General features: G+C 43.0%; 96 protein-coding genes and 1 pseudogene (2 of these 97 cut by a window edge). 56 read left to right on the forward strand and 41 right to left on the reverse strand.

Translation table 11 applies throughout. From position 1 onward, the window contains the following. Nucleotides 1–3,138, reverse strand: the 5' portion of a protein-coding gene (locus tag OCU87_RS17265) for an HD domain-containing protein (RefSeq protein ID WP_261859368.1). The gene continues 279 nt to the left of window position 1, outside the view; only the first 3,138 of its 3,417 coding nucleotides appear in the window; its start codon is at nucleotides 3,136–3,138; its stop codon lies off the left edge, out of view. A 112-nt stretch (nucleotides 3,139–3,250) separates the two neighbouring features. Here OCU87_RS17265 and OCU87_RS17270 point away from each other — a divergent pair, with 112 nt between their 5' ends. Next, the gene (locus OCU87_RS17270; RefSeq protein ID WP_261858910.1) at nucleotides 3,251–3,724 is read left to right on the forward strand and encodes a hypothetical protein; all 474 of its coding nucleotides are present in this window, start codon (nucleotides 3,251–3,253) and stop codon (nucleotides 3,722–3,724) included. Nucleotides 3,725–4,179: 455 nt separating this feature from the next. Here OCU87_RS17270 and OCU87_RS17275 read toward each other — a convergent pair whose 3' ends face one another. The 3 genes from OCU87_RS17275 to OCU87_RS17285 all read right to left on the reverse strand — a co-directional run bounded on the left by OCU87_RS17275 (nucleotide 4,180) and on the right by OCU87_RS17285 (nucleotide 6,324). Further along, nucleotides 4,180–4,770: an SEC-C domain-containing protein gene (locus OCU87_RS17275; RefSeq protein WP_261858911.1), complete on the reverse strand. Its 591-nt coding sequence runs from the start codon at nucleotides 4,768–4,770 to the stop codon at nucleotides 4,180–4,182. 856 nt (nucleotides 4,771–5,626) lie between these two features. Continuing rightward, nucleotides 5,627–6,010: a hypothetical protein gene (locus OCU87_RS17280; RefSeq protein WP_261858912.1), complete on the reverse strand. Its 384-nt coding sequence runs from the start codon at nucleotides 6,008–6,010 to the stop codon at nucleotides 5,627–5,629. 68 nt (nucleotides 6,011–6,078) lie between these two features. Further along, nucleotides 6,079–6,324 (reverse strand): hypothetical protein, encoded by a 246-nt coding sequence (locus OCU87_RS17285; protein WP_107302962.1) that lies wholly within the window; start codon nucleotides 6,322–6,324, stop codon nucleotides 6,079–6,081. Nucleotides 6,325–6,413: 89 nt separating this feature from the next. Between OCU87_RS17285 and OCU87_RS17290 the strand changes: the two genes are divergently transcribed. After that, nucleotides 6,414–6,812, forward strand: a complete 399-nt coding sequence (locus tag OCU87_RS17290) for a hypothetical protein (protein ID WP_261858913.1) — start codon at nucleotides 6,414–6,416, stop codon at nucleotides 6,810–6,812. 54 nt (nucleotides 6,813–6,866) lie between these two features. Beyond that, on the forward strand, nucleotides 6,867–7,091 hold the full coding sequence (locus tag OCU87_RS17295) for a hypothetical protein (protein ID WP_261858914.1): 225 nt from the start codon (nucleotides 6,867–6,869) through the stop codon (nucleotides 7,089–7,091). Between the two features lie 269 nt (nucleotides 7,092–7,360). On the opposite strand, the gene OCU87_RS17300 is transcribed toward OCU87_RS17295, so the two are convergent. Continuing rightward, nucleotides 7,361–7,711 (reverse strand): hypothetical protein, encoded by a 351-nt coding sequence (locus OCU87_RS17300; protein ID WP_261858915.1) that lies wholly within the window; start codon nucleotides 7,709–7,711, stop codon nucleotides 7,361–7,363. Between the two features lie 1,402 nt (nucleotides 7,712–9,113). On the opposite strand from OCU87_RS17300, the gene OCU87_RS17305 reads away from it, so the two are divergent. Next, a complete protein-coding gene (locus OCU87_RS17305) occupies nucleotides 9,114–11,084 on the forward strand; it encodes a hypothetical protein (protein WP_261858916.1) in 1,971 nt (656 codons plus the stop codon). A gap of 113 nt (nucleotides 11,085–11,197) precedes the next feature. On the opposite strand, the gene OCU87_RS25065 is transcribed toward OCU87_RS17305, so the two are convergent. Further along, nucleotides 11,198–11,503, reverse strand: a complete 306-nt coding sequence (locus OCU87_RS25065) for a ParB family protein (protein WP_390961520.1) — start codon at nucleotides 11,501–11,503, stop codon at nucleotides 11,198–11,200. 221 nt (nucleotides 11,504–11,724) lie between these two features. Further along, complete coding sequence (locus OCU87_RS17310; protein ID WP_261858917.1) at nucleotides 11,725–12,936, reverse strand: helix-turn-helix domain-containing protein; 1,212 nt, start codon at nucleotides 12,934–12,936, stop codon at nucleotides 11,725–11,727. Nucleotides 12,937–13,806: 870 nt separating this feature from the next. Here OCU87_RS17310 and OCU87_RS17315 point away from each other — a divergent pair. The 10 genes from OCU87_RS17315 (at nucleotide 13,807) to OCU87_RS17360 (ending at nucleotide 25,197) form a co-directional block, all read left to right on the forward strand. Then, complete coding sequence (locus tag OCU87_RS17315) at nucleotides 13,807–14,424, forward strand: PDDEXK family nuclease (RefSeq protein WP_261858918.1); 618 nt, start codon at nucleotides 13,807–13,809, stop codon at nucleotides 14,422–14,424. Continuing rightward, nucleotides 14,421–16,355, forward strand: a complete 1,935-nt coding sequence (locus OCU87_RS17320; RefSeq protein WP_261858919.1) for a hypothetical protein — start codon at nucleotides 14,421–14,423, stop codon at nucleotides 16,353–16,355. The genes OCU87_RS17315 and OCU87_RS17320 overlap by 4 nt, the downstream gene beginning before the upstream one ends. Continuing rightward, nucleotides 16,355–17,281 (forward strand): TniB family NTP-binding protein, encoded by a 927-nt coding sequence (locus OCU87_RS17325; RefSeq protein WP_048900422.1) that lies wholly within the window; start codon nucleotides 16,355–16,357, stop codon nucleotides 17,279–17,281. The genes OCU87_RS17320 and OCU87_RS17325 overlap by 1 nt, the downstream gene beginning before the upstream one ends. Further along, nucleotides 17,278–19,011 (forward strand): TniQ family protein, encoded by a 1,734-nt coding sequence (locus OCU87_RS17330; protein ID WP_261858920.1) that lies wholly within the window; start codon nucleotides 17,278–17,280, stop codon nucleotides 19,009–19,011. Before OCU87_RS17325 ends, OCU87_RS17330 begins: the two co-directional genes overlap by 4 nt. 1,013 nt (nucleotides 19,012–20,024) lie before the next feature. Then, nucleotides 20,025–20,939 carry a hypothetical protein gene (locus tag OCU87_RS17335; protein WP_261858921.1) on the forward strand — a complete coding sequence of 305 codons (915 nt, stop codon included), beginning with the start codon at nucleotides 20,025–20,027 and terminating at the stop codon, nucleotides 20,937–20,939. A 680-nt stretch (nucleotides 20,940–21,619) separates the two neighbouring features. Continuing rightward, the gene (locus tag OCU87_RS17340) at nucleotides 21,620–22,285 is read left to right on the forward strand and encodes a hypothetical protein (protein WP_261858922.1); all 666 of its coding nucleotides are present in this window, start codon (nucleotides 21,620–21,622) and stop codon (nucleotides 22,283–22,285) included. 333 nt (nucleotides 22,286–22,618) lie between these two features. Next, complete coding sequence (locus OCU87_RS17345) at nucleotides 22,619–23,422, forward strand: hypothetical protein (RefSeq protein ID WP_261858923.1); 804 nt, start codon at nucleotides 22,619–22,621, stop codon at nucleotides 23,420–23,422. A 282-nt stretch (nucleotides 23,423–23,704) separates the two neighbouring features. Beyond that, on the forward strand, nucleotides 23,705–24,214 hold the full coding sequence (locus tag OCU87_RS17350; protein ID WP_261858924.1) for a hypothetical protein: 510 nt from the start codon (nucleotides 23,705–23,707) through the stop codon (nucleotides 24,212–24,214). Next, a complete protein-coding gene (locus tag OCU87_RS17355) occupies nucleotides 24,214–24,660 on the forward strand; it encodes a hypothetical protein (RefSeq protein ID WP_261858925.1) in 447 nt (148 codons plus the stop codon). Before OCU87_RS17350 ends, OCU87_RS17355 begins: the two co-directional genes overlap by 1 nt. A gap of 216 nt (nucleotides 24,661–24,876) precedes the next feature. Continuing rightward, nucleotides 24,877–25,197 carry a hypothetical protein gene (locus OCU87_RS17360; protein WP_261858926.1) on the forward strand — a complete coding sequence of 107 codons (321 nt, stop codon included), beginning with the start codon at nucleotides 24,877–24,879 and terminating at the stop codon, nucleotides 25,195–25,197. Here OCU87_RS17360 and OCU87_RS17365 read toward each other — a convergent pair. Further along, nucleotides 25,174–25,332, reverse strand: a complete 159-nt coding sequence (locus tag OCU87_RS17365) for a hypothetical protein (protein ID WP_261858927.1) — start codon at nucleotides 25,330–25,332, stop codon at nucleotides 25,174–25,176. The two genes, OCU87_RS17360 and OCU87_RS17365, sit on opposite strands and share 24 nt — an antisense overlap. Before the next feature lie 118 nt (nucleotides 25,333–25,450). Between OCU87_RS17365 and OCU87_RS17370 the strand changes: the two are divergent. After that, nucleotides 25,451–25,677 (forward strand): annotated as a pseudogene (locus OCU87_RS17370) (IS1 family transposase); the annotation flags it as partial. A gap of 127 nt (nucleotides 25,678–25,804) precedes the next feature. On the opposite strand, the gene OCU87_RS17375 reads toward OCU87_RS17370, so the two are convergent. From OCU87_RS17375 to yqeC, 3 genes are all read right to left on the reverse strand, one after another. After that, a complete protein-coding gene (locus OCU87_RS17375; RefSeq protein ID WP_261858928.1) occupies nucleotides 25,805–27,067 on the reverse strand; it encodes a condensation domain-containing protein in 1,263 nt (420 codons plus the stop codon). A gap of 257 nt (nucleotides 27,068–27,324) precedes the next feature. Then, nucleotides 27,325–28,923 carry a selenium-dependent molybdenum cofactor biosynthesis protein YqeB gene (yqeB, locus tag OCU87_RS17380; RefSeq protein ID WP_261858929.1) on the reverse strand — a complete coding sequence of 533 codons (1,599 nt, stop codon included), beginning with the start codon at nucleotides 28,921–28,923 and terminating at the stop codon, nucleotides 27,325–27,327. A gap of 44 nt (nucleotides 28,924–28,967) precedes the next feature. Then, nucleotides 28,968–29,870, reverse strand: a complete 903-nt coding sequence (gene yqeC, locus OCU87_RS17385; protein ID WP_261858930.1) for a selenium cofactor biosynthesis protein YqeC — start codon at nucleotides 29,868–29,870, stop codon at nucleotides 28,968–28,970. 39 nt (nucleotides 29,871–29,909) lie between these two features. On the opposite strand from yqeC, the gene mocA reads away from it, so the two are divergent. From mocA to OCU87_RS17415, 6 genes are all read left to right on the forward strand, one after another. After that, on the forward strand, nucleotides 29,910–30,500 hold the full coding sequence (gene mocA / locus OCU87_RS17390; RefSeq protein WP_261858931.1) for a molybdenum cofactor cytidylyltransferase: 591 nt from the start codon (nucleotides 29,910–29,912) through the stop codon (nucleotides 30,498–30,500). Between the two features lie 444 nt (nucleotides 30,501–30,944). Beyond that, entirely contained in the window at nucleotides 30,945–34,061 is a 3,117-nt protein-coding gene (gene ygfK / locus OCU87_RS17395) for a putative selenate reductase subunit YgfK (protein ID WP_261858932.1), read from the forward strand. A gap of 14 nt (nucleotides 34,062–34,075) precedes the next feature. Next, nucleotides 34,076–35,404 carry a putative aminohydrolase SsnA gene (gene ssnA, locus OCU87_RS17400; RefSeq protein WP_261858933.1) on the forward strand — a complete coding sequence of 443 codons (1,329 nt, stop codon included), beginning with the start codon at nucleotides 34,076–34,078 and terminating at the stop codon, nucleotides 35,402–35,404. Between the two features lie 14 nt (nucleotides 35,405–35,418). Further along, nucleotides 35,419–37,620: a xanthine dehydrogenase family protein molybdopterin-binding subunit gene (locus OCU87_RS17405; RefSeq protein WP_261858934.1), complete on the forward strand. Its 2,202-nt coding sequence runs from the start codon at nucleotides 35,419–35,421 to the stop codon at nucleotides 37,618–37,620. After that, nucleotides 37,610–38,080 (forward strand): (2Fe-2S)-binding protein, encoded by a 471-nt coding sequence (locus OCU87_RS17410; protein WP_083541001.1) that lies wholly within the window; start codon nucleotides 37,610–37,612, stop codon nucleotides 38,078–38,080. Before OCU87_RS17405 ends, OCU87_RS17410 begins: the two co-directional genes overlap by 11 nt. Continuing rightward, nucleotides 38,074–38,967, forward strand: coding sequence for an FAD binding domain-containing protein (locus OCU87_RS17415; RefSeq protein WP_261858935.1), 894 nt, complete (start codon nucleotides 38,074–38,076; stop codon nucleotides 38,965–38,967). The genes OCU87_RS17410 and OCU87_RS17415 overlap by 7 nt, the downstream gene beginning before the upstream one ends. A gap of 138 nt (nucleotides 38,968–39,105) precedes the next feature. Here the strand turns inward: OCU87_RS17415 and OCU87_RS17420 are convergent, their stop codons facing one another. Next, nucleotides 39,106–39,444: a cytosolic protein gene (locus OCU87_RS17420; protein ID WP_261858936.1), complete on the reverse strand. Its 339-nt coding sequence runs from the start codon at nucleotides 39,442–39,444 to the stop codon at nucleotides 39,106–39,108. A gap of 249 nt (nucleotides 39,445–39,693) precedes the next feature. Further along, nucleotides 39,694–40,485 (reverse strand): phytanoyl-CoA dioxygenase family protein, encoded by a 792-nt coding sequence (locus OCU87_RS17425; RefSeq protein WP_261858937.1) that lies wholly within the window; start codon nucleotides 40,483–40,485, stop codon nucleotides 39,694–39,696. A 356-nt stretch (nucleotides 40,486–40,841) separates the two neighbouring features. Here OCU87_RS17425 and OCU87_RS17430 point away from each other — a divergent pair, with 356 nt between their 5' ends. Next, the gene (locus tag OCU87_RS17430; protein ID WP_062691512.1) at nucleotides 40,842–41,336 is read left to right on the forward strand and encodes a YcxB family protein; all 495 of its coding nucleotides are present in this window, start codon (nucleotides 40,842–40,844) and stop codon (nucleotides 41,334–41,336) included. Nucleotides 41,337–41,363: 27 nt separating this feature from the next. Here OCU87_RS17430 and OCU87_RS17435 read toward each other — a convergent pair whose 3' ends face one another. Beyond that, the gene (locus OCU87_RS17435) at nucleotides 41,364–41,990 is read right to left on the reverse strand and encodes a CIA30 family protein (RefSeq protein ID WP_261858938.1); all 627 of its coding nucleotides are present in this window, start codon (nucleotides 41,988–41,990) and stop codon (nucleotides 41,364–41,366) included. Continuing rightward, nucleotides 41,987–42,268, reverse strand: coding sequence for a DUF3081 domain-containing protein (locus tag OCU87_RS17440; protein ID WP_261858939.1), 282 nt, complete (start codon nucleotides 42,266–42,268; stop codon nucleotides 41,987–41,989). The genes OCU87_RS17435 and OCU87_RS17440 overlap by 4 nt, the downstream gene beginning before the upstream one ends. Nucleotides 42,269–42,691: 423 nt before the next feature. On the opposite strand from OCU87_RS17440, the gene ygfM reads away from it, so the two are divergent. The 5 genes from ygfM to OCU87_RS17465 all read left to right on the forward strand — a co-directional run bounded on the left by ygfM (nucleotide 42,692) and on the right by OCU87_RS17465 (nucleotide 50,995). Continuing rightward, nucleotides 42,692–43,486 (forward strand): molybdopterin-dependent oxidoreductase FAD-binding subunit, encoded by a 795-nt coding sequence (gene ygfM, locus OCU87_RS17445; RefSeq protein ID WP_261858940.1) that lies wholly within the window; start codon nucleotides 42,692–42,694, stop codon nucleotides 43,484–43,486. A gap of 2 nt (nucleotides 43,487–43,488) precedes the next feature. Then, the gene (locus OCU87_RS17450) at nucleotides 43,489–46,359 is read left to right on the forward strand and encodes a molybdopterin-dependent oxidoreductase Mo/Fe-S-binding subunit (RefSeq protein ID WP_261858941.1); all 2,871 of its coding nucleotides are present in this window, start codon (nucleotides 43,489–43,491) and stop codon (nucleotides 46,357–46,359) included. A 136-nt stretch (nucleotides 46,360–46,495) separates the two neighbouring features. Continuing rightward, entirely contained in the window at nucleotides 46,496–47,902 is a 1,407-nt protein-coding gene (locus tag OCU87_RS17455; protein ID WP_062691502.1) for a nucleobase:cation symporter-2 family protein, read from the forward strand. Nucleotides 47,903–47,989: 87 nt separating this feature from the next. Then, a complete protein-coding gene (gene guaD / locus OCU87_RS17460; RefSeq protein WP_062691500.1) occupies nucleotides 47,990–49,306 on the forward strand; it encodes a guanine deaminase in 1,317 nt (438 codons plus the stop codon). Nucleotides 49,307–49,612: 306 nt separating this feature from the next. Continuing rightward, entirely contained in the window at nucleotides 49,613–50,995 is a 1,383-nt protein-coding gene (locus tag OCU87_RS17465; protein ID WP_261858942.1) for an NCS2 family permease, read from the forward strand. A 257-nt stretch (nucleotides 50,996–51,252) separates the two neighbouring features. Here OCU87_RS17465 and OCU87_RS17470 read toward each other — a convergent pair whose 3' ends face one another. Further along, nucleotides 51,253–53,010 (reverse strand): sigma 54-interacting transcriptional regulator, encoded by a 1,758-nt coding sequence (locus OCU87_RS17470; protein ID WP_062691494.1) that lies wholly within the window; start codon nucleotides 53,008–53,010, stop codon nucleotides 51,253–51,255. Nucleotides 53,011–53,486: 476 nt separating this feature from the next. Here OCU87_RS17470 and ygeW point away from each other — a divergent pair, with 476 nt between their 5' ends. The 4 genes from ygeW to hydA all read left to right on the forward strand — a co-directional run bounded on the left by ygeW (nucleotide 53,487) and on the right by hydA (nucleotide 59,266). After that, nucleotides 53,487–54,674, forward strand: coding sequence for a knotted carbamoyltransferase YgeW (ygeW, locus tag OCU87_RS17475; RefSeq protein ID WP_062691492.1), 1,188 nt, complete (start codon nucleotides 53,487–53,489; stop codon nucleotides 54,672–54,674). 208 nt (nucleotides 54,675–54,882) lie between these two features. Next, nucleotides 54,883–56,091 carry a diaminopropionate ammonia-lyase gene (gene dpaL / locus OCU87_RS17480; RefSeq protein ID WP_261858943.1) on the forward strand — a complete coding sequence of 403 codons (1,209 nt, stop codon included), beginning with the start codon at nucleotides 54,883–54,885 and terminating at the stop codon, nucleotides 56,089–56,091. A gap of 222 nt (nucleotides 56,092–56,313) precedes the next feature. Further along, nucleotides 56,314–57,525 carry a YgeY family selenium metabolism-linked hydrolase gene (locus tag OCU87_RS17485; protein ID WP_062691489.1) on the forward strand — a complete coding sequence of 404 codons (1,212 nt, stop codon included), beginning with the start codon at nucleotides 56,314–56,316 and terminating at the stop codon, nucleotides 57,523–57,525. A gap of 283 nt (nucleotides 57,526–57,808) precedes the next feature. After that, a complete protein-coding gene (hydA, locus tag OCU87_RS17490) occupies nucleotides 57,809–59,266 on the forward strand; it encodes a dihydropyrimidinase (RefSeq protein WP_315972494.1) in 1,458 nt (485 codons plus the stop codon). Between the two features lie 126 nt (nucleotides 59,267–59,392). On the opposite strand, the gene OCU87_RS17495 is transcribed toward hydA, so the two are convergent. From OCU87_RS17495 to OCU87_RS17505, 3 genes are all read right to left on the reverse strand, one after another. Next, entirely contained in the window at nucleotides 59,393–60,763 is a 1,371-nt protein-coding gene (locus OCU87_RS17495; protein WP_261858944.1) for an MATE family efflux transporter, read from the reverse strand. 117 nt (nucleotides 60,764–60,880) lie between these two features. Next, nucleotides 60,881–61,783, reverse strand: coding sequence for a LysR family transcriptional regulator (locus tag OCU87_RS17500; RefSeq protein WP_062691483.1), 903 nt, complete (start codon nucleotides 61,781–61,783; stop codon nucleotides 60,881–60,883). A gap of 137 nt (nucleotides 61,784–61,920) precedes the next feature. Beyond that, a complete protein-coding gene (locus OCU87_RS17505; protein WP_261859370.1) occupies nucleotides 61,921–62,793 on the reverse strand; it encodes a LysR family transcriptional regulator in 873 nt (290 codons plus the stop codon). 129 nt (nucleotides 62,794–62,922) lie between these two features. Here OCU87_RS17505 and OCU87_RS17510 point away from each other — a divergent pair, with 129 nt between their 5' ends. Beyond that, nucleotides 62,923–63,351 carry a PACE efflux transporter gene (locus OCU87_RS17510; RefSeq protein ID WP_261858945.1) on the forward strand — a complete coding sequence of 143 codons (429 nt, stop codon included), beginning with the start codon at nucleotides 62,923–62,925 and terminating at the stop codon, nucleotides 63,349–63,351. Nucleotides 63,352–63,516: 165 nt separating this feature from the next. Here OCU87_RS17510 and OCU87_RS17515 read toward each other — a convergent pair whose 3' ends face one another. Next, complete coding sequence (locus tag OCU87_RS17515) at nucleotides 63,517–63,903, reverse strand: hypothetical protein (protein ID WP_261858946.1); 387 nt, start codon at nucleotides 63,901–63,903, stop codon at nucleotides 63,517–63,519. Between the two features lie 564 nt (nucleotides 63,904–64,467). Between OCU87_RS17515 and OCU87_RS17520 the strand changes: the two genes are divergently transcribed. The 3 genes from OCU87_RS17520 (at nucleotide 64,468) to OCU87_RS17530 (ending at nucleotide 66,839) form a co-directional block, all read left to right on the forward strand. Further along, nucleotides 64,468–65,112: a 2OG-Fe dioxygenase family protein gene (locus tag OCU87_RS17520; RefSeq protein WP_261858947.1), complete on the forward strand. Its 645-nt coding sequence runs from the start codon at nucleotides 64,468–64,470 to the stop codon at nucleotides 65,110–65,112. Then, entirely contained in the window at nucleotides 65,109–66,353 is a 1,245-nt protein-coding gene (locus OCU87_RS17525) for a cysteine desulfurase-like protein (RefSeq protein WP_261858948.1), read from the forward strand. Before OCU87_RS17520 ends, OCU87_RS17525 begins: the two co-directional genes overlap by 4 nt. A gap of 273 nt (nucleotides 66,354–66,626) precedes the next feature. Then, nucleotides 66,627–66,839, forward strand: coding sequence for a hypothetical protein (locus OCU87_RS17530; RefSeq protein WP_062691479.1), 213 nt, complete (start codon nucleotides 66,627–66,629; stop codon nucleotides 66,837–66,839). Nucleotides 66,840–66,977: 138 nt separating this feature from the next. Here OCU87_RS17530 and sstT read toward each other — a convergent pair whose 3' ends face one another. The 7 genes from sstT to OCU87_RS17565 form a co-directional block, all read right to left on the reverse strand. Beyond that, nucleotides 66,978–68,216: a serine/threonine transporter SstT gene (gene sstT, locus OCU87_RS17535; RefSeq protein ID WP_261858949.1), complete on the reverse strand. Its 1,239-nt coding sequence runs from the start codon at nucleotides 68,214–68,216 to the stop codon at nucleotides 66,978–66,980. Between the two features lie 503 nt (nucleotides 68,217–68,719). Next, nucleotides 68,720–70,462, reverse strand: a complete 1,743-nt coding sequence (locus tag OCU87_RS17540; protein ID WP_261858950.1) for a BatD family protein — start codon at nucleotides 70,460–70,462, stop codon at nucleotides 68,720–68,722. Nucleotides 70,463–70,467: 5 nt separating this feature from the next. Continuing rightward, nucleotides 70,468–72,492 (reverse strand): vWA domain-containing protein, encoded by a 2,025-nt coding sequence (locus OCU87_RS17545; protein WP_261858951.1) that lies wholly within the window; start codon nucleotides 72,490–72,492, stop codon nucleotides 70,468–70,470. After that, entirely contained in the window at nucleotides 72,485–73,450 is a 966-nt protein-coding gene (locus tag OCU87_RS17550) for a vWA domain-containing protein (protein ID WP_062691475.1), read from the reverse strand. The genes OCU87_RS17545 and OCU87_RS17550 overlap by 8 nt, the downstream gene beginning before the upstream one ends. After that, nucleotides 73,443–73,982: a DUF4381 domain-containing protein gene (locus OCU87_RS17555; RefSeq protein WP_261858952.1), complete on the reverse strand. Its 540-nt coding sequence runs from the start codon at nucleotides 73,980–73,982 to the stop codon at nucleotides 73,443–73,445. Before OCU87_RS17555 ends, OCU87_RS17550 begins: the two co-directional genes overlap by 8 nt. A 3-nt stretch (nucleotides 73,983–73,985) precedes the next feature. Next, complete coding sequence (locus OCU87_RS17560; protein ID WP_261858953.1) at nucleotides 73,986–74,963, reverse strand: DUF58 domain-containing protein; 978 nt, start codon at nucleotides 74,961–74,963, stop codon at nucleotides 73,986–73,988. Further along, complete coding sequence (locus tag OCU87_RS17565; protein WP_062691471.1) at nucleotides 74,960–75,916, reverse strand: AAA family ATPase; 957 nt, start codon at nucleotides 75,914–75,916, stop codon at nucleotides 74,960–74,962. Before OCU87_RS17565 ends, OCU87_RS17560 begins: the two co-directional genes overlap by 4 nt. 796 nt (nucleotides 75,917–76,712) lie before the next feature. Here OCU87_RS17565 and OCU87_RS17570 point away from each other — a divergent pair. The 4 genes from OCU87_RS17570 (at nucleotide 76,713) to phaC (ending at nucleotide 81,025) form a co-directional block, all read left to right on the forward strand. Further along, nucleotides 76,713–77,453 carry an SDR family oxidoreductase gene (locus OCU87_RS17570; protein WP_062691469.1) on the forward strand — a complete coding sequence of 247 codons (741 nt, stop codon included), beginning with the start codon at nucleotides 76,713–76,715 and terminating at the stop codon, nucleotides 77,451–77,453. Nucleotides 77,454–77,488: 35 nt separating this feature from the next. Beyond that, nucleotides 77,489–78,694 (forward strand): acetyl-CoA C-acetyltransferase, encoded by a 1,206-nt coding sequence (locus OCU87_RS17575; protein WP_094957774.1) that lies wholly within the window; start codon nucleotides 77,489–77,491, stop codon nucleotides 78,692–78,694. A gap of 81 nt (nucleotides 78,695–78,775) precedes the next feature. After that, entirely contained in the window at nucleotides 78,776–79,126 is a 351-nt protein-coding gene (locus OCU87_RS17580; RefSeq protein ID WP_062691465.1) for a phasin family protein, read from the forward strand. 66 nt (nucleotides 79,127–79,192) lie between these two features. Then, entirely contained in the window at nucleotides 79,193–81,025 is a 1,833-nt protein-coding gene (gene phaC / locus OCU87_RS17585) for a class I poly(R)-hydroxyalkanoic acid synthase (protein ID WP_261858954.1), read from the forward strand. A 79-nt stretch (nucleotides 81,026–81,104) separates the two neighbouring features. Here the strand turns inward: phaC and OCU87_RS17590 are convergent, their stop codons facing one another. Further along, complete coding sequence (locus tag OCU87_RS17590) at nucleotides 81,105–82,334, reverse strand: response regulator (RefSeq protein ID WP_261858955.1); 1,230 nt, start codon at nucleotides 82,332–82,334, stop codon at nucleotides 81,105–81,107. A gap of 369 nt (nucleotides 82,335–82,703) precedes the next feature. Here OCU87_RS17590 and OCU87_RS17595 point away from each other — a divergent pair, with 369 nt between their 5' ends. Beyond that, nucleotides 82,704–83,291 carry a putative hemolysin gene (locus OCU87_RS17595; protein ID WP_083540999.1) on the forward strand — a complete coding sequence of 196 codons (588 nt, stop codon included), beginning with the start codon at nucleotides 82,704–82,706 and terminating at the stop codon, nucleotides 83,289–83,291. A gap of 401 nt (nucleotides 83,292–83,692) precedes the next feature. Here the strand turns inward: OCU87_RS17595 and OCU87_RS17600 are convergent, their stop codons facing one another. After that, nucleotides 83,693–87,646: an AsmA family protein gene (locus OCU87_RS17600; protein ID WP_261858956.1), complete on the reverse strand. Its 3,954-nt coding sequence runs from the start codon at nucleotides 87,644–87,646 to the stop codon at nucleotides 83,693–83,695. Between the two features lie 475 nt (nucleotides 87,647–88,121). Between OCU87_RS17600 and OCU87_RS17605 the strand changes: the two genes are divergently transcribed. Genes OCU87_RS17605 through OCU87_RS17615 form a run of 3 tightly spaced genes read left to right on the forward strand, consistent with a single transcriptional unit; the run spans nucleotide 88,122 to nucleotide 90,788 of the window. Beyond that, nucleotides 88,122–88,931: a metal ABC transporter ATP-binding protein gene (locus OCU87_RS17605; RefSeq protein ID WP_261858957.1), complete on the forward strand. Its 810-nt coding sequence runs from the start codon at nucleotides 88,122–88,124 to the stop codon at nucleotides 88,929–88,931. Beyond that, nucleotides 88,928–89,791 carry a metal ABC transporter permease gene (locus OCU87_RS17610; RefSeq protein WP_062691459.1) on the forward strand — a complete coding sequence of 288 codons (864 nt, stop codon included), beginning with the start codon at nucleotides 88,928–88,930 and terminating at the stop codon, nucleotides 89,789–89,791. Before OCU87_RS17605 ends, OCU87_RS17610 begins: the two co-directional genes overlap by 4 nt. 16 nt (nucleotides 89,792–89,807) lie before the next feature. After that, nucleotides 89,808–90,788, forward strand: a complete 981-nt coding sequence (locus OCU87_RS17615; RefSeq protein WP_261858958.1) for a metal ABC transporter substrate-binding protein — start codon at nucleotides 89,808–89,810, stop codon at nucleotides 90,786–90,788. Nucleotides 90,789–90,897: 109 nt separating this feature from the next. Here the strand turns inward: OCU87_RS17615 and OCU87_RS17620 are convergent, their stop codons facing one another. Then, nucleotides 90,898–92,592 carry an AMP-binding protein gene (locus tag OCU87_RS17620; protein WP_094957768.1) on the reverse strand — a complete coding sequence of 565 codons (1,695 nt, stop codon included), beginning with the start codon at nucleotides 92,590–92,592 and terminating at the stop codon, nucleotides 90,898–90,900. A gap of 414 nt (nucleotides 92,593–93,006) precedes the next feature. Between OCU87_RS17620 and OCU87_RS17625 the strand changes: the two genes are divergently transcribed. From OCU87_RS17625 to OCU87_RS17650, 6 genes are all read left to right on the forward strand, one after another. Beyond that, nucleotides 93,007–93,714, forward strand: a complete 708-nt coding sequence (locus OCU87_RS17625; protein WP_062691455.1) for a L,D-transpeptidase family protein — start codon at nucleotides 93,007–93,009, stop codon at nucleotides 93,712–93,714. A gap of 225 nt (nucleotides 93,715–93,939) precedes the next feature. After that, nucleotides 93,940–94,401, forward strand: a complete 462-nt coding sequence (locus OCU87_RS17630) for a TetR family transcriptional regulator (protein WP_062691453.1) — start codon at nucleotides 93,940–93,942, stop codon at nucleotides 94,399–94,401. A gap of 694 nt (nucleotides 94,402–95,095) precedes the next feature. Next, nucleotides 95,096–96,493, forward strand: a complete 1,398-nt coding sequence (locus OCU87_RS17635; protein ID WP_261859371.1) for a TolC family protein — start codon at nucleotides 95,096–95,098, stop codon at nucleotides 96,491–96,493. Further along, the gene (locus OCU87_RS17640) at nucleotides 96,490–97,470 is read left to right on the forward strand and encodes an HlyD family secretion protein (protein WP_094958555.1); all 981 of its coding nucleotides are present in this window, start codon (nucleotides 96,490–96,492) and stop codon (nucleotides 97,468–97,470) included. Before OCU87_RS17635 ends, OCU87_RS17640 begins: the two co-directional genes overlap by 4 nt. A gap of 1 nt (nucleotide 97,471) precedes the next feature. Beyond that, nucleotides 97,472–98,665 (forward strand): ABC transporter permease, encoded by a 1,194-nt coding sequence (locus OCU87_RS17645; RefSeq protein WP_261858959.1) that lies wholly within the window; start codon nucleotides 97,472–97,474, stop codon nucleotides 98,663–98,665. Next, entirely contained in the window at nucleotides 98,662–99,840 is a 1,179-nt protein-coding gene (locus tag OCU87_RS17650) for an ABC transporter permease (protein ID WP_261858960.1), read from the forward strand. Before OCU87_RS17645 ends, OCU87_RS17650 begins: the two co-directional genes overlap by 4 nt. An 83-nt stretch (nucleotides 99,841–99,923) precedes the next feature. On the opposite strand, the gene OCU87_RS17655 is transcribed toward OCU87_RS17650, so the two are convergent. The 5 genes from OCU87_RS17655 to OCU87_RS17675 form a co-directional block, all read right to left on the reverse strand. Then, complete coding sequence (locus OCU87_RS17655; protein WP_261858961.1) at nucleotides 99,924–100,394, reverse strand: CreA family protein; 471 nt, start codon at nucleotides 100,392–100,394, stop codon at nucleotides 99,924–99,926. Between the two features lie 119 nt (nucleotides 100,395–100,513). Further along, entirely contained in the window at nucleotides 100,514–101,557 is a 1,044-nt protein-coding gene (locus OCU87_RS17660) for a hypothetical protein (RefSeq protein ID WP_261858962.1), read from the reverse strand. A gap of 117 nt (nucleotides 101,558–101,674) precedes the next feature. Next, nucleotides 101,675–102,166, reverse strand: coding sequence for an META domain-containing protein (locus OCU87_RS17665; protein WP_083540997.1), 492 nt, complete (start codon nucleotides 102,164–102,166; stop codon nucleotides 101,675–101,677). An 88-nt stretch (nucleotides 102,167–102,254) separates the two neighbouring features. Then, nucleotides 102,255–102,596 (reverse strand): hypothetical protein, encoded by a 342-nt coding sequence (locus OCU87_RS17670; protein ID WP_062691447.1) that lies wholly within the window; start codon nucleotides 102,594–102,596, stop codon nucleotides 102,255–102,257. 126 nt (nucleotides 102,597–102,722) lie between these two features. Continuing rightward, nucleotides 102,723–103,034, reverse strand: a complete 312-nt coding sequence (locus OCU87_RS17675; RefSeq protein WP_083540996.1) for a cysteine-rich CWC family protein — start codon at nucleotides 103,032–103,034, stop codon at nucleotides 102,723–102,725. A 141-nt stretch (nucleotides 103,035–103,175) separates the two neighbouring features. Between OCU87_RS17675 and OCU87_RS17680 the strand changes: the two genes are divergently transcribed. Then, entirely contained in the window at nucleotides 103,176–103,751 is a 576-nt protein-coding gene (locus OCU87_RS17680; protein WP_261858963.1) for a hypothetical protein, read from the forward strand. A 26-nt stretch (nucleotides 103,752–103,777) separates the two neighbouring features. Here the strand turns inward: OCU87_RS17680 and OCU87_RS17685 are convergent, their stop codons facing one another. Next, the gene (locus OCU87_RS17685) at nucleotides 103,778–104,086 is read right to left on the reverse strand and encodes a transthyretin-like family protein (RefSeq protein WP_062691442.1); all 309 of its coding nucleotides are present in this window, start codon (nucleotides 104,084–104,086) and stop codon (nucleotides 103,778–103,780) included. Between the two features lie 574 nt (nucleotides 104,087–104,660). Between OCU87_RS17685 and OCU87_RS17690 the strand changes: the two genes are divergently transcribed. Next, complete coding sequence (locus OCU87_RS17690; protein WP_062691440.1) at nucleotides 104,661–105,152, forward strand: GNAT family N-acetyltransferase; 492 nt, start codon at nucleotides 104,661–104,663, stop codon at nucleotides 105,150–105,152. A gap of 76 nt (nucleotides 105,153–105,228) precedes the next feature. On the opposite strand, the gene OCU87_RS17695 is transcribed toward OCU87_RS17690, so the two are convergent. The 4 genes from OCU87_RS17695 to OCU87_RS25015 all read right to left on the reverse strand — a co-directional run bounded on the left by OCU87_RS17695 (nucleotide 105,229) and on the right by OCU87_RS25015 (nucleotide 108,723). Then, complete coding sequence (locus OCU87_RS17695; protein ID WP_261858964.1) at nucleotides 105,229–105,783, reverse strand: GNAT family N-acetyltransferase; 555 nt, start codon at nucleotides 105,781–105,783, stop codon at nucleotides 105,229–105,231. Between the two features lie 357 nt (nucleotides 105,784–106,140). Further along, nucleotides 106,141–106,584 carry an SRPBCC family protein gene (locus OCU87_RS17700; RefSeq protein ID WP_062691439.1) on the reverse strand — a complete coding sequence of 148 codons (444 nt, stop codon included), beginning with the start codon at nucleotides 106,582–106,584 and terminating at the stop codon, nucleotides 106,141–106,143. 993 nt (nucleotides 106,585–107,577) lie between these two features. After that, the gene (locus OCU87_RS17705) at nucleotides 107,578–108,159 is read right to left on the reverse strand and encodes a hypothetical protein (RefSeq protein WP_241149004.1); all 582 of its coding nucleotides are present in this window, start codon (nucleotides 108,157–108,159) and stop codon (nucleotides 107,578–107,580) included. 63 nt (nucleotides 108,160–108,222) lie between these two features. Continuing rightward, nucleotides 108,223–108,723: a type II secretion system protein gene (locus OCU87_RS25015; RefSeq protein ID WP_281223266.1), complete on the reverse strand. Its 501-nt coding sequence runs from the start codon at nucleotides 108,721–108,723 to the stop codon at nucleotides 108,223–108,225. A gap of 515 nt (nucleotides 108,724–109,238) precedes the next feature. Here OCU87_RS25015 and OCU87_RS17715 point away from each other — a divergent pair. Both OCU87_RS17715 and OCU87_RS17720 read left to right on the forward strand, forming a co-directional pair. Continuing rightward, nucleotides 109,239–110,447 (forward strand): NupC/NupG family nucleoside CNT transporter, encoded by a 1,209-nt coding sequence (locus tag OCU87_RS17715; RefSeq protein WP_094958515.1) that lies wholly within the window; start codon nucleotides 109,239–109,241, stop codon nucleotides 110,445–110,447. Nucleotides 110,448–110,633: 186 nt separating this feature from the next. Further along, nucleotides 110,634–110,990: a VOC family protein gene (locus tag OCU87_RS17720; protein WP_062691438.1), complete on the forward strand. Its 357-nt coding sequence runs from the start codon at nucleotides 110,634–110,636 to the stop codon at nucleotides 110,988–110,990. A gap of 89 nt (nucleotides 110,991–111,079) precedes the next feature. On the opposite strand, the gene OCU87_RS17725 is transcribed toward OCU87_RS17720, so the two are convergent. Continuing rightward, nucleotides 111,080–111,961, reverse strand: a complete 882-nt coding sequence (locus OCU87_RS17725) for an NAD(P)-dependent oxidoreductase (RefSeq protein ID WP_261858965.1) — start codon at nucleotides 111,959–111,961, stop codon at nucleotides 111,080–111,082. Between the two features lie 404 nt (nucleotides 111,962–112,365). On the opposite strand from OCU87_RS17725, the gene OCU87_RS17730 reads away from it, so the two are divergent. The 3 genes from OCU87_RS17730 to secF all read left to right on the forward strand — a co-directional run. Next, the gene (locus tag OCU87_RS17730; protein WP_261858966.1) at nucleotides 112,366–112,896 is read left to right on the forward strand and encodes a hypothetical protein; all 531 of its coding nucleotides are present in this window, start codon (nucleotides 112,366–112,368) and stop codon (nucleotides 112,894–112,896) included. Between the two features lie 323 nt (nucleotides 112,897–113,219). Then, nucleotides 113,220–115,007, forward strand: a complete 1,788-nt coding sequence (gene secD, locus OCU87_RS17735; RefSeq protein ID WP_062691435.1) for a protein translocase subunit SecD — start codon at nucleotides 113,220–113,222, stop codon at nucleotides 115,005–115,007. Between the two features lie 4 nt (nucleotides 115,008–115,011). Next, on the forward strand, nucleotides 115,012–115,343 hold the 5' end (the start) of the coding sequence (gene secF, locus OCU87_RS17740) for a protein translocase subunit SecF (RefSeq protein ID WP_261858967.1). Its footprint extends 568 nt past the window's final position; 332 of the gene's 900 nt are visible here — the first part of the coding sequence; it begins with the start codon at nucleotides 115,012–115,014; its stop codon lies beyond the right edge, outside the window.

Consider the following 115,343-nt stretch of genomic DNA (forward strand, 5'->3'; position numbering starts at 1 on the left):
AGTTTTATTATTTGGTTCATAGTCATTTACTTCAGAAAGATGAAATTCTGAGCGATGTTTATTGAATGAATATACATTTGATTTCTTCGGCTTATTAAAACCATGATTATCCTCAAGGTACAACCCCATATTGTGATGCACTAAAAGAGGATCTTGTTTGAAGAATGCACCTAGACCATTTGAGTATTTAGCAATTGTAATATATTTTTCTCTTTTCTCACCAAAGAAGTCTGAGCAAATACAATCATACAAATTGTTTGAAATACAAGGCAGTACGCTTGTTACAATATCATACTCAGGATTTTCAACATTCCAATTAGATGTTGGGAATAAAATTTCTCGATTCTCCCTATCACTATCGGTGGTGTGAAGCATTAGTTTCATAGAGCTTCCATTTTGCAAACTAGATTTAATAATAACTTCATCTTTGTTTACCGTAACACTATCTGAGTTAATAATCTTTGAATTAATTATAGTTTTTGATACATAATCCATTCCACTTTTATTTGGGTGAGATATGATCTCATAATCTGAAAGCAAGAATTCTTTGATGCTCTTTTCTTTTAAAGTGATTCCACTAAATCCATCCCAGCTCAGTTTGGACAACTTCCTAGATAAAAACTTCGGAAAGAAGATATCATTCTTAAAGTTAAATAAATCAAAAGCATATGAAACACATTCATTAAATAAATTAGTTCCATGAGATATGCCTTCTAATTTAAGGTGATCTTCTAGTTGATCTAAAACAAGGTCAATTAAACTATCTAATATATTGTCACAATATGAATCTAGTTCTTTTGGCACTGAAGTTATAGACTTTCTATCAACAGATAGTTGAGGTCTGACTTTTCCAGTAAAGTTCAAGCTTCCAATCCGTGCCAAACCATAAATAGGACTATCAAAATGAAAACTATTGCTATCGACAGATATCCCATCAATACTTACCTGCTGAAAACCAATAACTGGGATATCATTCAAAAAACGGGAAGAATTTATTGATAATTCTTTCTTTGGAAGACATATTACCACGTTTATGATAATACCTTGATACTCAACCTTCAGGTTGTAATGATTAACGGAATCAATAAAATCAGAGTACACAAAATCATTTTTCGTAGCACTCTTTATCAAAAGTGCATTTATATAATCCTTATGATTCAGTAGGTTAAGTTTTTTATAATCGAAAGCATATGGTTTGTTGTGAATACTAAGACGGCAACCTGAATCTACAGTTTTAACATATACTTTAATATCTTCAAATGTGGATGTAACAAAGTCATCAACTTTAAAGTACAAATGATCATCTAAATCATCAATAATACCTCTGTAATCATTATATTTTTCAGGAAGGTATTTATACTCAAAGCTATTTCTTTTGGTTATTTTAATCAGATCAATATTATCTATCGACCTATCTGATATTTTTGATTTAAATTCATTTTTTAGAAGTACCCTAATAATTGTACCTGATTCACCAATTAATTCTTCATCTACAATGTCATTCTTCCTATAGTAGAAAGTTTCATGTGGCCCTTCAATTGAACAACTTATAAGCTTACGGTTTTCTTTTTTGGTTACAATATCAATTCTTTCCCCTAGCATAAAGCAAGATAGTATACCAATACCAAACTGTGAAGTAGGAGTGAAATCACTAGAGTAATTTGCTTGTTCTCGATAAAAGACTGGTGATTTGTAATATGAATTACCGATATTCAGTAAATAGTTCTCTATGATGTCTTCATTCATCCCAACACCATTATCTCGACAATACAAATACATATCATCATCGATCTTTTCTAAACCAAACTCAATTTCAAACTCTTTTTTATAACGATTCTTATCATGAGTGGCTTTTAAGGTTCTACACGCATCAAGAGCATTTTGATATAATTCTCGAAGACAAGCATACTCATCCTTATATAAACCAACCCCCATCAAAAGTTCAATGATTTGTTTCTGATTTATCTTAAACTTTAAACCTCTAACTGGCAAAAACTCATCTTCATCATTCTTTATTCCATGACGATTTACTATTTCTTCCAAAGAGAATTTATATAAATCTTGCCATTGCCTACTCAATGTAAAGTAATTTTGGATCTCTTGATCTATATAATCTAAGTATTTATGTAACTTAAAATAATCATTTGGATTAGTGCAGTATGCTTTAAATGATATTCTTCCATTGCTAATTTCGTAACTTACACCATTATTTTTTACTGCCCATTCATGAAAGCTATAGTTAGATTCAAAAACTTTAGCTTTAGATATCGACATAGGTGCTCTATCGAAACTATAGTGAATAATATCCCCAAGTCTTAACATCATGGATACAAATTGTAAATTCGTAGACTTCGCTTCAACATATTGAGACTCTTTATCCAATTTAAATATATATTCTAAGTTTTCACCATGAGATCGACATATAGAGGATAAATCATTTGTTATTTTTTTGCCCCAAGCTGGTTGACCTATGACTTCTCCAAATTTTCTAGATAAATTCTTTACATACTTTTCAATTCTTATATGATGATTACATCTAATAAAATCTATTCTAATCTGGTCATTTAATTTCGAGAAATCACCTTGAGATTTAACGTATTCAAACGAGTCTTTAAAACCATTTCTAAACTTCTGATATTCTATTAATAATGACGCTAATTCTCTTTTTAATTCATTTTCACTGTCAGGACAAAAATCCCAGCTTAAATCAACCTTTAATTCGACCCAAAGATCATCGATAAAAGTAAGTGCTTGTTGATAACTATAAGGTTGCTTGAGGTCATTCTTAACCGATGATTCATTATCAAAGTATTTATCGCTACCCTCTGTCATCTTCATTAAATTTAGCTCCCACTCGGCAGGAGCCATAGCACAATCATGAAGGTAAGATGAGGTTAGTAAGAAAAATAACTCAAATGATGATAATGAATTGAGAATCTCATCACCTAATATTAATTCAATATTTTCAATGACTTTTCTACTGTGAGAAATGTCATGGATATCAAACTCAGTAAGTACTTGCAGAACCCGCTTTAAATGCCCCTCAGCAAAGCTCTCTATATCACTAGTCAGTTTGTATAAATCTCGCCCGATCTGCTCTTGTTTTCTGCTCTCTAGTATCTGTTTTATGCTCATCATTTGCACTTATTTTCCCTACAAAACAGTCTTTTATGTTAGATTGAGTAGCTACCATATGCAAAGAGTATTACTATAAAGCTAGTCTTAGATGTCTAATTTAAAGGATCTTTATATGCCCAGTGAGCTAACAAAAGAGCTTGTTATAGAAAGGTATAAATTTATTCAGCAAAAGCAGATGCATCTTGATACTGCTTTACACGCCAACATAACACTACTCGTGAAAGTTCTAATCGGCCTATTTTCAGTAGTTTTTGCGATAGCTACATATCACCTGAAGGAGCCTGAGTTAGTTACGCAAGAAACTGTACTCCTTTTACTAGAGGGAGCTTCGTTACTAATGCTGTTTGTATCTGTTTTTTTCTTCTTGATAACCATTTCCAACATTTTTTCATGGTTAGGCTACAGAAAGGATGAAGTGGAGTTATTAAACGACTTCGGAGGAGACTTACAACGACAAAAGCCTAAATTAAGCAATTTCTTGGCTTGGCAAGAAACATGGTTCTGCATTTCACTCGTGCTCTTTATGTTAGGATCATACACTGTGTGGCAACAAGCCACAGAAATCGTTGTGTTATTCTTGGACTAGTCCAAGAATGTAGGATTGTGAATCGATATTTTTTACTGACCATAAGTAGATACCCCGTTCATGCAAGGGGTACATACTGTTACAACTCCACTTGAAGCTGGCCACAATCCTTTTCGCCTTGGTGCCTAAAATAGTTTGCTATTACTTTTCTGATCTGCACAAGTTGATACTGGGCACACCATTAAGTGACTTTGCCATATTTGAAGTAATTCAAAAATCACTAATTTAGCAAAGTCACTGACACGTTTTTGTCCAGAACCTTCACAGTTGGCACTTCGTAACACAGAAGTGCCCCAAAATGAGTTACGGGTCGGGAATGTACTCGTTTAGTTTTAACGTGCTACTCATCATGGTGTACCCAAATCTTAACCTTAACTTAACCTTTGATGGTACGGCCTGATGATAGTTTGATTACACCCATACCTTTTGTGTTAACCGCTACGATTGTCTAGTGGTTAAGCTCGTTGTAATCCATAGGGGTGGCACTTCTTAGCTTTCAATCCACTTCCACAGAAGCAAGGCTTGTTTCGTTGGCTTCCTTTCAAGTTACACTTCGGTTGCGTTGGTGATGTTTTAGGTGGTTGGACATTCTGCTTGGGCTTATCTCCAACTGGAGCTTCTTCTAAGGAGTTCAGCAGAGATTCTATTTGCTCTTCCAATTCTGAAACCCTTTGGTTTGAGTCACGTTGTGATTGTTCAGCTTCAAATTTACGCTCGTCCAGCTCGTACTGTTTTTGTTGGATAGAAACAGCTTCTAATTGCGTTGCATTAGACTCCCTAGTGAGTTCGTTGGCCTCTGACTGTTCTAAGTAGCTAGCGATGGTGAACACAAGGGTTAATACCAAGAGTAGTGTTTCGATTACTTTCTTGAGGTCTTTCTTTGGCAGGGACTTGATGTAGCTTTTAAACTTAGCAAACCTTGGGTCTACTTCACTCAAGGCATCTGCTAACTCGTTAGCGGTGATCTCATCATTAGCCGCTTCAGTTACATACTCTTGGAACTCTCTCAGACGTACAACATTGTCGAAGTTGCGTATCTCGTTCACCACCTCCCGTAACTGAAAGTTACCTTGTGAGTCGATATCCCAATCCTGCTGAATCGCCCAAGACCCACAGCGCTCACATCGAACTCGTGTTCCTCGGACAGTAATGTTACTGGAGTTCCCACCTACGAAGACAGGATTGCGGCTAAGGAAGGTGTGCTCACAGGTAGGGTTCGTACATTTGGTTACCAAGAGGTCAGCTGCTTGGTTTTGTTCTGCGTGTGCGCTCATGACTTACTCTCGTTGACTCATATTGTTACATACTGCCACTTTAGAGATCGCTGCTCAACTGCTTGCATAAAAGGTTTGTTGGGTATCACACTTGCTAATCGTGCTCCTTTAGACGCCCTAGAAGTGGTACAAATCTCGTAGTTGCCATATTATTAAGCAATTGAAATCAAATAGCTTATGCTTGGTATTTTGCAATCGAGAGTTCGAATCTCTAGATACTCTTTCTGTACTTGTTTCGTGAGCTGTTAACTCACCTTTGTCCAAGGACGTGTTGACGTCGCTCTCGACAAACTGAATTGTAATAAAGCTGATACGCAGATTGAGAAAAAGTACAGCCATTTACTTATCTCTATACAATATTTTTGTATATACAGTGTGAAACAGCAGTAATGCTAAGCTGTAGAGTGCTCTTTTACTTTAATAAAGCAGCTTAGCCATTATTCGAGCTTTCTGAGGTGGGAACCGAATCGGAGGACGGTAGTACCCATATGTTTATATTGTACGTCTGCAGTGCTTGCTCGTGTCTTTCCTCAAAATCGGTTAGCTCACTTTGAGTTTTAGGTTAAATAGTCTGTAGTCGTAATGTCAGGCCGTTGAGGTACCTAGAGCTATTATTTCGTGAACATCATTAACTGCTTTTTTTGCGAAATGCCAATTCCGCTTTGAATATTTCAATCCTCCAGCGAGGCTGATTTTTTTGTGTCTGAATAATGGCTTCAATGTGATCGGTATCAAGAGTTTTTAGAGGCTTGAATTCGACAGGTTGATTACCGTCTTTACCTCGTGTTCCCCAAAAGAAACCTTGCCTAACTTCATAATGAGGCGCATCAGAGTAGATGGATAGCTCCTCAAATGGCTCGGTATTAACGTTGCGTCGTAGCTCATCCGTACCCCCGTCTACCATATAGGTCTCTCCATTCTTATCAACGTAAGTGACATAATCGTGACGATGTTGGCTAATCAAGATTGTCTCGTCAGGGGTTTTAATTCGGTTTAGTACTATATGTTTCATGTGAGAGCCTCGCTTAATTTGCGGTCGTATTGGGTTCGATTATCTAGAGCTACCTTAGATTGGTGCTGTTAATCGCCTTCTCGAACACAGGTATCCTGGCTCATACCCTTCGGCCTCGATTCTTCATCACCAAATGTAAGATAAAGATGGTTTGGTTTTGAAAAATTGCCGATGGTGCAGATGCCCCAAGACCAGCAGTCGCTATAGTCTTTATCTTGCTCTTGCATCATCTCGAGTTCGGCTTCTAACAGTTCGTGAATCGCCTCAATATATCTTGGTGTTAATTTGATTTGGTGGTTGTGATATCTAGCCATTTGACTCCAACCTCATAAATTAGCTCTATACTGTTTTTATATACAGTATTGCTCCGATTTGAAAAATAGCAAATTGATGGAGGGCTAGTATGGATATACCCAATATTTTAAATCTTGAGCATGAACTAAGAGTACCTACTGGTTTCGATTTAACGCTGGTGATGCATGAGTACGGGCTTTATGTCAGCCAAAGTCAGCTCATTACACATTGGTATAGCTTTCGTCTGTTGGCTCTATCCGTCGCCTTTTATCGAGATGAAGAGGTTAGAAGGGTTATGTATTCGCTCCCCAAGCAATCGGACTTGTTTAGCCTCCAATGTGCATTTCAATTGTGTGTACACCAAACCTGCAGTGATGGATTTAAACCGTCGAAGGTTCAGTTCTCGTATTCTTTCGTTAATGACGATGATGCACGTGAAACTATTGATGAATTTTGGCTACAGCTGTTGAAGCAGGTGAAGTGCTTAGAAGGATTGCGACGAGCGTAGGGGAGAAGCGTTCACTGTTTTGTATGTTCGAGCTAAATGTGAAGTGAGGCAAAGATGAAAATTAAAGAAGCGTTGATTGCATTTGGTATGACGAGCCTACTCGTTATGAGCATCAATATCGTTCTTAATTCAATCATTCTCGTTGTTGTATGGAATGGCCTGGTGTCCAGTATTCATCCCACCTTACCTGATTTGAGCTTCTTTAATGCTGTTGGAGTGATAGCTGTCACTTATATTGTGCGGGGTAAATTATCGATCAAGGTTAGCTTTTCTAGATAACTTGCAACGGCCCTAAGTGAACTCTAGAACTACGACATTTACCTTCAAAACCGTGATGCTATCAAGCAATCGTAAGTAAAAAGGGGCGAGTACTCGCTTTCGGTGTGAAAAGTGCGGTTTTCTGAAAATATTCGGTGTAAAAAGTGCCATGAGTTAAAAATCAGACTGTAACGATTCTGGACAGAAACGTTTTAGGTGTGCTGCTCTAAACCGTTTCGTCCTGATTAGAAAAAGTATCTTGAAACTTTAGTCGTTTGTTATGCTCGTGCTCATAAAAATTGAAGAACTAAACAAGCTATAAACGCTGGCAGACCAGCGATGAAGAAAACCAAGCCTGTCTGGTAGTTCATTCGATAGTGCTCGCGTTCGTCTTTTTCGAAATCGTGTCCCTCTACCATTTTGTAGACTTTATCTGTTCTAGTGTCATCGAACCGAGTCGTCTTACTATGGATGCCACCTTCCCACATTAGCTTCGCTAAAACCCATATGACGATGACAACAAAGAAAAGAAAGTCGACCAATTGTGTCGTAGCAAAGAATGGAACAAACTGGGCTAGAGCGACAACAACAAGAGCCGCTAATAGGTTAATTAGAACAACTTTTTTGAGTAAATCTAGCAAAATCACCTCCTAGATCATTGCTTTATAGACGGACTTTTTCCGTCTATGTTGCTGCCATTTATTATAAAACTCAACGGGTATCAACCTGTTATGTGAATCGGCATATAATTGCGGGGTCGAATTACGGAAAAATTCCGTATAAGAGAACAAAGTACGGATTAGATTAACTTGGTCTATTGGTGTACTGCTCAGATGTTCCGTGTGCAGGTTCTGTGAAGGTTTGGGGCACTTCTGAGTTACGATGTGCCAATTGTGAAGTTTCTGGACAAAATCGTGCCAGTGATGAGGCTGGCACGAAACGGGATGAAACTGCGCCAAATTTTAGCTGTTAGAGCCATAACCGTTTGTATGGAGTCTTTTTGTTAAAATTAAAAGCTTATTGCTTACTCACTTTCGCGTCTGCCTCCAGTGATAGAGTGAGTTGCGTTTAGGCTCGGAATCTTCTGTTTTTTGTTAATTTAGATTGGGCGAATGAGGTAGACAACTTTGTTGCTTGAGAGCATTGACTGCTAACGCGGTCTGAATAGACCTATAACGTTGTGATAATGGACTCTATTAGGCCCTAGAATAAACCACAGGGCGAATAACTTACGCAGTGTTTCGCCTATAGCGAGAAGGATAAAGGAAATTAGGTGATTGAAGTATAATAAAGAGAGCTTAGGTTAGTGGGCCTACCGAGGCCAAAAAGCTTGCCCCCAGTGCCAACGCTACATCAGCGACTGAAGCAACCACATATTTTGCGTACATTTTTGCTTTCCCCATATTGCTACCCTCCTTGCCCGGATTTTGGCCAGGCTCCAATGTTGTTAGTACACGATTCTTCACATAAGAACAAACGATCAACAAAGTAACGGCAGCTGAGGACAAGACAAGATGGGCAGGATTTGAACCCACACCACTAACCACTAACCTAAGCACTCGAAATCAAGATAAATATAACACGATAAACAAGATTTACAATGGGATAGCAATGATATCTATTGGTAATTAGTACAGATATGGCCACTACACCTACCTCTTATCGCTTCACCATACCACTACATAGAGCTATAAAAAGTAGCTCCCAGCTCAGAATTCACTGCGCTGCTTAGTACATCCTTCCGTTCACCTCTTTGACCAAAAATTCCCTCAACTCTGTGATTTAGTTCACGTCACACTGCACAGAATAATCCATGCTTATGAGTTAATAGGCATAGTGAAAATGATACTCACAATAAGTCGACTCAAGCTTGGGTAAAGTCAACGTTATGGCTATCACGTATGGTTCTGTCGTAAAACGAAATCACACTCTCTCTAATTGGTTAGCTCATTAAGTGGACGTGATTGCTTGTCGTGAACAGCGATTTAACGCGGCTGCATTTGGTTCAAGAAACAAAACTTTTAGCTAATATAAGGGATTAACATGAAAAAATCTGTTCTGATATGTTCCAGTCTAATCGCTGCTTTATTCGTTATCTACATCAGTTTTGAAGGCGTCACGGCACTAGTTAACAAGCTAATGCCGCCTTTAGATACATACTCGGTACGAAAGGCATCAGTAGACAATAACTTGCAAAAATTAAAGGACAATCGGTTTAGTCCAGAACTTTGGGTTTCCATTTCAAAAGATGACTTTGTGGCGATTGCTGATGAAAGCATTCAAAAATCAAGAGCTATGGATAAGATACAGCAACTTGATATTGAAGGGCTGTCAGATATCTTTATCAAAGACTATAAACTGAAGCTCGTAGAGCAAGGTATTGAGATAAATATTGATGCTACTGTGACGATAGATGCTCTTGAACTTCCTGTTTATGCATATTTGAAAGGGCTTCTTACGGTCGATCCTGGCATCAACAAAATCGCTCTGCGGCCTTCAATTCACAGCTTACAATTGGAAGCTGTGAACAAATTTAGCGACCGTATTATTAGATTTAAAGGCGTAGATGAACCGGTTATCTCCTCTATATCGTCTGTACTAGATTTATTCATTGATAACATTAATGGCATGTTTTTGTCTGACCCTATACCAGTCCGGCTTGACCTTGATTTCTTCGAGCCTATCAAATGGTCTGAATTAGAAAATGTACCACCGAATATAACGGTCAGCGGTGACAGTTTAGACTTAAACCCGCAACGGGTAGACATGGCATTTATCATGACTCCCAAAAACTTAAATGTCATCGCGTCTACTGTGAGTAAGGGATCCGAGAACGCTCCATTGGAAGCCCAATCCGGTATAACTGTGGAAGATTTTTCTCAACGATATAATGAGTTAATTAGTCAGGCTGAGTTAACCCTCAAAGATAAATTTGGGCTCACAAAGCAACTGAGATCAAGTACTACTATTGCAGCTATCGAGAAAAGGGCTGTGTCAGGCTTGATTAACAGAAATCTCGCACATCTCGATTTGAAAATTGCAGCTAAACACATTCTCGATGTTAAAGATGGCTTTGAGGAGAAAGTCAGAATTGCTGACCGCCTAGAACTTCCTAACTGCTCTGGACTGCGTAGACCTTTTGAAGGGGATAGTTGCGACTATTCCTGCAGTTATTCTAGTATGTGCGATGGATACGATTGTGGATGGCGCCATCCTGACGAATGCATTGCAGAGGCTGCATGCAAAGCAGAAAGAGAAACAAGAAGAATCAATTGTCAACGCCGTAAAGCCCAATGTAAAGTTGATAGGGAGTCGGAAAGAGTAATTAATGACACAGAAAATGAGATACGCGTTGCAAAATGCAAGACAATCCGAGAAGCAATACGTATCGGAGATCAAGCACTAGAGGTTGTAGAAGTTAAAGGGCATTACAAGATAGAAAACAGTCAAATTGTGGCAAATCTTAGAAGCTTAGCTGTATCAGATGCATTAACAAAAGCAACTATACATGGTGCGATTCAAGTATCAGTCGATAGCAACCTTGACGTAGATGTAAATCCCGAGGGCCTAGGGCATATCGCTTGCGTGTTCAACTTCAACCAAGAACTAGATACTCATGCGGAATATAACAACCCGAGCCAACTTGTAGTTGGTGACATGTCGTTTGTGAATAGCGCAAATAAGTTAAAGCTGGTGATTACGACTAGAGAGTTGGAGCTTCAGGACATAGAGTTGAGTCCTGCTCCTTATAAACAACTGGTAACTGACCCAAAATTTGCGCTTAACTGCAGCTTCCTAACTATGGCCATGCCTGTTTTAGCCGGCGCTGATCTGTTGAACAAGGAGTTAATCACAAAAGGCGACCCAAATAACGAGCTTCAAACTATGTTTGGGCGGGCAAATTACACAGTCGAAAGTGAGGAGTTATCAATATCTATTAAACCGATAGAGTTAGGTATGGATCGCTCTCTTTCACCTAGTGTTGGCGAGAAAGCTATATACTTTACTCTATAGTGAGCAAGGCTAGTACCAGTAGATAACTATTAAACCAAATATGTACCTATCAAAAAGGGAGCCCAAAGGCTCCCTTGATTACTAATAACTTATTTTGTTGATAGTAGGAAAATTCAGGTATTGTGCTTCCCAATCACCCGATCCAATTCATTCAGCATCGCTTTAGGCAAACGACCAGACTCATTCGAGAAATTCCGTCCCTTCACCCGTTTGCGGACATAAACGCCTTTGGTCTCAAAGTCGGCGATAGGGGTGTCCATAGCCTTGTCGCTATCCTTCTTCGCCGCGGCAATTTTCAGCTCGCATTTCACAGCGTTGATCAGGGCATCCTTTTGCTCATCATAGCTCTGTTCAGGCTGAACATTGACAGAGGCAACGCTGATTTTCTTGATGAAAGCCGTCAGGCCTTTGCTGTCTATCTAACACTCATGTCCCGAGTCATTAGGTATAGTAAGTCAATACGCGATGAACAACATACGAGTCATACGAGTGAGTCTTTACTCTAACTAGAAAAGGGGCAAAGGTGTGTTACGCCCCCTCAGGAGTGCACAACCAGGACTGACTCAGTGATGGGAGTAAAAGACACAAAACATTATCTTTGGTATCTCAACCATATTGTGAAGTGCCTTATCAGCCTCAACTAGACGAGTACTTTTGCGCCGGGTATGTATCCGCCAGCTTTAGCTATCTGCTTCTTTAATTCGTAATGAGAATCTTGTGGCAGTCCACACCACTTTCTAACTTCCTCAATTTGCCGGAATAAATCCAACGGATTAATGTTAGTGATTACAGCTGCCCTGTCTTTTGAAGCGATATCAGAAAGCTGATTAATATCAAGACTTGCTTTATATTCATTATCAATATCCGGATCTATTAAGCGAATAATCATTGATGGTGCTAAGTGTATTAATAGGTGGTAGTTCATATTGTCACTTAAATACAACTCACAGCATACATTCCCCCAAAAATCAGGGAAATGGAAACTCTCACCTGAGATATAGTCAAGATCTTCATATTCATCAAACATGCGGCCGTTAAGATCGCTGTAATGTTCTTTTTTGCCGAAGAGCTCTTTCGACGCCTGATTTATAGGGCTATGTTCATCAAGTCTTGAATTTTGCATAAACAATAAACAACTGCCTATCAGGACAACTGGTGTGATATCCTTGAGTGGATTCAAATTGACCGGCTCACCGCTGGCAAAGCAATAATTATCTACTTGACTGCTCAAGATCCAAAGCAAATATAGCCCGTGAAAAACCCTGAACTCTTTAATATAAAGGCCGTTCATTTTAAAACATTCGCGCTCTTGCCAACCTTCCCCACACCTGTCGTTTTTCCAATCAAAATAACGTCCATTTTCTTGATGTAAATGGTCTTTATATTGAACGCACACGGCACAGAATTCTTCTGAACGGATTAGCTCGTTAATCCTAGCAATAGTGAGTGCTCTTTTAGCATCCGGTTCGCTACAGTCAAACGTCCCTGGCTCTAAGTAACTGTGCTTGCACACCTGATTGATATAGCTCTCTTTGTTAAAGGTTTCTATCAAATTCCGAAAGAATCGGTTTTCGGTGACAGGGCGAAACAACTCAAAAAAAGTATCTAAGCTATCGTAAACTTCGACTGTTTCAAAGCGACCAGAATTACGACGCGGGGCACCACATAGATCAACAATCCTTTCCATTAATGACGGAGAGATAGTACCGGCACCGTTTTTCATCTCACTCAATCGACTTTCTTCCAAGCCTAGTTTAGTGGCTAAATCCTTTTGGTTTTTACCTAGGCTTTTAAAGTTAGCAATCGCATGATTTATCCAAAGTATAGTGTCGTGTTTAGTCAATTTCTGCATAGTTCTTCTCCGTTAGTGAGTACGGAAATTACTCTAAACAATACGATCGCAGATGTAATTACAAATATCATGTAATTATTCGTAATTAATTACAGGCCTGATGATAATCGAAGTTAAATGAAGAAATGTCTATTAAATTCAAGTGGTTAAATTTAATTCATGTAAGGGTGAACACTAGTAATGCTGAATGTCATAAGACTATTATTCTGTGAATAAAGTGGCGAAGGCGCTACGGGTACGATACTGAGATAGCGTCTCACGCACGTTTTTACTAAAAGCGAGTCTGAAACGGCACTGCTACAAAACCACCAAATCCTGCGCTGCGATTAGGAGAATGAGCTAGGTCAGATTGATTGGATTGGCCTATTATTACTCAGAGCTAACCCAATCTACGGCTTCGTCGAAGTGTAAGTCATCGCTATCATGAAAGGCTTCAATTTATCACCACTCGACCAGCTGCTGAGCTGCTCTTACTTGGTGAAGCTTTACCGGCTTATGTGTTTCCATATTGCTCAGCTTAGACATTTAGCCTTTCCTGAATTTCTTGCTAACTTCTTTTTCTTATTCTTTAGACTCAAAATTTGGGTAGGGTATCGACGCTCGTCTGTGTAAAAATTGTACAGTGATTGCTTTATCCTGCTGAAAATGATCAATTTTTTCAAAATAATTAAAATTATTTAAGTGCCTGTTTTAATGATATTTGTGTCAATATTAAAGCAATATCTCCTTGATTCACTTTAAAATATTTAGATAGAAAAAGCTTGAATTCTGTTTATGTCAGTACTATGATGACGGTAAGTGCTGATAATGCGCTTGAAATAAGTTAACTCTGCGCCTATCTTCTCTGTGTTAATACAGAGAGGACTTTTCATGTTTGAAAAAAATTATCTATCACGCCGACTTTTTCGTCATAGCCCCGTAAAAACGGTGATTTCCTACCCCAGCCTTAAGCACGCATTACCTCAGTTCTGCGAAAGCACACTTGAAAAAGAGTGGTGTCTTCAGCGCGATTTCAACTCAAAAATCGAAACGTATCAGACTCAGCCGTTTACCTTATTGATTAATGGTATTCGCTATACACCCGATGCGATAACGCGTGAAGTCGATGGCACAGATTACATTGAAGAAGTTAAACCCGTCGATGAACTCAAAAAGCCGAAAGTGATTGAACGCTTAAGAAAGATTGAATGTGGGTTACGCGAAAAAGGCTTTCGATTTCGAATTCTAACTGACGAGTCAACGCGTAATCGCACTTATATCGCAAACTTATGGCTCTTGAAGCGTCATCAGAGCCACCCACATACGCTCGATTGGCTGTCTGATGCCAAAAAAGACTTAGGTGCAACGTCTTCGATTGGGGAGGTGGCTACCTGGCTGACAGGTCAAGGCATCAGAGTTGGGGGGCTTTATCATGCGATTGGTTGTGAGCACATGCTATGTAACCTACGAGGCGCGATTAAATCGCAATCAGAGGTGGTATTCGCATGATGCAGGCATCTTATTCTCAGTTTTTTAGAAAAGGGATGGAGATTACGCTCGACGGTAAAGACGCGACGATTATTCACCCAACCCACGATGTTCTTTTCATTCAATTCAGTGAAACCGGTGAGTATTATCATCTAGATAAACATCTTGCCTCATCTAAATTTTCGAAAAATGAGCTGGAAATAAAAGCGTTAGAAATGCTGGTGCCAGTCAAGCAGATATTGACCTATGACGAGCAAGAAGAAACCAACCGCAAAATCGAATATATTAAGCACTTACTTACCTTCGATGAGCCTTTATCAGCAAAGGCGTTAAAAACTCTGCCAGCAGTGGCTGCGCGATTAGGTGATAGAAAACCCCCATCTAAATCTACCTTATCTGTCTGGAAAGAGAAGTACACTCAAGGTGGACAGCACTTCATGTCGTTGGCGCCAACCCAAAAGGGCCCCAAAAAAATACTGACAGCTGCGCACTTTGTTGATGATATTCAGCAATCGTTAGATGATCGGTACTTAACCAAAAATCCAGCCTCGTTAGCCACCATTTATACTGCTCTCGTCGAGACATGGAAAGCGAAGGGGTTCAAAGCGAAAGGGAAAGGTTCATACCCTGCTGAGTCAACGTTTTATGACTTGAAAGATAGAATACTCTTTGATGTCGATATTACTGATGGTCATTTTGGAAAGTCCGCATCGAATAAAGCGAAGCGAGCAGCATTACGCAAATATATAACGCATCATATTCTTGAGCGAGTTGAAATTGACTCTATGTATATTTCTGCGGGGTTATTGGATGAAGAGCTTCGTTACTTAGGGCCTGTAATGTTGACGGCTGCCATTGATACGCACAGTCGAGTTATCTTAGGGGTATCAATTGAAGTGGGCCGCAAGGGGGAAAGTACTGAACATGTTGTTGACTGTATTCGCAATGCTGTTTTGCCTAAGAAAGGGAATCTTGCCATCCCTGAGCAATACCAGGATGAATGGCCCATGTATGGTCAGCCATCACAAATTATTGCGGATGCAGGGGCTGGCTATACATCAATAAGCTTTACGTTATTGCTTGCTCTGATGAGTATCTCTCGCGATACCACGAGAGTGCGTCATCCTTGGAAAAAGCCGTTTATTGAGCGTTTCTTTGGGACTTTGCGTAAAAGCTTTTTGGAGCAGATGGATGGGTATATCTCATCAAGTCGTTATGCGAATGACTTGGAGCCAGATTCAACGCTTGAAAAGTGTGCTTCACTGACCGTCAGTCAATTTAAAGATGAGCTTTATCATTTTATTTTAAAAGACTATCACCATAAGCCACACCGTGGTTTAAACGGTGATACCCCGTTCAATGTATGGGAAAAGGGGGCATATTTCACGGATGTTTCACCTCCACTTGAAGCGTATAAAATCCGCATGGCGTACCCGCGTGTTAAAGTTGCCACACTCGACCCGACGAAAGGGGTTAGAAACATGCACTTTTTCTATCACAGTAAGGAGTTGCAACAACTACACCGTGAACTCAAAAAGCCAAGTCAGAAGAAAAATCCCCAAATCAATATTTATGTTTCCCATAGCGACATGTCGCATGTTGTGGTGCATGACACGATTAACGATGAGTACTTGCGTGTTCCCTGTACCAACCCACTTGTTACAGAGGGGATGTCGCTGGGTGAAACGAAGTACATCAATGGCACGCTTTCGATTGAATCAGACTATCAATCAACGAATTATCAACAGCGGAGTAAGCAGCATATTGCTGAAAACCAATCACGTGTAAAAAATACAGGAAAGGGCCGCAAGAAACGTCCAGTGAACCCGCCATTAGACGTGGATAACGCACAAGCTGAAATCGATAAATTGCTCATGATGAAGAAGGACAGTGTGAGTATCGATGCATTTGATGATGTGAATGAAAACGATTGGGATGAGGGTGAAGGTTAATGAAAAGCAGTATTTTAGGTCAGTTTCAGAACCCGACGTTGATTGATTTTAAGTCATCCTATGTTTATCACCCGCATTTCAAAAGGGTACTCAAGGCCTTCGAGAAGGCCCTTTGCTTCTCGTGCAGCGATGAGTTTGAATCTGTTGCGGTTTCAGGGGCGACAGGTGTCGGTAAAAGTACGGTATGCCGAGCATTTGAGGAAAAACTGCAAGCCATGCTACCCGCTAACTCGGATGAAAAACCCGTCATTAACATCACAGCGAAGACGTTCACAACGGCGAAAGGTTTCTACAGTTCGCTGTTGTTTGAGCTTGGGGCTGTTAACTCGACCTCCGGGACGACTGAGGACATGCGAAAAAGGTTGGTCAAGCTCTTTCACGAAAAAGGGGTGATTATGATTATTTTGGATGAATTTCAAGATCTCTTCGAGTGTAAGTCAACACAGAGCGCGCTCTTAACTGCCAACTTCTACAAGGGGTTTATGAAGGAGATGAAGATCCCCGTTGTCATTTCGGGGACAGAGGTTGTGGCTGAGTTGCTGAAAATTAATCGGCAGTTTCAACGTTTGTATAATTTGTATGAACTACCTGGGTTTAATATGCGCAGTCACCAGGCTATCGAGTACTTCAGTAAGTTTGTGGCAGAGTTGATGAAAAACGCCCCTTTACCCTTGGCGTTTGAGTTTAAAGGGGTCGCTCTGAAACGGTTGTATTTAGCCACTGAGGGGAGCCTTGCATTAATCAAAAAGTTAGCAACGGAAGCGATTTATGTCGCACTAGAGAATGGCCAAGAAGAGTTAGATTTATACGCTTTTGCTCAGGCGTTTAAGCGGTACTTTATCCAGCGTCAGGAAGAGATCGGTTTAAACCCATTTGAAGAAGATCGGGTTAAGGTTAACCGCGTATTTCAAAAGGTGGCGGTATGATTTTTGGGCCTCGAAATGATCAATCGCTGTCTGTCCGTCGCAGCCCTATGGTTGGTGAAAGTATTAAAAGTTTTGTCTGGCGATTAGCCGACGTTAATGCCTGCAGTTATGGTGATATTCTGGCTTTGCTTGGTTTTAATCGTCAGAGTAAGCCTTGGTTTCTACCGGGCTCTCGTTCTGAGCAAGACATGTATTCATCATTAGGCAAGGCTTTAAACGTTTCAGAGAGTGCGTTGCTTGATGTATTGCGTCCCCCTGAACTGAAGGCGCTTTGGGCACCCAGTGTCAAAGGGACGAGTGATATGAAAGTTCGAGCCATACGTATGTGCTCGAGCTGTGTAGAGGAGACGCGATACCACCGGCAAGCATGGCAACATGCCTTGTACTGCGTCTGTCCTTTGCATCAAGAGAAGCTCATAGAAACTTGCCCTCATTGTGGTGAAGCGATAGTGATTGAGACATGTGTCGGTGGACGTTGTTTTCATTGTGCATCCGCTGTGGAGGGGTGGTCACGCCATCAAATGGCAATGCCCGATTGGCAATCTCAAGTGAATCAAGGTGCCGCCTCTTTAACTACGCTCAAGCGCTTGTTAAACATGGCAATGATAGTGATCCGCTCTGACGATCTCTTTACAACGGATATGCGCATTCGTGAAATGCGCATAACAGAAACCATGGCATTGATGGATAAAGCGTGGGGGTTACTTCACAGTGATACAGCAAGGCAACAATTGAGGGATAAGCTCTCTTGTCGGTGGCGCCAAGAAATCGCGATTATTGGGGAGGCGTTACCACTGACTCTTTACGACCAAGCCGATGCTCTCGCTTTATCGGCAAATCAAGTAACGCCCCCATTTGATATGGACAAAAAGGTCTTTTCTGATCGAGCCAGAGCGCTTGAGATCATTAAAAGCAGTAAACATGCAGCAATGCAGTGTGAGAACGTAGAGACGCACGAGCTCATCAAGGCTTCACCGCTAAGCAAAGGTTTAGGTATCAAGCCTGGCGATTTAGAACGATTAAAACTCTCGGGTTTCTTTACCCAAGTGAACCCCACAGCGGCCAAAAGAGATGCACTCTTCAATTTGAAAGATGTTGTCGCAAAATTCATGAACGTACCGGTCGTTAATCGCATTACTGATGGCTATGAACGTTATGATGGCCTGGTTCCTAAAGCCTGCCTGTTTACTGCGGGCCTCTATGAAAGTGATGTTCTCTTGGCAATGAGTGAGGGTGTTTTGCCTGTGCAAATCGCGAGTGAGGTGAAGGGGACATTTATTGACAGACTTTTTGTGCATAAAGCGACATTTCAAACGCTATATACACAAGCGTATAAACAGCACAACATTGGCCTAATGCCGATTGGATTACTGCCAACCTATTTAGGCACGAAGAGGCTGAATGTTACTGCTTTTTTAGCGAGTGATTTTTTTAAAGGCATTGCTGGCCATGATGCTCCAAAAATCAATGAACAGATACCGACTTGTGTTTTGAAGCGAGTGGAAGATCGTTATTTTATCCTGAATAAGTGGGCTTTTTTCAACGGCAGAAGTAAAACCAAATGTTTATGTGCGCTGAAGTTGGCGAAAATTGACCCTATTTTGAGGTTGAATGAAGAAGGGTGTGGGTTATTCGAGATTTACCCCAAGCACGCTGAAACCATTTTGTTAGAAAGGTTTGATGAGTTATCACCTAACTACAAGGGTAAAAAACGGCGGCGAACAAAATGACAATAAACCATCAACAGCACCTGGTCACTCAGGTGCTTTTTTTTGTCTGAAATTTGCGTCACAGGAAGACGCAATTAATAGTAATGTTGATATTAATATTACCAGGTTTTCAACTACACTTATGACACCTCTACGGCAGTACCAAGAGAGCCCCCCTAGCTCTCTTTTCGTCTGCTCTGCCCATAATTCGGCTTATTATCGGAATTTCGCTCGAAATCCAGCTTATTACCGGAAAAATTGGCTTTTTAAACTGGAAACCGTCTTGTAAGTTATTGATTTTTCGTTGGGCTAGTCCAGCCCAAGACTGGAAATGACATTTTGTGGTTTCCAGTCCTGTTCTGGATTCTTTCCGGCCAAACTGGACTGGCTTTTTCATCTTATCTATTTGTTTCTAAATGACTTATAAAAAAGCGATGAATTTTCTGAAATTCCGGTTTCCAGTTTGAGTGGTTTTTAGGTGGTTTTCGTGAGGAAAGTGCAGTTAGCGCGGTTCAGCTCTAATGGCTAATTTGGAAATGCCCCATTATCATTTAGAGTTGAAACTCATTAGCAGACTGTTAATGCGAGCTTGTGATACATTTTCTAATCGCTTTACGAAGTATCAGACATCAAAAAAAACTGCCAGTGAAAGACCTTCAGTTATGGGGCATCGAGCGAATACTATGCTCAATTTTATGGACGCTTTTGAAGCACTAAACGTAAGCTTTTGTCCCATTAGACTTCATGCCCCATGACTTACCGCTATACTCAAAAATAAAGTACATTTTTTGAAGAAAGCTTGCTGTGTTATAAAAGATTTGTTACTTATAAAATATGAAACGAATTTATGTAAACGCAATTAACACGACCACTACCACCACGATAAATTTCGGGGGGTAGCTTTTTGCGTCTTTAAAAAAACCCTCTGAGCGAAATCGCCAGAGGGTTTTTTTATACCTGAAATTTTAATTTAATTAGTGAAAATTTAAATTTTCTGAGTTGATTAAAATAGGCAAGCTTTACTTGGAGCAGATATGAAATTAGCAAAAAATGAAAAGATAGATAACTCGGCTCCGCAGGTGCTTGGTGAAGCAAAGGCTCCTACTGGGGCGGCTGAAACAACGCCAGTCATCATTTACGGCAAGCGTCGTATCAAGGATGACATGTTAGAAGAGTTTAAGATCCAGTATCAAGCGTTTTCCAAGTCTGTCTACGAGAGCAATCCAGACGTTAAGGCTATCTTTGCATTTCCTGATAAAGAAGAACCATTGGTTTACTGGCATGTTATCTGGGTTAAGAGTGCAAATGCTTTCGCTAACGATTGGGGCCGACCAACTGAGAGTGAACCGTTATGGGCTACTTATAAAAGTACAGCAGAAGATCCTGATACACTGATTGTGTATGGTGGTTGGGACAAGGATACACTTGCTGAGACTCAGAATATTCCATGTGTGCGTTACGATTTTAAGAAAAGTATGGCTGGTTTTATTAAAGCAGATGGCGGAGGAGAAGAGGGCCCTGCATTATTTGGATTTACAATGCGCTATGTTAAACCGGGCCAGATGAAAGAGTTGGGGACTTCTTTTCAGAGCGTATGTAATTTATGGTATGAAAAAATCCCAGGGATCTTGATGGCCGCTGCATTTCCTGATGAAAAGAACCCGAATTTAGTCCATGACTTAAGACTCTTTGCAAACCATAGCGCATTTTTGGCGCATGTAGATAAATCAGATAAAGAGTTAACGGAAGCGATGGGGAGGTGGTTTGAAAACTACGACACAAGCATCCCATTCTCAGGTCAGCTTTACGCTGCCAGCACGAAAGATGATGCTTTGCATACAAGCTCGATCAAGTCTAGCTCAACGCCGCGAGCCCAGCTTGAGACGTTCCATTTTGGGAAGTCTGGCATGTTAGGCCAGATGCCAAATATGACGAGAAACGACTCGTGAACAATCGACTCTAATAATTAGCAACATCAGGCCAATGTTACGGCGCTTCATGCCTCTGCATTGGCAGGTGCGCAATGCATTAACCATAGTATTTCCTAATCTAAACTTGTCGCTCTAGAGTGATTAGTCTAAATTTTTTTTGTCCAGAACCTTCACAGTTGGCACTTCGTAACACAGAAGTGCCCCAAAGTGAGTTTAAATATCTAATGGAGCGCGTAACGGATCCTTCCTTTGATCTATATTTCCTAATGCAAGTAGATACCACACATATGTCCATCAAGTCGGTGGATATTCAATATGCAGTGACTATAGAGGTGTGTTGTGAAAAATGTAAGCGGACAAATAAAGAGTGATCATGTCCTTCATTAACTCATATCCAGCAGAGATAATGATGACATCCTAACGGTTTAAGAGAGGCCAACAAATGTCTGAATTAATATCCAGCCTGCTAACAGCATCTCCGCTCAATCTAGCATTGATTTGCCTACTAATTTTGATAGTTCGTGACTTTAAAAAGGATTAATTGAGTAGAAATATTGGTTTCATAAGAATAAGCTAGCTGAAAGAGCATCTGGCTAATCGCAATACTTGCCCTGATTATAGTAAGTATTTGATTTAAAGCAGTAATAAAGTCGAAACTTCGAGACGTGTAAGATATTATCACCTGAGTAGAAGGTTCTATGGATAAGAAAGAAAAGGAAGAGTTAATATCAATGCTCAAACAGTTAGTTAGCCCGACAAGTAATGATACTCAACCTAATTCTTGGAACCGAGTAGAAGAACTAAGAGATGAGCTATCAACTGATACTGACAAATACCCATGGAGAGAATCTGTCGAAGACTTGTGGCAAGCCGTCTCTTATGCTCAATATGATGATGAATGTGGGGTAAGTCGTAGTGACAAGATTGATGGGACTCCGTTAGATTACCTTGGTTATTGTTTAGAGCGGCCAAGATTTCCTCCAATTGAAGTACTTTCTGCTATAAATGAGGCTTTTCATATTTACATGGCGGCAGGTGGTAAATTAGAACTTGAAGATGTTTTCTTTGGGCCACGAATAAGAGGTGTAGGTAACTATTCAGCAAGGTGTCATAAGAAGAATAATTATAAACATTTTGATTTTTATGTTCGTGTTGGCGGTGATCTGAGGTTGATGGAAGACGAAGAATCTTTTAGATCACACCAAAAGAAGAGTCTAGAAGATAAAGCTGAAGAGTACCTTGCGTATGGGATGAACCCTTACGTAGCTAAACGTATAGGCGTTCAAGCTAACAATGAAAGTGGTATCGATCCAGAAAGCTACCTTCGAGGTTACAGAAGGTGGAAACGGGCAACTAAAGAGTAATTACGTCCTGAATAGCCACCGACTTGATAGATATGCCCTAGTTGGAATCATTCGCCCAAACTCAGTTTATCTGAAGTTGCCAGATTCAATATTCAATTCTAACGCGCTTTTGTCCACTTTTGAGTTAATCACTATGACTATCTCAAATCTGCCCCATTACGAGTTTCAATTTTTTTTGTGTTAACCAAAGCAAGCTTCGATCGCAAGATAAAGCAATAAAAAGCGTATATGCCTTAGTTTTTTTAAAAAACATGTTCTAACACATAGGGAAAAGATAGCTTTTGATGTATTACTCATCGCGAATTAACCATCTAATAATTATAAGGTTTATCCGTGAAATTTACACACATGAAAAAAGCAGGCATTCTGGCACTGAGTACATTGTTACTTACCGCATGTGGCGGTGACAGTGACGATAAGGTAAAAGCAGAGTCTGTTGATGATCAGAAACTGTTGAGCCTCGTACAAAAGACGAACTATTCAACGGGGTTCCCACCACTCTTTAGCGATCAGATGTGGGGAGCAACGTTTGAACAACAAGGGACTGTACGCTTTGATATCTCAGATCAAATCCCTCTGTATTATGTATCAAAAGATGGCTCGAACCCTCCCGCCGTCATTGTGAATGGTATCAAGGCGATTGAAGACCGACTCGGCGATATTTTTACCGACTTCACTCTGATTACAGAAGATCTGAGTGTGTACCGCGACAATCAAAATACACAAGAAAATGTCGGTAATGGCACTTTTTCCGCAGACACATTTAAAAATAGCCATGGAATCATCGGTGGCTTAGTCGTGGCTCAAGGCACGGGTTATTACAGTAAAGCGTTTAGCGACAACCCACAGTCAATGTGTGCCAATGCATCAACCGCTCCCTACGATGGCAGCATGGCGATACTTATCGATTCTACATCGACATACTCCAATGACACCCTTCTTTGGGTGAACATGGGTAATGGGCAGTGTAGCTGGGATAGTGACATTGTGACTCACGAAGCAGCGCATGCGCTGGGGATGTTTAATCACCTTGACGGCTACTTTGGTTCGTGGAGTGCAACAGCAATGGATGTTCTTTCCACGCTATACGGTAATCCAGCTGGTACCCCTTATTCATCGTTAGTGCCTAAACGATAATTGAATCGTCTCTAACTCTTGAAGAGTGACACCCACATTACAGAGGGTGCACCGTATAAGTGCATGATGTTTTAATCATGCACTTTTGATGGGGAATATACATATCTCCTCGTTCCTTTGCTTATCAGGTGTGGCGATATAATGCCGGGCAGCAGGTCTAGCGCGAATTATGCGTAAGAGTTGCGTAGAAAATGGCTGTTAGTTGCTTTAAAGGTGGTCTTAGATCGCAAGTATTTGAAAGCTTAATGACCTACCTACATATAAAATCGGAATGCTTCTAATTTGTTTATTTTACTGAGTGGTATTTTTTTAATTTTAAATATCATTATAGCTTTGTACTATTATGAGTGGATTGAAATGCCAAGTAGAATTGAAGCTAAGGTAACAATTGCAAAGTTATTAGAAGTTGCCTACTCAAAGAATAAAGGGATAACCACAGAGTTGATGCGGAGCAAAGATAATTTCAAAGTTACCGTAGATCAACATGGAAAGGTTTTAATGTCAGGAAGTGTTGGTGTTTTAACATTCAGTGCTGATGACGCTTTAAAAGAGTTGGGAGTTAAAGTTAAGTTTATTTCAGTTTCTTTTAGTAAAGTTGATGAAAAGAATATAAAATACAAAGCCACATTTACTTTTATGAAAGTAGCTAGCTTATCTATTTCTGGAAATTTTGATATTGAAGATATGATTTTATCATGCTCAGGTATTTTATGTAGAGCTGCCAGAGCTTTAAAAAATCGACCTGCAGTGATAGAGCATGAGCTCCAAAGGGCAATTGGAGGGATTATGTAATGCGTTTATTAATTATTCTCTTGTTTTTTTTATCATCAATGCTTTTAAATGCGAAAGGTAATGTTGAACTTTATGATTCATATGCTTTATTTAAAGAAGCAGTAAAGATGGGTGATTATGAGTTGCTCACTGATTATCTTACAGTAGAAAATACCAAGTTTTTAAAGAATAATGGAGGCGTTGGTAATTTTAATGAGGTTTATCCGTTTCTTTTATCTCTCCCATTTTCCATCGAAAAAGAAATTAATAGCTATCAACTAATCAAAGGTTATAAAGGCTGTTTGACTATTAACGGTTTAGATGAATCTGCTGAGCCAACAGCAATAAATATCGAATATAAGAAAGAAAGTTCACTGTGGAAGCTTGATTATATACATGTGGAATATCTATCATCGAATGATGAATTCTCAAAAAAGGCTACTTGTCCTCAACGATATGATTCATAGATGTTTTCCAAGGCAGCTAACAAGGCAATGCGTTACACTCGGCGGTTTTGGTTCGGAGTTCAGTGTTGCTTGCTGATTCAGTGTTGTTTGCTGGTTCAGTGGAGCACACTTTAATGCAGTCTTATGAACAAGGGGGTTTTAATGGAAATGTCAGAGCTATTTGATCTTAGGGAAAAAGTTGAAAATAGAGTAAATCAATATTGGACATAATGGTCTGTGTCAATTTTTGCTGTATGTGGTTGGATGTTTACGGAATCCGCTGAAAAACTAGACGGAGTAATGTCTATTTTTATTGCCGCAGGGCTAATAGTTTTTTTCGTTGCTAATCTTAGCGTACTAAAAACAGCAACTGAATTTGCTATGTCTGTTAAAGAAGAAATAGCATCAAGGGTTAATGAGAGTAATTTTAATTCAGATAAGTTTAATGATGTGCTGCTGAAAAGTGATATTAAATATCGTCTTCAGCTTACTGTTGCTCTTCATTTAGGCGTTGATTCAGTTTTGATAATAGCCTTAGTTATGGTGGGTTTTTCTTAAGTCTTGTTGGCCACGACATGCAATTGCGCGTGCTTTATCCGATACCGTCGTGTAATCCGTTTCAGGACCTCGATGGTCAATACCACCAATCTTAAAGCCCTCACGAACGGTCAGGCCTTGCCCTTTGCTAGCCAAGGTTTCCTATACTTGAGATAATCTATTGATCTCTAATTTAGCAAAGTCACTAAAACGTTTATGTCCAAACGTGGGTTACGATAGCTGTAAAAAAGGCGTGATCACCAATGCATTAAATAAGCGACAACGTCTGCTGTCGAAGTTTATCATTCCTTTTTATTGTACAGATGACTACCGCGTTTATTCAGCGAACTTACCTAGAGAGATGCACATCATCGGTAAACGCAAAGGATTGAACGAACCAATCTCACCCTAAGAGCTCGCTTGAAACGACTGGTTCGGAAAACTGTCGGCTTCTCCAGATTAGAAGAAAGGCACGATAGGGTCATCGGCACCTTTATCTAACAAGAGTTTTACTATTGATCTACAAGGTTGGAGCCATGACCCAATAAAGAGCTTAGGGCGCTTTTCGTGTAGCCTAATCACTATTTCATCGCACTCTTATTCTTTTTATTAAGCACAGTCACGGCGCTTAACTAAGATATTTTGCCACCTGACTTTTAAAGCTCTCTAAATCCTGCTTATTAAAAATAGAAGGCGAAACTGCAATCCCTACACTTACTTTATGGCTATATGGAACCAAAGTGACTATCAGGCCATAATGCCCTTGCAATGGGAAATTGAAACCGCCCGCTCTAATTGTCGTCGAGCCCGAAAATTCAAGACGCTCATCCTGATTGCGGTTGTAATGGCCAAAATTCGAGATATAGAGATTAGATTTAGAGCTGATCAACCTGAATCCATTCATCAGTTGCTCTGGGGTTGCATTGGCAAAGCTTGTTGCAAACCCTGCGTAAGATACCAATGCTCTTAGAGGGTTCATTTTAAAGTTGTTGATTTGCTGCTGAAATGCCGGCGCAATATGTTCTATTTCGTCTTGCTCAAGCTTGACCGGAATCGCGCTTACAAAGTTCCCGAACAACTTGTCTTCATTTTGACGTACATTTGTGGTGATCGACATAGAGACACTGCCTTGCAATGTGTCCGCCTTCAATTCCATAACCGCCTTGGCAATAGCCGAAGAGATCAGCGTATTAAGAGTCATGCCTTCTGGTCTTTTAACTGTTGCGGTATCAATATCAAAGAAGTCAAAAATAACGGCATTATTGGTATCTTCTCGATAAAAAAGATCAACCTGGTTAGCCTCAGACAAAAAGCACGCTGATAGTGAACGTTGCTGCTCTATCGCTTTATTAAAAGCGGCGTTATCACTAACCTGTTGCTGTATAAACTGCTCATCAGACAGGCTCAGCGTTGTATCAGATAAATCTACATCTGCGTTGTTGTATTCCGCTGCTAATTGCTCTCTAAATAGGTAACCGGATGGTGCATCACAAAATATATGGTTGATAAGAAGGCACAGAACGGACTCATCGCTGTCACGCTTGTCGAACTTTATCGCAATAAAGGGGGCAAAGTTCGCCTGCGATACTAGCTGCTCAAAATTGTTGTTCAAAGCAACCTGAAGAGCGGTCACCGGGCACAGATCAGTCTCTTCCAGTAAAAAGTTGTTTTGATAGTCAAATGGTTGATACAAATATTGATTGTCTTGATAGACCAGTTTGGTTTGAAGTTTTGGGATGGCTTCATAAACTTTTTCAAAGGCACTTTTCAAACGTTGGTTGTCTAGGTGGCCATCTAACTGCCAAAACTGAACAAAATATTGTGGATTATTATATTTAGCGATTTCAAATTTAACTTTATCGAGAAAGTTAACGGGTAAAACTGTCTTCATATCTTTAATTACAACATTATTAGTTATTTACCTACCTTAACTTTAACAATAAGGACTAACAATATTAAACAGGTCTAACTTGTCGGTCCTTCTTCGTTTTCATTGTTCTAAACTCTGGCAAATCCTCCCATTTTAACTCGGGTCGACGTGACTTAGAATACAGCCTGACTTGATGAATACAAGTCAGGCTGTATGCGACTCTAGTTATTGTGAGAATGCCTAGCTAAAGGTCAAGGTAAAGAGAGCTAGGTGATTGATTAGCTTACTCTCTTGTGCTCAAGGTGTAACATGGCTTCTAATACACTACCTGCAATTGCGCGTGCTTTATCCGATACCGTCGTGTAATCCGCTTCAGGACCTCGAGGGTCAATATCACCAATCTTAAAGCCCTCTCGAACGGTCAGGCCATCGTTTAATAACCCGCGTACCATTCCGCTTAGTGGCGCGATAACAGGGCTGTCACCGATATGGGCAATGACATCACCTTCTTCAACCAGATCGCCGAGTTTAACGTGGTTATGCATGACACCTGCACATGGCGCTCGAAGTACGCGTTGGTGGGTATAGCCAGCAATATTGCCGGGAATGCCAGTATTTGGCTGGGTTGAACCGTGGTAAATCACTCGGCCTAAATGATGGCCTCGGTTGGTTTCAATAACGGCATCACAATCTTTACCTGCGGTAAAACCCGGGCCTAAGGCTATGGTAATTGGCGCCATGTCTTTTTGAGTACCGAGATTGTGCTTAGCAAGGATAGCATCGACTAAGAATGTGGGTTTCAGCGTCTCAGCCGAGCTGCAATCTTCATCAATCACGACCGGAATTTGGTTGCGGTCAATGATATCGAACACTTCGTCTTTGTTGTTGGCTTTGCAGGCTGTGATCCCTTCTACTTCTATTGGTTTGCCATATAAGCATTGCCCAAACGATACGCCGCAGCGAATCATGGTTGGTTTGGCTATATCTGTCATTACGACTTTATAACCTGCATTGAACAAGCGAACAGCTACACCGGTTGATATGTCTCCGGCGCCGCGTAGTAATACCAATTTATTGCGGTTAAGGCGGGTGTCGTCTTTCATTTGGCCGCCAACTGACTCATGTTTCACTTTAAGGATTTCCGCCATAATGCTGATGGCGATCTCCTCTGGTGTTTCTGCTCCGATATTGAAACCGATAGGGGAGTGGATATTTTTGATCCGATTTTCATCGACACCACTCTGACGCAGGTGAGTAAAAAGTGTCTGTACTTTTCGACGACTCGCCATAAGACCGGTATAGCGGGTTTCACAATCCACGACTTTGGATATGGCATCTTGATCTTGATGATTCGTCGCGATGACGACATAGCTGTCTTTGTTGATATCGAGTTGTTCAATGGCCTGTTCCATTGTATCGCCCAGTAGACGTTTGGTGCCGATTGGGAAATGCGCTTCGAGCAGACTATCAGCATAGGCATCGGCGACCGAAATATCGAAGCCAAGCACGTGGGCTGCTTGGGCGACGGCACGGTTGACATGCCCTGCACCAATAAGAATCAAACTGGGGCGTAAGCCGTAAACATCGATAAACACTGTCATCGCACCACCGCAATCCATATCCATGGCATCTGGGCCATTGCGGGTCATACGGCCTTTAACAACGCGGGGCTTTCTTTCCTGTAGAGCTTCCAAGGCTTGATCGATCACATATCGCTCAATCATCCCACCGCCAACAGTGCCTGTGATGGTGCCATCAGCTTTGATGATCATCTGGCCTGAATGGCGCGGTGCAGAGCCGCGAGTTTCTATTATATTGGCAAGTGCAAATGGAACGTTCTCTTGTTCTAACTGGGCTGCCTTGGCAAATATATTCATTATTTATGACCTCTGTACTGGCGAAGTCAGGTAGCTGCTATGATTCAGTGGCATGACTCAGTGGCATTAGCTACTTGTTCCTTCAAAATTACTTTTTTGATTGGTGTTTCCGCTTGCATTTCCGTTAGCCAAACTGCGTTGAGTTGTGGGCAGTTTGCCAACACTTCTTCTGCTATGTTGCTCACTGTTTGAGCATCATTGGCCAAGTCTATTTTGTTTATCAACCAGATCTTTTTTGCTGTTTTTGGGGTTGATTTAAAGAGCCCTTGCGGATGAGATATCAACGATTGCAATACTTGAACATCAATCACATCACCTGGTTGGCACTTGGTCATCGCTGAAAAAGCTGGCCAACGGTGGATGTGACAGGGATCTGCCTTGCGGTTGATGGCTTCTGCGCCAGTGACACCAATCACCATATTTGAATAACTAGGGATGCAAGGTTCATTCCCATTAGGCGCTTTTATTGGTAGTGCTCGCGAACCATCGCCTTCAATAATAAAAACAGTGAAGGGACCATCGTTTTCGATCATTTTTATCTCTTTTTCAGATAACCCTAATACTTTAGCTTTGGGTGTTTTTAAATGATCCGTTATCAATGATTTGTAGATAAAAGTGATTGTAGGATCACAAATACAAAACGAGTTTTGTGCTGAAGAATTATGGCTGTTATTTATCCCATCGTCTTTTTTGCAATTTATAGCATCAAGAGGAATAATATAATCAGCTTGATCTTGAGTAGGTAAATACATTTTGGTTGTCGTGGTTACACAGACCGAACAGCCCCATTGCTTGAACTTTTCCGCTAACCAAAATGCAGCCGATGTTTTTCCACCACCGCCGACTAGAGTAATAAATAAAGGGGTGTCTTTAGATGTTAAAGTGTATTTATATAACTCAGGCAAGATGAATTCATCTGGATTGCTTTCAATTAATCGTGTCTTCATCTGATAAACCATAAATGTTATTTAATGAGTGTCTTTATTATGGATAAATATTTAAGTCCCAAGCGTTTAGACTGTGTTATACCTGCGGCAGGTTTATCATCAAGAATGGGAAGTTGGAAACTCATGCTACCTTATCAGCAGCATACAATCCTTGATGCAAGTATCGAAAATACGCTCTCATTTTGTAGCAGAGTGATTTTGGTTGTGGGTCATAGGTGGTTAGAACTTGTTGAAAAGTATAAGGATAATGAAAGAGTGCTATTGGTGCGTAATGAGAGTTACAAAGATGGCATGTTTAGCTCTATCCAGCAGGGACTCAAGCATGTAGAGAGTGATTACTTTTTTATTACCCATGGTGATATGCCTTGCATTCCCTCATATATATTCCACGATTTATGGTTTGCACGAGGTGGATGTACTGTGTTTCCTGGCAGTGCAATACGACCGGGCCATCCTGTGCTGATCCCTCATAGCTTGAAAAACACAGTGATTAATGCCGATATAAAGTCATCGATGAAAGAAATTCTTTTCCGTGATCAAGTTAAATATTTAGACATGTCTTGCGAAGAAATACATTTAGATGTTGATACTCCACAAGCTTATAAATATTTGTGTGAAATGTCACATTAGCACTATCAATTTGATAGTTTATTCTGGTGTTATTATTAATGTGATAGATATAGCATGTTTATATCACATTTTGTTTTTCTCATTATCTTATTTGTTTTTTCCTTGCGAGGTAATACCTATCAGTATGATTAATATCAAACTGATAGTTCTTTTATTAATATGATAGCCTTTTAATTTAATTAATAATCATCCTCATTTACGGGGTGTGTTTATTGATGGTTTCTTGTTGTAGATAAATTTGTTTCTTTTCCTTTAGTTATCAAAAACGCTGAATTTTCGACTTCGCTCACGAAATTAATTAATAAATTACTAGGTTTTAATAATGTTAAAAAGTTTGGCTTAGTAGTTGCTCTTTAGCTATTAACGTATTTATACGCTTTTGCCCTACACATTGTGTAAATAAACGTGCCTAGAAGAAAAAGAATAACATCAAGGAGATCTATCATGGGAGACATCATGCGTCCCGTTCCGTTCGGTGAGCTACTTAACCGAATGTTTAGTGAATATAAGCAAAGTAAATCTATCTTTGGTATTCCAGAAAAACAGTTCTACCGCAAAGCGAGCAACACTTCGTTGTCGGTATGGGGAGAGTACTGTGAAACCCCTGTTGGCCCAGCAGCTGGACCACATACTCAACTTGCCCAGAATATCATTACATCATGGTTGGCGGGTGGCCGTTTCATGGAGCTGAAAACCGTCCAGAAGCTCGACCAACTTGAGCTAGCAAAGCCATGTATCGATGCGGAAGATGAGTGTTTCAATACCGAATGGTCGACCGAATTTACCCTTATTAAAGCGTATGATGAGTATCTGAAGGCATGGATTGCCTTGCACTTACTGCAAGAAGTCTTTGCGCCGCGAACAGACGGTGAGAATAAGTCATTTATCTTCAATATGAGTGTGGGTTATGACTTGTCTGGGATCCAGACTCCACCAATGCAGAAATATATCCACGATATGCTCGATGCGAGTGAGCACCCCAATTTTGCCAGCTATACCAACGAGCTGAAAGCCTTCATCCAAGATCCCGAGTTTATTCGTGAGTATCAGCTAGAAGAAAAACGCGATCATTTGAATGCCATGATCGATGCGATTCCTGCCCAGTTAACCCGTGGTGTCACCCTTTCTACTATGCACGGTTGTCCTCCTCATGAAATTGAAGCGATTTGTCGCTATATGATTGAAGAAAAGGGGATCAATACATTCGTTAAGCTGAATCCGACGTTATTGGGTTTTGAGCGTGTCCGTGGGATCCTCGACAATGCTGGCTTTGATTATGTCGCACTGAGCGAAGAGTCTTTCAGCCACGATCTACAAATCGAAGCGGCTAAAGAGATGCTGCACCGTTTGGTTGACCTAGGCAAAGAGAAAGGCATCGGCTTTGGTGTCAAGCTCACCAACACCCTAGGTACTCTAAATAAAAAAGGGCGCCTGCCTGATAAAGAAATGTACATGTCTGGCCGTGCCTTGTTCCCGCTGTCTATCAATGTGGCGTTAGAACTGTCCCGCGAATTCAACGGCACACTGCCAATCTCATACTCTGGTGGTGCCAGCAAATTCAATATCCGCGAGATCTTCGAAGCGGGGATCCGTCCTATCACTATGGCGACTGATTTGCTTAAACCTGGTGGTTACCTTCGTTTGGCCGATTGTGCCAAAGAGCTAGAAGGCAGCGACGAGTGGGGCATGGGCAAGGTCGACTTGGTTAAGCTAGAGGCATTAGCGGCAAAATCATTAGATGCTGATTATGTCCAAAAACAATGGCGTGGTCCTGAAGAAATCAGTGTCAAGAAAGCCGTGCCGCTGACTGACTGTTATGTCGCACCTTGTGTGACTGCGTGTCCTATCAGCCAAGATATTCCTGAATATATCCGTTTGATGGGCGAGCATAAGTACACCGAAGCGCTCGAAGTCATCTATGCCCGTAATGCATTGCCTTCTATCACCGGCCATATCTGTGATCACCAGTGTCAGTACAACTGTACCCGTCGTGATTACGAAGGTGCGCTGAATATCCGTGAGATGAAGAAAATCGCCTTGTCCAAAGGCTGGGATGAGTACAAGTCTAAATGGCATGAGCCAAGCCTAGATACGGCCAAACACCCAGTAGCGGTGATCGGTGCCGGTCCTGCAGGACTTTCTGCTGCTTACTTCATGGCGCGTGCGGGTCACCCTGTCACCGTGTTTGAGAGAGAAAAAAATGCTGGTGGGGTGGTGAAAAATATTATCCCTCAGTTCCGTATTCCTGCTGAAGCGATAGAACACGATATCCAGTTCGTGAAAGATCACGGGGTGAATATTGAGTACGGCTGCAACCCAGAGCTGACAGTCGATGCACTTAAACAAAGTGGTTTCAAATATGTCTGCTTGGGTATAGGTGCTGATAAGGGCAACCCAATTGCATTGGCTGGTGGTAACACCAATATCTTCAAGTCGCTGGAATTCCTACGCAGCTTCAATGATGGCGAGCTGCAACAGTTAGGTAAACATGTGGCCGTTGTGGGTGCAGGTAACACCGCAATGGACAGTGCCCGTGCTGCATTGAAAGTACCGGGTGTTGAGAAGGTGACGATTCTTTATCGCCGTACTATCGCGGAAATGCCTGCCTACAAAGAAGAATATGAAGAAGCCGTGGAAGATGGCGTGCAGTTCATGTTCTTGACCAATCCAGAGCAGTTTGAGGCCAATGGTAAGTTGACCGCACGTGTAATGGAATTGGGTGAGCCGGATGAAAAAGGACGTCGCCGCCCTGTTGCCACAGACATGACGATTGAGCTTCAGGTGGATGCCTTGATCACTGCGGTGGGTGAGCAGTCGAACTGCGAAGTGCTTTCTCGCATGGGGATCCCGATGGGAACAGACGGCTGGCCAGTTGTCGACAAAGAGAGTTGTGAAACAGAGGTTGAAAATGTGTTCTTGATGGGTGATGCCCATACAGGCCCATCGTCAATCGTGTCGGCAATCTCAGGTGGCCGTAAAGCGGCAACCGCTATTCTGGCCCGTGAAGCACAGGCCGATGAACAACTTGAAGCTAAATCTGATGTTCAGGTAGAAGCGGTATACGCGCGTAAAGGTGATATCCAGGTTAAGTTAATTGCAGCAAATCAGCTGGAAGAAGCGGACCGTGAGGAGTTCATCGATCAAGAAGCAAAACGCTGTTTGGAATGTTCGTACATTTGTAGCAAGTGTGTCGATGTCTGCCCGAACCGTGCCAATATTTCGCTGCCAATTCCAGGCTTCCGTGACCAGTTCCAGACATTACACCTAGATGCGTACTGTAATGAATGTGGTAACTGTGCTCAGTTCTGCCCATGGGATAGCAAGCCGTACAAAGACAAGTTCACGCTATTCAACTTGCGTGAAGACTTTGCCAACAGCACCAATGCCGGATTCTTCGTTGATGGTGAGGAAGTGTTGGTTCGCAGTCACAGTGAGATTTATTCCTTCCGTATTAATGAGCAGGGCAACGTGGACATGCCAGAATCGCTAGCTGATGAAGCGACGATTATTAACTATGTCATGGCTAACCACAGCTACCTGCTTGGCAAAGTAGACGTTTAGTGAGGAGTCAGGGAATGTTAGTACTCAGAAACGCAACAGCGGTGCAGTTTGAGCCTGCACTGATCAAAGAAGGCGTCGATATTGTTATTGATGGCGATAAAATCAAGGAAGTTGGAGCCAATTTGGCTGCTAACTACCCTGATGCCGTCATCAAGGATATGGCCGGAAAACTGGTTATGCCGGGCATTGTCTGCTCTCACAATCACTTCTATTCGGGATTGGCGCGCGGGATCATGGCAGATATCAAGCCAAGCCCTGACTTCATTTCGATACTGAAGAACCTGTGGTGGCGAATGGACCGAGCGTTGGATGAAGAAGCGGTGTACTACAGCGGCTTGATTTGTTCACTCGAAGCCATCAAGTGCGGTTGTTCGTCGGTGATTGATCATCATGCATCGCCAAACTATATCGCAGGCTCTCTGAGCACCTTGCGTCAAGGGTTCATGAAGGCGGGCTTGCGGGGCATGACTTGCTTTGAAACCACTGACCGTAACCACGGCATGAAAGAAATGGTGGCAGGCGTTGAAGAAAATATCGCGTTTGCCCAGTTGATTGACAGTGCGAAGGAGAAGGGTGAAGAACCTTACTTGGTCGAAGCCCATATCGGTGCACATGCGCCGTTTACTGTCACCAACGACGGCCTGTCTATGATGGCTGAAGCGGTACAGGCTACGGGTCGTGGGATCCATGTTCATGTGGCAGAAGATCGTTATGACGTGACCCATAGCCACCACCACTATAGCCAAGACATTGTTGAGCGTTTAGATAGCTTCGGCTTGATCAACGAGAAGACGTTACTGGCGCACGGTTTGTTCTTATCCGATAAGGATATTGCCATTCTGAACGGTAAAAACGCTTTCTTGGTCCACAACGCCCGTTCGAATATGAACAACAGTGTGGGTTACAACGACAAACTGACGCGCTTCCAGCATGTCGCACTGGGTACTGATGGTATCGGGGCTGATATGTTTGAAGAGTTGAAGTTCGCCTTCTTCAAACATCGTGATGCGGGTGGTCCGTTATGGCCTGACAGTTTCTTGCGTCATCTATGGAACGGTAATGAAATTTTGGCCCGTAACTTCGGCGCGAAATTCGGTCGCCTAGATGCAGGCAATAAAGCGGACTTAACCATCCTTGATTACACCAGCCCGACGCCATTGGTTGCGGATAACCTCGCGGGTCATGTTGCCTTTGGCTTCAATGCGGGCAATGTGAATAGCGTGGTGGTTGAAGGTCGCTTTGTTTATGAAGATCGAGCGTTCCCGTTCGATGTGGCGCCGATATACGCAGAGGCTCGCAAGGTCGCTAAGCGTTTATGGCAAACCATGGATCAGTTGGATTAATGTGAGATCCCGTTATGGATACGGTAAATACGCGCTTTAAGTGGGAGGAAGCCACAGGAGCTGCGAAATATATTGCCGATCGCCATTACGAGGGGCTATTAGAAGGGCGGTTTTATCGCTCTTCTTGCCCTCGTGGGCTGATTAAATCGGTAACACTTCCATCCTTGCCTGACGGCTACCATATTTTTGGTGCAGATGATGTTCCCGGACAGAATGTGCTGCCAATTGTCGAAATCGACTGGCCAGCTTTTGCTGAGAAAGAAGTGCGGTTTGTCGGTCAGGTGATCTACTTAGTCGTCGGGCCTGATCCCGATGTCGTTGATTCACTTCTCAATGAAATCCATGTCGATTATGAGGCGTTGACACCTGCCTATACCATAGAGCAATCCAAGGCACTGAAAGACGGTGCCATTCACGCTGATAACAATGTTCTTGATAGCCATACGCTGACGAAAGGGGATATTCAATCTGGCTTCGCTAATGCGGTCACCATTATTGAAGAGACCTGCTCTACGAGTTATCAGGAGCATATCTACCTAGAAACGCAAGGGGCGGTTTGCTATCTAAAAGAGGGCAAAGTGGTACTCGAAGGCTCGATGCAGTGCCCTTGGTATGTGCACCATACCATGGCGGTTGTACTGGGCCATGACAATGTTAGGGCGATCCAATGTCCAACCGGTGGCGGATTTGGCGGTAAGGAAGACTTTCCTGATGTGCTTGCAGCGCCATTAGCCGTTGCTGTCGAAAAGTTGCAACAACCAATCAGGCTTATCTTTGAACGCGGGGAAGATATTGCCACCACCTCTAAGCGTCATCCTGTCACTTTCCATTATAAAACCGGTGTTGATGCTAATGGCAAGATTGTTGCCATGGATATCAAGTTCGATGTTAATGCCGGCGCCTACCTGAGTTTATCGGGCATCGTATTGCAACGAACCATCACAACGGCAACCAATGTGTACGACATTCCCAATGTCCGTGTTGAAGGCCATGCTTGGGCAACGAATACCGTGCCGACGGGTGCCTTCCGTGGGTTTGGTTCTCCACAAAACTGCTTCTGTATGGAAACCCACATTCACCACGTCGCCAAAAAAATTGATGCTGATCCTGTCACTTTCAAACAACAGCATATGCTGACATCTCAATCCCAATCACTAACTGGCGCTGAAATATTCGGTGAGTTAGTACTTGATGAGATGCTGAAAAAAGTGCTCGATATGTCGGATTATCAGCGCAAATCCGCCGAATTTAGCCAAATGGAAGAAACACACCCTGATCGCCTTAAAGGCAAAAGCAAAGGTATAGGGTTAGCGATATTCCAGCACGGCTGTGGTTTTGCCGGTGATTTGGAGGACACGCTAGTCAGGGCCAAAGTCAAATTGGTTAAAGAGCCTGACGGCACGGTGCAAATCCTCGCGTCTAATACAGATATTGGCCAAGGGTTAAGCCTGACTTTCCGTAAGATCGTGGCAGATACTCTCGATAAACATATAGATCTTGTTCAGGTTGCAGTGCCCGATACAGGAATAGTCCCCGATTCAGGCCCGACAGTTGCTTCACGTTCGATTTTGATCGTCGGCTATATCCTCGAAAAAGCAGCGAAAAAACTTAAAAAAACCTGGTTAGAAGGAGAGCGACAAGAGATAGAAGAGGTTTACTGTAAGCCTGACTATCACCAGTGGAATCAAGATACTTACCAAGGTAATGCCTACCAAGCAACCAGCTACGGCGCCAACGTGGTCGAAGTTGAGGTCGATATGGCAACAGGTGAAGCTGAAATTACTGGCGCCTGGGCGGTATATGACATTGGTAAGGCCATCGACGGTACGATTTTTAGAGGCCAGATTGAAGGCGGTTTGGTGCAGGCACTGGGTTATGGGAGTTGTGAGAAACTAGAGCTCACCCAAGATGGCGTTTTTGCTCAACGCTCAATGGCCGATTATGTTATCCCGACAGCGCTTGATGTTCCAGCTATTGGCAGTGCACTTGTTGATAACCCGTACCCATATGGGCCAAATGGTGCAAAAGGTGGTGGTGAGCTGACGCATAATGGCGGTGCTGCTGCATTTTCTGCTGCGGTTGAGAATGCCATTGGTGTACCACTCTCATCAATACCGGTTACGCCAGAAAAAGTGTGTGAGGCACTTGCTGATGGAAAGAGCACTCAAATTAAGACGATAAGTGCTGGCAATGGAGATCCTATCAATGAAGATTGAATTCTACCTTAATAGCGATCTTGTCGCTGTAGACGTTGAACCAATGCAGTCGCTGCTTCATACCTTACGCGGCACTATGGGGCAAACTGCAACCAAAGAAGGTTGTGGTGAGGGTGAGTGTGGCGCATGTTCTGTGCTGTTCAATGGACGATTGGTCAATGCTTGCATGATGCCTGTCAGTCAAGTTGAGGGCGGTGATGTCATGACGCTGGAGGGGTTACGGCAGACCGAAAAAGGCCTGTGCGTGATCAATGCCTTGCTCGAGGCAAAAGGGGTGCAGTGCGGGTTCTGTACCCCAGGGATGGTCTTAGCGCTTTATGCCTTGCTTGAGGTTGATCCTAATCCTTCTGAACATACTATTCGTACTGCTATTTCAGGCAATCTTTGTCGCTGTACGGGCTATGGGATGATTGTTGAAGCCGCCAAGATTGCCGCGCAAAAAGGAGAGGGCTTATGGTAAACGTCTATCGGCCTGAAACGCTGGCACAGGCATTGGATACCTTGTCGACAGGCAAGATGACAGTGTTCTCTGGGGGCACTGATCTTATGGTTCAGCATGGCGTTAGGGCAGGGATGTCACCTCGATTTGAGGACGATATATTGTTTGTCGATAGCATCGATGAATTACAATACATTTTGACGACAGATCACGAAGATGAGAACAATCAAGAGCAAGCTTTATATATTGGCTCTGGTGTTGTTCTGGCCGATATTGAGCGCAATCCCTTGGTGCCTTCGATTCTTCGTCAAAGCGTCGCAAAAATTGCGGCTCCCGCCTTACGTAACCGTGCCACATTAGCCGGGAATATTTGCAATGCTTCGCCAGCTGCGGATTCATTGCCTGCTTTGTATGCGCTAGATGCTCACGTTGTTTTGTCATCCATTCATGGACAAAGGGAGATGCCACTGAAAGATTTCATCTCAGCGCCAAGGGTTACCGCGCTAAGGGAAGATGAAATGCTCACTCATATCATTATTCCACACCATGATTTGCCAGAAGTGTTTTACCACAAAGTGGGGACAAGAGCGGCTAATGCGCTAAGCAAGTTATCAGTGGCTGGCTTGGCTCGTATCAAGCGTTTTCCAAAGAAAGCGCCGGTGATAGAGGATTGGCGTGTTGCATTCGGTGCGGTTGGACCCACAGTGGTGCGTAGCCGCGAATTGGAGTCTTTGGTTATTGGTCGGTCATTGGAAACATTGGCTAAACCGAAATTTATTGGTCAGGTTGTTGATTGTTATCGCGAAATCATTCGCCCCATAGACGATCAACGATCGACAGCGACCTATCGCCAGCAGGCCTCGCTGAATCTACTCACCCGTTGGTTAGAAACACTGTCACGAAGTTAATTTTACTCTATCTCGTGTTTTCCTTTGTTACTTTAGTTGGGGCCGTTGGCCCCTTTTTTTTGCTGTTTAGTTAACTCAGTTTTGCCCCATTCCTTGCTAGGGATGCCAATTCTCCGATTTCAACTTACTGAATAACTTTCAGTCCATTCGGGTAATAAAGGTTTGCTCGTCATCCACAAAAGCCACAAAGCCGCCGTGATAGATAAACACCCGACCACGCCCCTCAACTAGGCAGGCAAGCTGTGGGTTCAAATCTTCTTCGTTACCTTGGCTTTGAAAAGTGCCGGTATCGGTGATTACGCCGCTGAGTGTAGGCAAATATCCATAAGTGCGCTTTGCTTGATCAATCAGGTTCAATTCGCTGGCGGTAGAGAAGCAAGAGGGGATCGCTCTGGCTTCTTCAATAAATAGAGTTTTCAGTTCTTCAAAAGCGGTAATAACCAGCCAGTCGATGCCGTTAACATGATGGATAAACATTTTTATAAATACCTAGTTTCTCGGTAATTCTGAAACGGAGATTCTATCACTATCAGGGGGAGAACGTAGTAGAGATTTAGTTGTTAAAGGCGGTAATTCTGTGCCATTTCTAGACGTTTACTAGGTCAACTTGAAACACGTTTTTGTCCAAGGTAGCGTTATAGCCAAAGGGCGATACATAAAATTTGTATCGCATTTTTGGTAGCGTAATTTATTGAATTTTTTAATCCGAGTAATCGGAATATCGATTTATGAAGAATACTGCATCGACTTTAGGTGTAGCGTGTTCATAAATAATCTTGGGTCAGCAAGATTATTGAGCATTGATTGAGTGGGTAAGCAATCATCATCGACGTAGTCGACATAATCAGCCGCCGAATCAAAAATCAAAATATCCAGCGCCAAACGATCTAATCCGTATAGACCGCGGTGGATCATATCTGCTGAAAACACCAATAAGTCGCCCGCCGCTAACGCAATCTGCTTACCGCCAGAGATGCTATCATTGCTCACTTTGCCATTCACTTCTTGACGAACATTGTACTCTTCTTCATTGTCCCATCGCTTGTGCGTTCCGGGGATGAGCTCCATACCTGGCTCATCAAATAAGGGTATGCGAAGGTGCAACACTTGCGTTTCTAGTATGACTTTCATTTGGTCTTCAATGTCATAGTCATATTGACAGTCTCGATGCCAGAAGTCTTTTTGCTGCGGACTCACGGGGTTGAAGAACAGTTGCGTATTCATGAACGCAGGGTTTTCCGGTATCACCGCATCGACCACTTCCATGATTTTTTGGGAGCTGATGAAGTCAAAAAGTATGGCTCTATCGTCACTGGGCAAGTATTCGCTTCCCGTAATTAAAGACGAGTTAAACGCTTCTTCTTGATAGAATTCTTCGTTGTCTGCTTTCCATAATTCATGGAATTTCAATACCACTTTTCTAAGCGATGCAATTTGAGTTTCATCGAAATAATTTCTGAGAACAAAGTAACCATGCTCGTCGTAACTGTTACTTAATTGTTGGCTGTTTTCTAACACTGACTACCTTCACACTCTTTGTGCCGTTGACTGAGTACCGTTGACTGACCACGGCGTTCTTTCGCGCATGATGCCAGACTGGCGTCATTCAACCAAGTAACTAATTAGGGGACAACTAGCGATAGCCTCGTTAAGAAAGGCAACCATTAATCCGTTTCATGGGCTTGTAGTTTCAGAGTCCAAATACCGATTGGGATAGCTAACTGGCTATGCTGAGAGTAGACCCTGTCGGTATTATTGATTTACAAAATAGGACCAAAACAGCTAAAGAAAAGCACCGAGAAGCTATACAATACTCGTGTTGCGAGGTCGCAGCATGGGATACTCATTCATAGAAAACCTCAAAGTAGCCACATATGTCTAAAGATTTTGATTTCACCATAGAATACACCCTCGACAAGTCCTTTTATACCGAGTGTTATGATCAAACTAGCCGTCCGGCTGAATTTCCAAAAGCCTATTTAAAGGGAATACTTTTTCTTATTTTTGGGGTGGTTTTAGTTAAATTTGAGTTACTACCCAGCGGCTACGTTGGTTGGTTCTTTATTGTTCTGAGTATTATTGAGGCGCTGAGTGTTTACTTTAAGAGAACCTGGTGGTTATGGCGACAAACATTCAGCATGAGCTTTGGCAGCAAAGTGGTCTTTCATGTTGACGCTAACGGTGTGAATTATAAAAGCGGTAAAAACACCCGTAACATCGCTTGGAGTGACATCGACCAACTTCAACAAAGCGATTTAGGTTTTATCCTTCATATGGGTAAACAGCGCCAATACGTCAGTAAATCTTGCTTAAATGATGAAGTGATCGCGTTCATGGTAGAGCAGCACGCAGTATCAAAAAAGAACTAACGTCATCACTGGCTATATAGCAATGCCTTAGGGGTGATTATATTCACTTGCTTCCTGCGAGTTTTTAAATTGAATCTGGATTAGATTCAGCGCAAAGGGGCCAGGCTGCTTATCGGCAATGAGTAACCCAACTTGTTTAGTATCTTGGGCTGTAAGCTCAGGTGCGTCGCTGAGAAGTCGCCCTCTAAATACCGCTTGAAACTTGTTTAGGTCAAAGACCTTCTCCTGCCGTTGTCCTTTGATGGTAGTAAACTCGTGCTTGTAAGTGATTCTATTACCGCTCTTCCATGTTGCGAGCCTCAGTTGATAGCGGCGGCCATCACCGATAAACCTCACTGCTACTCGATCAACCTCGAAGGGCAGGGGGCCAATCGCTCGATTGATCGAACTGAAGCCACCATTCTTGTCTAGTGATATCTCCCCCCAAAAACGACTCGATTGACCATCAAAAGTGAGTTGTCCTTGCGAAATGCCCCCCATCACGTTGTCGTTAGTTGCTTCCCACTGCTGGTGTTCGTTAGCTTGTGTTAAGTCGATCATAATGGTTCCTGATGAAATAACCGTGTTGGATAATGCGCTGGAGGCACTGAGCAAAAAACAGAGTGTCGTTATTAATTTAACAGTGGAGAGGAAGTGAGTGTTCACATTGCTCATGTCGATACCCGTTTACAGTCAGGCGCGTTGTCGGTAAGTGACAAACATTGTTCGATGAAGTCGGAGTAGTTTGACGCCTTGTCGTATTCGACTTTCAGTGAGCCATGGAACATTAAGGTCACAGTGACGTCTTTGTAGCGTAACCAACAGGTGTAACCGTCATAATCGTGCCACGCATCTATCTCACCCCATTGATATTTGTGCTCCAGTTTGTCGCCATTTGAGCGAATGCAATCGAATACTCTGAGAAACTCTCTTATGGTGAGTCTGTTATCCATGTGTCACTCCTGCTGCTAAGGGGCGAACGATACCCGTTTTTTCTGTGTTTGCAGTGGTTAACTACGGGTTAGCGCCTCGCATGGATCACTGAGAGTGACAGCACTATCACCGCCATTCATATCATATTGATAGTCCCTGATATTATTTTGATATCACTATGCTCCGTAGTGATAACCGTTATTATTTAGGTGTTTAGGTCGAGAACATTCAACAAATAAAAAGGAATATTTGTCCCGATGGTGATGCCAATTTGGGCTAAATTTCTGACTCCGCTCACGAATATTTTCCTTAGAAGATCAGTTTTAGCAGCTTGGCGTGTTTGTTGCCTTTTAAGTATTTAAGACATTAATAACGTTCCGTAGAGCCATTAGGTTGAACGCATGGTGCAGGAATAACAATGATAATGCGAAAAGGCAATTAATATGATTGAACAATATCTAACGCCTGACACCCCTGCTCAGGCACTTGAATTTAAGCAATTGCATGGCAATGACGCCATTTGGTTTGCTGGGGGATCTAAAATCAATGCAGCACCCACTAAAACTGATAAAACGATAGCTATCTCTTTGGGGAGACTGAATTTATCCCAGATCGAGCAGCAAGGCGATAGCTTACATATTGGTGCGATGTGCCATATCCAGCAGTTGATAGACCATGAACTTGTCCCTGTGGCCTTAAAGCAATCTGCTGCGTTTATCTATTCCCGTCATATTCGTAATCAGGCCACCTTGGGTGGTGAGATTGCCGCACGACAGCCAGAGGCGTTATTGATACCCAGCCTACTGGCGCTGAAAGCAACACTGAAACTGGCTAACGGGCAGGAGATGGATGTTGAAGATTACATCAACAACGATGAGCGAGCGCTTATCGCGACTGTCATTATCCCAGATAGCAGCCTGACTTGTATTGGTTACAACATTGCCCGCTCTGCGGCGGGGCTAGCGATTGTGACTGCAGCAGTATCGATTGATAAACAAGGTAATAAGGTCATCGCGCTTGATGGCGTTTCGCCGTTGTATCAAGGTGCGGCTCGTCCCGTTCGTCTCCGTGATGTAGAAGCGCAAGATCTAAAAGGTGAGCTGCTAGAGCAAGCTGTTGCCGATGCTATTTACCCAGAAGCCGATATTCGCGGCGGTGTGGAATACAAGCGATATATCGCAGGTGTTGTGATCACGGATTTGATGGCTGAATGTCAGCACATGGTAGAGGAGGCATAATCATGACGATTCAATTTACCTTAAATGGCCGTCCTCAATCTTTGGAATGCCGTATTGGCGAAAATGTACAGACATTGCTGCATTCTATGGGTTACCACTCGGTTCGAAATAGCGATGATGGTTGGGGTTATGCGGGGTCAGATGTGATCCTGCTTAATGGCGAATTAATTAACGCCTCTTTGCTGATTGCAGCTCAACTTGAAGGTGCTGAAGTGAAAACAGCGGAAGCCCTTGGCGAGTGGAATCAGTTAAGTTTAGTTCAGCGGACGATGATCGATGTGGGCGTGGTGCAATCGGGTTATAACGACCCTGCATTAGCGCTGATATTGACCGATCTGCTTGAACGAATTCCGCAGCCAACGCGCGATGAAATTGATGATGCGCTATCTGGGTTGTTTAGCCGAGATGCAGGTTATCAGCAGTTTTATGAAGTGGTTGAATTGGCAGTGAAACGCCTTGACGATCCTGCTTACACTCAACATTTTGCACCAGAATTTCGTGATGACTTAGCAGTGGTTGGTAAGAACTGTCCGAAGATTGACTCGGCGAAGATGGTGCAGGCCAAACCTTGTTATGTTGAAGATCGCATTCCAGCTAACGCTTGTGTTATTAAGATGCTGAGAAGTCCGCACGCTCATGCTTGGATCAAGCACCTAGATGTGTCTAAAGCCGAAGCACTAACGGGTGTGGTATCTGTGATAACGCACAAAAATTGCCCAGATATTCCTTATACACCCGGTGGCCAGAGTGCACCTGAGCCGTCACCGCTCGATCGCCGTATGTTTGGCCAAAAACTGCGCCATGTGGGTGACCGTGTTGCTGCTGTTGTCGCTGAATCAGTGGAAATAGCAGAGCAGGCATTGACACTGATCGACGTCGAATATGATGTGCTTAAGCCTGTCATGAGTATTGATGAGGCGATGGCCGCTAATGCCCCTATCATTCACAACGAGCCTATCGAATATGGCGTAGGTGCGCCTGATGATTTAGAAGAGCAGAACCGTAACGCCGATCCGCGTGAAGGTAAGTTAATCGTGAATTTCCCGATTGGTTGCTTCCCGCGCAAAAATATTGCCGCCAGTGTTCGCGGCCATATCGGTGATCTCAATAAAGGCTTTGCTGAAGCGGATATGATTATCGAACGTACTTACGAGTCGAAGCAGGTTCAACAACTGCCAGTTGAAACCCATATTTGTTACAGCTATATGGATGGTGATCGTATTGTGATGCACGATTCGACTCAGGTTCCTTGGCACGTGCGCCGTCAGGTAGCAAAAATTCTTGATGTGAAGCAGAACAAAGTACACATCGTTAAAGAACGTGTCGGTGGTGGATACGGCTCGAAACAAGATATTTTGTTGGAAGATGTGTGTGCATGGGCAACTTGGACCACTGGTCGTCCGGTGTATTTCCACCACACCCGTGAAGAAGAATTTATCTGTAACTCAACCCGCCACGTTGCCAAAGTGGTGGTGAAACTCGGTGCGAAGAAAGACGGAACACTCACGGCGATTGATATGGATTTCCGTGCCAACACTGGCCCTTATGGAAACCACGCGTTGACCGTGCCATCAAATGGTCCCGCCTTGTCTCTACCTTTGTACCCTTGTGACAATGTGGACTTCAGGGTAACAACGTATTACTCCAATATTTGCCCGACAGGGGCTTATCAGGGTTACGGTGCGCCGAAAGGCAACTATGCACTGACGATGGCGATGGCCGAAATGGCGAAAGAGCTGGGTATTGACCATCTTGATATGGTTGAGAAGAACCGTGTGGTTGAAGGCCAAGAGCTGAAAATCCTAGCAGCTATCGGTGAAGGTAAAATGCCTGCCAGTGCCCCTAAAGTTCACAGCTGCGCCCTTGGGCCTATTTTGCGCGAAGGTCGTAAGTTGATTGAGTGGGACAGCCCGAAACAGGATGACGGCGAATGGAAAGTGGGCCGTGGTGTGGCGATTATCCAGCAAAAATCCGGCATTCCAGATATCGATCAAGCTAACTGCCAAATCAAAATGGCATCGGATGGTACCTTCATTGTTCACTCTGGTGCCGCTGATATAGGGACGGGCCTTGATACAGTGATCAGCAAACTGACCGCTGAAGTGCTTTGCTGCCCGATGGATGAAATTACGATTCACTCTGGTGATACCGATCATGCTCCGTTTGATAAAGGGGCTTACGCCTCATCTGGAACATGTTTCTCAGGTAATGCGGCCAAGCGAGCTGCTGAAGCGATGCGTGAGAAAATCCTTAAGTGCGGCGCTGAAATGTTGGGTGAACCCGTTGAAGATGTCGCTATTGTGGCGCCAGGCTTGGTGAAAGGTAAGCAGGGAGAAGTGAACTACTTCGATATTGCCCACAAAGCGGAAAGCGGAACAGGGTGGGGGCAATTACTGGCTTCAGGTTGTTTCACCACCCCAGAATTTGCCTTCCCTTATGGCGCAAACTTCGCTGAGGTGGCAGTCAATACGCGTACGGGTGAAATCCGTCTTGATAAGTTCCATGCCTTGCTCGACTGTGGTACGCCCGTTAACCCTGATTTAGCGTTGGGACAGATTTACGGTGCCAGTATGCGAGCCATTGGTCACAGCTTATATGAAGAGCTGATTTATGATGAGCATGGTGTACCTGTAACGCGAGATTTGAAGAGCTATGGCGCGCCGATGATTGGCGATATCCCTCGCGATTTCAAAGCGGTGTTAGTACCAAGTGACGATCCGGTTGGCCCTTACGGTGCGAAATCGATTTCTGAAATTGGTGTTAACGGTGCCGCTCCAGCGATTGCCAGTGCAATTCATGATGCATGTGGCGTCTGGATTCGAGATTGGCACTTTACACCTGAGAAGGTTCTACACGGTCTGAATAAGCTTTAATCAATGCGAAGGCGGTCATTTCCAGTGGATGGGAATGGCCGTTTTTTTGTCAGGGTATCGACGGGTAAGCAGGGATAGGCTCTGGTTGATCACGTTGTAAAGGCCCTAGTGTTTCACTGGTACGGATGGAACTGAAATGAAACTGCTTTATAACGTGGAAGATAGACCTCCAATGGGGGCGGCGATCCTTCTTGCCCTTCAGCATATGCTTGCTGCTATGGGGGCTATTATTGCCGTCCCTCTGGTGGTCGGTAGTGCGATTGGCTTACCGACAGATCAAATGGTGATTTTGGTCAATGCGGCTCTGATGGTATCGGGTGTGGTGACTATTATCCAGTGCAAGGGGGTTGGCCCTGTTGGGATCCGACTTCCGGTGGTGATGGGGACCAGCTTTACCTTTGTGGCTATATCAATTTCTATTGGACTGGACTCTGGTATTTCCGGAATATTCGGAGCATCACTGGTTGGTTCGTTAGTGATGATCATTGGTAGCCGTTTCATGCCGCAAATTAGGAAGCTCTTTCCGCCTGTGGTGTCTGGTACCGTGGTGGTCTTGATTGGTCTGACAATTTTGCCTGTGTCTGTCGACTGGTTTGCGGGTGGTTTTGTCGGGCAGGAACATTACGGTCAAATCGATAACTTGATGTTGGGTTTACTGGTGTTGGTTGTGGTGATTGTACTGTCGCAACTTGGTAAAGGACTGGTCTCTGCTGCTGCAATCGTGATCGGAATGATGGTGGGTTACATTGTCGCGATTTTCATGGGAGTGGTGGACTTTACGCCAGTAAAAGAAGCCAAGTTCTTCTCTTTGCCGGAACTATTACCTTTCGGACTCAGTTTTACCGTCAGTGGCGTTATCGGGATGTCTATTGCCTACCTAGTTACCATCATGGAATCGACAGGTGACTTTTTGGCCTTGAGCGATGCAACCCATACCAAGTTGACTGGGAAGAAACTATCAAAAGGGATCTTATGTGATGGTATCGGTAGCGCCCTTGCATCGGTATTTGGTGCAACTCCCTTTTCATCATTCAGCCAGAATGTCGGTATTGTTTCGATTACCGGTGTTGCTAGTCGCCATGTGGTTGCTGTTACTGGTGTGATCATGCTGATTGCAGGTATGTTCCCGAAACTGGGCGGTATTGTAGTCACAATTCCTTCTCCGGTGCTGGGTGGCGCAGGACTTGTGATGTTCGCCATGATCATCTCCGCGGGTATTGGCATCCTGTCACGAATTAACTTTACCAAACGCAATATGCTAATCATCGCTGTCGGGGTTGCCTCGGGCATGGCGGTAACGGTTCGCCCAGAAATCTTAACGTATATGCCAGATTCCGTCCGCGTCATCCTAGGTTCTGGTATTACGACGGGCTCTCTAGTGGCTCTTGGCCTTAATATCGCTCTAGGTATTAACCGTGCTGATGAATTCGAAAGCGCGAACGAAAAACGCGAAGCGTTGAAAGATCAGATTAAAGAATGTGAAAAATGTGAAAAAGCATTGGCTGAGGAAGAAGCCGTGCAGTCACGTGAACAGCAAGTTTAAGTTTTAGACAGAACGAATTTAATAAAAATGAGAGCTGGAAAAAACGGTGCCCTACCACTGACCAGCACAGAAAGATAAGAGGTAATTATGGAATATACCCAATCTATTAAAGCAATTAGAGCGTCTATCATGGATATCGCTAGAGTTGTCGACAAACCGGAAGACGTAGAGCAGAACGTCCGCTTTATTGAAGATGGTTTGATGTTAGTCGACAACGGGCGTATCGAGTGGGTTGGCGAATGGTCTGAAGGTAAAGATAAAATCCCATCGACTGTTCGTATTCGAAGCTACCCTGGCAAGATTGTCATGCCAGGTTTTGTCGATACCCATATCCACTATCCTCAAGCCGAAATGGTTGGCGCCTATGGCGAACAGCTATTGGAATGGCTGAATAACTACACCTTCCCGACGGAAGCTCGCTATAAAGATAAAGACTACTCGCGAGAAATGTCGACCTTCTTTATCAAACAGCTATTACGAAACGGAACGACAACCGCCTTGGTGTTTGGCACGGTTCACCCTGAATCGGTTGATGCACTGTTTGAAGAGGCTGAAAAGATCAATATGCGGATGATCGCCGGAAAGGTGATGATGGACCGCAATGCGCCTGAATATTTGTTGGATACGCCAGAGATAGGTTACAACCAAACCAAAGAATTAATAGAGCGTTGGCATAAACGTGGCCGTTTGCTTTATGCCATTACACCACGTTTCGCTCCAACGTCATCACCAGAGCAGTTAGCTATTGCTGGTCGACTCAAAGAGGAATATCCAGACACCTATGTACACACGCATTTGTGTGAGAATCAAAATGAGATTGCTTGGGTGAAGGAACTTTTTCCTGAGCAAGACGGTTATCTGGATGTTTATCACCATCATGGTCTTACTGGTTCAAAGAGTGTCTTTGCGCATTGTGTCCACCTCGAAGATGAAGAGTGGGATTGTTTGCACAAAACAGATTCAGCTGTTGCCTTCTGCCCAACATCGAACTTGTACCTTGGTAGCGGTTTGTTCAAGTTACAGGAAGCTTGGAAACGTAAGGTAAAAGTCGGAATGGGGACCGATATAGGTGCGGGGACAACTTTTAATATGCTGCAAACGCTGAACGAAGCTTACAAGATTATGCAGTTGCAACAGCATCGACTTTCGGCGTTCGAAGCATTTTATTTAGCCACTCTAGGGGGAGCCAAATCACTCTCTTTGGATCACTTAATTGGTAACTTCGAGGTGGGTAAAGAGGCTGATTTCGTCATTATCGATCCTTGTTCTACACCATTACAGCAGCTTCGCTACGACAGCTCGCGTAACTTGTCTGATAAATTGTTCATGTTGATGACGTTAGGCGACGACCGAAGCATCTATCGAACCTATGTCGATGGTCGATTAGTGTACGAGAGAGGTTAAATTTCACGCAAACGGTTTCGGTGAAAAATGATTTTTTGACAATGCAGGGTGAGTGAAGCGTATAATCGCCGCCAATTTACCTTGCTCAGCCTCGGTTATTTGCTCTAGGGATATTCCTTATGGGGATTGATGGGTTCTGTTAACTGGGGTTGTGTCGATAAAAGACAGCAACATTTATAGCGTTACGGACAAGTCACAGCCCCAAGAAAGCAATCGATTGCAACGGGGCGGGTTGAGAGGAAGCTCAACGTTTATCGAGGTGTTCAGGCAGCGAGCCGGACACTCAATTTTACAAGGAATTACATCATGTCTGAGAATAGTTCGATTCATCATGAATCCACAGTTGTAGAAGAAGACACATCTCGTAAAGGCGGGTTGGATGGATATTTTAAAATTTCCCAACGCGGTAGTAGCGTAAAACAAGAAGTGGTCGCCGGTTTGACGACATTTCTGGCAATGGTGTATTCGGTCATTGTAGTGCCGAGTATGCTGGGTGCAGCTGGATTTAACCAAGGGGCGGTGTTTATTGCTACTTGTCTAGTTGCTGCGTTTGGTTCACTGCTAATGGGGCTTTGGGCAAACTTGCCGATGGCTATTGGTTGTGCGATCTCCCTTACCGCGTTCACCGCATTTAGTTTGGTGTTAGGGCAGGGGATCAGTATTCCGGTTGCGCTAGGTGCCGTATTCTTAATGGGGGTCGTGTTCACAGCTATTACCGTCACGGGTGTGCGCCAATGGATACTGACTAACTTGCCTTCAGGAATCGCGCACGGAACGGGTATCGGTATTGGTTTGTTTTTGCTACTGATTGCGGCTAATGGTGTCGGTTTGGTGGTGCAAAACCCTCATGCAGGCCTACCTGTTGCATTGGGTGAGTTCACTTCGTTACCTGTCTTGATGTCGATTATTGGATTAGCCGCAATTTTCGGTCTTGAGAAGCGTCAAGTTCCCGGTGGTATTCTGCTGGTGATTGTTGCTATTTCTATCTTTGGCCTGATATTCGATCCTAATGTGACTTACCAAGGCCTGTTTGCGATGCCATCGTTTGGTGGGGAAGGTGAGTCGTTATTGGGTACCATGGATATTATGGGGGCATTGAATCCCGTTGTGATCCCAAGTGTGTTGGCATTGGTGATGACGGCTATTTTTGATGCAACTGGTACTATCCGTGCCGTTGCTGGTCAGGCGAAACTATTGGATAAAGACGGTCAAATCATTGATGGTGGTAAAGCACTAACTTCAGATTCCGTTAGTAGTATTTTTGCTGGCTTTGTTGGTGGAGCACCTGCGGCTGTGTATATCGAATCAGCAGCAGGTACTGCTGCTGGTGGTAAAACTGGCCTGACTGCAACGGTTGTTGGTGGCCTGTTTGTATTACTACTGTTCTTGTCGCCACTGAGTTATTTGGTACCAGCTTACGCTACGGCGCCAGCTTTGATGTACGTTGGTCTGCTTATGATGAGCAACGTAAGCAAGTTGGATATGGCTGACTCAGTCGATGCGCTATCTGGCCTTATGTGCGCAGTATTTATTGTACTAACAGGTAATATCGTTACTGGTATTATGCTTGGCTTTGGTTCTTTGGTGATTGGTCGAGTAGTTTCTGGTGAGGCGAAACGCTTGAATGTCGGAACCGTCATCATTGCCATTGTGTTGGTCGCCTTCTACGCAGGAGGTTGGGCAATTTAGTTTTGACTATGCTCCCTTTAGTTGCTGCCATAGTAAAAGTAGGCAGCAACTGAAGGAGCTTATAAAAGCTGATGAGATCTACCCCCAGCTTTTATATCGTGATCTAATCCAAGGCCCCCCCTTGGTGAACAGTAATCTTACCTGATACCTTACTCATTGTTGGTATTCATAGTGAGTGGCTATGGTAAGTAACTATGCTAAGTGACTATGCTAAGTGACTTATGGTGACTGGCTATGGTGTGTCACCAGCCATTGAATCAAGAGGTTCTATGGTTATTGAGCTCGTATTTTTTGATTTTACGATACAAGGTTGCAATACCTATCCCTAGCTCTTCGGCTACCATTTTGCGGTTACCAAGACGATATATCGCTTCCTCAATACGGTTCCTTTCCATATCTTCTAAGCTCATCGAGTAATCATCGTTATAGGCTTCCTCTGGGCATGCAGCTTCTGGTGCTTGCTCAAAATGTGGAGGAAGCAAGTCAATGTCGATTTGGTCCCCTTCAGGTACGATGTTGACAAGATATTCAATTAAATTGCTGAGCTCGCGTACATTCCCCGGCCAATGATAGGCATTAAGACGGCGCATGGCTTCAGCACTTATCCCTGGGTAGACCACACCGATTTTTTGGGTGTGATACTCAAGAAAGTAGTTAGTCAGCAATGCTATATCCCCTTCTCGTTCCCTTAGAGGTGGCAGTTGAAAAGGGATCACGTTAAGGCGGTAATACAAATCTTCTCTGAATTTATTGGTCGCAATCATTTCTTGGAAATTATGATTGGTCGCTGAAATAATCCTGATATCCACCGGGACAGCATCATTGGAACCAATCGGCATAACTTTACGTTCTTCCAGTACACGTAGCAGTTTCGCTTGCAGCGTCATTGGCATGTCGCCAATTTCATCAAGAAAGAGGGTTCCTTTGTTAGCGGCTTGGATCAAGCCGTTTTTGCCCTTATTAGAGGCGCCAGTAAACGCTCCTTTGACATAACCAAACAACTCACTTTCCAACAAGGGTTCGGGAATAGCGGCACAGTTGATGGCAATAAATGGTGATTGGCTTCGATCACTGAGGTTATGTACTGCGTTTGCAATAACCTCTTTACCAGTGCCGCTTTCACCATTAATCAGTACGCTTGAAGGGCTGCTAGCAACACGGGTGATCATCTTTTTGAGTTGGCGCATCTTGGTCGATTCACCAATGACAGTACTGAGAAGCGAGCTATGATCTTGAATCATCAAGTCGCTATTGGTTTGATGATAAGCCATCAAAAATAATTGCTGACCTTGTGTATTATAAAATTGACCAACTATTAATTTCTGCCATTCTCCTTGTGAAATAATATGTTGTTGGTGGCTTTTTATTTCATTATTGTGAAGTGACAATGATTGAATTTTAATTTCAAGGTTATATAACTCATCTTGGGTTATATTCAAATTCTTAAGTGCTGGCTGGTTGCCGTATTTTACTCGGTTGTTTTCATCAAGCACTAATACGCCTTGGTCCATGTTTTCAATAAGATGAGTAAACACCTCATCAAGACCTTTATTTTTACTATTCTTTTCGACAACTTTGGATACAACTATTTGCGCTATGTGTTTAACGTAGTCTGAGAAAAGTTGGACATTGTCCTTGATTCTTTCTCGTGAATCTTCAGTGAATGCGACGAGGCTGATCACCCCTAAACATCGATCTTCGATCATGATTGGCACACCAAGGAAGGCCATTTCACGACAAGAGCTTTTGTTTTTACACCCCTCACATAACGGGTCTGTTCTAGATTTGACTACAACTTTTTCTTCATTTGTCTCAATGATATACCTGAAAATTCTTGAGCTTGTGTTTAGTTTTTTGCCAAAAAATTTACTATAGGGACCAGTACCTGCAATTCGAACCAAATCGGCATCGACAACTTCGGCGTCAATTTTTAACACCGCCGACAACATTTGGGTGAACCGAAGGATTGTTGGTTGCAACTGCATTAATTCTGAAGGAGAGGTAGTGTTCTGCATATTGTTTTAACTATTCCTTTAATGACAAAATTAGCATAAATGAAAACAAAACAGACTGTTTGGATATTTGTCCGATTTTTCTAATTGAAAAGGCCAAAATGGAATGCTTTTGTTACCAAGATCATCTTTAAATATCAAAATGATATTCCATCACTCTTATCACTATCATTTTGGCGTAAAGGGCTGATACATCTTTGATAGTTTTTATGCAATTTAACTTTCCTTTTTTATATCAGAGCACTTAATACCTCTTACGGCCCAGTATCTATGGGGAGGGGAAGGTTATTTATAAATAATCTTAGTGGACGTTAATATTGGCACAATTGTTGATTGTTACTTAGTCAAGTTCTGAATTATCTACATTTAATAACCGTATTTTATTATTGAATATTCTAGGGTCACTATCTATTAAGCGACAGCCCTGTGATGAGAAGTATTGTCAGGGACGCATAACAATTAAAACCGGGAAGGAAAATATGAAGAGCATCAATGAACTAATCAAGGAAATTAATGAGCTAAAATCTGAATTACACGACAAAGACTTTTTATTGACGTGGGAGCAAACACCGGAAGAGCTTGAGCGTGTTCTGAAAACAGCCCAAGCACTAAAAGCTATGCGTCAGGAAAATATTTCAACTAACGTGTTTAACAATGGTCTTGGCATCTCTCTCTTCCGCGATAACTCAACACGTACCCGTTTCTCATATGCATCAGCGATCAACATGCTAGGGCTTGCTCAACAGGATTTGGATGAAGGTAAATCTCAAATCGCCCATGGTGAAACTGTTCGTGAAACTGCCAATATGATTTCTTTCTGTGCTGATGCTATCGGCATTCGTGATGATATGTACTTAGGGGCTGGGAATGCCTACATGCGTGAGGTTGGTGCTGCATTAGATGATGGCGTCAAAGAAGGTGTGTTACCTCATCGTCCTGCACTCGTTAACCTACAGTGTGATATCGACCACCCAACCCAGTCTATGGCTGATTTGGCATGGTTGGAAGAACACTTCGGTAGCTTAGAAGAGTTGAGAGGCAAGAAAATAGCGATGACATGGGCTTATTCACCTAGCTACGGTAAACCATTATCTGTACCTCAGGGAATTATCGGTCTGATGACCCGCTTTGGGATGGACGTGACGCTAGCGCACCCTGAAGGTTATGACCTTATTCCTGAAGTGGTTGAAGAAGCACGCAAGAATGCAGAAGCATCTGGCGGTAGTTTCACTCAAGTTGCCAGCATGGAAGAAGCATTCAAAGATGCTGACATCGTGTATCCAAAATCTTGGGCGCCTTACCAAGTGATGGGGCGTCGTACTGAGTTGTTACGCGCTAACGATCATGATGGCTTGAAAGCACTGGAACAAGAATGTTTGGCGCAGAATGCCAACCATAAAGATTGGCACTGTACTGAAGAAATGATGAAGCTAACCAAAGCGGGTGAAGCATTGTACATGCACTGTTTACCTGCAGATATTACAGGCGTGTCTTGTGAAGCAGGCGAAGTGGCGGAGTCGGTATTTGAGAAGTACCGTATTGAAACTTATAAAGAAGCCAGCTGGAAGCCATATGTGATTGCGGCAATGATCATGAACCGTAAATACCAAGAGCCTGGACTCATCCTACAAGAACTACTGGATGATGCGAAGAAGCGTGTTAAATAACGCAGTCGCATAACGAACCTTTACCTGTCTAACGATACTTTTCAGGTGTTCGCTGGGCAGGGAAACACCTAATCAAACTATTTGTTTTATGTAAGTCTACTCGCGGGGGGAACCCCATAGGTTATTGAATATAGCTTATTGAATCTAGGTTCTTGAATCTAGGCTATTGAATAACCCCCGCCTTTTCTTTCTCTTATTTTTATGAGGTATGGTCGTGTCTACGTTCACTCTAAAAATGGAGATCGCCGATAACCGCCACTATAACGGTCAGCTTTCTCCACTATTCACCGCCATCGAGGCGGAAAAAGCCCGTGCATTCCACCAAGCGGTGGAAGGATATCAACCCACACCATTACATTCCCTTGACTGCCTAGCTAATGTAATTGGTGTAGAAAAAATCTTAGTCAAAGATGAAGCCTACCGCTTCGATTTGAGTGCATTCAAAATGCTAGGAGGGGCTTATGCTATTGCCCGTCTGCTGTGTGATGAGTTCAAGCTCGATATCAATGCTTTTGATTTCGCTAAACTAAAAAACGATATTACAGAAAAAATGACTTTCGCAACGGCAACCGATGGTAACCATGGTCGTGGTGTTGCGTGGGCAGCCAATAAGCTCGGTCAGAATGCCGTCGTGTACATGCCAAAAGGCGCGGCAGATGAGCGAGTGAATAATATCAGAGCCTTGGGCGCGGAATGTATTGTCACCGACATGAATTATGACGATACCGTTCGCCTTGCCATTAAAACAGCGAATGAAAACGGCTGGAAAGTGGTGCAAGACACAGCATGGGAAGGGTATACCGAAATTCCTACTTGGATCATGCAAGGTTACACCACCATGGCGGCAGAAGCTGTTGATCAAATGACAGCCATGGCTGTTGAACGTCCGACGCATGTTTTCCTTCAAGCCGGTGTTGGTGCGATGGCTGGTGGTGTGCTTGGCTACCTTTGTGAGCAGTATGGTCCTGATAACTTGCACTCTGTAGTTATCGAGCCAGATAACGCTGATTGTATCTACCGTTCAGGTATCAGTGAGAAGGGTGAAATGGTCAATGTTAATGGTGATCTTGAAACCATCATGGTTGGCTTGGCCTGCGGTGAGCCGAATCCTATTGGTTGGCCAGTACTTCGTGATTGTTCTACCCAGTTTGTTTCTTGCCAAGACAGTGTTGCGGCACTCGGTATGCGAGTTCTCGGCAACCCACAAGGTAGCGACCCAAGGATTGTTTCTGGTGAGTCTGGTGCCGTAGGGGCTGGTTTGCTTGCCGCTGTGCATTTTCACCCAGAAAAAGAACAATTGATGGCAAAGCTAGGCCTCAATAAAGATTCTGTGGTGCTCCTAATTAATACCGAAGGCGATACCGACCCTGTCCATTATCGTGAAGTTGTATGGGGCGGTAAGCATCAAACGATTTGAGTTTTGCAAGTTAGTTAATAGCTGTATGAAAGCGTTTATTGATGTTTATACCCTCGCGCTTTCTCTCTGCTCTGACACTAACTAGCGTCACTGAATGATTAAAAAATTAATACACCCAAATTTCAAATTTAGCGTCGTGTCAGCGTCATCAAAAAGGCAGGATGCCGTGAAAATCGATCATACCGAGTGTGATGACCACCGCTCGGTTCAAGGAGAATTATAATGAATATTCCATTCACTCAAGTACTGGACAAAGCCCAAGAATATAAAGCGGATATGACTCGCTTCCTTCGTGACATGATTGCGATTCCAAGTGAAAGTTGTAACGAAGAAAAAGTCGTTTTACGCATTAAAGAAGAGATGGAAAAAGTCGGCTTTGACAAGGTTGAAATCGACCCAATGGGTAACGTACTCGGTTGGATTGGTCATGGTCCTCATCTCATTGCTATGGATGCACATATCGATACCGTGGGTATCGGTAACATGAATAACTGGAACTTCGACCCATACGAAGGTATGGAAGATGACGAAGTGATCGGTGGCCGTGGTGCATCGGATCAAGAAGGTGGTATGGCGTCGATGGTTTACGCCGGTAAGATAATCAAAGATCTTGGCTTGGAAGACGAATATACCTTGCTTGTGACTGGTACGGTTCAAGAAGAAGATTGTGACGGTCTTTGCTGGCAGTACATCATTCAAGAAAGCAATATCCGCCCTGAATTTGTGGTATCAACAGAACCAACAGATTGTCAGATTTATCGTGGTCAGCGTGGCCGTATGGAAATCCGAGTTGATGTTGCAGGTGTGAGCTGTCACGGTTCTGCACCGGAGCGTGGTGACAACGCCATCTTTAAGATGGGCCATATGCTCAACGACATCGAGAAACTCTCTTCAAATCTTGGCGATGACCCATTCTTAGGGAAAGGTACATTGACCGTATCTGAAGTGTTCTACACCTCACCAAGCCGCTGTGCGGTTGCAGATAGTTGTGCAATTTCTATTGACCGTCGTTTGACTTGGGGCGAAACATGGGAAGGTGCTATCAAAGAAATCGAAGAGCTGGACTCCGTTAAAAAGTTTGGTGGTAAAGTCTCTATGTACGACTATGACCGCCCAGCCTACACTGGTTTAGTTTATCCGACAGAATGTTATTTCCCAGCTTGGGTTATTGATGAAGAGCATGTTGCGACTAAGACACTAGAAGCTTCTTACGAGTTACTGTTCGACAAAAAACCAACCGTTGATAAGTGGACCTTCTCTACTAATGGCGTTTCTATCATGGGTCGTTATGGTATTCCTGTTATCGGTTTTGGCCCTGGTAAAGAGCCTGAAGCTCACGCGCCAAACGAGAAAACTTGGAAAGATCACTTAGTCACTTGTGCAGCGATGTACGCTGTTATCCCTCAGATGTACTTGAGTGAACTCAAAAAATAGTTTTTGTAACGACAGAAGGAGGATATCAAGCTCTGCTTATTCCTCCTTTCCATCCTAGGGGCGTTGGTAACATCTCACCTAGGGTGGATTTCTTGTTTGTAACGCTGATGCTTTCTGTTTCTTTTGTCCATTAATGTGAGTCAATGTTTTAACGGGCAAAAGAAAGAGTAATGTGAACCAATCCTTAATTGAGTTTGCTGTAAGGCCAATTTTAGTTGACCTCTATTTTAATTGACCACTACTTTAATTGACCACGACAAAGAGTAGATCGAAGGAAGATACTATGTTTTCAGCGGCTTCGGAAAAAACATCACAACGCCAATCGGACAGTTTTCGTCAGTGCCAACCAAGGACAATGCTGCTTCGTCAAGGGATAGTGGTTGATCATATACAAGAGCAAAAAGCCGATATTCTTATCATTGACGGTAAAATCGCTGAAATAGCCCCAGAAATTCATACTATTCCTAAGTCGTGTGAAATTATTGAAGCTACGGGTTTATATGTGATGCCTGGCGGTATTGATGTCCATACCCACTTCAATATTGATGTCGGTATCGCTCGTAGTTGTGATGACTTTCTTTCTGGCACTCGTTCAGCCGCTTGTGGCGGTACCACTATGGTCATTGATCATATGGGATTTGGCCCCAAAGGATGCAGTCTCCATCATCAGCTCAATGTCTACCAAGCGTATGCCAAGGATACGGCAGCAATTGACTACAGCTTTCATGGCGTTATTCAGCACGTTAACGACGACATTCTCGGTGAAATGGCATCTATGGTTGAAGAGGAGGGGATATCCAGCTTTAAGCTATATCTTACCTATGGCTATAAGCTCGATGATGCCGAGGTTTTAAAGGCTCTCATGCAGCTTAAACAAGTAGGTGCGTTGGCAACCGTCCATCCAGAGAACGATGCTGCGATTGCCTTGCGGCGAGCACAGTTGCTTGAGCAAGGTAAAACTCAACCTAAATACCATGCGATAAGCCGCCCGCTTGAATGTGAAGCAGAAGCTATCGCGCGAATGATCAATCTAGCCAAGTTAGCGGGTGATGCTCCGTTGTATATTGTTCACCTTTCTAATGGATTGGGCTTGGATTATGCGCGTCTTGCGCGCAACAACCACCAACCAGTATGGGTTGAAACCTGCCCGCAATATCTGATCCTTGATGATAGCTGCTATGAAAAAGAAGATGCTCTGAAATACATTCTGAGTCCGCCATTACGGCCTGCCACTGAGCGAGAAAAATTGTGGGCAGGGCTAGTGGATGGGAGTATTGATACCATAGCGACCGATCATTGTTCATTCACCTACCATGAGCAAAAACAACGCGGCAAAGACAACTTTAGTGCATGTCCAAATGGCATGCCTGGTGTTGAAACCCGAATGCCACTGATGTTTTCGGAAGGTGTGATGAAAGGGCGCTTTAGTCCGAGCCGCTTTGTTGAATTAACCAGTTACCTTCCAGCCAAACTGTTTGGCCTTTATCCTCAAAAAGGGGCATTACAGGTGGGATCGGATGCTGATTTTGTGCTGTTTGACCCAGAAAAGAATGTCACGATCACTCACGATTTATTGCACGACAACGGCGATTACACCCCGTTTGAGAATATCCCAACCCAAGGTTGGCCCGTAATGACAATCAGCCGTGGAGAGGTTGTTGCACGTAATCGAGAATTTACGGGACAAGCAGGGAATGGCCGATTTATACCTCGAAAGGCGTTTGATGCGAATGTTCTCTAACGAGCACGGCAATAACACGTGATGATATGGATCTACACAGGCAACTCCTCCACATGAAGGAAGTGAAGTGGCATAGTTAATTTAGCCACTTCAATATAACCTCGCTACTGCGAGGTTTTTTATTATCTATATAGCGCAGTTGCTACTTTCTCTGCTTGGGCTTTTAGCCAGTTCTTTCACCCAGGCGCCGCTTTTAATTCGGTATAGGATAGGAATAAGTTTCAAACCTTCTTCCAGTAATACCGCACAAATAACAATCTCGACAGGCCAGCGAAACCAGAAAGCAAAGAGCAGTGAAAGGGGAACGGCTCCTAACCATTGTGCACAGAAATCGAGCTTCATGGTAAATTGCGTATCGCCCCCGCTTTTTAAAATACCAGACATGGCTGTCATCGTAATAGAGCGTAAAAAAATACTGGCTAAGATAAAAGGGAACAAGGTATACAGCATAGCTTGTACATCGGCTTCTATCGCGTTAAATAACCCCAACACATAATGTCGACTCAACCAAAGTAATCCCACTAAAATTAGCCCGACAGAAATGGCAGAAATAAATCCAGCGGTGACGTAATGGTTCAGTTCTTTTTGCTGAGCCGATCCTATTTTTTCACCAATTAAAATACCGACTGCCGCTGCACAGCCCCAACTTAATGCGGAAGCCATCACCTCTATAGGTGATAAAATAGAGATAGCCGCCAGTGCTGTCGTGCTAATGTTGCCGTAAATTGCATGGTATAAAAATACGCCGCCACTCCAAATAAACTCCCCAGCAATAATGGGTAAACTGATTTTTAAAAACGTTGCATGTTTAGGCCAATGCAGGGACTGCTTGCATACTTTGACTGAGAGCATCAAATAAGGCTGCTGGTTATAGATATAGAAGAAAAACAACAGGGTCGAAAGCAAACGAGCAGCCAGCGTTCCCCAAGCCGCTCCTATTAAACCAAGCGCAGGCAGCCCCCATAAACCAAAGATCAGTAGGTAGTTAAAAGTGACATTTAATACCAACTCAACCACAAACAGATACAACACCATTTTAGGCTTTTGCAACGCCCGCATGCCTGCACTCCAAATCACAGAAAATGCACTCACCAATACGGTCAGGGCCGTGATCTTTAAGTATCCAGTGGCCAATTCAATAATCGCCGCGTCGTTAGTCATTAAACCGGCAATGAGGGGAGCAAATAAGTAGAGCACAGGGACTAAAACCGCCGCCGTTAAGATGCTATAAAAAAGCCCGATATGGATCGTTTTGTTAAGTTCAGTCAGGTCTTTTGCACCCCAATATTGGGCACAAAAAATGGCCGTACCGCCACCGACACCAACAATTAGGTTGAGCACAAACCACAAGGTTTTCGCCCCGATGCCTGCCGCTGCAACTGTGTCGCCACCTAATTGGGCCAACATATAGGTATCAATAAAACCTAAACAAGAAAACAGCATGCTATGCAATGCGATGGGAACCGCGAGAGTAAATATTTTTTTATAAATAACCATAAACCTAACTGCATTATTTAATGTATAGAAGCTCTCGTTCACTGAACGGCGAGCACACTGATCCCTTTGCTTATTTAGCAAAAGAAGATAATTTTGTAATTAAATGAGGATCGTCAGCTAACGCTTGACGGGATCGGCGCTAAACCACTGCTGCATAAAATCAATAAAAGCCGATAAGCTGGCGCTGCGACGGAGTACCTGCGGATAGATAAGGAACATGTCGTTTTTGCAAATAAAATAGTTTTCCAATACTTGCACCAATTCTCCCGATTTTAGCGCGGGCTGAACCAAATAATCTGGCGCCTTGATGATGCCTTGCCCCTGCATGGCGGCATGCAACAATAAAAATTGGTTATTCGCGGAAAACGGGCCTTGTATATCCACGTCTACCCGAGTTTGACCATCATAAAAGGGCCAAGTTCTGATCTGAGGGGTGGATAAACAATGGTGATCCATGAGGTCGAGTGGTTGCTCAGGATGCGTAAACTTTTCTAAGTATTCAGGTGAAGCACAGCAAATATGCTGATAACTCGTCAGTTTTTTAGCCACCATATTTTCGGGTGGTGTTTCTGTTGATCGAATCGCTAGATCAAAAGGGCTTTGAGTAAGGTCATGTAGGTTATGGCTAACATCAATTTCAAACTCGATATTCTGATGTTTTTGTTTGAAGCGATGGCAGATCTCAGTCAAGTGGGATTGGCTAAACATTTCTGGCGCCGTGATCCTAAGTAATCCGCTTATCTCGCTTTTACTCTGATCTAACTCGCGCTCCATGCTGATTATAGCGCCGTTAATCTCCTGCATCTTCTCCAGTACTTTAAAGCCTGCCGGTGTGAGGCGTACTTGCCGCGTTGAGCGGATCAGCAAACTGGTCCCTAATTCTTTTTCTAGTTGCTTGATTTGGCTTGAAAGAAAGCTGCGAGAAATCGCTAAACTGTCTGCTGCTTTGGCGAAGCTTAATAATTTGGCCACTTCGCTAAAAAGAACGTAGCGCTCCACGCGTTTATGTAGTTTTTGCATAACGGCTCCTATCCATGTCCTTGCCTACGGCTGTATCCTTCGCCCCTTAGTGAGTGAAATATACCACACTAAAGTGTCGCTATTATGCGTTATAGAGCATTATGTATTTTTGTGGCTTTATTCCTTTTGAATGCCAGTTAAGTGAATTGCAATTCCTCAAGTAAGCGTTCCAACACCGGGCCCGATGAATGACAGCGTGAGACTAAGCAACCCGTTGTGGTTAGCCAGCCATCTTTTTCATGCGCAACGGGTAGTGCTACTAACTTCCCTTGTGCGATTAACGGCAGTGCTATTTCATCTGGAATAAGTGCCCAGCCTATTCCTTGGCATGCTAACTTAGCCAACATATTATGGTCATTGGCGTACCAAAATTTAGCGCTGATGCCATAGCTAAACCACAATTCTTTTTGTGTCGCATTGCGATGTACTATTTGGCGGTGCATTTTTAAATCTGAATCTTGGACAACGGCTAGGTTGGCCAGAGGGTGAGTCAGTGCTGTGACATTTAAAAAACGCGTCTGACCAAGAGTGAAAAAATCCATATCTTCTCTTAACTCACCATCTGCAAAAATGATCCCAACATGTGCTTTATTGGTACGAACCAGCTCTTCAGCATCATAGGTAGAGGCAGTAATTACCTCAAAATGGGTGATAGGAAATTGCTCTGCCATCAGAGAGAGTACATCCAATACATTTGGCGTCACTAGGCACTCGTCAATTGCGATGACTAATTCATTTTCAATGGCGTTATCGAGTGATTCGATCTTTTGGTCGAAATGTTGCTGTTGGCTTAAAATAGACTTTGCGATAGGCAATAAAGCCTGACCATTGCTCGTTAAACGGGGGACATTTTTATCTCGCGTAAACAATTTTTGGTTAATCGCTACCTCTAAATTTGCTACTGATTGACTTACGCCAGATTGAGCTCGCTTGAGTTTACGCGCAGCTGCAGAAAATGACCCAGATTCACACACAGTGACAAAAATTTTTAGTTGCTCGAAACTGTACATCATTGACGTCCATTGCATAGAAATTAACGCAAGGTATCACGAAGTGTGATAGCTGTTAACTTTCTTTATTTTTGCTAATCCGCATAATCGCGGCCTCTGAAGTCGAGACACTATTTAACTGGGGGAGTTATGGGGCGATTAGAGCGTCTATTTCACGCGATTACATTTGAGGTAATCGCGGTATCACTGTCCATCATAGGTTTGGCCATTTTTACCGATCACAACATTAGTCACTTATCAGGAACCATGATAGTAATTGCAACTATTGCGATGATATGGAACGTCATTTTTAACTGGATATTTGATAAATTCGTGCAGGGGCAAAAAGAGAAACGGTCACTGAAAATACGCATTGTGCACGTATTATTATTTGAGGCGGGTTTGTTGTTTGCCACGGTTCCTGTCATGGCTTACATACTTAATGTCAGTATTTTAGAAGCATTAGCAATGGATATTGGCGTCACTATCTTTATCACCGTCTACGCATTTGTCTTCAACCTTGCTTACGATCATATTCGTGCTTATATCGTTGCCAGACGCTCGCTTGCAATGGCTTAGTAAATATTGCTGATACATTTCGGTTTTTTGCCATCTGTTGTGCCAATAATTCGGGTAATTATCGGAATTACTTTCAACATCCAGCTAATGGTTGGCAAATCCGGTTTTTTAAAAGGGAAAGCACATTCTTGTGCTTTCCACCTATCGGTTCGCTTGGAGCCATAATTACTCTATGGTCTCAAAGTAGAACTTGTATTCACGTACACCGTCTATCTGAACACCTTTTTCTCTCAACTCAAGGTACTGTTTAATTTTAATTGTTCTGAAATCCATAGCCTTCAGCGCAAGGATTATCCGTAGTTCATCCATTGAACGCGACTTAGCTTCAGAGCTACAGGTACCACAGACAACATGAGCCTTTTCCTTAAAGCCAATCTGATTAAGCCAGCTCAGCTCTTTCGGCTCTTTACGCTTGCCACAAAAGTAGCAGCGATTCTCTTGCTTTAATGCGGCCTGTTCTCTTAAAGCTTTAGGGCTTGGTGATTTGATTGGTGGGGTAGTGTTAGTCTTCTTATTACCACTGAACATAGGGAACTGAACGACATTAGTCATTGGGATTGCTCTTAATCATTAAGGTATACAGCACGTAACTGAACATTATTGGCATGTGTCTTTATATCCTATTTCTTGCGCATTCAATTAGTCAAATTACTATTTTATTTACGATGCGGGCTAAGGGCTTAGCCAATGTGTTCGATTAAATAATACAAGACACTTTTCACGGCGAGCTCTTTTATTATAAGGCGTAATTAAAACGAACTTTAGGATGATGTGTCGTTAAAAAATAAGTTAATGATGCTGCTATCTGTATAGCTTAACCGTTGTTTTTCTTTTGAAAAGCAATTACTAATCAATGGTTTAAGTTACATCTTAGCTAACAAAGCTGCATTTATCTGCCATGAAACCCAAATATAAGATTATAAGTCTACTCCTGCGTTTATTTTTGGTGTTTTATTTTTAATATTGATGGAAAGGTGAAATAACAGACCTATATCACTTGGCAAGAGCGGAAAAATAATGAATCCTAAATGTAGCGCGAATGTTAATTGACTGAGGTGTTAGCTGTATTAGAAAACACTGAAAGAATAAGCATTGTATGAACGTTAGGAGCTAATAATGAACGCGACATTGGAACGTACACTTCAACTGACTCAACTCAGTGGTAAAGCCGTAAATGATCTTTCATCGTCATTTCACGATTTGCCGAAGACCAAGCATGCCGATGGGCAATACCGTCTTCGTCGCTACTCTATAGTGAAAGTGCGTGATACAGGCATTGTTCACCTAGCTGCACGTGAGTTTGTTCAGTCTGATGACATTAATACGTTTCAAGGTAATGTCAGCCGATCGTTTGAAGTGATAGAAGATGATGTCATCAACAGCCAAGGCATGTTTGAAATGTGTCGTGTCTTCCGAGATGCCAATCATCTTAGCGCAGAACATGAAATTGAAATTCACCAAATGCGCATCGCGACGAGTGAAGATGAAACACAGGTTGCTCCTGAAGGGGTTCATCAAGATGGCTTTCAGCATATCGCGGTGATTGGCATCGATCGCCATAATATCGAAGGCGGTGATTTCTTGGTGTACCGTGAAAAAAACGCTCAACCGTTTTTGAGTATGGCATTACAGCAGGGTGAGGTGGCTATCTTGGCTGATAACCAACTATGGCATAACGCGCGCCCAATTAAAGCGGTGAAGAAAGATCACCAAGGTTATATGGATGTGTTTGTGCTTACTGCAAAAGGGGCTGTGGTATGAGTTTTTCTCCAGAAGCGGTACGACGATTGTTTCCAGCGCTTACGCAAAAAGTGAATGGGAAGCCTGTATATTTCTTTGATGGTCCTGGCGGTTCGCAGGTGCCTCAATCTGTGCTGGATACGATGACAGCCTACTTAGGGCGTTATAATTCTAATTTAGGTGGTGCTTTCTTTTCTAGTGTGGTGACAACGTCACTTATGGGCGATGCGCGTTTATCGGCACAAGCGCTACTTGGGGCTGAGTCTGCCGACAATATTGTATTTGGTGCCAATATGACATCACTGACATTTCAATTAAGTCGGGCAATCAGCCGAGATTGGAAAGCAGGTGATGAGATCATCGTAACAGCACTTGATCACTATTCTAACGTGTCGAGTTGGCAGCAAGCTGCAGAAGATAAAGGCGTGATTGTGCATCAGGTACGGGTAAACCCTGAGGACTGTACGCTCGATTACGATCACTTAGCGTCGTTAATCAATGATAAAACCCAGTTAGTTGCGGTAACGTACGCATCAAATACGACGGGGTCTTTGGTCGATGTTAAGCGTGTAACAGACGCTGCCCATAGTGTGGGAGCGAAAGTGTATGTGGATGCTGTGCATTATGTGCCGCACAACTTGGTGGATGTACAAGCGCTAGGGTGCGACTTTTTAGCGTGTTCAGCTTATAAGTTCTTTGGCCCACATTTGGGTGTTGCTTATATTGCGCCTAAGTGGCTTCAAACCATTACACCGTATAAAGTTGAGCCTGCAACGAATGAAGGCCCTGGTCGTTTTGAAACGGGAACGCAAAGCTTTGAAGCATTGGCGGGTTTTATCGCAGCAGTGCATTATTTAGCGCAATGGGGTAATGACGAGACGTCACTGCGAGCGCAGTTAATATCGAGCTTCGCGCAATATCAAAGCCACGAGCAAGCACTAAGCCGTTACTTTATTAATAAGTCGGCAGCGTTCAGTAATCTTGTGTTATATGGCATCAAAGATGTTGAACGCGTACAAGAACGCACACCCACTTTTGCGATATGTATCGAGGGTGTAGCCCCTGCGGATGTTGCTGGGCATTTAGCAAAGGATAATATGTGCGTGTGGAACGGACACTTTTATGCCCTTGGTTTAATTGAGCAGCTAGGTTTACTTCAACAGGGTGGCGTGATCCGTATTGGCATGATGCATTACAATACGAAACAAGAAATAGATATATTATTTGAAAATCTTACACCATTTTTGCAAAACAATAATTAGCACGACCTATAATAATAACACCTGAGTTTCCCCCAAAACTGTCACAGGCTCACCTTAGTTATCTTTTATAAAGTGAACTAACAACGGGCTAACTAATAACGAAATGGGCACTACAATCTTGTGGGCTCATTCGTTTTTTCCTTTCAATTATCTCTCTACTTCTTCGTATTATATTCTGGTGTACTTCACTGCACGCAAACATGCTGTAATTTACTTTTGTTACGCGATTAGCTATGTATAATTAATGGTATAGATAACGAAAGAGATAGCATTATGCTTAAATATATTGTCATTGCCCTTGTGGGTTTAGGTGTTTACCTTGGCGTTACATACAAAGATGAAATCGAAGATGTGACCAACTCTCGCCAAATGGAAGAAGTTCAAGACATGTATGAAGATGCCAAAGATCAAGCGGCTGATAAAGCGAGTGAATTATCAGATAAAGCCGATGAGCTATCTTCACAGCTGAAAGACCTGACTAAGTAAGTAGCGTTTTACAGCATGATTAATCCGAGTATTACGGGTTGATAATAGACATTAAAAAAGCGGCAACCTTATCGGTTGCCGCTTTTTTTTTCTGTCTGTCAGCACGTGAGTGCGTACTTGCGGATAGACGTTGAAGTATTATGAAACGGTCTGTGCCGAAGCTTCTTTTGCTTCTGCTGCACGGCATGCCGCGGCAGTGAAGATAACGTCTGTTGAGCTGTTTAGTGCTGTTTCCGCTGAATCTTGAATAACACCAATGATGAAACCAACCGCTACAACCTGCATCGCAATTTCATTTGGAATACCAAATAGGCTAGAGGCCAGTGGGATCAATAGTAGTGAACCACCTGCAACACCAGAGGCACCACAAGCAGACACTGCGGCAACAAGGCTAAGTAATAGCGCTGTTGCAATATCCACCTCTACGCCCAGAGTATGAACTGCGGCAAGGGTAAGTACGGTGATAGTAATTGCAGCACCACCCATATTGATGGTTGCACCTAGCGGAATAGACACTGAGTACGTATCTTCATGCAAGTCTAAGTCTTTACACAATTGCATGTTCACAGGAATATTCGCAGCAGAACTACGGGTAAAGAAGGCCGTAATACCACTTTCACGTACACAGCGAAGTACAAGCGGGTAAGGGTTTTGCTTGGTTTTTACAAACACAATAACTGGGTTCACAACAAACGCAATGATTGCCATTGAACCAAGTAGCACGCCAAGAAGATGCGCGTAGCTCGCCAATGCTGAAAAACCTGTTGCTGCGAACGTGTTAGCGACTAGACCAAAAATACCAATAGGGGCTAGACGGATAACGAAACGTACGATCAAGGTTACGCCGTCAGACATGTCTTGGAAGACTTGCTTCGTTGCATCACTTGCTTTGTGAAGTGCAAAGCCCAATGCAATAGCCCAAGCCAGAATACCAATGAAGTTACCTGTCATTAGTGCATTGATTGGATTATCAACGACCTTAAAAAGTAAGGTGTTAATAACTTCTGCAATGCCTTCTGGCGGTGTTGCATTAGTACTATCGGCGACAAGCGTCAAAGTGGTTGGGAAAAGGAAGCTCATTGCGACAGCGGTTACAGCAGCCATAAAGGTGCCCAATAAATACAGCACGATAATCGGCTTCATATTGGTGTGTGCACCTTTTTTCTGATTGGCAATTGATGATGCAACCAGAATAAAGACAAGAATGGGCGCGACAGCTTTCAAAGCGCTAACAAAAAGATTACCTAAGAAACTGGCTTTAGCGGCTGAATCTGGGCTGATAGTTGCGAGTAGAATACCGGCAACAATACCAATGATGATCTGAATAACTAGACTACCGTTGGCGACTCGGGCGAGAAAAGGTTGTGTTTGGTTCATAATACATCCTGCATTTTTATATTTGACGAAGCGTTTTATCTTGCTTCCGAAACAATTTTTAACAGGATCTAAGACTGATTACTAGTCATCTTTTTAGAAACCACTATTTAACACGTGATTAACCTATATTTATCTTTGATTATTGAGAACAGGGTATACGCCACACTGGCAAGGGGTTGCGGGTAATTTGCGGGGTGTCGTGTTGTCGTTAATTGTTAAATATGGGTAGTTGGGTGCGCTTTTTTACATGTGCCGGTGATGGTTTTTTAGGTTGCTTGTAACTAAATGTAAGTGAGTTTCCTAGCATGACGGTGGATTATTTTAGCGTCCAATAGATTACTCAAATGTATTCATAGCCACTTACTATGCCTAGTACCTTAAGATGCAAAGCCACTTAATATACCTAGCAACTTAATATGTGTAGCAACGTTGTGTTTAGCTTTGTTCATTGACCGTGCTGTATATAAGCACGGTCAATAAACTGAACTAGCGATTACTTATGCTTACTGCCCTTTAGCTGAAGATGGATTCTTCTTACTTTGTGAAGGCGTAAGAGGAGCTAAGGCCTCGTGAGCGACAGATTGAAGTAAATGTTTATTTGCTTGGCCTAATAAAGCGAGCAATGCCTGATTATCCCAAGTGTGCGAACGTGCACTGTAGTGGGCTTCCATCATCGTATTCACCTCGGCCGCGACACGTTCGATATAATCCGCTTGATAGTCACAGTGTTGCCACTGTTGATAGTAAGATTGTACCTGTATCGGCTGATTGGCTTGAACGGCAGCCAGTAGATACGATAGCACTTGACCGTTAGTTGATGGTGCCGAATGCGGTGCTTGTTGCGCTTGCTGTTGTGATGATAGCTGTGGACGTTTTTTGTGACGTTCTTTTAACCAAAAACCGGTCGTTAGCAACCATAGCGAGGTGACAATTGCGGTTAACCACGGCCAAAAACCAGCATCTTTCACCATCTGTACTTCAACGGCGTTTGCCGTATTTGCTGTAGGTTGGGAGGCGGGTTCATTTAAGATCGGCAGTTGAACATTATTGCTGAGGTCACCTTCTTTTACAGCTAATGTTAAGCCGTCAACGTGAGTTGTTTGTTGCTGATTACTGCTGGTATTCCACCAGTTAATCGTAAGAGGTGGTAAGCGAAGTTCACCAACTTCACGAGGGATAATGACTTGCTTAATCATCATACTGGTATAGCCATTCTGTTGGCCATACACGGGCTTTTCGCTGTAAACACGAACAGAACTTGGGTAATCAATATTCAGGTTTGGCATGCTACTTTGAGCAACATCCTTGATTCTTAACGTTAATGTACGTGTGATCGGATCGCCAACGCGAGCAGTGGTAGAACTGGGGTTCCATGTTTGATCCAGTTGTAGATCGGCCGTTGGTAACCATAACCCTTGGAAGTTACTTGGTTTGGGTTTAACGGTTAGCGTTATATCATCTGTTTTCTTGTCGAACGGTACGCTAAGTGTTGAGCCAAAGCCGCGACTCCCTTTCACCACGCTGGTTTTAAATTGTGCACCTTTTAGAACGATGTCTCCGCTCTCGAAAGGGGTAAGTTGATACTGACGGGTAATTTCAATATAACGGCGACCATTCAAAAGACGCTCAGCTTGTTTGTCTTCACCTTGTTGAACAATATCAATGCCTTTTGCTTCAGGTGCCACTAGTGCAGCTTGATCCAGTTGCTCGGCAATTAATATTCTCACCGTAAGTCGCGCGCTTTCACCGACATATAAGGTTTGTTTGTCGAGTGAACTGCTCAGTTTAATATTAGGTTCGGAACTGGTGGCTACATTTGCTGACTTGAGTACCTTAATCGAGATCGGCTCGCTAGTTGTTGCGCCAATACGAAAGCTTGGAATCGTCGCTGTGCCAACAGCTTTAGCTGCTACGGCAATACGCCACTGAGTGCTGCTTGAGAGCGTACCGTTACTGTATGCATTGTTACTGCTTACACTCGGTCGTCCATACGTGAAGTTCTCTCCTAATGCGGATAGATCCAATGAATTTGGGTTAACGTTACTGTCGATAGCAATCGTAAGTTGGAATACTTCATTCACAGCGACAATGTTTTTCGACACCGTCGCTTCAACTTGTGCGGCCTGAGCCATAACAGGGATTAAAGCGCACGCACTCAGGGCTAACCATGCCATAACGTGACGAAGGCGTGACAGTATCCATGAGAAAGACGCAACCTGATGTTGCGATTGAATTCTATTTTTCATTCTACTTACCATGAGTTCTCAGTTGCTTCAGGTGCCTCTTTTTGGCGGGCCTGCAAAATAATTTGAGCGCGGATCAAACCACCGGTGTCATCAGGAATTTGTTCTAGCTTCTTCAAAATAGGGTTACTGGCTGAGAGTGCGTTGTTTTTATCTCCCTTCTCGCCATTTTCCTTGTTGATCGATGCTTGTCCTTTTTTGGCTTGATCTTGCTTATCTGCACTTGTTGGTTGCTGTTTGCTTTGATCGCTTTTGCTTTCTTGGCGGCGAGCCGTTTGCTGATCATCGTTTTTATCATCTTGCTGATCCTTAGCCTTATTGGGTTGTGGCGAAGGTGGCGATGTAGAATTCTTTGATGATTGATTTGCTTGCTCGTGTTGGTTTTGATTAGCATTTTGCTGATTTTGCTGATTTTGCTGATTTTGCTGATTTTGCTGATTTTGCTGATTTTGCTGATTTTGCTGATTTTGCTGATTTTGCTGATTTTGCTGATTTTGCTGATTTTGCTGATTTTGCTGATTTTGCTGATTTTGCTGATTTTGCTGATTTTGCTGATTTGATTGATCATTCTTTTGTTGCTGTTGCTGTTGCTGTTGCTGTTGCTGTTGCTGTTGCTGTTGCTGTTGCTGTTGCTGTTGCTGTTGCTGTTGCTGTTGCTGTTGCTGTTGCTGTTGCTGTTGCTGTTGCTGTTGCTGTTGCTGTTGCTGTTGCTGTTGCTGTACTTGCTCAACAACTGAACGGTTTTTCTGTGCTTGAGCAAAATCAGGTTGCTGCTTCAGGGCTTGATCATAAGCTTTGATCGCTTCTTCATATTGACCGCTTTGCGCGTAAGCATTCCCTAAATTGTACTGAGATGTCGCATCATTGAGCGGAGCTAATGATTCTATGGCAGCAGGAAAGTCGCCGTTTTTATATTGGCTTGCACCTTGCCACGCTGGATCGGAAAAATGCTCTGCTGCTGCTGCGTAATCTTCCTGTTCGTACAATTTAATCCCTTGCTGATCACTTGTTTGCCATGGGCTTGCGTGAGCATCGTGAACAGGCAGTAGCACTAAAGGAACAGCCACTAGTAACCCGCGACGAAATCCGAATAAAGCGAATAAACAAATAGGGATGAGTAACCAAAAACCATTATTGATACGCTCATCGAGTGTTTTATCTTTGCTTTGATTGGCTTGCTGTAACGGTTTTCCTGTTAATGCAATTAATGCCTCGACATCGCGGTTATCATTCTGAGAAAGCTGCAATGTTCCTCCTGTTTGGCGAACAAGCGGCAACAAGGTATCAAGGTTCACTTTATCGATAACAGGTTGCCCATTTTTATCATTCAAAATACGTCCATCAGCCAGTTGGATGGGGGCACCTTGCTGGGTGCCAACGGCTAAAATAGATAAACGGAATTTATGCTGACTAAGCAGGGCGAGACTCTGTTCAGATTCTTTTTTACTTAGGCCATCAGTCACCAAAACAATATCGCCAACAGCGTGGCCTGCTTGCTTTAACAAGCTGATGGCTTCTTCTATACCGGTAGCGGCATTACTGCCTTGGATAGGGAGTAGCTCTGGCGATAAATGCGGGATTAAGCTCGCCAGTGTATTGCTGTCTTGTGTCAGTGGACTAACGATGTAGCCGTCTGCCGCGTATGTCACTAAGCCCGTACTACCTTCTTGCCAACCTGGCAGTAAATCTAATGCCTTGAAACGAGCTTGCGTGAGGCGATTAGGTGTAATATCAGTGGCATACATAGAGCGAGACATGTCCATGACCAATACGCGTGCACCTGAAATAGAGTAAGCGGGTACAGGCGATTTTTGCCAACTGGGACCCGCTAATGCCACGACGCTGATCAGCCAAACAAGCGCTAACCCATACGTAAACGGGGTATTGTTTTGCGGTGTGATACCAAAGTGCTTGGCCAGGTGTGGCGCAATTAAGCGTGTTTTCTGGCGTGATGAATGAAGCCACGGCAATAAGATTGCAAGTGGAATAAGTGCCAATAGCCAAAGTGGATGAAGAAGGGTGAAATCAGCCACGTGCCCTCCTAAAAATAACCAATAAACAAGAGAGAATGAATGCAAAAGCGAGTGGGTAACGGAATAGTTCATCCCTTGGTCGCCATGTTTGTTGTGCGGTGTTAATTGGCTCCATTTGATCAATTAACTGATAAATGTTGCTTAGTTCTTGTGGGTTACGAGCACGAAAATATTGGCCTCCCGTCATATCGGCGATGCGTGTTAGCATGGCTTCATCCAGATCTTGTGAAGGGTTAACAACCCGATTACTAAACAGCCCTTGTTGGATCATTTCTTCTGCGCCAACCCCCACGGTATATATCGTAACTTTACTTTCAGCTGCTAGTCTTGCTGCTTCTAAAGGCTCAATAACGCCAGCGGTATTTGCCCCGTCACTGAGTAAAACGATAACGCGCTGTGGTGCTTCACTATCAATGAACGTTTTGGTCGCTACACCTAAGCCTTCACCAATGGCGGTAGCCTGACCGATTAATCCCAGTACAGTACGATCTAGCTGTTGTTCAACGGTTTTACGGTCAAACGTGAGCGGCGTTTGTAAGTAAGCATGGTTCGCAAACAACACCAGCCCGAGGCGGTCGCCTTTGCGCTCTTTGATAAAATCAGTCAGTACATTCTTAACCGCAGTGAGGCGATCAATATTATTGCCTGAAGGCGTTACCATGTCTTCGATCGACATTGATCCTGATAGATCCACGGCAAGTAGCATGTCGCGGTGATCGGGGTTGATCTCGATCGGATCGCCGTACCAAACGGGGCGTGCAAGTGCTGCAATTAGCGCTATCCAGATCAACGACATGGTGATTAAGCCAAATTGACTGCGTTTTTGTTGCTGGCCTATACCCTCAGGAAGCTGAGGAAGAGTGACCGCGGCTTGCTGGTGGACGGGTTTCGCAAACCGATAGATAAGGTAGGGGAGTGGTAATAATAGACCTGCCCATAACCACGTAAACTCAAACACGGTTATTCTCCGTTTTTATTTCAGTACTGCTTAATCCAGCTTTTGGCTTGCTCTGTGATGGTGGAAGCGCATGGGTTAACCAAGTTTCAGCTAGACGGTAACATTGTTGATATTCTTCTGATGTGAGGCTGGTTTCAGAGAATAATCCGCGTTGCCAAACAGCTTCATTTTTAACGAATCCAATCAGAGAAGGCTTTGTAAATTGCTGGTCTAAAAAGAGCAACCAAGTATGGCCTGTCAGTGATGCGACATGCTGTCGCGGAAAATAGCTGAGGGCCGCTTGGCGAAGCAAGGTATTAAGATCACTTAACGATCCGTTGTGACGGTATGTCGCGAGCACTGCCAAAGCGGATTTTTGTGCTTTACGGTGCTGAAAATAACGATGAATGCCCCGTAGAGCTACAGCAATTGCGATCAATAATATGATGGCAAGCACCCACCAACCCCAAGCGAGTACCCACTGGCTTGGTGGTGGCGGTAAAACGATGTCTGCAAGAGGCAGTGTTGCTGTCGGCGTTGATTGTACTGACATAATTTATGACTCCCCTTTCTGTTGCCCTAGCTGCTGGAGCAAAGGTGAAGCTGCATCAAGGCTATACAGAGGAATGGCTAATGAATTAGCGAGTGTTTTGATCAGCTGTTGATGATGTAGAAATTGAGTGCTCAGCTGTTCTCGCGTATTTGTTGCCGAAAAATTCAACCAAACAGACTGTGTCTGATCGGCGACCTGCTCGGTGCCACGGAATGCCGTTATGCCTTGCTCTAATGGGTCATGGATTTGCACAAATTGGATACGATTGTGATGACGTAATCGACTTAATGACTGTTTATCATCTGCCTTGAGAGCATGGAAATCACTAACAATGATGATTTCGCTGCCTTTCGGGCATAAATGGCTGAGGTGGCGCAGTGCCGCAGAAAATCCAATCGCAGGGCTGGATGTTTCTTGGGCTGCATCATGAGGCTGAGTGTGGATATTGGTATTAATCTGTTGCTGACTCGCAATCAACTGATTAATAACGCGTAGTGCACCTTGTTGGCGGCCTGTTGGTTTTATTTCATGCAGTGTTTTACCGTTATAAACGATAGCCCCAATACGGTCTTGTTCTTTGATAGTCAGCCAGCAAAGTAGGCTGGCAAAGTGCGCAGCTTGTACTGATTTCAGCATCAGTTGAGAGCCAAACTGCATGCTACTACTAAGATCAATCAATAACATGACGGGTTGTTCACGTTCTTCGGTAAACAGCTTGGTATGTGTTTTTCCGGTACGCGCAGTTACGCGCCAATCAATGGTACGAATGTCATCACCAGCTTGGTACGGGCGGACTTCTGAAAAGTTCATCCCCCGGCCTTTTTGGCGGCTGCTGTGCTTCCCGTTTAAGTGTGACCAAATACTTTGTGCTGGGGCTAACCAGCGAACGGCCTGATCTTTATATTGCAGCAATTCTGCAAGGCAAAGATGAACGCCGTCACTGTGTGTCGGTAACACGTTGGCTGGGGTTGCTAACGTCATACGCTGGCAACCTGTGCAATTAACGTGGCGATAATGGTGTCTGGCTGAATGTTTTCAGCTTGTGCTTCATAGCTAAGTAATAAGCGATGACGCAGAACAGGGTAGGCCATTAGCTGTACATCTTCGGGTGTTACAAAATCACGGCCATTAAGCCAAGCATGAGCACGGGCGCAGCGATCTAATGCCAGTGTGGCGCGAGGGCTAACCCCCATTTGAAGCCAGTTATTAAGCTGATCACCGTAGCGTTCTGGTTGTCGTGTCGCCATGACTAAACGAATGATGTAATGCTCAATATCTTCAGCCATATAAGTACTTAATACGGCTTGTCGGGCTGCAAAGATGGTTTCTTCCGTGATATGAACAGCTTCTGGCTTTTCTAGACCTTGTGCTTCACCACGGTTTAACCGAAGGATCTCTAGCTCGCTGGCTTCACTCGGATAATCAACGTTTAGCTGCAACAAAAAACGGTCAAGTTGCGCTTCAGGTAGCGGGTAAGTGCCTTCTTGTTCTATCGGGTTTTGGGTTGCCATAACCAAAAATAAATCCGGCAGAGGGTAAGTATTACGTCCTGCGGTTATCTGTTTTTCTGCCATGGCTTCTAGCATCGCAGCTTGTACTTTTGCAGGGGCGCGGTTGATTTCATCCGCAAGGACCAAGGCATTAAAAATAGGCCCCGGCTGAAACGTGAACTCCCCTGTTTCTGGACGGAAAATATCGGTGCCTGTTAAATCGGAAGGCAAGAGATCGGGTGTAAATTGGATGCGATGGAAATCACCTTCAATACAGTCAGACAATACTTTTACCGCACGTGTTTTCGCAAGTCCTGGAGGCCCTTCCACTAAGATATGACCATCAGCGAGTAAGGCGATGAGCAGTTGTTTAACTAATGCGGGTTGACCAATAACTTGGCTTTCTAAGTATGTGTTAAGGCGTTGAAATGTATCTGCTAGCATGGAGTAGATTGTCCTTGTTGATAGACAAAATAGGTTTAATACCTGATATGACTAAATAAAATGGAATAAGTTCGAGAAATAAAGACTAAATTAAGTACTTTAAATCTTCTTTCTGCGTTTTGTCTAACGCTTCCTTGTTTGCTCACGTACCAATTTCGCCTCATGGCATCGCTCTCTCGTCTAATTTGATGCCAGACCGACAACGATGCTTCTGCATTACATAATCCTAATCGTTGTGTGCAAGAGTGATAGTTGCAGCTAAATGTCTTGCCTACGATTCATTTCAATCTTGATAATTCAATTATTAGTGCTGCATTGAAGCTAATGAGAAATCTGTTGTTAGCGGGAGTCATTACTGTACGCATTCTCTCTTCCTTTGTGCATGAGTGCTTTCTTCGTTTCGGCTTTGAATAAAATTTTCTTTATAAATAATAGCTTAACTTTTATTCACTCTATTAGTGCGTGATATACCTAGAAATAAAACATCATTTCAACGTATCTGTTACGTCTGTGTGTTTTATTGATAGAAAACATAAGTGTGATTCTATTCAGGTATATTGGTACGACCATTCATGCTGTGTGTTGATATCTATATGACTCTGTGCTCTTATAATAAATATGCAACAAATGCATCACGGAAGTGTATTTAAATAGCTCTAGGATATTGGTAACTCAATAGAAAACGTAAACGTAAATTTGGTTGGCAGAAATATACCTAGCGTTGGCGTGCGAGTTTTATTTTACTTGTATATCAGTAGTGTATGTTCTCATTAAGAGCGGAAAGGAGTCGGTTTTCATGGCAAAGAAGGCATTAGTTACAGGTGCTAAAGGTGGTATTGGTTCATCTATTACAGATGGTTTAGTTGCAGCAGGTTTTCGTGTGATTGCAACATACTTCCCAACAAATGAAGCGTGTGCAAAGAAATGGTTCAAAGCGAATAATTATTCCGATGACCAAGTGCGCTTACTTCCGTTGGATGTAACGGATTCCGCATATTGCGAAGAAGCACTTGCAACATTATTGCAAGAAGAAGGCAACATTGATGTCTTGGTAAATAATGCAGGTATTACACGCGATACAACGTTCAAGCGTATGACGGCTCAGCAATGGAATGAGGTTATCAATACGAATTTGAATAGCTTATTTAATGTGACACAACCACTGTTTGCTTCTATGTGTGAACACGGTAATGCACGCATTATTAACATCACCTCGGTTAATGGTTTAAAAGGCCAATTTGGTCAAGCTAACTATTCGGCTGCTAAAGCCGGCATGATTGGTTTTACAAAAGCCCTTGCCGCAGAAGGTGCACGTTCAGGCGTGACAGTAAATGCCATTGCACCGGGTTATACGGGAACACCTATGGTTGAAGCTATTCGTGAAGAAGTGCTTGATGGAATTAAAGCTGAAATTCCAATGAAGCGTTTAGCAAAACCTGAAGAAATTGCTTCAGCAGTGACTTTCCTAGCCAGTGAACAGGCCGCATACATTACGGGTGAGACCTTGAATGTCAATGGCGGTTTGTACATGCACTAAGTGCACCTCTTTTAATGGAATAAAGGAATTTGGAAATGGCAAAAGTATTTATTGTTGCAGCAAAACGTACCCCAATTGGTAGCTTTAATGGTGCACTAAAGTCAGTTTCTCCAGCACATTTGGGGGCTGTAGCAATTAAGGCGGCAGTTGAACAAGCAAATGTTAACCCCGCGAACCTTGATGAAGTCATCGTTGGTAACGTTGTGGGGGCGGGTCAAGGGATGGGACCTGGCCGACAAGCTGCTTTGTTCGCAGGTATTCCTAATGAAGTGCCAGCTTATAGCTTAAATATGGTCTGTGGTAGTGGGATGAAAACTGTCATGGATGCCGCTGCGCATATCAAAGCTGGTGATGCAGATCTTGTGGTCGCTGCGGGTGCTGAAAGCATGTCGCAAATTCCATTTTGTGTCTCGTCGAAAGTTCGCGATGGCCAAAAAATGGGTAATCTTGAAATGACCGATTTGCTGATTGCAGATGGTCTAACGGATGTGTTCAATAACTATCACATGGGTGTTACGGCTGAAAATGTGGTGGCAAAAGTTGGCTTGACGCGTGAGCAACAAGATAACTTCGCATTGGCAAGTCAGCAACGCGCTGTTGCAGCGATAGAGCAGGGCACGTTTAAAGACGAAATAGCGGCAGTTGAAGTAACGGTACGCCGTAAAACATCGATTGTTGATACCGATGAGTACCCAAAAGCCGATGCAAGTATTGAAAGCCTTGCGAATTTACGCCCTGCTTTTAATAAAGAAGGTTCAGTAACGGCAGGTAACGCTTCTGGCATCAATGATGGTGGTAGTGCGATTATCGTTGCCTCTGAAGCTGCAGTTAAAAAATATAATTTAACCCCGCTTGCTGAAATTGAAAGTTATGCGCAAGCAGGTGTTGCGCCTGAAGTGATGGGCCTTGGTCCCGTTCCCGCAGTGATTAAAGCGCTGAAGAAAGCTGAATTATCGATTGATCAAATTGGGCTATTTGAATTCAACGAAGCATTTGCTGGTCAAGCTCTCGGTGTGCTGCATGAGCTTGCTGATGAGCTTGATGTGAAAGTAGAAGACATTGCTGAGCGCTCGAATGTGAATGGTGGCGCAATTGCACTTGGCCATCCACTTGGTGCTTCGGGTAACCGAATTATTGTCAGCTTGCTTCATGAAATGCGTCGTCGTAATACAGAATATGGCCTCGCAACTTTGTGTGTCGGTGGTGGTATGGGTACTGCCATTGTCTTGAAAAGTGTTTAACCAATGATACGTACTGGCGAATAGTGACATGGCTAATGATACTTGCCGCCGGCTTATTACTTAAAAATTAAGGATACAAACATGTATACGGAAATGTTCAAATCGTTCTCAGATCAAACAGAGAAAACACTGGCACCATACGTGAAATTCAATAAGCTTTTCACGAAAAATGTTGAAGATATTACCGAGCTACAACTAGCAGCCGTTCGTGCATACAGTGACCTTGGCTTGTCTCAACTAAAGGCGGTTGGTGAAGTTAAAGACGTACAATCTCTAACGGCTTTTAATGGTCAACAACTTGAAACGTTGACTAAGTTGTCTCAGCAACTTATGGAAGACAGCAATAAATTTCAGTCTATTGCTCAAGAATTCAAAACGGATGTTGAAGAGCTTGTCGCTGAAAATGTACAACAAGCAACACCAACAGCGTAAATAAATGACCGTAATGCCGCCTTTTTTAAAGGCGGCATTTTTTAGTCCATAAACGAGGTCATTATCATGGATCAAAACTTCTTTTCGGACTACTTTGCCAAGCTCCAAGAGATGAATCAGCTGTGGTGGAAAGAATTGGATTCTGGCAAGGCAGCCATTAATACTCCCCTTAATAAAGCACTCAATGAAGTCAATCTTGACGACGCAACACAACTAATTGAGAAAGCCTCTGCACAACCTGCTGCGCTTGCAGCTGTGCAGATGAATTGGTGGGAAAACCAAATGAAAATTTGGCAGAACATTACCATGAATGCGGGTGATGGAGATGCCGCAGTAAAACCTGCAAAAGATGACAAACGCTTTAGTGATCCCGCATGGGAAAACGAAGCATTTTATAATTACATCAAGCAGTCTTATTTGCTTTATAGCAACACGATGCAAGAAAGCATCGATGCCATTGAAGGGCTAGATGAAAAGACCAAGGAGCGACTAAGCTTCTTTTCTCGTCAAGCTATCAATGCGCTATCACCAACAAATTTCGTAACAACTAACCCTGAATTGATGAAGTTAACTGTTGAAAGTAACGGTGAGAACTTGATCAAAGGGATGGAGTTACTTCAGGAAGACATTCAATCAAGTGCTGATGTGCTTAAAATTCGGATGACGAATGATAGCGCATTTGAACTGGGAACGAATGTTGCGAATACGGCGGGTGAGGTCGTGTTCAAAAATGATTTGTTTGAGTTGATTCAATACAAGCCATTAACCGAACAAGTTAACGCTACCCCATTACTTATCGTACCGCCGTTTATCAACAAGTATTACATTCTTGATCTTCGTGAGAAGAATTCAATGGTGCGCTGGTTGGTAGAGCAAGGCCATACGGTATTTATGATGTCTTGGCGTAATCCTGATGCATCTATGATTGATGTTGATTTTGAGCATTATGTATTAGATGGCACGTTAAAAGCCATTGATGCAGTTGCAGACATTACAGGTGAAAAGCAAATCAATACGGCGGGTTACTGCATAGGTGGTAGCTTATTAGCGACCACATTAGCGTACTACTCCGCTAAACGTATGCGTAACCGTGTGAAGTCAGCAACCTTCTTTACTACTTTGCTTGATTTCTCTCAGCCAGGTGAGATTGGTGCTTACATCAATGACCCTATCATCTCGGCCATTGAAGCAGAGAACCTGTCGAAAGGTTACATGGATGGTCGATCGCTAAGTGTGACATTTAGCTTGCTGCGTGAAAACAGCTTGTATTGGAACTACTACATTAACAATTACCTTAAAGGTAATAGCCCAATCGATTTTGATTTACTGTATTGGAATGGTGATAGTACCAATGTGGCGGCGTCTTGCCATAATACGTTACTGCGTAAGTTCTACTTAGAGAACAAGCTTGTTGATCCGAAAGGTATACAAGTTGGCGGCGTAAATATCGATCTTAGCAAGATTAAGGTGCCAACTTACTTTATCTCTACGATTGAAGATCATATCGCGCTTTGGCAGGGCACATACCGTGGTTCACGTAATTTAAGCGGTAAATCGACGTTTGTTTTAGGTGAGTCTGGCCACATTGCTGGTATTGTGAATCACCCAGCGAAGAACAAGTACGGCTATTGGCTGAATGATGATCTTGGTGATGATCCTGAAGCATGGTTGAAAGGTGCTGAGCGACAAGATGGTTCTTGGTGGACTCATTGGGATCAGTGGTTAGATAGCTTTACTGAAGCTGAGCCTGTTGATGCACGCCCTATGGGTAATGATAACTACCCAGGATTGATGCCTGCTCCTGGTATTTATGTGAAGCAGACTCTACCTGTTGAGCTCGATAACTTAGCTGAGAAAGCGCAAGACGTTGAAGCACAACACGCTGTGGAAAATGATTAGTCTTTAAAAGAAATAGTGCAGAGTGAAAGCTAAGTTGTATTAAATCGGTAAAAGCCAGTTGATTACTCAACTGGCTTTTTTATACGTACTGCTCTTTAACAATGCAGTTTCGGCCTTGCGATTTAGCCTTGTATAAGCACTCATCTGCGCGTCGTAATAAATCGTGAATGTTACTTTCCGCAGCAACAACACCTGTACTGACAGTATATTTAATCTTATTACTCAGGATTGTTAATTCAGAACTCGCAATTTCGTTTGTCATTGCTTCCAAACGCTGTTCAAAAATATGTGGAGAGTTACCGTAAAGAATACAGAACTCTTCGCCACCGAAACGTGAAACTAACGCATCGGGGAAATAGTTTTTTAATATGGTTGCGAGTTCAATCAAGACCATGTCACCGATATGGTGACCAAAGCTATCGTTAATGGCTTTAAAGTTATCGATGTCAATCAGTGCTAAGCATCGTGGTGATTGATGATTCTTACTCATTGGGTGGTCGAAGAAATAACGACGATTCCACGTCTGTGTTAAGTAATCTTGATTGGCGAGATGGTATAACCGACGCTCTGAATCCAGAATGTTTAATGTGCTATGTAAGCGACAGTAGAACTCTTCCTGATTAAATGGCTTGGTTAAAAAATCGTTTGCGCCAGCTTTTAAAAATTTCGCGGTCAACGAGGCCTCATCACTGCCAGACAAGCCAATGATAGCTAACTTGTTCAAACTGTATCTTTTGCGCAACTCTTTGACTAAACTTACGCCATCACGTTCAGGCATCGCATAATCGGTGATAACGAGGCTGATCTCACTGTCTTTTTGCATGACTTCTAAGGCATGCTCACCATTTTTCGCTTCAATAACATTGAGGTATTGGCGTTCTAATAAACTACGGGTGTATTTGCGTGCAGTGATGGAGTCATCAACGAGCAGTACCTTATGGCTACTGTTTTTTGCTAAACGGTTCAGAATAGGAATGATAGATGCAATGCAGCTTGGGCTGTCTTTGGGAATATAGTCGATAACGGTTTTAGCTAACACTTTCTCACGTGTCATTTCATCCATCATCGCAGTTAAGACGATAACTTTTATGCCTACAGATAAGCAAACATCAATGATTTCACCATCTTGTCCGTCGGGCAGACAATAATCAAGAATAGCGCAAAGAAAGTCGGTGTTTTGGTCAAGTACTTGCTCGGCCTCGGCAATGGTTTCAGCAAAAACAGGTAAGAAGCCAGCTTGCCTTAATTCAGATTCGATGGCTCGGCGAAAAGGTCGACTATCTTCCACTACTAATATTTTTTGTTCCATTTACCACAACCTACTCGTGCTTAACCATTTCTTGGCTAATTTAGGCGCAATATTATGAGTGAAAACGAATACAGATACAAATATAGTTCATGCCCAAAACGCATACTTACTAGGCCTTATTGACTAAAAATCACATAGAATGTCTAATTTTTTGTACTTCGTTCCATAACTCACAGTTTCTTGTTAAATAAGAGCGTAAATTTTGAAGCGATAATGCTGACTGTTTCAATACATAGGGTTTAGGTTATTACCCTAGGTAATATGGTTTGACATCAACTTAAATACCCGTAAGGTACAACATCAAACGATGGTCATTAAAATGACGTTTGATTATTGACCGTAAACAACACAGCGATAGGATTTTTACTCATGAAAAAAACACTATTAGTCGCCTTATTGGCAGCCGTAGGGCTAACGGCGTGCTCTGAAGCTGAAAAACCACAAGAAAATCAGCCATCAATGGCAAACCCTGCCTCTGAATTCTGTGTTGAACAGGGTGGAGCGGTGGTTATTAAAGATGAGGAAAGCGGCCAAGTTGGTTATTGTAAACTAAGTGACGGTCGCTTGGTTGAAGAGTGGGCATTCATGAACGAACAAGATAAAGATACAGCTGATCAGCCAATTGGTATGGCAAACCCATCAGCCGTTTTCTGTGAAGAGCAGGGCGGTACTTATATCAACAAAGATGGTGAGAATGGCCAAGTTGGCTTTTGTCAGCTAACTGACGGTACCGAAGTTGAGGCATGGGAGTATTTCCGAGAGAACAATGAAGAAGGTCAAGCGGCGTTGATTGGCATGGCCAATCCAGCTTCTGTATTTTGTGAAGAGCAGGGTGGTGAGAGCTTTATTAGCGAAAACGCAGATGGTCAATTTGGTCAATGTAAACTGCCTGACGGTACTGTTGTTGATTCGTGGGAGTATTACCGCGCAGAACATAAAGACGACACCCAAAAATAAGAAACCTATCGATTCGCTCTTTATCCCAATGTGCTGAATCGTTATCTTGAATGTTGGAAAGCCGCTAACTTACTTGCCAGTAAGTAGCGGCTTTTGTGTTGATAGTCGCTCACTTAGTGGCTGTTGAAGCATTACCTAGCTCATAGACTAATGGTATGAGTATTACTGTCCGAAGTTGTATTTAATGTGACCGATTAAATGCAGTGCTGTATCGGGTGCATGCATCGATACTGCTCTATTTAATCCAGCTAGCTTTAAGTTTATGCGTTTTCGTTGAGTCGAATTTATTGTGTTTGAGACGAAAAAGCCCAAACCTATGCGGTTTGGGCTTGGTAGTTAGGATGCCAATGTCGAGTCAACGATAGTAAGGGTTTACTCTACTGATATGTGTCTTGACGTCACTATTGCTTACCTTGCCAAATGAGCTCACAGGTCTTGCTTCCATCACGCTCTAATGGTTTTTCAATTAGCCAGCGTATAGGTGAAATGACTGGGCTGGTGGTAAAACGCACTGATGTTTCAAAAATAGCAGACAGCGGAACATTCAAATCAAAGTCATCAAATTGACCATGTACTTCGATTGGCGTTTGTAAGCTGAAGATTTGGGCTTTCTTCGACTGCGGTCGTAGGTAGAGATCAAAACTACGATCTTGGTATGACGCATCAAATTTACCATTCACTTGAATACGCGTGGTATCGAGCAACATATTCCGTTGTTTGATATTACCATCACGGATATCAACCCCCGCAGCAACACAGTTCAGTACCGAGTTATTTTCATCGGTAAAGCTCGGTAAGATGGCGTCGGTTAGGTTCACTGCCCACAGGTCAATCAGGTCGGCTTCAAATGCCTCTGGCCAAGCGGCAAAACCAATAAAACCGTTGGCATTTCTCATCAAGGTATCTGGTGAATTGGCAAGGCTTGTCAGTGAGAATTGTGTACTGATTTTACCTGACATATCCGTATCGTTTTGAATGCGACGGGCTAGAACACCATAGTTGAAATTGTCCACTTTACCTTGCAAGTCAATATCGAACATATCACCACGCGCTTTGATTTTTGCATTAATGGCAACATCGCCCCCGGGTAATTTGACGTGCAAGGGTTCAAGCACTAAATGTCCGTTTTGGAGGTTTAGATGAAGTGAACCCGCACCCAACCAATCTTTACCCGATCGTACTTCATTGACGGCAACTGTGAGATCACCATTGAGCCAGTTTAAGCCTTCAGGGCTAATAACAGGGGATGGCTGGTTTTTAGTATCTGGTGGCGTTTGAGCGCTTTCCTCTGTCGACGCATGATTTTCGTCTAGCCATGCTTGCCAATTACCGACTTGGAAGTCATCTAATTGGATAAAAGGGGCGGTTAAAGCAATACGAACATCTGGCTTGTTATATTTACCCTGAGGTTGAAGGTCGCCATACCCTGTTAATTGGCTCTCGCTGACTTTGATTAATAAATCGCGGAAACGGTAGCCATTTTCATCTGATGCTAACTGGGCTTTTAAGGTAATAGGGCCATAGGGTGGAAGTGCCACACCTGTAAAGTGGTTAAGGCGATCGAGATTAGGTATCTCAGCCTGTAAGTTGAGTGCTAATTTTTTGAAGTCTAGCGGCAACGCCAATTCAGACTTGGCGTTAAATTGCATATCACCAATGGATAAGGCCATAGAAGCTGGCAGTGTTTTACGGCCATCATTGGCTTGTTTTAACGAAACCGAAGACAGCAAAAGGTTCACAGGGCGTTCAGCTACATTACCTTGTAAGGATAAGGTGGTGTTGGTTGTCGGCCCTGTTGCAAACTGTCCTTGTGCTAAGTACACATCCAAGGCTTTACCTGTGTAAATATCTGAAAGCAGTAATTGACCGCCTGTTAGCTGTGCATTTATTTTTGCCATTTCCATTAGCTCTAGCACAGTGCGGCCTGATAAGTGGATCGCTAACTTGGCTTGATCTAGCGTCATACCAAGATCATTGGTAATGCTGAGGTTCTGGGCTATTTGACCTATGTTTGGTTTATTAACAACAAGGTTGAGCTGAGAATTAATGGTGGCAGCATTTATATTTAGTGAGATGTCACCGTTATACTGACTGCCCGCATAGCGCATTTTAAATGGCGAAGAGGGCATGTTGCCGTTGCGCATTTTCCCATTAAAAGCAATATCCGATAGCTGCTGATCTGCCCATACCAGTGTGTCGACCGCAAAATCTACATCAGCATCAATTATAACGATATCATCGCTGAGTAGTGGAATTGTGAGGTTTGCACCTTGGGTTGGAATGGTTTGTTCAACCTCTGGTAATTCGTCATCATTAATGAATTGGCCAAACTGAGTGAAATCCAATCGAGAGAATTGCCCACTGATAGCTGCCCACTGATTATCGGGCTCAGGGCGCCATTTAAGCGCGATCTGACCATGGCTATTCATGAGGGTAAGTTCATTCATTAACAAAGCAATAAGCCCATCTTGGTAACTGAGCTTACCTTCGATAGCGATAGGGCCAGAGACCAGAGCTTGCGTGCCTAGCCATGGGCTTAATGCGCTAGCATCATTGCCTTTTATCGATAGCGAAAAGTGGCTGCCTTCTTGCCAGTTAGTTTGTACTAACATACCTTTTGCGCGAGCCGTTAATACTGGGCTTTTAAACTCAAATTGAGTTGGCCAGTCTCGGCGTTCGATAATATCGGCGAGTGTCCCTGCCTGTGCAGTAATATGCGCTGGAATACCCATTAACTCACCTTGAATCGATGATTTAAAAGGTAGATGCATTCCTGCATGAAGCCGTGCGTTATCAATACTAAAGGTTGCGGCTTTGGCCCAATTTACTTTTGCTTGATCAATTGTTAGTGCGATTTCACTGTTGTCGAGCCACTCACTTAACTTGGTGCCAGATGTTTTAACCTGTAGTTTTGCATCTTCAAGGTGCCCTTTTGCAGCGTAGATCCCTGTTAACCAGCGCGCCATTTCACCGAGAGATGAATCAGATGCGCCTAGTTGAATCTCTACATTGGATGTCCACTCTGTAGCATCAATCGTTGCGTTACCACGGAAAGGAACAAGTGCAATATCGGCTGTCATCGGAGCCGATAATTTACCGGCTTCACCTTCTACATTCAGCGATAGATTTTCGACGCTTGTGCCTAAACCTTTTATTTCACCTATATGAATACCAAGTTTTGTGGTGGTTTCAATCAACCATTTATCTAGTGCTTGCTGCAACGGTGATTTTTGTGGGGGAGCGCTTGAGTATGCCATCATCATTTGTGGTTCAGGTTCTGGCTGTAACCAAGGGCGAAGATCAATCACTGGGATGTCTAGCTGACCATCAATGAAGTTATGCTTACCTAATTCAATAGCAAAGTGACCATCCGCTGATGTTATCGGGCTACGTAGCTTTACATCATTCACAAATAAGTGTTTTGCTGATGCTGAAAGGTTGGTGCTGATAGAGAGTGGGGCAACGTGCTTAACATCTAAACCCAGTAAGTCTTCAATAGGCTGAGTGTCTTGCCAGTCAAGTTTGACACTTGCTGTTGAATCACCGGCTTGTGGTGGTTGTAAGCTAGCATCAATAGCCAGTTTAGCGCCAGCAAATGCGCCTTGAATAGAAACGTTACCTGTTTGCTGGTTAATGATGTCTTCTAAATCACCATCCAGTGTCAAATTGTATTGCTGGCCTAGCGCATAACCTTGAGTGACGAGATGCCATTGATCGTTTTGTTGCTGTAAATCAAGACTCTCGAGTTGCCAGTCAATGTAGCTACCTTGCGATTGATCATCGTAAACAAGGTTGATGTTTTTGGCGGTGATACGATCACCAATACTAAGATTAAAGCTCAACGGGTCTTTGTTAGTGCTTACTTGCGCCGTATCGCTTGTTTGAATGGCATCGAACTGCCAATTTTCCTTGCCTTCGTAATCTTTAAAGAGCAGTACACTGATATCACTGAGCGTTACATAGTCAATGGATAATGTGTTTTGTAATAGGGGAAGTACGTTAATTTTGGCCGAAATATGGCCAGAGGTCAGCATAGGTTGCCAAGAGACAGCTTCAACATTGGCGATTTCAACTTGATTCACGTTGATCTCAGGGCTAAAGCCAATAAGCAATTCAATATCGCCAGAAATACGCGTATCACGATGAAGGTTATCGGTAAGGGTTTGAGCAATGCGATCGCGATAAGGCATAAGGTCGACCTTGATACCAACAGTCAACGCAATGATGAGCGCAAGAATGACGATACTGAAGGTAATGACCAGCCAAGTGCATAGGCGGCGCAACCATGATTTTTTCTCTGGTTTGCTGTTGGTGATAGCGGCTTTTTTCTCAGGAGAACTATTGGCTGAAGTCATGGCTTAGGCTTGGTCTTTTATGAAATTGTGTATGTTGTTTTATTGGCGTGAAAGATAACATGTTTATGGTGATTTCGGTAGGTTAGCGCAAGGTTTGTGTTAGGGCACTCTAATGAATTTTGTGACTAAATATTATAGATGCCTCTTATGCGTAACGAACGTTACGCAGGTTGATATCACGTTGAGCTATTGGCGGGAGGTTTTAGTTACATAGCTTGGTTTGGCAAAAGTTTAAATGCGATTAATTCTAAACAACTAGGCATGGTTGGAATTGTTATGTTATATTATAACGAAGTCTGGTTTTGTTCATTAGATGCAGATCGAACTCTGATGAGCAGCTGAAGAAATAGTTAAGAAGAATGAAATCGAATAATCAACCTCAAGTTACCGATAATAATTGTGATGATATAACATTCGCTTGCGAGCGATTTTCCTTATTGCTTACAAGTGTGCCTATCCGTTTATTCGGAGTGACTTGTGGTATCAGCTTGATGTGGTTGATGCTGTCTTTACTACTGAAATAATCCCACTTAATAGTTTTAATTCAATGATATTAATAGATAATTTATCAGTTTGTTATCGTAATGAACTGGCGCTTGACTGCGTGTCTGCAAAGATTGAAAGCGGAGAGCTACTCGCGGTGGTTGGCCCTAATGGGGCTGGTAAGTCTACGTTACTTAAAGCGATCATGAATCAGCTCAAGCCGAGTGATGGCGCCATTTTTCTTGGACGGCATAGTTTGAAAGATATCGCTTACTTACCGCAGAGCAGCGAAATCGATAAACAATTCCCAATCACAGTACGTGAGTTTGTTGCTGCTGGTGCTTGGCGACGTTTGAGTTTTTGGCGGGCATTTAGTCGTCAAGAAAATGCAAAAATGTATCAAGCAATCGAAACCGTTGGTTTGCTGGGTATGGAAGAACGTCAAATCAGTGCGCTATCAGGTGGGCAATTTCAGCGTATGTTATTTGCCCGAATGCTAGTGCAAGATGCAGATGTTTTGTTATTAGATGAGCCATTCAACGCTATCGATGTACAAACCATTGAAGATTTAATGCAAGTGATCAGCGGCTGTCAGCAAGCGGGCAAAACGGTAGTCGCGGTCATTCATGATTTGGCATTAGTACAGCGATATTTTCCGCAAGTGATGTTAGTAGCAACCAAAATGATCGCCAAAGGTGAAGCTAACGAAGTATTAGCTTCCGCCAACTTGATTGCAGCTGGATACCAACATTTAGCTCAAAACCCGATGGAACAACCTTTAAATAAAAGCCAAGCCGCATGAGTACTGAATTTTACACCTTATTTATTGAACCCTTTTCCGATTTCTCTTTCATGCAGCGCGCATTGTGGGGATGTATTGTGCTGAGTTTAAGCGCAACCCCGATTGGTGTCTTTCTGACGTTACGTCGAATGAGCCTTACCGGTGATGCAATGGCGCACGCTATTTTGCCTGGAGCGGCCATCGGATTTTTGATTTCAGGCTTATCAGTTTCTGCGATGACAATTGGTGGCGTTGTTGCTGGGTGTATTGTTGCGGTTTTAGCGGGCATTGTGGCACGGCATTCCCATGCTGAAGAAGATTCGAGCATGGCGGCTTTTTATCTTCTTTCATTAGCAACGGGCGTCCTGATTATCTCATCAAAAGGCAGCAATGTTGATTTGTTACACGTGCTTTTTGGATCAACGTTGGCACTGAACGATGAAGCGCTGATTTTATTGACCTCGATAGCAACCATTTCAATGTTAATGCTGGCCATTTTATATCGACCAATCGTAATGGAATGTGTTGATCCTGCTTTTTTCAGAACGGTGAGTAAATTAAGTTCTGTTGCCCATTACAGCTTTTTACTCTTGGTCGTGTTGAACCTAGTTGCAGGTTTCCACGCTTTAGGGACGTTAATGGCGGTCGGCTTAATGATTTTACCTGCTGCGATTGCACGTTTTTGGACGGCTCGTTTGGGTGTAATGCTGGTTATTGCTTTTTTTGCCTCTGTAGTGAGTTGTTACTTCGGTCTGTTTTTATCGTATCACGCCAGTCTGGCAACCAGCCCAGCTATCGTCTTGGTATTGGGTGGAATGTATATCGTGTCGTTACTAATAGGACGTCATGGCGGCTTATTGCTGAAGCAATTTGCAAATTAATAATAAGGAGAGGTAAATGTCTAAAGCAACGTTCGCAGTTTCAATGATTGCGCTTGGGCTTGGTTGTAGTTCAGCAGTAATGGCCGATACAAAAGTTCCTGTTGTTACCAGTTTTTCTGTGTTGGGTGATCTTGTTCAACAAGTAGGTGGCGACCATGTTGCTATTACTAACTTAGTTAAAGCAAATGGTGATGCACACGTATATAACCCAGCACCTTTAGACGCGAAGGCAATTGCATCAGCACAGCTAGTCGTGATGAATGGGCTTGAGTTTGAAGGTTGGATGCCTCGTTTATTGGAGTCGTCTAATTTTAAGGGTAACAAAGTGTTAGCCGCTGACGGTATCGATACAATTAAAGGCCATAGTTGCTCTTGTGGCGGTCACGGCCATCATGATGACCATGACCATGACCATGACCATGACCATGACCATGACCATGACCATGACCACGACCACGGTCATGCCCATGGTGAGTTTGACCCGCATTCATGGCATAGCATCAAAAATGTGAAAGTCTATGTGAAAAATATCGAGAAGGGCCTAACAAAGGTTGATCCAGCTAACGCTGACGATTACCAACGAAATGCAGCTCTGTATATCCAGAAACTGGATAAACTCGATGTTAAGTTACATAAAAAAATCGCATTAATTCCAGAAGGAAAACGTAAAGTCATAACGCCACATGCTGCCTTTGCTTATATGGCGAGAGATTACAAGATCGATTTTCATGCACCACAAGGTACAAGCACGGAATCAGAGGCGAGTGCAGGGGATGTGGCTAAGATTATTAAGCAAATCCGTAGTGAAGGTATTAAAGCGGTATTTGTTGAAAACATCTCTGATAACCGTTTAATTGAACAAATCAGTCGTGAAACCGATGCTAAGATCGGTGGTCAGTTATATTCAGATGCGCTTTCAGAACCAACAGGTCCTGCACCGACGTATTTAAAAATGATGGAATACAATGTAGATACTATAGTGAATGCGTTGAAGTAAGTATTCACTATGTGAGTTAAAAGGCATATTGCCTGACTACAATAAAAAGCCAACCTATTAAACAGGTTGGCTTTTTTAAAGAGACATTATTGAGAGGTAATATCGACGATTACTCTTCCCATTGCACCAACTGGCCTTTTGGCCATTCATTACCAATCTCTTGATAACGTTTCTCTAGAATATGACGTTTAATTTTAAGCGTCGGGGTAAGCACACCGTTTTCGATACTCCAGGGTTCTTTGATCATCAATACGCCCTTGATCTTCGCATGAGATTCAAGTTCTTGGTTGATGACTTCAATCACATGGTGGACCTTTTTCTCATAGCGTTTGCGATCAAAGTTCGGGAACTCGTGGGGAATGGCTAATAAAACCGGTGCTGGCATACCAGAGCCAACTAAGCACATCAGCTCAACATTACTTAACTCGAACAGACGTTTCTCAATTGGAACTGGAGAAACGAACTTTCCTTTTGCTGTTTTGAATGTATCTTTCTTGCGGCCTTCAATGGTGACATAGCCTTCATCATCTACAGAGCCGATGTCACCTGTATATAGCCACCCGTCTTTATCAAAGCATTCTTTGCTGGCTTCTTCATTTTTGTAGTAGCCAGAGAAAAGTCCTTCGCTTCGAACCAAAATCTCTTCGTCGGCTGCAATTTTAATCTCTACCCCAGGACCTGGGTTCCCGACTGAACCAATTTTATCGCTGCGGAATGGGTGATTTAGTGTGCTGTAGGCAAAAGACTCTGTCATGCCCCAAGCTTCAGTGATATGTAGCCCGATACGTTCATACCAACGCAGTAACGCAGGGGAGACGGGCGCAGAACCACAACCTAATACGCGTGCTTTATCAAGGCCAAGTCCATCGGCTAACTTACGCTTAATTACCCCTGAAATGAATGGGATTTTTAGCAAGAAGTCGAGTTTACGTTGTGGCAATTTATCCTGAATACGTTGCTGGAATAGCGTCCATAAACGAGGAACTGAAATAAACAGCGTTGGTCGGTGCATCTTCACATCATCAATGAAAGTATCAAGTGACTCAGGGAAGGCGACTTGCATGCCGGCCATAACGGAAGAACCGAAAATGTAGACACGTTCAGTAATGTGCGCGAGTGGTAAGTAAGAGAATAGGCGTTCGCCATCTTGCATACCGATATGATCAATCAAACGTTGCGAAGACCATGCAAACGCCCCAAAGCTAAGCATGGCACCTTTTGGTAAGCCAGATGTACCAGAGGTGTACACAATCGACATAAGATCATCGTTTTCATACGTTGGACGTTCGGCTGATGGTTCGTGCTGTTCTACCAGCGTATTGAACTGGTACTGACAAGGCGGTGTACTGTCATAGTTAAAACCAATAGTAATAACATCGGGAAGGTGGCTACAAACGGACTTAATGGCTTTGCTATCGTCGAGCTTACCGATGATTAATACTTTAGATTCACTGTGTGTAACGCAATGCTCGATTGTTTCTGCACCTGCTGTAGGAAAAACAGGAACACTGATGTAGCTACCAAGCATCATGGCTAAGTCACAAATAAACCACTCAGCACAGTTTTTGGAAGCAAGAGCGACACGATCACCGGGTTGAATACCTAAGTCACGCAGTGCACTGACAAGTCTTAGCGCTTTATCGGCTACATCAGCATAAGAATAATCAACAAACTTACGGTTATTAATTTGGCGCAGGTAAATTTCGTCAGCACGCTCTTCTGCCCACTTTAAAATCATTTCATGGGGTAGAGGTTGAAGCATAGTGGTTTCCTTTAAACGATCAGCAGAGAGAGGTAAGGTCATACAAATTCATCCTTGTTTTGTTGCGTACTTGTTAAATCTAATGTCATGGTAACTGGTCGGTCAAGCTAATTATAGGATCCAGCTGCAAGATAATTGTAAAAAAAATGTTTAATAGTGCGATAAATTGCTATTTTGAGAATTAGCCGATAAAAATGAATTTTAAAATTTCTTACGTATCGTTTTTACTGCAATTTCAATTTAATTAGGTGGTATTTTCTAATTTTAAGCTAGTTAAGTAGCGTTACGCTTTGGTGCATGGAGTAAGCTATTGATTATGTGCTGAGCTAGTCGAGTTAAAGAGGTAACTTTTTGTTATTTAACCATAACTCAGTGAATTGATTTTTCGAATGAAATGCTAAAGGTTGTGCGCTTTACTAACCAGTTAAGGTGGATAGGGAAGGATAGGTGAAAATAATGCTAAATCGCTTTATGCTCCGTGGGCTCCTTGCATGCACTTCTTTGGCTTGTGTTATTAGTCCTTCCGCATGGTCATACCAAGATTATCCTCCTCATGGAAGTCGCACTGTTGATGATGTACGTCATCGTTATTCTCCTATTATAGTGCCACGTTTAACACGTTTGTTTGCGCAATCTGGAGTGGCTTATCCACCTGAAAAATTAGGTTTATTTGCAATAAAGGAAGATGAAGCATTAGAGCTTTGGGCTAAACAAAAGGGACGTTGGTCTTATATCAAGCGTTACCCCGTGAAAAAACAAAGTGGTGAATTAGGCCCTAAGTTACGGGAGGGCGACAAACAAGTACCGGAAGGGATATACCAAGTTGTTGGTCTTAACCCGAATAGTCGTTTTCATTTATCAATGAAGTTGAATTATCCAAACCGTTTTGATCTTCAGCATGCCCAAGAAGAAAAGCGGTATAAACCTGGCTCAAATATTTTTATTCATGGTCGTGCATCATCGGTAGGGTGTCTGGCAATGGGTGATGTTGCCATAGAAGAGCTGTTTATCGCCGCTGAGGCCGTCGGAATCGAGAATATTGAGGTGGTCATCTCACCCACAGATCCGAGGAAGGGGCCTTTAATTGCCGCTAGCACATATCCACATTGGACAACGAATCTTTACCGTAATATAGAAGAAGCTGCTGTAAAGTTTGGTCGATAGTAGATATAAACGAAGGTAAGGTGTTTTTGGTTTGTGATGAAACTCGTATTTTTGTTTTTGAATTTTAAGTTTTCAGCGTTGATATTTGAATTGGCCTAAAAAAAACGAGCAGAAGACTGGTTAACGGAATAGCATTTTGTAATACTAAAGACATAACGGCGATATATATATCAACTAATCATCAAATTGCATGATTAGGCAAATACATTTTCAGAGTCATTCATTATGCCAAAGCGTAGCAAAGAAGATACAGAGATCACAATCCAAACCATTATGGATGCGGTTGTTGATCAACTGCTGACATTAGGTTACGACAAAATGTCATACACCACGTTAAGTAAGCAGACCGGCATTTCTCGTACTGGCATTAGCCATCACTTTCCTAAAAAATCGGATTTCGCGAATGCAATGGATGGGCGAATCTTTAAACTGTTCGTTGAAAAACTCGATCTTGAAAGTGATCTTGAAACTTTCGTAACTAGCTGGGTTGCGGCATTAGAAGATGAGAAGTTTCTAGCAATTCTGCGTCTACTTTTCCACCACATTGTCACTGCAGAAAGCTCGAATGAATTTGCGATGCGTGGTATTGAACGTTTATACCAACTTTGTAGCGATCGTTTTGGTGAAGACAGCATCAAAGAACTTGAATGGCTATTTGGTAAATCATTAATCATGATGGCTAAGTAGGCTCCAAAAAAAATAAAAGCGGTTCACTTCGGTGAGCCGTTTTTTTTGCCTAAAAAATCAGGTTATTTTCAATCTATTGCTCCTTTGGTTTTAGTTAATTGTTTGTCGTTGTTATTTTCCCGCATAAGGTGATTATGATCACGAAAAATAAACAGTCATCTATTCTGTAATTATATAGGGTGATATATTGTATATGTAATGGTTCTTTGCAATAGGGATATTGCTGATTAGGCTTAAATGACGTTAGGCGGGTAGATACCCGCTATTTTTTTGCCTGTACCTTTCGCATATCTACAAATACATGCTACGTACTTCAACTTGGGCATTAAGTTTGCCAACGTTCACTCTGCTTTTTAGCCCTTCATTGAGGCAATAGTGTAATAGTCTGAAATCATGCTTCATCGCCTGCCTGTGAGCTCATACCTAGTTGTTTTACCCATTTCATACCTATAGGTGTAATGTTGCATATTTGGTTTGGGTCATTCAAGACTACGAATAAAACGTCCTTCATTTCTATGTTTAAACAGGTGTTAGTAGCGATTAGAAGCGTTATGATGTCATCTTATCAATAAGCGCTTAGTTTAATATTGAATGTTTTAGCCGTGATTTATAAATTCAAGATTGAACTTCATAGAGTAAATGCTCTAAAATGGTGTTGAATTGTTCAAAAGACAAAGACCTATAAGGGTTAATGATGAAAATGAAGCCTATTGTCGCATTGGTTAGCATGTTGTTTAGTGTGACGAATGTGCATGCAGCACCTGTAAGTTTTAATGATGCATGGCGAACTGTTCTTGACAGCAGTGATGCACTGGCGGCAGAACGTGCCAATATTGACCGTACCCAATATATGCAGGATGCGGCAAGTGACTTGAGCCTTCCTAAAATTACCATGTCTGCTAATTACACTCGCTTAGATAAGCCTGTGGAAATTAAACCGTCTGACCTTGCGGCGAGTACACCCGCTGGAAGTCAGATGGGTCCGATAGGTGCTGCAATATTGCCTATTGCGGATGATTTATTTACCTCACAACTGACTAAGCGCGATGTTTTCACGAGTTCAATTCGCGCCATTTGGCCCATTTTCACTGGCGGACGTATCGATGCAGCGCAAGATATAGCCAGAAGCCAAAAAGATGAAGCGAAGTACATGCTGGCCATGAAGCAACAGGCCAAATTTGAAGATTTATCGAAGTTTTACTTTGGTGTGGTGCTGACTGAGCATGTACTGCAAACACGAAAAGAGGTCGAACAAGGCCTGAAAAAACACTTAGATCATGCCAAAAAATTAGAGCAGCAAGGCCAAATCGCAAAAGTAGAGCGATTGCAGGCAGAAGCTTCTTACGATAAAGCGCGTGTTGAGCGTCAAAAAGCAGAACGTGATTTTGAAATATCCCAAGTTGCACTGACTAAACTGTTGAAGCTATCGAGCCCCGCAGCGTTATCAACAGGTTTATTTACCAACGAATCTTTGCCACCTATGAGTGCATTCATTGAGAAAACACTTAATGAATACCCTGGCTTACACATTCTTGACTCCAAGAAGAAGCAAGCTCGCGGTGTGATTGATATCGAAAAAGGTAAGTATTACCCAGAGGTGTACCTATATGGTAACTACAGCTTGCATGAAGATGACACTCTAGCGGCTAAAACTGCGCCAGATTGGGCTGTTGGTGTTGGTGTTAATATCGCATTGTTCGATAACTCTGGCCGTTCAGGCAAAGTAAAAGCAGCCCGCAGTACCGTTGATCAAGTGAGTTACTTACGTCGACAAGCCGAGCAAGACTTATCTGTCTTGGTCGAAAAAACATACCGTGAAGCACAACAAGCATTAGAAGAATTTAACAGCTTGAAATCGAGCATAGCGTTAGCGCAAGAGAATGTTCGTTTACGTGACAAAGCGTTTAGCCAAGGATTATCGACATCATTAGAAGTGGTCGACGCTGAAATGTATTTAGCTGGTGTGAAAACACAACGTTTGGCTGCGGCTTATCAATATGTAATTTCATTGTCTCGTTTACTGGCCGTTAGCGGCGAAATGAACAGCTTTAATCAGTACCAACAATATAAAGGTTTAGAGGTTAAATCATGAGTAAGTATAAGTCTTTCGCTGCAATCATTCCGGCAGCCGCGTTAGTGGGGTGGCTTGGCTACACCTTCTGGCAAGCTTATCAGCCTCAGCCAGAGCGCCTTCAAGGTCAAATAGAAGCGCAACAATACAATATTTCATCAAAAGTACCGGGTCGTGTGGACCAAGTATTAGTGAAAAAAGGTGAAAGCGTTGAGCGTGGCCAACTTATTTTCACTCTATTAAGTCCTGAGATTGACGCTAAATTAGAGCAAGCACGTGCGGGTCAAGAAGCGGCAGGTGCAATGGCCGAACAGGCAGAAAAAGGTGCACGAAGCCAAGAAATCGCAGCGGCTTATGATCAATGGCAAAAAGCAAAAGCGGCGTCTAGCTTAATGGAGAAAACCTATAAGCGAGTAGATAACCTGTACCGTGATGGTGTACTCGCTGAACAAAAACGTGACGAGGCTTATACCCAATGGCAAGCAGCGCGTTATACCGAACGTGCAGCTTTCCAAATGGCAGAAATGGCAAAAGAAGGTGCTCGAGTTGAGACAAAGCGTGCCGCGGTAGAGCAAGCACGTATGGCTGCTGGTGCCGTAGCGGAAGTGGAAGCTTATGCGGCTGATACCCGTGTTGAAAGCTGGCACCGTGGTGAAGTAAGCCAAATCCTTCTTCGTTCTGGTGAATTAGCGCCACAAGGCTTTCCCGTTGTAAGCATTGTCGATATGGACGATGCATGGGCTGTTTTCAACGTGCGTGAAGATCGTCTAAAGGCGTACCGTGAAGGTCAAACATTCCAAGCTGTGATCCCTGCATTAAGTGAAGACAGCCATGAGTTTATGGTGAGCCATGTGTCTGTGATGGGTGATTTTGCAACGTGGCGCGCAACGGATACCGCGAAAGGTTTCGACATGCGTACTTTTGAAGTAGAAGCGCGTCCTGTACAGCCAATTGAAGGCTTACGCGTAGGCATGAGTATTTTAGTAGAGCAGGAGTAGCATGACCTTGCGTTCACAGCTAATACGAGAGTGGCACATTTGGCGTTCAGAGGCGTGGTTAAAAGCCATGACACTCTGGATCCCTGCTTTGCTGTTTATCGTCGTGTGGGCGATTTTCTCTGGGGGAATCGCCCGAGATCTGTCGATTGGTGTGGTTGATCTTGACCATAGCCGTCTGTCTCGTCAGTTAACCCGATATTATGATGCTAGCCCTGCTTTGGCGGTTACCGAGCAGTTTACAACGGTCGATAAGGGCAGCGCTGCATTACGGAATGGCGATATTTATGCGCTGGTTGTGTTGCCTTCTAAATTAGAAGAAAACACCATGCTAGGGCGCTCACCACAAGTAACGGCTTTCTATAATAGCCAGTTTATTTTGGTGGGTAAGTTAGTTAACTCAGCGTTACTTCAAGCGCAGGGCACATTTACCGCCGGTGTAGATACACTCAAAAATATGGTGGGTGGTAGCCCAGTCCCATTGCAAGCATTAGGGCAGGCCGTTCCAGTTAGAAGCCAAATAACGCCGCTATATAATACCAGCAGTGATTATGGTCAGTTTCTCGTGTCTGCCGCTATTCCTGCTATGTGGCAAATTATCATGGTGGCGACGACCGTATTGGCGATGGCAGCCGAGCTTCGCCAGCAAGGTGTTGGCCGTTGGCTTGCGAAAGCACCTATTCGTAATCTGGTTGCCAAGTTATTGCCGTATACAGGGCTATTTTGGCTGCAGGGTGCAGCCTTTATGATTGGTATGTACCTGTGGCAAGCATGGCCAATGCATGGGAGTTGGGGCATTGTGCTATTTGCGCAGTTCCTCACTGTTGTCGCTTGCCAAGCAATAGGGGCTTTACTGTTTCTTGTCACCTTGGACGCGACGCGTGCGATGAGTATGGTTGCTGGTTTTACAGCCCCTGCATTTGCTTTTATGGGGATCACTTTCCCTGCGAGTGATATGCCGCTGTTGGCCCAAATTTGGCGCGCTTTGCTACCCATTAGCCACTATATTGAAGTGCAAGTGATGCAAGTGAGCTATGGCGCGTCATTGGCGGCATGTTTGCCAACGTTAGCGGGTATTTTTGCTTTCTGGATAGTGTTGGTCTTGGTGGCGTTAAAGGCGAAAGCGATCGGTCATTCTGAGCTTAAGCTTGAAGGCAATGCTGAATTGAATCACCACTCACCGGAGGTGAAATCATGAGTTGGCGTACACTGATAAAATTTGAGCTGAATGCGATTTTTACCAATCCGGCGTTACTGTTTACTGTGTTTGGTGGGGTGTTGATCTACTCATTTCTTTACCCACTGCCGTATTCTCAGCAGTTACCACGTGAGCAACTAGTCACTGTGGTCAATCACGATAAAAGCCAAATTAGCCGTGAATTGATTCGGATGATAGATGCGACACCACAAGTAAAAGTACAGCAGTATGCGCAGTCTATAGGTGAAGCGAGAAGTCAGTTAGAAACGGGTGAAGTTCATGGGTTATTAGTGATCCCTGAGCACTTCAATCGTGATTTGCTACTCGGGAAAAGCCCTGTACTCGCGTATGCGGGTGATGCTTCTTATTTCCTTGTGTACGGTACTATTGTCGAAGGGATGGCCACCGCGGGTGGTACGCTAGGGGCTAAGGTAAAAGTGGCACGGATGGTTATGTCGGGTGATAACATCGCGTTAGCATCAGATCAGTATTCAGCCATTAAACTGAATACGCGCCCTGTGTTTAATCCATCGATGGGCTACGTGAATTACGTTGTGCCAGCAGTATTCGTGCTGATTTTACATCAGACATTATTGATTGCTGTGGCCATGTTAGGTGGTGGTCAAAACGAATATCGTCTACAAGGTGGTACAGGGTATTGGTTGCGTTATCCAGCATGGAAAATAATCATAGTGCGTGGTTTGCTGATGATGGCAATTTACCTTCCACTGACTGCGTATTATTTTGGTTATAGTTTCGAGTCATTAGGTATCAGCAGGCTTGCTTCAATGAGTGACTTACTGGCAATGACAGTACCTTTCTTATTGGCTGTCGTTTTTGCAGGGATGGTAATTGGTCAGTTGATCCCACGCCGTGAATTGGCAACAGTGATAGTCTTGATCAGCTCGATTCCCTTGATTTTCACCGCGGGCTTTATTTGGCCGCCATCTGCTATTCCAGATGTATTAAACCACATCGCTCAAATTGCACCTGCGACACCCGCTATTAACGGTTTTGTACGCTTGAACCAAATGGGTGCTAGCTTCGAACAAGTGATTGGCTGGTGGGGACAATTATGGCTACAGGTGGTTGTTTTCGGCTGTATCGCGTCATGGCTAATGACACGAGCGCAAAAGGCGTCAGCTAAACAAGTTAATGCTGCCAGCTTAGAATAAAGTAGCTTGGTGTTACCATGCATAAAAGAAAGGCCGCCCCTTACTAAGGGGGCGGCCTTTTTGTTGATGTTTTTAAATCTGGCTTATGACGCTGGCGTCGCTGGCTGGATATAAGCTTTAGTGCCCCATAATGGCACTGTAGACAGGCTATGCTTGAAGCTTCCCTCTGTCTCTTTAGTCGTGTAAGACAAGTAGAGTAGCGTCTGGTTTTCGGCATCGTAGATACGTCTAACTTTCATTGATTTGAAGAAGATGCTTTTAGATTGCTTGAATACCACTTCACCCGATTTACTTTTATCTATTCTAGCGAGCATTTCAGGTGTGATATCACCCGTTTGACGACAAGAAATAGAACTATCACTTGGATCGGAAAGGCTTAAATTAGCTTCAACAGAGGCAATATGGCAGGTCACTCCTGGGATTTTTTCATCATCCAAGTTTGAGATTTTGATGTCTTTCATAGTGAACATCCCTAAACTCACATCGCCGACTTCATTTTTATCACAGCCGCTTAGTAATGTGGCGAGTGCTGCTGCAATTAAAACCTTCTTCATAGAGTGATCCTCATAGCTGTTTTGCGCAATTATTTATAACTATCATACTCGAAGTTAGGAGAGAGACTACATGGTGAGGCTAAATATTTCAGTGATTTAGCCTCATTAAAGGAAAAAGCCTATTTAGTTTCTGTCTTTGTTCCTAATTGCCAGAGTCTTTCTGCATGGGTTCCTATAAACCAAAAGCTTAATGCTAGAATCGCAAAAAAGATGGTTTTATGTGCTGTATCCCAAAAATATTCGAAGAAGCGCGTGTATAGGTTTATCAGTAAGAAAGTAATACCAAAACTTCGGCACAGGCTATCTGCAAAATGGATACCCACGTAAAGAATGGCGGCACAAATACTGGTAGAGAGTATTGCCCAGTGAATCAGTTCGATTTGTTTTACACCCGCCCACTCACTTGCATCCCCATAATTCCCAAAAATAGACAGTAACCAGAAGCCAAGTAAGAAAAACAGTAAGCCAATAAATTGGGTTGAATCTTTTAGCGGTTTTGTCAGTGTATAATGGTTACATCTTAGGCTCATTAATGCGATGACAGCGCCTACAATCGTGAATCGCATTGGGTGGCTCATGCCTAAAAAGTAATCGGAAAAATTGGAGAGTTCGGTGGTTTCAAGCTGCACCCAAGCGACAAAGCTGAATAAAGCAAAGATCCAAATGAGTACAGAAGAAAGTCGCACACCAAGTACGGCATAAATGACGGTGAGCAGCAGCAACAAGCTGGCATCATCAACCTGCGCAAACATCGTCGTTTCACCCAAAATACCAACTGAAACAGCACTCATCAGTACCCCAAAAAAGAAGATCGCTTCGTTACTGATTGTCTTTGATGGATGGGATAACCGACGCCTTATACCTGCGTAATAACATAAAACCGCAATACATGCAGTGGTTATACACATCACACTGGCAGGCGCATCAAAAATACTCGCAAGTAGGGCAAGAAGGTAATCATCAGCAAGTAAAACACCAACCGATATGATGAAGCAGCTAATGGCGATCCAAAATGAATATACGGCTAATAAACGCCAGTCAAAGCCAGCTACTTCAATAGACTGGCTGAGCTTTTCAGCTTGCTCTGATGATATGCGATCTTCGCGTTCCCACTCGTCGAGAGCCGAGAAAATGACTTTAGCTTTGCGTTTATTGAGTTTCATACGTTACCTATCAAAACATCGAAATGATAAATTGACTGTTATCATCCGATTGTCAGCATTGTTGCTGAATGATGCCGTGATAAACAAAGCATTGCAATAAAATAAAAAACATTGTTTTTATTGTGCGTCATCTTCTGGTATTTCTTCTGGCATAAACGTCAAGATATGCTGATCGGATGTGAGTGTTAACGTGTTATTTTCTAGCGCTATGGTATTGGCTTTTTGTAAAGAGGTTGTCATGAGGGCTTCAAGTGACGCTTGGTCATCTTGAATACAGGCCATTTTGGTTGACCCCATAGAGGTAACGGTAAGGTTATTGTCGGTCAGCTCTATTTGGCCAAAAAAACGATTGCAGCCACTAAAACCCGCAATTTTTAAGTCGGTGTCAATTGCCATGGTTGGGGTAATACGGGGCTCAGCCGTTTTTACATCTTTCCCGTCGACTTTTGTTAATACCCAGCTCTGCTTGAGATCATCTTCAGTGAATCCGATTTGTGTTTTTTTTTCACAGCCAGACAGACCAATAATCGCGATAATAGCAAGCAAGGTGGCCTTCGCAGCACGAGCTAGAATAGGCCTGATTGTTGAGATTTTTTGTAAATTATACATGGTACATACACTCTGTTATTGAACCTAGTTGAAGCATAGACCAAAACAGATTAAACGATTGTAAGTAGTTGATGTAATTGCATTGCTATTAACTAACGTCGCGGCCAAAAAAGTTTATTTCACCCTGACGAGAGCGAAAGCCAGCTTCTTTGTCTGATTGGTAGCTGTGCATTGCGGATTCAGCTTCACAATAACTTTGGTTGCTATTAAATACTTCTCTTGCGGCATCAATAACACGTTCAGCATTGCGTCTAGCATCAGGTTTTGCAGAACTATCACTAAACACCATTTGCTTACTCACGATCAATTTCTCTAATGCTTTCATACAAATGATTTCGTTATCAGGCAAAGCTTTTACTGGAGAAGAAGCAAGTGCTGTAGTTGAAAAACTGAGTAATAAAAGGCTGAGAATATGATGATGCAAAGACATAATGAACACTGTTTTGAGATAGGATGCGAGCATTATAGAGTAAGTATAATTTCAAGCCAAACAACTTTGGGTGTTATTAACTAAAAAACAATTTAAAAGATCATTATATCTACATTAAATAGATACTTAGCCAACCTTAATCGGAAGCTTTGATAAGCAACTTCTGCAGAGGCAATGTGCTCCTTTGATGCTGGTGGTGTCTCTTTTGGTGATTTCAAAACACCAGCAATGACTTTCTCCCGCTGAAATTTCGCAGTAAGCGGGTTGACCACATTGTTGGCAAGTATGCGTAGAAACAACCTTATGAATTTGCTCCATCTTTGTATCGCGTTGCTCATCTGTAAGATGGCGCCATTGCTGGATCTCAGACATAGTTCTATGGCACCCAGTACAGACACCGTCTTTATTTTTACATATCCCAATACATGGCGTTTTCATCGTTCAGCTTCTTAATGCGACTATTGTGGCGCTAAATAGTAGCGGCATTGTTGCTAGAGTCAATCACTGGACAATTTCGCCTGCCATACTTATATGTTCATGCATGGGCGTAAAGATACGTATTGCAGCGACATAGGTGAGATGGCTGAAAGAGAGGAGGAATTAACGATGACAATAAGGTGGCAAATACCGACATGGTCTGTGGTTGCAACTGGTTTATTGATGAATATTGTGTCTGCGTTAATGACAAATTTTTACATTGAAGGGGAAACACAAGCGGCAAATACGCTAACCCAGCAGCAAATCCGTAATGATAAATTGATCGCCTTAACGTGGCAGCAAGTTGAAGCTATTGATCGAAAAAGAGAGTATCTGTTGACACTGCTTGTGGTGAGTGAGTCGAATGGTCACATTATATCTGAGTACTTATCTCGATTTATTCGTGACGATATACAATCTTGGATTGATGAACCCGTTGAGGAAATATCACAAGATGCTTTACCGATAATAATGGATAAATTGGTCAAGGTTCAATCATTACAACGCGATAAAATAAATCAGCTTTATATTGAAAACTTAACACTTATCGATTCTCATGCAATAAAGGCTAAAAATATTTCAATGTTAAAAAGCCTTGCGTTATTTTTGCAAATAATAGGGCTAGGGTTGGTCCTAGCAAGAGATCTAAATCGTAGAGACTATAAAATAAGCCCCTGATTAACGTATTAATTAGGGGCTATATATTATTTATTTGTTGAGTGGAAGGCAAAGCGAGATGATTTTTTACCACTTTCAGTTGTCGCTTTATATTTGATAGATCGTGAGCTTTCTAATGTAAGTGGAATAAATACACGGCCTCGTTCGTCTGTTGTGTATGACTCTCGTTGCTGAGGTACATTAGCAACAGAAACCTTAGCGTTTGCTGCAGGCTGACCATTTTCAGTGATAGTAACCCATGCACCATTGTGGGTATCAGCCACTCTGATATCAGCAAAAGCAGATGAAGACATCAAAAGTACAGCAGTTGCAGTCATTACTCTTAAGCTAGACATAATCTTACCTCATCCATTGTTGGTGTTTTTCTTGTTGTTTTTGTGGAATTTCACAATCAACATATAAGACCGACACCTTTTACGATTTATTGCAAAATTCCGCCCTTATTTATCTAATCCTTTATTTTCAGTGGCTTGTTTCAATAACTAATAAATAACGACATGAAATGTATAATAAGTTAGTCATTATTGTTTGACTAACTGTTCAATATCAACTTCACATATTTAATACCACAGTGTGTTAACGAACCAAGATTCCATTTGGATCATGTAATAAAACTAATTAACAAGAGTATAGGTGAGTGTCTTCGTTGGGTTATAACTCTTAGTTTGTTATTTATTACCATTAATAATAAAACTCTCAATATTGAGAGCGTACATTATGTGGTTCTCTTACTAAGAGAGAACCACCTTCAATTTTATTACGGTTCCGCGCCTACGGATGTCACCTTATTTTCTCTTAATCGAGCCCCTTGATTTTTTTTGTATTTCTTGTCATCTTCAAAGTAATGGATTGGTATTGATAGGTTAAGCCCATAAAACAGTTAGATAAAATGGAAAAGGAAGCGTAGGGATGATTGAAGTTAGAGCAACGGAAGACAAAGATATTGATGAAATTCGACACTTGTATGCTGGAGAAAAGGCGCAAGCGGGTACGCTACAACTTCCTCACCCTTCATTCACTATGTGGCAGAAACGCCTCACGGATATGCCGAGTAATGTTCATAGTTTAGTGGCTGAATTTGATGGTCGTATCGTTGGGCAACTTGGATTAGTGCTAGAGCTCAATCCGCGTCGTAGACATGTAGCTAGTGTTGGAATGGCCGTACATGATGATTATCAAGGGCAGGGCGTAGGTTCGACTATTCTTGCTGCAGCGGTAGATTTAGCTGAGAACTGGTTAAATATTAGTAGAATTGAGCTTACCGTATATACAGACAACGAGGCTGGTGTTGCGTTGTACAAGAAACTCGGTTTTATTGAAGAAGGTGTTGCTGCACAATTTGCTTTTCGAAATGGCAAATACGTCGATGCACTTTACATGGCTAAGGTAAAGCGTGTTTAGTCGCTCATACAGCTAGCGCCTTAGTGGAATGTTGTAGTGCGTATTCGCTGCGTGCTACAGCGTATTTATCCGTTTTTTATGCTGGTTTTAGTTCCATTACTTCCTTGGGCTGTATTTCGTAATAATCAAGATCTTCAGTTAATCGATTTACTCTGAGCGCGCCATTCTTCCTCATTACATGCTTCATGCCTATTTTTTTCATTATTTTGCCTGGTGCGGCTTCACGGCTGAGGTGACGGGAGTAAATTTTTTCTAGTTCAAGTTTCTTAAATGCAAAATCTACGATGCGTTGCGCTGATTCTGTGCAATAGCCTTTACCCCAGAAAGGCACGCCAATCCAGTATCCGAGTTGTGCAGTGTGATTATCAATATTATGCAACCCCACACAACCAATGAGTTGTTGGTTTGATTTTAATGTTATGGCGTAAATAGCCGATTTTTGGCTGTACCAGCCTGCAACATGCTTACCGATCCACTGGCCTGCCATACCATCGCCATACGGATGAGGGACATTGATTGTACCGTTAGCGATCAATGGATCGCCTGCTAGCTTTTGGACTGTTAACGCGTCAGATAGCTGAAAAGGACGTAAAATAAGGCGTTCTGTGGTTAATAGCGGTTGCTGCTTCATCAAAAATTCACCTGTAGTGGTCAATATCAATTTATAAAGTGTGGGCATCAAATCTGCTAACACCTTTCGACAAATCGTATTTAGTCACATAGCAGCTTTCATTATGCAACACCTTGCTTCCTGATAATACAGGTTTGATTAAATATCGTTCAGAACGTTATTCATACTAATCAAAGTTAAAATAGAACTAATCCACCTAACTATAGAGGTGGATTAACAGTAGAAAGGTGAAATGACAAGGTGATGACATCGATGGATGAGAGGTTCAGATATCGGGTAATATGGCTTTGGTAAAGCCATATGCATTGTAAGCTTGTATTTATGCGAGTGATCGATTATACCGATTCAAGTAATGGGCTACATTTTCCATTTCGCTTCACCATGCTTTGCTAAGGTTTGTAGTGCTTTTTTTACTTCTTGCTCTAGTACCAGCTTGATGAGCCAGCCAGTGCCTTCAACTCTGGGGGTAAACATGATCCGATAATGAATTAAGCTTTGCTTTGCATTTAGGCTTTGAATTTGGATCCAGCTGCCATGTTCTTTAACTGGGCCTCCGTGGATCACTTTATAATGAAGATGTTCGTTTTCTTTGTAATCGAGGATTTGTTCTTGGTAGGTAAAAGGGCCTGCCGACACCTCACGGACTGCTCCAATGCCATTTGATGTTGGGTTCCCTTTTTTGATGAGAGAGAAGTTAGCCCGAAAAAAACGGTTGAGATTTTCATGATCAGCGAGTAGGTCAAACAAGACTTTGCGTGGGACTTTTGCTTTTTGCTCCAAGGTGATCTGGTGAACACTCATAACTCACTCCTGTAAATTAGCAGCTTACCGATATCGCTATTGCTCAGAAGAAAGTTAGTTGCGGGGGGAAATCCGTCTTTGAACCGCTCTCCCAGAGCGTTGTAGCATCTAAATACCCAATAGTAAGTGTTATAGTGAAACTTTATCCTGTCAAGATTTGGAAAAAGTTATCCATGTTTGGTTCTTGGTTAGTAGATAGGTAAAAAGAAGCGTTATGTATGTTTTTTAGCCATTAAAATGGACTTTTATGCTACTTGCTTGTCACTGCTTTACGCAAACGTTTAAACAATATACAACAAACACTTACAGTGGCGATTTTACTTGCATTAAACTGACCTATATAAAAAATATTACTCTTTATCACATAATTTATTGCTAGATAAGGTTGCAACATGGTAAAAAGCACCTTATATTAAATCGTATAAATGTTAGAACAGAGGCGAAAGCAACAAGTCGTAGGCGATATCCATTCATATTAATACCTCCGAGATTCCTCCGTTGCATTTATCGTTATTTAACCCTCAGTATTGAAATAAAGCATAACACTCGGGAGTCATTGACTAGCCGTTTGTTCTTATTGCGTAATGTGTTTTTAATACCTCAAGGGAAGCAAGTGACGTTGTATTTATTCAATGTGTAATATGTTCGTAATATTTAGCTGGGTATAGTACAACGAGTTAAATGAGTAATAGGTATAAAGTTGTAATACCACCTACTCATAAATCTAATGAAGAGAGGTGTATGATGAGAAATAGAAGCCGCAGACAATGGTTTTACCATCAATCACAAACAACAAGCACAAAAAACAGCGTTAAGTAAGAAAAAATCTGGCATCTTATCAACCACATAGGTTTCCTTATGTCAGATTCATTATTTAGCCAGAAACATCATATTTTTGTTTCTGGCTAATAAAAACTCCTTTTAAATCCCTTTAATTATCCCAATTTAGCCCACGTTTTATTTTTTGATTGTTAAGTAAACGTTTGCTTAACTTTATTGGTAAATATTGCCACCAATGTTGATGGTTTCCGCTGCTTTTTTAATTTTTATACCACCTAAATAGATATTACCTTTGACTGTTAGGTATTCTGGTAGTTCTGTTATTTTAGTATGCGCAAGGTATAGGTTGCCACCGACATAAAGAAAAGGTGGAAGTTGTGATATAGCCGTTCCCATCAAACTTAAATCTCCCATAACCTGCAAACCGTTATTTATCTGGGTTATTTTTGAATGGGCTAAATTAATATAACCCTGAACTTTAAGTGTGCGGGGCAGTTTCATTATTTGACTATAAGCAAGGTTGAGATTACCACCGACAGTTAATGAGCGTGGTAGTCGTGTGAGCTGGCTTTTTTCGAGGTTTAAATTACCTTTCACGTTAAGTGGGTCAGGTAAATCGAGTTGAACACTACTTGGAATACGAAGGTTGCCATACGAATCACTGTAATTAAGTAGCTTAACATCTAAGACAAACTGGTTCGCATAGAGGCTAGAGCTGCCAAATATGCTTATAAATACGGCCACTTTTGTGAGCGATTTAACACATTGTGTCAGGTTTTGCATTGGCATAGGCATAATGTGTCGATAGCTAAGTGTCGCTGCACATTATGCCAGAAATTCATTTAAAGGCGAAGTTGGCTAGCAGCCACCATTCACTAAATTAAAAATCAGTTTTCCTGTTTGTTTCTTATTAAGCACCCTGAGGTAACACATACTATTTTCAATTTGTACTTGTTCTAATGACTGTTCACTTTGGTAGGCGTAGATACCTTCACCGTAGTATTCATTCGATGCCGCAATTTCAATATCTGTTACTTGCATGTCTGTTGTCATAGCGAGTGCTACATTTTCTTGATTCTGAGTGATATGCCCGTATTTCAGTTCTATGGGTGCATCTGCACTTTCAACTAAGACTTGTGTGCCATCTAAATGGATGGCTTCATATTGCTCTAAGCCTTGAATTACCGCTTTACCAAAAACAATGCCATCGGCCCCTTGTAGCGCCCCTTGAAAACCTTGCAGCGTGGCAATTCGAGCATCGCTTTGGATATTCAAAAAGCGTGGGGCGGCAAACACTGCCAAAATGCCGAGTACGACAATAACGATAACTAGCTCAATTAAGGTAAATCCTTTCTGCATGTTACACACTCTATGAGTCGGATGAAGTGCTGTTTCTTTAAACCTAGAATGGGCTTTTAAAAGTTACAAGTGAAACCTGTTGCATTTTGAGGTTTATCTACTATGAGAGTTGTTTATTTACTCACGCGAAAGCAAACGATTTCGTCGTCTGTCTAGGTTAAAAAGTGCGCAAGTGGAGCCAGATCACGAAAAATTATGCATCTAAAATTGTTAATGTGATTTCGATCTCTATATACTCCGCCCTCGGCCAGAACCATCGAGTTCAGCCACCTTATTACAAGCTGTCACCATGGAATGTGAACGACCCACGGAGTTGGACCGGCAGAGTATTAGCTTGTTATCAAGGTGACTTGTATGTTGTTTAGTTGGACGAACATTTCTTTATTTTCTGAAGGTTTTTCTTCAGAACCCACCTATTGTGCTTTTTCCCCGAAAGCAATTGTTCCTCTATGGCAACAGGCAGTAACACCTTCATTTTTCGCAATCCATTTTAAAAGAAGTAGCAGGACGAAATAATGCAGTTGTTAATTAGTATTGCCGGTATTTTTGTACTGGTGGCATGCGCATGCGTATTATCTGAAAATCGAAAAGCAATCAACTGGCGTACAGTTGGTGGGGCCTTGTTATTACAGGCTGGATTTGCCGCTTTGGTGTTGTATATACCTATTGGGCAAAAGATGCTGGGAGCCATGAGTAGTGGTGTAGCAAGCATTCTTGGTTTCGCTGATGAAGGGATCAAGTTTCTATTTGGTGATTTAGCAACAACTGGTTTTATCTTCGCTGTTCGCGTCCTCCCTCTTGTTATTTTCATTAGTGCTTTAATTTCTTTGCTTTACCACCTTGGCGTGATGCAGTGGATCATTCGTGTTATTGGTGGCGGCATTCAACGTTTACTTGGCACAAGCCGTGCTGAATCGTTAGTCGCAACTGGTAACATCTTCCTGTCTCAAGGCGAATCCCCTCTGCTTGTTAAACCTTTCCTTCCTCAAATGACTCGCTCAGAACTGTTTGCAGTTATGACGGGTGGTATGGCATCGGTTGCGGGTAGTGTGTTGGGCGGTTATGCCGGTCTAGGTGTTGATCTTAAATACCTTATTGCAGCAAGTTTCATGGCAGCGCCAGGTAGTTTGTTGATGGCGAAGATTCTTGTTCCTGAGCAAAGTGTGCCAGTAGAGCAAACCGACATCGAAATGGCAAAAAGCGATCACAGCAACATGATTGATGCGTTGGCTGCTGGTGCGATGAACGGCATGAAAGTGGCTGTGGCAATCGGTACTATGCTTATTGCTTTCGTGAGTGTGATTGCGATGGCAAATGCTGGCTTAGAAATGGTTGGCGGCTGGGTTGGTTTTGAAGGGTTAACGCTGCAAAACATTCTTGGTTACTTGTTCTCGCCACTTGCTTTCCTAATTGGCGTACCAGCGACTGAAATGCTGCAAGCAGGTGCGTTCATTGGTCAGAAAATGATTCTGAATGAGTTTGTCGCTTTCCTAGACTTCGTTAGTATCAAAGACACGCTATCATCACAAAGCCAAGTTATTATTACTTTTGCACTTTGTGGCTTCGCCAATATTGGTTCTATTGCGATTCAAATTGGTTCTATTGGTGTTATGGCTCCAGAACGTCGTAGTGATGTTGCAAGCCTAGGCTTTAAAGCTGTGTTGGCTGCGACATTGGCTAACCTAATGAGTGCTGCACTTGCTGGCATCTTTATTGGTCTGTAATACGATAGTCAATTAGCGAAAATACTGAAGCCGTTGCAGAGATGCAGCGGCTTTTTTATTACATCTGGTATACAGCGCTGGCAGGGTTAAGAGACATTGCGGGGGATCACGTTTGTTTATTTGGTTTAAGACGTCAAGGTGGATTGTTACTAAACTGGATTGAAGAATGAAAGTGAGGGATAACCAATGAATAAGCACGAAGCTATCAACTATTTAGAACTGCCTGCAAAAGATATTTCTGCAACAAAAGCATTCTTCACAACTGTTTTTAAGTGGACGTTTGTCGATTATGGCCCTGAATATTCAGCATTCAGTGACTCTGGTATTGAAGGTGGCTTTTATCAGTCTGATTTAATGAGTACCACGTTGAAAGGGGCGGCGTTAATTGTGTTCTATAGTGATAAGTTGGAACAAACACAAGCGAAGGTCGAGCAAGCGGGTGGGGCGATCATCAAACCTATATTTACCTTCCCCGGAGGTCGACGTTTTCATTTTATCGAGCCAAGTGGCAATGAGTTTGCGGTGTGGTCGGATAAAGAATAAAGCGCCACGTTACGCCGTTATTTTATGGTCTATGTATCAAGATAAGAGGCAATGAAATGTTTCATCGCCCTTTATATGATGGTGGTTACTTAGCGCGCTTCGTCATCAAACTGTTTAATCAGTACAGAGGTATCAGCACGGCTGTAGCCACGTTGTTGCAACGAAGCGTAACGCTCATCTACTTGCTTGGCCAATGGCAGGTCAACACCTAGCTTATCGGCAGCATCAAAGCAGATACTCAGATCTTTACGCATCCAGTCGATGGCAAAACCGAAATCAAAGTCGTTCTTGGCCATGGTTGCTGCGCGATTTTCTAATTGCCAAGATCCTGCAGCGCCGTGTTTGAGCACTTCTGTCATTTGCTCTATATCCAGCCCTGCCGATTTTGCCAATGTGATGGCTTCAGACAAACCTTGCAACACGCCCGCAATACACAGTTGGTTAGCCATTTTGGTTACTTGGCCATAGCCAACATCACCCATTAATGTTGTGGCTTTCGCAAAACAAGACATAACGGGGTGCGCTTTTTCAAATGTTGCTGCGTCACCACCGACCATTACAGTTAGGCAACCGTTGACTGCGCCAGCTTCACCACCAGAAACAGGGGCATCTAAAAAGTGGGTATTGGTTGTTAAAGCAGCAGCTGCAACTTCGCGAGCAACTTCAGCAGACGCTGTTGTATTGTCGATAAGGACCGCCCCCGCTTGCGCTGTACTCAAAATGCCGTTTTCACCTGTATATACTTGGCGAACATCGTCGTCGTTGCCAACACAGGTAAAGATAAATTCTGCCCCTTTTGCTGCTTCTGCAGGTGTCAGTGCATGTGAGCCTTTGTACTGTGCTAACCAGCGTTCAGCCGTTGCTGTTGTGCGGTTATATACGGTTACGTCATGTCCAGCATTGGCAAGGTGAGCTGCCATAGGAAAGCCCATAGTACCTAAACCAATGAAGGCAATTTTGTGTGTTGTCATAAATTTAACTTCCTTTATTTTGATTTTTGTTACGGCAATATAGCGAGGGCGAGTAAGGGTTTCAAACATTATCATGTGATGGTCGGTACACATATAAAGAGGGACTATTAGTGATTCGGGCTGGATGCATTGCAATACTTAACATTTATCTGATCATGTTAACCATACATAAGTGCGCCTCGACACTGATTCTGTCCCTATTTCGGCACCTAGATTCGCTTTAAAATAGTGGAGAATAAACCAATTTGCTCTCTTATTGACCAATTATCGTTTTTGTAAATAAGGCGTATTAAAACCGTGAACCCGCAATGTAGGCATGACAATGGATCTTGGTTAAATAAGTACTTGTAACAAACAGTATCGAACTTTATGATGCTGTAACTTTAAATAATAATGCAAAGACTATGCTGATAACGTTCTTACGTGTTTTGATGGTGGTGTTTTGTCTGGGTGCGGGTTCATTCGCACATGCAGACGACATTCGCGCGCCTCAAATACCGACAGTAACGTCAGTGCATTATTCGCAGCATGTGCATGAATCTCTTTCCATAACGGATACGGCTCAAACGATCGATATGGCAGCGAACTTTCCTCAGCTGCAATGTGTTTTTAAGCAAAAGTTCAGCGTGAATCATCAACAACCCGAAAAAGGGTCGCATACCGATGATGTCCACCGTTTTCATATCGGCATGATGTATACCTCGCGTTATAGCAGCATGTTGCGAGATGATCCTGAAACACTACAACCTTTTTATCAATTGGCGCATGAACTGCCGATTGAACCATCGCAATTCTTAGTTATTGGCTATCAAGCTGAAATCAGTCCATCTGTAGACTGGATGTTAACCCATGTATCTTCTTCTTCTCGGCTGTCTGGCTGGAAAGAATCCAACCTCACGCATACTCAATATCAGCATCGCCTGATAACCGCTTAGTTCTAGTTTGGTATTCGCAATTCAACCTGCTTAGGATCAGTGTACTTACTGATCTGCTGTTGATGTGCTTAATACCCTCCAAAACCTGATTACTTCTTTTTATATGAAGTTATCTCTGTGTTTTTAATACTAATACCATTAATTAACCAGCAAGCATGATTTGGTAATTGATGGGGTTGGTATCACACGAATATTGCGTTTTTTGTTGCCGTTTTTAGGCGAAAACAGCAATGTTCCGTGTGAAACTTGGCGTTTATAAAATGAATCAAAGAACATCGACAATCTCTAGTCCAAGAGCGAGCCAAAGATCTAAACCACGATTAATGAACCATTACTCCGCGTGGAAGTATGTTGTATTAATTGTCACCTTATGTGTGATGGCGCTGAGTGCGATCCCGACTTGGTATGGTGAAAATGCCGCTATTCAAATTGGGGCTAAAGCTGGCCTGTCTGCTTCTCCACTTTCGCTGCAACGCGCGTTAACAGATCAAGGCATTAGCACGAAACGCATTGATCAAAGCGGTAATAAAACGATTGTTGTACTTAATGATGAATCGCAACAAGCACATGCTAAATCAGTTTTATCTACGATGGTTAAAGATAGCTCTCAAATCGCTTTGGCCCTTGAACCAGCAGCTCCTATGTGGCTTCAGTCAATGGGCTTTGCCCCGATAAAACTGGGCTTAGATTTGCGCGGCGGGGTGCAGTTCTTACTTGATGTTGATATTGATCAGGTATTTAGTGCGCAAACTGAACAACTGTCTGATGAGCTACGTTTGCACTTGCGTAAAGAGGGTATTCGCTCAACATCCATGACACAAACACAAAGTGATACCTTGGCTGTGAGCCTACCGGATGCAGACGCTAATAGTACTGTTCGAGCATTTGTGAGTAAGCAATATCCACAATGGCAGGTACGTAGCAGCAAAGGTGATGGTCTTTACATCACAATGAAAGAAAGTGAGCAAACTCAGTTACGTAATTTAACCGTACAACAAAACCTGCAAACAATGCGTAGCCGTATTGAAGAATTAGGTATTACCGAAGCGTTAGTTCAGCGCCAAGGTGAACACCGTATTCGTATTGAATTACCGGGTGTTCAAGATCCAGCAGCGGCTAAAAATGTTATTGGTGCTACCGCGAGTCTTGCTTTTTATGAAGTAAAAGAAGCGGGCACTGGCAGTACTATGGTGGTTAACGACAAAGATGGTCGCCCTGTACGTGTTGCTCGTAAACCTGTGCTTGGCGGGGATCACATTGTTGATGCGCGTGGTAGCTTGGGTGAGATGGGTATGCCTGAAGTTAACATTACTTTGGACAGTACTGGCGGCAAAATCATGTCTGAATTCTCGCGTACTCACATTGGTAAGCCAATGGCGACCTCTTACAGTGAATACAGTCGTGATGAAAATGGTAAAGCGAGCCAAAGTAACGAAATCATTAGTGTTGCGACAATTCAATCTCAGTTGGGTAACCGCTTCCGCATTACAGGCGCTGGTTCACTACAAGATGCACAAGAACTTGCATTGTTGCTACGCGCTGGTTCATTGACAGCGCCTGTTACGATTGTTGAAGAGCGCACCATTGGCCCGACATTGGGTGCAGAAAATATTGAAAATGGTTTTGCGGCACTGGGCCTTGGTCTTGGCATTACTCTGCTATTTATGGCGTGCTGGTACCGTCGCTTAGGTTGGGTCGCGAATATTGCCCTAGTGTCTAACATGATCATGCTTTTTGGTTTGTTAGCAATGATTCCAGGGGCGGTACTTACGTTGCCGGGGATTGCAGGCTTAGTGCTTACTGTTGGTATGGCGGTAGATACAAACGTACTTATATTTGAACGAATTAAAGATAAGTTACGTGAAGGTCGTAGTATGGCGCAAGCAATTGACCGTGGTTTTGACAGTGCTTTTGGTACGATCTTCGATGCTAACTTCACCACAATGATCACTGCTGTTGTGCTTTATTCTGTGGGTAACGGCCCTATTCAAGGTTTTGCCCTAACGTTAGGCCTTGGCCTGCTCACCAGTATGTTTACCGGTATTTTTGCCTCACGCGCCATGATCAATCTGGTGTGGGGTCGTGACTCTCGCCGCGAAGTAAGGATTTAACACCATGTTTATTAATATGAAAAATGCAACAAAATGGCGTTACCGCACGAGTATGGTGTCAGTTTTACTCATGGTGCTGTCAATCTCTATGATTGCGGTGAAAGGGCTTAACTGGGGTTTAGATTTTACTGGTGGGGTTGTGACTGAAATTCAGATCAAACCGGAAATTACCAGCAGTGAGATAGGGCCATTGATGGATGCTGCGATGAAACAAGATGTTGCAGTTATTTCAGCCAGTGAACCAGGCCGCTGGGTATTACGCTATGCTGCGCCTGCCGCTGGGCAAGAGCTGCAAAATGTCAGCACAATTCTTGCGCCTTTACACAGCAAAGTTGA

It is taken from the genome of Photobacterium sanguinicancri (genome assembly GCF_024346675.1).
GTDB lineage: Bacteria > Pseudomonadota > Gammaproteobacteria > Enterobacterales > Vibrionaceae > Photobacterium > Photobacterium sanguinicancri.

Coding starts and splice junctions, on each gene's coding strand:
- OCU87_RS17640 (WP_094958555.1), top strand. CDS start 96,490: ATGAGTAAGTATAAGTCTTTCGCTGCAATCATTCCGGCAGCCGCGTTA.
- OCU87_RS17610 (WP_062691459.1), top strand. CDS start 88,928: ATGAGTACTGAATTTTACACCTTATTTATTGAACCCTTTTCCGATTTC.
- ygfM (WP_261858940.1), top strand. CDS start 42,692: ATGATTGAACAATATCTAACGCCTGACACCCCTGCTCAGGCACTTGAA.
- sstT (WP_261858949.1), bottom strand. CDS start 68,216: ATGAACCAAACACAACCTTTTCTCGCCCGAGTCGCCAACGGTAGTCTA.
- OCU87_RS17320 (WP_261858919.1), top strand. CDS start 14,421: ATGATGCAGGCATCTTATTCTCAGTTTTTTAGAAAAGGGATGGAGATT.
- OCU87_RS17675 (WP_083540996.1), bottom strand. CDS start 103,034: ATGAAAACGCCATGTATTGGGATATGTAAAAATAAAGACGGTGTCTGT.
- OCU87_RS17290 (WP_261858913.1), top strand. CDS start 6,414: ATGGATATACCCAATATTTTAAATCTTGAGCATGAACTAAGAGTACCT.
- OCU87_RS17450 (WP_261858941.1), top strand. CDS start 43,489: ATGACGATTCAATTTACCTTAAATGGCCGTCCTCAATCTTTGGAATGC.
- OCU87_RS17415 (WP_261858935.1), top strand. CDS start 38,074: ATGGTAAACGTCTATCGGCCTGAAACGCTGGCACAGGCATTGGATACC.
- OCU87_RS17355 (WP_261858925.1), top strand. CDS start 24,214: ATGCGTTTATTAATTATTCTCTTGTTTTTTTTATCATCAATGCTTTTA.
- ygeW (WP_062691492.1), top strand. CDS start 53,487: ATGAAGAGCATCAATGAACTAATCAAGGAAATTAATGAGCTAAAATCT.
- OCU87_RS17530 (WP_062691479.1), top strand. CDS start 66,627: ATGCTTAAATATATTGTCATTGCCCTTGTGGGTTTAGGTGTTTACCTT.
- OCU87_RS17685 (WP_062691442.1), bottom strand. CDS start 104,086: ATGTCTAGCTTAAGAGTAATGACTGCAACTGCTGTACTTTTGATGTCT.
- OCU87_RS17500 (WP_062691483.1), bottom strand. CDS start 61,783: ATGCAAAAACTACATAAACGCGTGGAGCGCTACGTTCTTTTTAGCGAA.
- OCU87_RS17325 (WP_048900422.1), top strand. CDS start 16,355: ATGAAAAGCAGTATTTTAGGTCAGTTTCAGAACCCGACGTTGATTGAT.
- OCU87_RS17505 (WP_261859370.1), bottom strand. CDS start 62,793: ATGTACAGTTTCGAGCAACTAAAAATTTTTGTCACTGTGTGTGAATCT.
- OCU87_RS17435 (WP_261858938.1), bottom strand. CDS start 41,990: ATGAGCAATGTGAACACTCACTTCCTCTCCACTGTTAAATTAATAACG.
- OCU87_RS17650 (WP_261858960.1), top strand. CDS start 98,662: ATGAGTTGGCGTACACTGATAAAATTTGAGCTGAATGCGATTTTTACC.
- OCU87_RS17595 (WP_083540999.1), top strand. CDS start 82,704: ATGAAAAAAACACTATTAGTCGCCTTATTGGCAGCCGTAGGGCTAACG.
- OCU87_RS17635 (WP_261859371.1), top strand. CDS start 95,096: ATGAAAATGAAGCCTATTGTCGCATTGGTTAGCATGTTGTTTAGTGTG.
- OCU87_RS17465 (WP_261858942.1), top strand. CDS start 49,613: ATGTCTGAGAATAGTTCGATTCATCATGAATCCACAGTTGTAGAAGAA.
- OCU87_RS17570 (WP_062691469.1), top strand. CDS start 76,713: ATGGCAAAGAAGGCATTAGTTACAGGTGCTAAAGGTGGTATTGGTTCA.
- OCU87_RS17600 (WP_261858956.1), bottom strand. CDS start 87,646: ATGACTTCAGCCAATAGTTCTCCTGAGAAAAAAGCCGCTATCACCAAC.
- OCU87_RS17690 (WP_062691440.1), top strand. CDS start 104,661: ATGATTGAAGTTAGAGCAACGGAAGACAAAGATATTGATGAAATTCGA.
- OCU87_RS17340 (WP_261858922.1), top strand. CDS start 21,620: ATGGATAAGAAAGAAAAGGAAGAGTTAATATCAATGCTCAAACAGTTA.
- OCU87_RS17555 (WP_261858952.1), bottom strand. CDS start 73,982: ATGTCAGTACAATCAACGCCGACAGCAACACTGCCTCTTGCAGACATC.
- dpaL (WP_261858943.1), top strand. CDS start 54,883: ATGGTCGTGTCTACGTTCACTCTAAAAATGGAGATCGCCGATAACCGC.
- OCU87_RS17615 (WP_261858958.1), top strand. CDS start 89,808: ATGTCTAAAGCAACGTTCGCAGTTTCAATGATTGCGCTTGGGCTTGGT.
- OCU87_RS17405 (WP_261858934.1), top strand. CDS start 35,419: ATGGATACGGTAAATACGCGCTTTAAGTGGGAGGAAGCCACAGGAGCT.
- OCU87_RS17625 (WP_062691455.1), top strand. CDS start 93,007: ATGCTAAATCGCTTTATGCTCCGTGGGCTCCTTGCATGCACTTCTTTG.
- OCU87_RS17725 (WP_261858965.1), bottom strand. CDS start 111,961: ATGACAACACACAAAATTGCCTTCATTGGTTTAGGTACTATGGGCTTT.
- OCU87_RS17295 (WP_261858914.1), top strand. CDS start 6,867: ATGAAAATTAAAGAAGCGTTGATTGCATTTGGTATGACGAGCCTACTC.
- secD (WP_062691435.1), top strand. CDS start 113,220: ATGAACCATTACTCCGCGTGGAAGTATGTTGTATTAATTGTCACCTTA.
- OCU87_RS17715 (WP_094958515.1), top strand. CDS start 109,239: ATGCAGTTGTTAATTAGTATTGCCGGTATTTTTGTACTGGTGGCATGC.
- OCU87_RS17680 (WP_261858963.1), top strand. CDS start 103,176: ATGGCTGAAAGAGAGGAGGAATTAACGATGACAATAAGGTGGCAAATA.
- OCU87_RS17560 (WP_261858953.1), bottom strand. CDS start 74,963: ATGACGTTAGCAACCCCAGCCAACGTGTTACCGACACACAGTGACGGC.
- OCU87_RS17660 (WP_261858962.1), bottom strand. CDS start 101,557: ATGAAACTCAATAAACGCAAAGCTAAAGTCATTTTCTCGGCTCTCGAC.
- ssnA (WP_261858933.1), top strand. CDS start 34,076: ATGTTAGTACTCAGAAACGCAACAGCGGTGCAGTTTGAGCCTGCACTG.
- OCU87_RS17270 (WP_261858910.1), top strand. CDS start 3,251: ATGCCCAGTGAGCTAACAAAAGAGCTTGTTATAGAAAGGTATAAATTT.
- OCU87_RS17280 (WP_261858912.1), bottom strand. CDS start 6,010: ATGAAACATATAGTACTAAACCGAATTAAAACCCCTGACGAGACAATC.
- OCU87_RS17455 (WP_062691502.1), top strand. CDS start 46,496: ATGAAACTGCTTTATAACGTGGAAGATAGACCTCCAATGGGGGCGGCG.
- OCU87_RS17330 (WP_261858920.1), top strand. CDS start 17,278: ATGATTTTTGGGCCTCGAAATGATCAATCGCTGTCTGTCCGTCGCAGC.
- OCU87_RS17335 (WP_261858921.1), top strand. CDS start 20,025: ATGAAATTAGCAAAAAATGAAAAGATAGATAACTCGGCTCCGCAGGTG.
- OCU87_RS17565 (WP_062691471.1), bottom strand. CDS start 75,916: ATGCTAGCAGATACATTTCAACGCCTTAACACATACTTAGAAAGCCAA.
- OCU87_RS17420 (WP_261858936.1), bottom strand. CDS start 39,444: ATGTTTATCCATCATGTTAACGGCATCGACTGGCTGGTTATTACCGCT.
- OCU87_RS17700 (WP_062691439.1), bottom strand. CDS start 106,584: ATGAGTGTTCACCAGATCACCTTGGAGCAAAAAGCAAAAGTCCCACGC.
- OCU87_RS17470 (WP_062691494.1), bottom strand. CDS start 53,010: ATGCAGAACACTACCTCTCCTTCAGAATTAATGCAGTTGCAACCAACA.
- OCU87_RS17730 (WP_261858966.1), top strand. CDS start 112,366: ATGCTGATAACGTTCTTACGTGTTTTGATGGTGGTGTTTTGTCTGGGT.
- mocA (WP_261858931.1), top strand. CDS start 29,910: ATGGATAAATATTTAAGTCCCAAGCGTTTAGACTGTGTTATACCTGCG.
- OCU87_RS17525 (WP_261858948.1), top strand. CDS start 65,109: ATGAGTTTTTCTCCAGAAGCGGTACGACGATTGTTTCCAGCGCTTACG.
- OCU87_RS17485 (WP_062691489.1), top strand. CDS start 56,314: ATGAATATTCCATTCACTCAAGTACTGGACAAAGCCCAAGAATATAAA.
- OCU87_RS17495 (WP_261858944.1), bottom strand. CDS start 60,763: ATGGTTATTTATAAAAAAATATTTACTCTCGCGGTTCCCATCGCATTG.
- OCU87_RS17520 (WP_261858947.1), top strand. CDS start 64,468: ATGAACGCGACATTGGAACGTACACTTCAACTGACTCAACTCAGTGGT.
- OCU87_RS17705 (WP_241149004.1), bottom strand. CDS start 108,159: ATGCCTATGCCAATGCAAAACCTGACACAATGTGTTAAATCGCTCACA.
- guaD (WP_062691500.1), top strand. CDS start 47,990: ATGGAATATACCCAATCTATTAAAGCAATTAGAGCGTCTATCATGGAT.
- OCU87_RS17515 (WP_261858946.1), bottom strand. CDS start 63,903: ATGACTAATGTCGTTCAGTTCCCTATGTTCAGTGGTAATAAGAAGACT.
- hydA (WP_315972494.1), top strand. CDS start 57,809: ATGTTTTCAGCGGCTTCGGAAAAAACATCACAACGCCAATCGGACAGT.
- OCU87_RS17620 (WP_094957768.1), bottom strand. CDS start 92,592: ATGACCTTACCTCTCTCTGCTGATCGTTTAAAGGAAACCACTATGCTT.
- OCU87_RS25015 (WP_281223266.1), bottom strand. CDS start 108,723: ATGCAGAAAGGATTTACCTTAATTGAGCTAGTTATCGTTATTGTCGTA.
- OCU87_RS17540 (WP_261858950.1), bottom strand. CDS start 70,462: ATGAAAAATAGAATTCAATCGCAACATCAGGTTGCGTCTTTCTCATGG.
- OCU87_RS17315 (WP_261858918.1), top strand. CDS start 13,807: ATGTTTGAAAAAAATTATCTATCACGCCGACTTTTTCGTCATAGCCCC.
- OCU87_RS17665 (WP_083540997.1), bottom strand. CDS start 102,166: ATGTATAATTTACAAAAAATCTCAACAATCAGGCCTATTCTAGCTCGT.
- OCU87_RS17305 (WP_261858916.1), top strand. CDS start 9,114: ATGAAAAAATCTGTTCTGATATGTTCCAGTCTAATCGCTGCTTTATTC.
- OCU87_RS17670 (WP_062691447.1), bottom strand. CDS start 102,596: ATGTCTTTGCATCATCATATTCTCAGCCTTTTATTACTCAGTTTTTCA.
- OCU87_RS17590 (WP_261858955.1), bottom strand. CDS start 82,334: ATGGAACAAAAAATATTAGTAGTGGAAGATAGTCGACCTTTTCGCCGA.
- OCU87_RS17375 (WP_261858928.1), bottom strand. CDS start 27,067: ATGAAGACAGTTTTACCCGTTAACTTTCTCGATAAAGTTAAATTTGAA.
- OCU87_RS17410 (WP_083541001.1), top strand. CDS start 37,610: ATGAAGATTGAATTCTACCTTAATAGCGATCTTGTCGCTGTAGACGTT.
- phaC (WP_261858954.1), top strand. CDS start 79,193: ATGGATCAAAACTTCTTTTCGGACTACTTTGCCAAGCTCCAAGAGATG.
- OCU87_RS17510 (WP_261858945.1), top strand. CDS start 62,923: ATGGGGCGATTAGAGCGTCTATTTCACGCGATTACATTTGAGGTAATC.
- OCU87_RS17430 (WP_062691512.1), top strand. CDS start 40,842: ATGTCTAAAGATTTTGATTTCACCATAGAATACACCCTCGACAAGTCC.
- OCU87_RS17580 (WP_062691465.1), top strand. CDS start 78,776: ATGTATACGGAAATGTTCAAATCGTTCTCAGATCAAACAGAGAAAACA.
- OCU87_RS17575 (WP_094957774.1), top strand. CDS start 77,489: ATGGCAAAAGTATTTATTGTTGCAGCAAAACGTACCCCAATTGGTAGC.
- OCU87_RS17285 (WP_107302962.1), bottom strand. CDS start 6,324: ATGGCTAGATATCACAACCACCAAATCAAATTAACACCAAGATATATT.
- yqeB (WP_261858929.1), bottom strand. CDS start 28,923: ATGAATATATTTGCCAAGGCAGCCCAGTTAGAACAAGAGAACGTTCCA.
- OCU87_RS17310 (WP_261858917.1), bottom strand. CDS start 12,936: ATGCAGAAATTGACTAAACACGACACTATACTTTGGATAAATCATGCG.
- OCU87_RS17720 (WP_062691438.1), top strand. CDS start 110,634: ATGAATAAGCACGAAGCTATCAACTATTTAGAACTGCCTGCAAAAGAT.
- OCU87_RS17645 (WP_261858959.1), top strand. CDS start 97,472: ATGACCTTGCGTTCACAGCTAATACGAGAGTGGCACATTTGGCGTTCA.
- ygfK (WP_261858932.1), top strand. CDS start 30,945: ATGGGAGACATCATGCGTCCCGTTCCGTTCGGTGAGCTACTTAACCGA.
- OCU87_RS17655 (WP_261858961.1), bottom strand. CDS start 100,394: ATGAAGAAGGTTTTAATTGCAGCAGCACTCGCCACATTACTAAGCGGC.
- OCU87_RS17695 (WP_261858964.1), bottom strand. CDS start 105,783: ATGAAGCAGCAACCGCTATTAACCACAGAACGCCTTATTTTACGTCCT.
- OCU87_RS17440 (WP_261858939.1), bottom strand. CDS start 42,268: ATGGATAACAGACTCACCATAAGAGAGTTTCTCAGAGTATTCGATTGC.
- yqeC (WP_261858930.1), bottom strand. CDS start 29,870: ATGAAGACACGATTAATTGAAAGCAATCCAGATGAATTCATCTTGCCT.
- OCU87_RS17630 (WP_062691453.1), top strand. CDS start 93,940: ATGCCAAAGCGTAGCAAAGAAGATACAGAGATCACAATCCAAACCATT.